Consider the following 109,636-nt stretch of genomic DNA (forward strand, 5'->3'; position numbering starts at 1 on the left):
GAGTGGCCTGCACCGAAAGGCGTGCGGGATCGCCGGCGAAGACGCCGGAAACAAAAGGGTCAACCAGCCAGGTAAGGGCCTCTTCTCCGAGCCGTCGCCGGACGAAGTCGGCGATGCTTTCCTCGCCATCCGGCGTTCGATGCGGTGGCTGGAAGGGTTCGCCGAGGAGCCGCAGGCGACCGCGTATACTCAGTAGTCCGCCACCGAATAGCACGCCCGGTCCCAATGCGACGGGTTGCCGGTGGCGATTGAGGACATAGCGGCGCGCGGCGAGCGGGTTGGCTTCGACGATGTCTCCTTCCAATTGCAGTTCGCGGAGCCATTCTGGGACGATCCGGCCTTTGAGCATCAGCGAGTTGGGTCCCATATCCCGCAGGTAGCCCTCTTCCTGTCTGCTCTGCAGGTTGCCGCCGGGCGCGGCGCCGGCCTCCAGCAGCAAGGGCGACCAGCCTCGTTTACGCAGGAAATACGCCGTCGCCAGACCCGAAATGCCTCCGCCAATGATGATGACTTCTTCCATAGGGTTATGACTCCTTACCCAGATAATAAGGGCTCCGCACATACCAGCCGTGAAGGTGGCGGAGCAGGGCGATGAGGACGGCGGTCACCGGTAATGCAAGCAGCAGGCCGATGAAGCCGAAGAGTTCGCCGCCTGCCAGCACGGCGAAAATGACGGCGACCGGGTGCAGACCGATGCGGTCTCCCACCAGATAAGGGGTAAACACCATGCTTTCCAGTATCTGGCCGATGCCAAAGACGATCAGTACCCCGAGAATGGGCAAGAATGCGCCGGTCTGCACGTACATGGCGAGGGTGGCCATGGCTATGCCGCTCACGACGCCCAGATAGGGCACGAAACTGAGCAGTCCCGCCACCAGGCCGACGAGGATGGCGGTTTTCAGGCCGACGATACTGAGGCCGATCGCGTAACTGGCGCCGAGAGCCAGCATCACCAGGAGTTGTCCGCGTAAGAAGGCCATGAGCATGGCATCGGCGTCACCGGCCAGACGTCGGGAAAGCGGCAGATAGTGCGGTGGGATGAGTGCGGCAATACGGCCAATGAGGTGTGGCCAGTCGCGCAGCAGATAGAAGCCCAGCACCGGCACCAGAATGATACTGAGCACACTGCTGATCAGACCGGGACCGGAGCTCAACGCCATCTGGAGGCTGCGTCCCAGCCATCCCGCCAATTTTTGGGCATTGGCCGTGGCATAATGGGCGACGCTCTGACTGTCGAGCGGAATGCCGATCCGCGCGGAAAGTTGCGGGATGATCCGGGTTTGCAGGAGTTCCAGATACTGGCGCAGATATTCCACGAAGAGCAAAGATTGATGGCGGATCACGGGGAGCAGGGCCATGATGATCCCGGCCAGAACCAGAATGACGAGAACGAAAACCAGTGTCGTACCCCAGGTGCGATTGATCCGATATCGTTGCAGGCGGGTCACCAACGGGTTGCCGAGATAGGCGAGAATGCCGGCAATCAGAAAGGGGCTGAGAATGGGGGAGAGACGGTAGGCCAGCCAGCCCAGCAGGATCAGGATGGCCAGCACAAAAAATCGTTGCATCGTTCGCGAGGCTCCCCGGCCCGAATCTGATAATGGTCCGGCCAGAATACCCCACTATGGTCGGGCTTCGCCATGGGTAGGGCCCCTTGAAAAAACCTGTTCCCATCCAGATATATCTGGCATGCAGATATTGGCCGTATGGCGGCCGGGGGGTGTTTCGTGAAACTCGTCAGACCAGCAGCGGTGGCCGGTATGTTTTATCCTGGTAAGGCGGCCGTTTTGCGGGCCGAGGTGGAGCGTTTACTGGCCAGAGCTGAACAGGACGGTGAAGCGGCCGCTGCCCCATGGCCCAAGGCCATTATTGTCCCCCATGCGGGCTATATCTACTCGGGAACGGTGGCGGCTTCCGGTTACGCCCTGCTGGCCAAGGGCGGGGGCATATCCGCCGGGTGGTGCTTCTGGGGCCGGCACATCGTCTGCCATTTCGCGGTCTCGCCCTGCCGGGTGTCCAGGCCATGCAAACGCCGCTAGGTATCGTCGCGGTGGATCAGGCGGGGGTGGAGGCACTGGCCGGATTGCCCGAGGTCCGGGAAATGCCGGCCGCGCACGCTCAGGAACATGCCCTGGAAGTACAATTGCCTTTTATCCAGGAGGTGCTGGGTGACGTTAGCGTCGTCCCGCTGGTGGTGGGAGATGCCCGTCCAGACGAAGTGGCCCAGGTTCTGGAGAAGCTCTGGGGTGGCGAGGAGACGGTCATCATTATCAGTTCCGATCTCTCTCATTATCATCCTTACGCCGAAGCCCGTGCCATAGACCACCATACGGTGGAGGAAATATTGCGCTTCGATCCCACGCCCATAGACCACGAACAGGCTTGCGGCGCCACGCCCATCAACGGCCTGCTCCGGGTCGCCCGCAAGCACCACTTGCACCCGCGTCTGGTGGGTCTGTGTAACTCGGGTGATACCGCAGGGCCGCGTGATTCGGTGGTGGGCTATGCCACAGTCGCTTTTTACGGAGAGAGCCATGACCACGCAGGAACGTGACGAAAAGACCGGCGGGGTGCCGCCGGAAGCCGGAAAAACTTTGTTGCGCCTGGCTCGTGACACCATTGCCGGGGCGTTGGGTTTGCCCGCCGAGTTTGCTGCTGTGCCGGACTGGGCACAGCAGCCCGGTGCGACTTTCGTGACGCTCACTGAATCACAGGGTTTGCGGGGCTGCATCGGCAGCCTGCAAGCCCACCGGCCTATCGCCGAAGACCTGCGCGCCAATGCCCTGGCGGCGGCCTTCGAGGACCCGCGTTTCCCGCCGCTGAGTGTGTCGGAATGGTCACAGGTGCGAGTGGAAGTTTCATTACTCTCTTCGTTGCAACCCATGCATTTTGACAGTGAGGAGAGTCTGTTGGCGCAAATTGAACCCCATCGGCATGGGTTGGTTCTCACTTATGGTGCGCGTCGTGGCACCTTCCTTCCCCAGGTGTGGGAACAGCTTCCCCAGCCACGGGAGTTTCTGCGGGCGCTCAAACGCAAGGCTGGTTTGCCTGCAGATTTCTGGGCCGGCGAAATGGAAGTGCATTGGTATACGGTGGAAAAATGGCGTGAAGAGCAGACGCCAAAGGGGAAGGGCAATGGATAAGGAAACACTTATAATGCATCCGGGCCGCTACTGGCACCAACTTGCCGATGGGCGCATTCAGTGTGACCTCTGTCCGCGCGACTGTCGTCTGCAGGAAGGGCAACGCGGGGCCTGTTTCGTGCGGATGCGGGAAGGCAATACCATGGTCCTCACCACCTATGGCCGCTCCTCGGGTTTTTGTATTGACCCCATCGAGAAAAAACCCCTGAATCATTTTTACCCGGGCAGCAGTGTGCTCTCCTTCGGTACTGCGGGTTGCAACCTGGCCTGCAAGTTTTGCCAGAACTGGGATATTTCCAAGTCCCGCGAGATGGACCGGCTCCAGGACCAGGCCAGCCCCGCGGGCATCGCGGCAACCGCCCGGTCGTTGGACGTCAAAAGTGTGGCCTTTACCTATAATGACCCGGTTATTTTTGCCGAATACGCCATGGATACAGCAGATGCCTGCCATGCCGTCGGCATCAAGACCGTTGCCGTTACCGCCGGTTATATCCATGCGCAGCCGCGGGCGGAGTTTTTCGCCAAAATGGATGCAACCAATGTCGACCTCAAGGCCTTTACCGACGAATTCTACTTCAAACTGACCGGAGCGCATCTGGCCCCGGTGCTGGAAACGCTGGAGTATATCGTCAAGGAAACCCGGACCTGGCTGGAGATCACCACGCTGCTTATTCCGGGCCACAACGACTCGGAGGCGGAAATCCGTGCGGCGGCAGAATGGATGATGGGGCATCTGGGTCCCGACGTACCGCTTCATTTTTCTGCTTTCCATCCCGATTACCGGATGCCAGATGTGCCTGCCACACCGGCGGATACCCTGGTGCGGGCACGCCGCGTGGCCATGGAGACGGGATTGCATTACGTCTATACCGGCAATGTACATGACCAGGAGGGTGATACCACTTTTTGTCCCGGATGCGGGTCGGCATTGATCGTCCGCGACTGGTACCAGATATTGTCGTATCACCTGACTCCGGAGGGCCATTGCCCGCACTGCGGGCACCCTATTGCCGGGCATTTCGAGGCCAAGCCGGGGAGTTTCGGGCGCAAACGCATTCCTTTGCGCATCGGGGCCTGACGGCTGACTACGGGTTTGCGCCCCTGTCCAGCAAGGCATTTATGGCTTCCAGGTCTGCCATATTGATCTGGCCGGATGCGGCCTTGAGCTGTATGCGCGCTATAATCTGGTTATAGAACGCCACATTGTAGTCCTGCTCGGCGCGGATGTAGTCCGTGGCTGTTTGCAGCAGGTCGATGATGGAGCGGGTACCCACCTCATAGCCCTTGCGCGTACCTTCCAGGGAAACCTTGGCCGAGGCGACGCTCTCCCGGGTGGCGTACAGTTGGGCCACGCTGTCCTTCAGATTGAGGAAGGCGGTCTGGGTATTGAGCGTGACTTCGTCGCGGACATTGGCGACGTGATCAACGCTGGCGATGGTCTGTGCCTGTGCCTGCTGTACGGAGGCAGAGGTGTGTCCGCCCTGATAGAAGGGTACGGAGAGGTTGAGGCTCACACCGGCCTGATTGATGGCTATACCGGGAAAAGGATTACCCAGGGAGTGTTGTGCGATACCCTGAAGATCCACCACCGGCCAGCGCGCACGGCGGTTATATTCGACCTGATCCTGCGCGGTTTGTAACTGTGCTTCCGCCTGATGCATGAGCGGCTGATCTTTGATGGCGCTCTGCACCCAGCTGGTCATATCGTCGGGCTGAGGACCCATGGCCACATAATGCCCCAGGTTGTCGAGCACGCCGATGGGATGATGGGTGAGCCGTTGCAGGCGGCGTTGGGCAATGGCGACCCCGTTGCGGGCCTTGATAAGATCGGCTTTGGCGGCATCAAGGCGGGCTTGTGCCTCACGCACGGCAATGATATCTCCGGTGCCGATCTTCAGTGTGGCGTCCGTCTGTTTGTAAATGCTTTCGAACAGTGATTTCTGTTTTTCGGCAACGTATTCCTGAGCCTGGGCCTCCAGTACACCGAAGTAGGCCTGAGCCACCTGCAAAGCCAGTTGTTGCTCGGTGTAGGTGAGCGCCGCTGCGCTGGCCTGAATTTTGGTGTCGGCCTGCCTGAGCGCCGTCCACGCCTGACCATCAAAAACGGATTGGGTAATATTGACGCTGTAGCTGTCCGACAGGTACGCGTGATTGATGGGTTCCGCACCAAAGCCGGTGATGTCGGCCGTGTTGAAGCCAACGCCAGCACCGGCACCCACATGAGGGAGCAGGGCAGAACGGGCGAGGGGTTTGTCCTGCATCTGTGCCGACAGTTCGGCGCGAGCCTGCGCCAGGAGGGGGTCCGTCCGGTAAGCCTGCTGATAGGCCTCGACGAGGCTTTCCGCCCAGGCGGGCGTCGTGCCCAGAATCAATGTCACCATGAGAAGCGAAAGACGTGGGGATAGACGATCTGCGCGCATGGGAATGACCCTGTTATGACAGTAAGCCTACAAGATACTGACCGATCGGTCAGCCGTCAAGGGAGGATCCCGCAGTCATGCGCCTCGATGCCGCATCCGGGAATGGGCAAAATGGCGCTTCTCCCTTATGCTGATGCTCCCGTTTCAGTGGATTCTGCGCAGCTTATGCCTCACTCTGTTCTAACCCGACGTGCGGTGCCCTATCCCGAGAATGCCGCCACAGTGTTTGCGTCGCTAGCCTCAACGCCCTGGTCCTTCTTTCTGGATAGTAGTGCGACGGCGTCGCCGCAGGGGCGTTACAGTATGCTGGTGACGGCACCGCGCCGGCGTCTGTGGCAAGAGGCGGGGCGGCTTTGGATTGTCGATGAGGATGGCCCCGCGCGGCGCTCGGCGCTTTCGCTCTGGGAGGCGTTGCGCGAGTCTATGACGAGGCTTCCCGATGCCGCTTCTCTGCCTGCGGAACTACCTTTTGCGGGCGGAGCTCTGGGTTACCTGGCCTATGATTTCGGGCTGGCAGGGCAGGGTATTCCGCCGCCTCCCGCACCGTCTCTTCCTGAAGCGGCCTTCGGTATTTACGATACTACGCTGCTGGTCGACCATCATGGGCGTAAGGCCTGGCTTTGTGCGCCCGAAGACCGGATGGTGCAGGCCCTCGCGGAGTGGCAGCCACGCCTGGCTTGCAGGAAGGTATACCCCCACGATCCGTTCTTCCAGGTGCGAGGACCGGTACGGCAGATTTGGAGCCGCAGCGAATATGCCGCGGCTTTTGCCCGGGTGTATGCCTATATCCAGGCCGGTGACTGCTATCAGGTGAATCTGGCTCAACCCTTTGTAGCCTCGTACGCAGGCTCGCCATGGTCGCTTTACCAGCGTCTGCGAACGGTCAATCCGGCACCTTTTTCTGCATATTTGTCCCTGCCGCAGGGCGCGGTGCTGAGTTTTTCCCCGGAACGGCTGCTGCAGGTTCAAAAAGATCGTTTGCAGGTCCGGCCCATCAAAGGGACGCGCCCGCGTCTGAAGGATCGGCAGGACGACCAACAGATGGCGCAAGCACTTTTGGCCAGCCCCAAGGATCGTGCCGAGAACTTGATGATTGTCGATCTGTTGCGCAACGATCTGGGGCGGGTGGCAGCGACCGGCTCGGTGCAGGTGCCGCAACTCTGCGCGCTCGAATCTTACGCCCACGTTCATCATCTGGTCAGTGTGGTAGAGGCGCGGTTGGCGTCGGGACAGGATGCCTTGAGTGCGCTGGAGGCCTGCTTTCCGGGGGGATCCATTACCGGCGCTCCCAAACGCCGGGCCATGGAAATCATCGCGGAACTGGAAGCCGGGGCGCGTGGCCTGTATTGCGGGAGTATTGGTTATTTGGATCAGCGCGGAGGCCTGGATATGAATATTGCCATTCGCAGTATGACGGCTGTCCGGGGGGATTTACGCTTCTGGGCGGGAGGCGGCATCGTCGCAGATTCTGATCCCGATGCGGAGTATCAGGAGACGCTGGATAAGGTGGCTGTATTTCATCGCGAGCTTGCCGCATTGGCAGGAGAGGGATGAGGATATTTGTCATAGTGGCCCCATCTGGCATAGAGTCGCTCCCAGCCTTGACTGCAAAAAGCGGAACATGTCCAAAGAAAACAAAAAACATCATACCCATTGGCAACTTTTGCTGCAGATCGTCTTTACGGTTGGCATCCTGTTTTGGCTCCTACATAACACCAACTGGCAGGAACTGAGTCAGCGCTTTGCGGATATGCGCCCGCTCTGGTTCGTGGCGGCCGTGTTGTCCTACGCCATGAATCTGTCGGTATCCGCCATACGCTGGCGCATCATTCTCACGGCAATGGAGCGCTCCGCACCCATGCTCTGGCTGCTGCGGCTGAATTGGGTGGGTGCCTATTTCAATCAGATACTGCCGGGGTCTGTGTCCGGTGACGTGCTCCGCGCCTGGTACACCCGCCACCAGACCCACTCCATGCCGCTGGCGCTGGCCGCGGTATTCGGAGACCGCTTCATGGGTTTGGGGGCGCTGATTGCCATCGCTGCCGTCGCCTTTGTGCTGGGCGGTGCGCGGGTGGGATTGTTGCCGCAGATGGGTTGGACGATCGGGATTCTGGTCATTGCTTACGTCCTGATTGTATTTTTGATTCTGAGCCCATTGCTCAACTTTCTGGAAAAGTTTGCGGGTAAGTTGGGTGAAAAGCTGCACGACATCCGTCTCGGCATGGGCGCGCTGCTGCGTCATCGCCTGGCCCTCAGCGGCACGATTGTGCTCTCCTTTGTGGTGCAATTTTTTTCCATCCTGACTTTCTGGCTGCTTGCCCGTGCCCTGGGCGAAGCCCCCGACGCCGTGGCGGTCTGGGTGGTCTGGCCGGTGATCAGCCTTTTTCTGGCCTTACCCATCTCTTTTGCGGGCTGGGGGCTGCGTGAGGGGCTGATGGTGTTTTACCTGTCTTACCTGCACATGGGGCATGAACAGGCACTGGCGCTCTCGCTTTTGCTGGGCTTCACCGTCGTGCTGACCAGCCTGCCGGGTGCGCTGCTCTGGATCGGGCTGCACCGCCACCATCAGGCGCCGCCAGATTTGAAAATGCCGCCCGCCTCGCGTTAAACTGCGCCTCTTGCTGGCGTAGCTCAGTCGGTAGAGCTACTGATTTGTAATCAGTGGGTCGGGGGTTCGATTCCTCTCGCCAGCACCAAATAAACAAGGACTTACAAAAATAAGTGTAAGTCCTTTTTCTTTCTGGTAGACACATAGTAGACGTATGGCGTCAAGCTCTGTGCTGGGTCCTGCTAGGTAGTGCGGCCATAACTCTAAAAAGTGCTGTGCATCGTCTTCGCTGAGCCAGGGTGCTAGGTGCTCCTCAAAGAGGTGGTAATTTTCTCCTTCCTTATGAAGAAAACTAGGCTCATTGTGCAAATAAAATCATCGTGATGAATATTTTGCGGGTGGAAGCTCTCCGTCTGGATTCCAAAGCTCACAAAATGTCTGCTCACACCAGTTGACTAGCTGATACAAACCGTTCCCCGGCTGATATACAATGGCATAAGGAGCTGCGTGTTTCGCGGAAAAGAGGTAACTGCCACTCCCCCGAATTGATGGATACTCATAGCCATAAAGCAACTTATCTTCCAAGTCCTTTGTGTTGAACTGAATAGATAATATTGACTCCACATGATTTCTCTTTGCTATGTTTTGCATGGCTTCATAACTCATTTCAAAACCTCCTGCATACGTTTTCCAGTTCCTTGAGTTCTAGCCACTTCTGCATGTTGGGGACTTGCCCCTGCTTCATCCAGCCATGAGCCGGGAAGAATGGCTGCAATGGCGCAATCGCGGTATTGGCAGCAGTGATGCCCCGGTAGCAGTAGGAGCATCCCGTTACAAGTCGCCCCTGGAATTGTGGCTGGAAAAAACCGGCAGAAAGGAGCCGGAAGATTTATCCAGTAAAGACGCTGTGTTCTGGGGCACGACACTGGAGCCCATTGTGGCCCAGGTCTATGCCGAGAGAACCGGCAGCAAGGTCCGGCGGGTCAATGCAGTCCTGCAGCACCCCGAACGTCCCTACCTGCTCGCCAATCTGGATCGGATTGTGGAGGGCTGCGGAATACTGGAAATCAAAACCGCTGGGCTCCGCAGCCAAGGGCAGTGGGATGAAGGTGTACCGCTGGCCTATCAGATTCAAGTGCTGCATCAACTGGCCGTTACCGGAAAAAGCTGGGCGGATGTCGCCGTACTAATCGGCGGTCAGGAATTCCGGATCTACCGTATAGAGCGGGATGAAGCCCGTATTACGCAATTGCTGGAACTGGAAAAAGTCTTCTGGCAGCACGTTGAAAGGCAAACACCCCCAGAGGCAGATGGTTCTGATTCCAGTCACCGTGCCTTATCTCTCCTGTATCCCCAGAACAGCACCACGCTGGTGGATTACAGCGAAAAGCCAGAAATGAATGCCCTCTTCAAAGCACTCATGGAAGCCAGACAACGCAGCAAACTGGCAGAGCAACAGGAATCCCTGCTGGAACAGCGCGCCAAGGAAGCCATCGGTGATGCCGAAGGTGCCCTCTTCAGCATGGGCAAAGCCCTCTGGAAATGCAGTAAACCCAGCCGAACTCTGGACACCAAAAAACTGGCCCAGGAACAGGCTGATCTCATTGCGCCCTACTGGACCGAAAAACCCGGCACACGGCGCTTCACCGTACAATCAGGAGAACCAACATGATTAAAGGATTAGCCATCACCCCTCCGGTCATTGGCCGGATCGCCATTGGCAAAGTCGTTGAGAAAAACGGCAAGCGTCTCCCTGAAAAGGATGATGCTTTTACCATCACCACGCAGGTGCAGCAGAAGGGCGAGTGGATACTCCACCCGCTCCACAACACGCTGCTGGCACAGCAGGAAGGTGGAAAGCTGCGCAGTATTCCGGTCAATCTGCTCTTCAATGACCCAGACCTGAATCTCAGGGCAGAGTACAGCTTGTTTGACCGCAAAACCGGACGGCCTCTCTGTGTGGGCAATGGTGAAGTCGCCCGCAGGAGTACACAAGACGGATTTAAAAGCATCGGCTGTCCCGGCCCCCAGAATTGTGTGCTGGGCGCGGAATTGGGCTGCAAACCTTATGGGCGATTGAATGTGCAGATTGAGGGGCAAGAAGATGATCTCGGCAGCTTTATGTTCCGGACCACGGGATACAATTCCATCCGGACACTGGCGGCACGGTTGCAGTATCTCAACGCCATCAGTGGCGGCAGAGCACGGTATTTGCCACTCTCTCTCAAACTCCGTGCAAAAAGCACCACCCAATCCCATCGAGCCCCTGTTTACTACGTGGACATCGTTATCCGGGATGGCATAGACTCACAGCAGGTACTGATACAAGCCAAGGAACGAGCGGATCAGTCCATGGAAGCCATGGATGCTCTGGAAGCTGCGGCCAAACAGGGGTTCAGTAATGGGGCCTTTGAAGAAACAGAAGATGAAGGCATTGAGGTAGTGGAAGAATTCTTTCCGATGCAACAGGAAGATCAGCAGGTGGAAGATTTGCCTGCAATGACAGCAATGGAGACGCGGCGCGTAGGTTGACTGTATCCCTGGGCTACATGCTCAGGGGTATTTTTTGCTGATTGCAGATTTTAAATGGCATAACGTGTTTAACGGGGAAAGGATTTGAGGTCAATGACTGGTAAAGATAGTTGACATAGTGGTTCTGAAAGACATAACCTCCGACAAAGCAGGGCGCGCTCAAGGATGAAGTAATGGGATGAACGTCCCCTTCCCCAAGCCGCGGTCCGATGCCACGATGGGGCCCATTGAACAAGGAGGTTCATCCCATTACTTCGAAATTGAAGCCGCCCATTTACATGGAAGAAATTAAAATTATCATTGCCGGGCCAGTTGGTGCCGGTAAGACCACCGCAATGCGTACCGTGTTTGGGAACAATTTGCTCGCTGGCGAGGCGAAATACACGGCGGCGGAAGTCGATGATGTCAAAGGCTACACTACCGTATCAATGGATTATGGCACACTCAATGACATGCACAGTTGTTCAGAGAGACCTGTAAAATTGCATGTTTATAGTATTCCAGGGCAAGAAAGATTCAAATTCATGTGGGAAATATTATCCAAAAATGCCCATGGCCTGATTCTCTTGGTGGCGGCTGGAGAGCGGAATATCTTCTCGGTTATAAGTAATTACCTATCGGTTGTATGGCCCTATATGCATAATGAAAAAGCAGTGTTGGTCGCACTGAACAAAATACCTGAAAATTTCTTTGAAAATATAAATATACCTGAATACTTGTATTATAATGGTACGGCTTTACGATTTGTCAAAACCAATGTCACAGATAAAAGTGAAGTGCTCCTATTATTCCGATATATTGTAGAAATGATGGATATATAAACCATGTTAAATGATGCTGGCAGGAATGTAAATATGAGTGTCGCGTCATATCATCGGGCGCCGTGGATACTTTGATGAGTGAAGAAGCGGATACCATTTGTAGGGTGCTCGCATGGGGAGATGTTGACGTCAATGAGCTGTTAGCCGTGTGTGGGCTTATGATTCAGAACCTTTCTTTGGTCAAGTATAGTGTCGCCTTGGCGGAATTAAAAAAAATAGATAGAATTGTTTTGGATGAAAAACGGAATGTTTGGCATCTTTCGACCACGAAGGTTCAAGAAGCGATAGGGGAAGTGATCATGACAACAAATTGGGAGAATCCAGTGAATCAAGAAGAAACGTCTTTACTTCAAATAACAGAAAGCTCTCTAAATCCCTCTAGGGAGGCAGGGAGAAATAACATCGAGAAATTGTCTGATGTTGCTAATGGTTTGTCCTTATGGATGCATGAAGTCAAAGAATGGCATGTGCGCGGAGAGGAGCTTTTGCGGGGGATGCAGGACACCCTCAATCGCTTGCAGGAGCGCGAGAAAATTCTGCGAGAGGCTCTTCAAACTCTTAAAGATCAGGTTTAAATTGGCAGTTTTCCGAAAAACTTCCGGTGGGCATTTAGGCTCTTCGTCAGATCGGGTGGGAAGGGCGTATAATGCTGTGGAGCAGTTGAGTCCCGAATAGAAGTTAGCTGATGGTCTCGAACGAGTTGTTTTCTCTCGCGTTAGGGTTGGTACTGCCGTGGTTGGTGGGCGATGTGACCTTCCAAGTGTTGGAGAAGCGCCTGATTCTGCACATCAACTTCCCCAAGGGCAGTCGCATTGCTTGCCCCCATCTGTGGTGGGCGCTGTGGTGGGTGTGCCACCAGGGTGCCATACTCTTAAAAGCATGGTTGGAAAACGCTAAGGCCAGCGGCCTGCCGCCTATCATCAAGGTCGCCTACACTATCATGAACCATTGGGATGATGTGCTCCGCTGGTTTGAAAGCCAGATCAATAACGGCATTCTTGAAGGCTTCAATATAGCCTCATCCAATCCGCCAAAGTGAAAGCTCGGGGGTTACCGCACGCACAAAAATTTTATCAACATGGCTTACCTCATCCTGGGTAGGCTGGATCTCGGGCTGCCCACGTAAAATGTCGAGGAACCCACTCAACGCTACAGTCCAATCATTCGCGCCTCAACGCCAAGCCCCTTTAACTTTTCCAATATGGTATGCGAATCCATACAACTCGGATCGTATGCCACCTTGTAGTGGTGGCCATGATGCTCATGATGCTCCCCACCTTGATGTGCACTCAGCACACATTCCATAGCCGCCAAAGTCTCCTCAATAAGAAGCAATTCATCATGTTCTAATTTGCGAGTGCTACTGAATATCATATCACTAACTTGATTGCTATTATTCATGACGCACCCCCATCGTTAATGGCTGGAATATGCTATATCATTCACATATCCCACGCTTTCAGTATAGCCTTCCTTTTTACCATTTCAAGCGCCGGAAGGCTTGGCTGTTCTGCTGGACGGAACTGGGTGCCAAACAGGTCGGCATCGTGCAGAGCCTGTGACCACTTGCCGCTTCCACGACATCCATCCCTATGACTACCTGGGGGACAAGGCATTGATATTTTTTCGGCTCTTCGCCGGATCGGGTGGGTAAGGGGTAGAGGGCCCGGGCCGAAAGACATCACCTGGTCGGCGGCGGACGCGGTTGCCAACCTCCATCAACGGGGCGGCTTCGCCTGCACCTTCCATGCGGATAGCGCAGAGAGATCAATGATGCCGCTGTACACCTCTGGCGCTGCCCGCCTGGCCCATTTGCGTGCCCGATACGCCGCCGATGCGGCCCTGCTTGTCTCCTTCGCGTCAGGGGGCTTCCGAGGTCTGCCGCCAACCCCCTTGCCTTGCTTGGTTTTCATAGCCTCGCCTTCCTGCCGCTGAAACCCATTATATGTATGACGATGACATAAACTAACCCGCCAAACTCGCCCCACGTCAACCCCGGACTCTGCCGGCTGCAAGAGGCAATGTGCGCATAGAGCAACAAGGTCGGCGGCACAGGCCTTCAGCGTCCGTCGGCGGTGGCGCAGGCACATCAACCTCATCAACATGGCCTACCTGATCCTGGGCAAGCTGGATGTCAGGCTATCCACCTGAAATGATGAGGAACCGCGTTTTAACATCATGCTCTGGTGATAGGTTGGCTGCAGCCGAGAAAAAACAGCGCCCAAGGGAGGGGTTCTCCCTCTGAATAGAAGCGCATCATAAGCCTATTACACTGGCAGAAAGTGAACCGCCCCGGGTTTCGTGGAGGCCATTTGGTTTAAGTGCAGGCCGTTAATTCGGTCTGTTCGGCGAGTTGCCGATAGTAGTTTGCCTCAGCTTCTGCCGGAGGGATATAGCCGATAGGTTCGAGCAGCCTGACATGGTTGAAACCACGCCACCCATTCGAGGGTCGCCAGTTCCACCGCTTCCCGCGTCCTCCACGGGCCGCGCCGGTGAATCAGTTCCGCCTTGTACAGCCCATTGATCGTCTCGGCCAGGGCATTGTCATAGCTGTCGCCCTTGCTGCCCACGGAGGGTTCAACACCCGCTTCGGCGAGACGCTCGCTGTAGCGGATGCTGACATATTGCGAGCCCCGGTCTGAGTGATGCACGAGGCTGCCATCGCATTCGGACTGACGGGCGTAGAGCGCCTGCTCCAGCGCGTCCAGCACGAAGTCCGTCGTCATGCTTCGACTCACTCGCCAGCCGTAAACGTTCAGCCAACCCACCCTTGCGGGTTGGCGCCAATCAGGCTAATGCAGATTTTTTCCAGTTCCACGGCAAGAGTTCGTGGAGTTTTTTGTTGGGCCAGGTCGGGAGCTTTTCGAGCACGTCACAGAGGTACGCGAAGGGCTCGATGCCGTTGAGTTTGCACGTTTCGATGATGCTGTAGAAGGACGCGGCACGCTCGCCACCGGCATCATTTCCAACAAATAAAAAATTCTTGCGACCAATGGCCACGCCCCGCAGCGCTCGCTCCACCGGATTATTATCGATGCTGAGTTGTCCTTCTTCGAGGTAGAGCGTCAGTGCTTTCCAACGGTTGAGGGCATAGCCGATGGCTTTAGCGATGCCACTTTTCGGCGCCACCTGCATCTGGGTTTCCGTGAGCCAGGCATGGAAGGCTTCCAGCAGGGGACCGGCACGCTGCTGCCGGGCGGCGACTTTCTGATCTGGTAGAGATTCCTTGATCTCCGCTTCGATGGCGTAGAGTTTGACGATCCAGGCCAGGGCCTTCTGGGCTACCGGACTGGGACCCCGCTGTTCCACGTCATAGAAGTGGCGGCGGACATGCGCCCAGCATCCCGCTTCGATGATCTGTTCCTTGCGGTAGAGGGCATCATACCCCCCATAGTCATCGGTCTGGAGGATGCCTTGCCAGTCACCCAGAAAGTGCTGCGCGTGGATCCCCTTACGGTCCGGGGCATAATCAAAGACCACGACGGGATGCGGGGCATCCGCCTGGCTGCGATACACCCAGAGATAGGCTTTGTCCGTCTTGCCGCTGCCGGGGTTGAGGACCGGCAAGGGCGTCTCGTCGGCGTGCAGAATCTTTCCTTCCAGCAAGGCCCTTTTGCAGGCTTCGGCGAGCAGGCTGATCCAGTATTCGCCCTGACCCAGCCAGCTGCAGAGGGTGGCGCGAGAGATCGGTACGCCCGCTCGCTGGTACTGGGTTTCCTGCCGGTACAAAGGCAGGTGATCCACGTGTTTCGCCGTCATCACATGGGCCACCAGGCGCGCCGTGGGCAAGCCCTTGTCAATCACCTGTGCCGGTAATGCCGGACTTTCGAGGGTACCGCAGGGGCGGCAGGCCAGTTTGGGGCGGATATGGCGAATGACCTGGAAGCGTCCGGGGATATAATCCAGTTTTTCGCTGATCTCTTCCCCGACCGTTTCGAGTGGACCCCCACATTGCGCGCAAGTGCAAGTCTTGGGATCGTGACGTACTTCTACCCGGGGCAGATGGGCGGGGATCGCCATGCGGCCGGGGTGCCGGCGTACGGGACGGGCGGGGACCGCTACGGTCTGCGCGTCGGCGGCTGCTCCCTCTGCACGGCCAGCGGTCACGGCCGCACTGTCTTCCAGAACGGTTTCGAGGAGGCTTTCCATCGCCGCGATTTCGGTATCCAGCGCTTCTTCCCAAAGACTGATCTGGTCGGGAGAGAGCTTTTCCGAACGGCGTCCGAATCGCCAGCGCTGCAGTTTGGCGATGGTGCTTTCCAGGCGGGCGATGGTTTCATCGCGCAGGGCAATGGCCGCTTGCTGTTGGGCGATGATCCGGGTGCGTTCCGCTTCCTGTTCCTCCTGCTGTTGCAGCAGGCTCAGCACCAGATCGCGCAGGGCGTCCGGGCTGGTGGGAAGAGGCGTTTGCGGCGCTGAAATCATCAGAAAATAGTATCGGAACTGGGCTATTTATACAAGAAATTCCCGCTAGTTACAGCAGTGTTGGTGTGCATTTTTCCAGGCTCGGTAACGGCGTCCACGGGCGCCCCTCTACCAGCATCGCCCACTGCGCAGCGGAGAGTTCTATGGCACCGGCATCGGCGCGGGGCCAATGGAGTCGTCCCTGATCCAGACGGCGATACACCAGCCAGAAGCCCAGTCCATCCCACAGTAACAATTTCAGACGATCCCCTCGGCGGTTGCGAAAGACAAAAGCATGACCGCAAAAAGGATCGGCAGCCAATACCCCCTGTACCTTGGCCGCCAGGCCATCAAAGCCTAACCGCATATCTACGGGCGCTGCCGCGAGCCAGATCCGGCTGCTCGAATTTAGCCACATGGTCTTTCCAGAATCTGCACCAAGGTCTGGAGCCAGCTGGTATCTACCGGCGCCGCAAGCTTCAGGCTACGACCGGATAACAGGTGAATTTCCACCGGTGAAACAGGCGTCCTGACCGGCGCGGCCAGAGTTACCGGCAAAAACCCTTCGGGCACGGCGGACAGCAACGGCGTTTGTACAGAATCGGCAAAGCGTTTGCGCCAGTAATGCAGCGTGGCTACGGCGATCCCCGCCTGCGCACAATAATTCTTGACCGACTGTCCGCTCGCCTGAAATCCCTCTACCTGCTGCCGCCAATAAGCGACTTTCTCTTCTTTCTTCATCACCATCCCTCCGCGCTGAATGCAGATCAGGATCGGTCAGGTCAGGAAATTTGGGAAGGTGGGTTGCTTAGACGCTTACCGCCAGCCAACGATGCGCCGGGCGAACACGTCGATCACGAAGGCCACATACAGCCAGCCCTGCCAGGTCGAAACATAGGTGAAATCCGAAACCCAGAGCTGGTTCGGCCGATCCGCCTTGAACTGGCGGTTCACCCGATCCAGCGGGCACGGTTGTTTGGAGTCGGGTACCGTCGTGCGCACGCTTTTACCCCGCACCGCGCCGCGCAATCCCAGGCGGTTCATCAGGCGCTCGACGGTGCAGCGCGCGACCTCGGTGCCTTCGCGCTTCATCTGCCGCCAGACCTTGTCCGCGCCGTAGACCTGAAGATTGGCCTGCCAGACGCGTTCGATCTTGGGTATCAATACATCGTCGCGTTGCGCACGCGCACAACGCAGCGCGGGATTGCGCTGGCGTGTGGCATGAAGCCGGTAGCCCGACGGGGCGATCTGCAAGACACGGCAGATCGGCTCGACCCCAAAAACATCACGATGCGTATCGACAAAGGTGTTCATGACTTCAGACGGCGGTCGAGCTCCGCCTGGGCAAAAAACGCACTTGCCAGCTTCAGGATTTCGTTGGCACGGCGCAATTCCTTGACCTCACGCTCCAGCGCCTTGATACGTTCACACTCTTCGCTGGTGACGCCGTCGCGCAATCCGGTATCGACTTCATGCCGTTTAACCCATTCATGCAAGGTATGGGGCGAACAGCCGATCTTAGGAGCAATAGACTCCACCGCCGCCCAGGGCGAAGAATACTCGCCGCGGTGTTCCTGCACCATGCGCACCGCGCGTTCGCGAACTTCAGGGGAATATTTGGGTGTTTTAGCTTTGTTCATCATGGCTCCATTCTCTTGGAAAAAGGAGCCTCCTCAAAATCCGGGGCGGTTCAGTTTGAGATGTTTACGATTCGCCAAATCCTGGTGCGGATGCGCCAAGGGGGTGATAGGGACAGGGAGATCGCCCGTTCCGGACTCATGGGGCGCAAGAAGTTAGGCGTCTTACGTCATCAAGCAGCACTGCACGACTGGCTGGACCGTGGCTGATGTTTTTGCCGGAAGGTCAGGTGCGAGTGCATCTCTGCGGCCAGCCGTTGAAAGTCTATGCCGCCATGATGTCGTCACCCCAGCAGCTTTGCCAAGTCTTCCGCCCGTAGATGGGTATAACGCTTCAGCATCTGCAAGGTTTTGTGCCCGGTAATGGCCGCCACCTGCATCGGATTGAGGCCCTTCTCAAAGAGGCGGCTGGTGGCCTCGTGGCGCAGGTCGTGGAAGGTCAGCCCGGTGATGCTGGCACGGCGGCAGGCTCGTACATAGGATTGATGTATCCCCTCGTAAGTAACCCCGAACACGCGCCCGTCCAGATTGCGCGGCAAGGCCTCCAGCGTCACCACCGCGCGACTGGAGAGGGGCACCGTGCGGGCCTCACCATTCTTCGTCTTGGGCAGGTGCGCCGTGCGCTTTTTCAGATCCACGTTTGACCATTGCAGGCCCGGCGTTTTTTGGGGACGGATTCCTGTTTCCGTATCCGCCGTACCGTAACTTTCCAGAATTTCTCCCGCCCGCATGGCCGTTTCGATGGCGAAGACGACTACGGGGCGTAGCCACGGGTTGCGGGCATCGCCGCATGCGGACAACAGCTTTTCCTCTTCGTTATCCACTAGACGGCGATCCCGCGCACCAGATTGTGCCGGCATTTTGATTTGCAGGCACGGATTTCCATGTGCGAGTGGGATTCCCCATTCTTTTATAGCATGAGTAATGACGCGGGAGAGGAGGGCAATTTCATGTCGTACCGTCTGACTGGTCAGTGTGCGGCCCGTTTTTTTGCTGACGGACTTGATCCGTCTGTCCCGATACAGCGCCAGTTTTTCCGGCGACAAGGCCGCCAACGACAATTTACCGAGCTCGGATGCGGTCAGGATACGGATGACGGAACTTGGCCCCTGTCTGCTCTTTTTTTCAGGCAGTATCTCCCGTGCATAGCGATCCAGCAGGTCGGCGACGCTCGTGGCCTCTGCACGGCTTCGATCCCGCCAGACGCCCCTATCCATTTCCGATTCGATGGTTCGCGCCCAGGCTTCGGCATCGCGTTTTGCCCGGAAGGTCTTTGTCTGGCTGGGATACCCTTTTTTTCGAACGATGGCCTGCCAGCCAATCGTGATGCCGTCTTGGTCTTCCCGTGAATTTATGGTTGCCATGCTGCACCCTCGCTGCAATGAATCCGAAGTCTCGGTGCAGCATATTTGCAGCGTAAATTCAATAGACCAAAGAAGGTTGCCATGCATCGCTGGCATAGTATTGATTTTATTGGTGCCCCGAGCGCGAATCGAACGCGCGACCTACCGCTTAGGAGGCGGTTGCTCTATCCACTGAGCTACCGAGGCTGCGGCTCATTCTAGCAAAAGGCAATACCGTGCGGCGAGTACCTTTCGGGTGGTCAGGTAAGGGCAAAGAAATAAGCCCCGTAACACAGGCCATTGAAAAGAAAATGATAGGGCCGCAGGGTAACGCCGCGGCGCACCAGAAGATAAGAGTATCCCCCGGCCAGCAGCGTGAGCCCCGCGCCCAGCAAAACCGGAGGGGAGGGTGACCATGGGGTCAGCATCACCCCGATAGCGGGCAGCAGGCTCCCTTGAAAGACCAACGCCCCGGTGATGTTGCCAAACGCCAGCGTATCCTTGCGGCGGCGAACCCATAGGATGCTGTTGATCTTCTCCGGCAACTCCGTCGCGATGGGCACCACCAATAAAGACAGGATCAGCGCAGAAATACCGAGCCAGTGCGAGAGTCCCTCAATCCCGTCGACGAAGAGGTTGGCGCCAAAGACGATCATGCCAAGTCCTATGGCAAGCTGGATCAAGATGACCTGCATCTTCGTGGGTAGGCCCGTCTTGCTCAAGTACAAGGCGTGCCCTGCTTCGGTGCCGTGCCCCTCGGCGACCAGCGCCGCCGAGGCACGCAGGGTCACCATCACATACAGAAAATACAATGTAACCAGCATCAGGGCGATGCCGATACGCGCCAAAGTGATGTGGTGAGGCACGAAAAGAGCAATGGTCGAGAGGCCGAAGGCAATCAAAAACCAGCCAAGATCGCGACGCAGGCCGGTAGGTTCCGGATTTAATGCTCCGTGCCAGCCGCGCTGTGGCGATACAAACAGCGCCATCATGAACAACGTCAGCGTGGACAGCATCATCGGAGCGCCCAGAATGGCGCCGACACCCACTTCTCTCCCAAGTGCGCTGGTTGCCCGCTGGTCGCGGCAAAAACCGCAACGACAGGTACCATGGTCTCGGGAAGCGCCGTGCCCACCGCCGCGAAAATGGAACCGGTAACCCCCTCGGAAATACCCAGACGGTCGCCCAGGTGCTCCAGTGCGTTGGTAAAAGCCTCTGCGCCGGCGAGAATGATGAGGAGTGCGGCGACCAGCAGGAGAATATTCATGGGCCCATTATGCCACAGAGCCTGCACGCCGCAACGCGCCGCGGAATGGGTTGCGCAGCGGATTACGGGTATACTTGCAGGATCCATTCAGCTGGGCAGTAGGAGATGTACGATGCAGAAGCTCTGCAGCTTTTTTGACCGGGACATTTACCATGTGGAGGGCGGGCAGGGTAGCCCTGCCGTCTATTTCGTGGCCGATAGGGATGCCGGTGGTATTCTCGTCAACGCCCCGCGCTTCCGTCCGGAGCTGCAAGCTGGACTGAATGCCATCGCCCCCTTGCGGGTGCTTTTTTTGCCCAGTCGTTTCGGGGCGCAAGATCTAGCGCAGTGGCAGACGGCGGGCTGCCGGCTGGTGGCCCAGCCAGCGGAGAGTAAGGCGCTGGGCGTGTCGGTCGACGTGCCGCTGGACAGCAAACTGCGCCTGACCCGCACCATCGATTTTCTTCCCATGTCTGGACGGACAACCGGGAGCTGTGCCATGCGCCTGCGTAACAAGCCGGGGGCCATATTCTTTGGCCCGATACTGGAGAGCGAAACGGCGTCGCAATGGCCGAGCCTGATACCACATGCCGACGATGCCTCCTGGGAGATGCGCATCTTCGGCAGCCTCGGCTTGCGGGATATCCGCTACGCCTATGCCTTTACGGACACGTACACGGCGGGTCATACTCCCATCGGGCCAGATGCCGACGCGGCTATTCAGATGCAGCTGCAGGCGGTGTTGGACGCAGACTGATTTTGAAGCCTCTTTCGGAGGGCGCCAAGAAAACGCTGCAAGCTGTCCATAATGAGCGTATAGTCTGGACGCTGAATTCTCTTCGTTGTCCAGGTGTATGCATGTCTCAAGAAACCGATCTCCGCTTTATTGATTTTGCCCTCGCTGAACCGATCCAAAAGGCGGTTACAGAGATCGGCTATGAACAGCCATCCCCCATTCAGGCGCAGAGCATTCCGCCTCTGCTCGAGGGGCGGGACGTTATCGGCCTGGCGCAGACCGGTACCGGCAAGACTGCCGCCTTTGCGCTGCCGTTGCTGAGTCGTGTTGACCTCAGCTTGCGCGCGCCGCAGTTGCTGGTACTCGCGCCGACTCGTGAGCTCGCCATACAGGTAGCGGAGGCCATGCAAAGTTATGCCAAGTTCCTCCCCGGATTTCATGTGCTGCCCATCTATGGTGGGCAGGCCATGACCTTGCAGCTCAAGCAGTTGCAGCGGGGTGTGCAGGTCGTGGTGGGTACGCCCGGACGCATTCAGGATCATCTGCGCCGCAAAACCTTGCGTCTGGATCAGTTGCAGGCCGTGGTGCTGGATGAAGCCGATGAGATGCTGCGCATGGGCTTTATCGACGCAGTGGAGGATATCCTCAAACACACGCCCGAAGACCGACAGGTGGCGCTGTTTTCTGCAACCATGCCCGACGCCATCCGCCGCATCGCCAAAACCTATTTACGCAATCCCTTGGAAATCCGGATTAAATCAGCGACGACCACGGTGGCTGCCATTCGTCAGCGCTACTGGCAGGTCAGCGGCACCCACAAGCTGGATGCCCTTACCCGTATTTTGGAAGTAGAGGACAGTAACGCCTGGCTGGTTTTTGTGCGTACCAAAACGGCGACAGTGGAGTTGGCGGAGCGCCTGGAAGCACGCGGTTATGCCTGTGGCGCGCTTAACGGCGATCTCAGTCAGGCCATGCGCGAGCAGACCATTGAGCGACTGAAAGCCGGGACACTGGATATAGTCGTTGCGACCGATGTGGCGGCCCGCGGTTTGGATGTCGAGCGGATCAGCCATGTGATCAACTATGACATTCCTAATGATACCGAAGCCTATGTCCACCGTATCGGGCGCACGGGACGTGCCGGACGTACCGGAGATGCGATTCTTTTTGTTGCACCACGCGAACGTCACCTGCTGCACGCCATCGAGCGCGCGACGGGGCAGACGATCACCGCGATGCATCTGCCCAGCATCGAAGATGTCGCCGACAGGCGGATGAGGCAGTTCAAGGATCAGTTGACGGAGGTGCTGAATAGCCAGGATCTGGCCGTCTTTGAAACCCTTATTGCGGATTATCAGCGGGAAAGCGATGTGGGGTTGGGAGAAATCGCTGCAGCGCTGGCATACATGGTACAGAAGGAACGGCCCCTGATTCCCGTTGAAGCGGAGGTGTCCAGGCCGATGCGTAGTGACTCCGCCGGTTCGGGCGCTGGCCGCCCTCCTTCCTCCCGTCGCCGCGCTGACGACGAGCGGGGCGCACGGCCACCGCGAGGTGCTGCTGCACCGGGGAGGGGCGATGATGTGCCCATGCGTTGTTTCCGGCTGGATGTGGGCGAAAGCCACGGTGCGCAGGTCAAGAATATTGTTGGTGCGATCGCCAATGAAGCTGGGATACCCAGCCGCAATATTCGCAAGGTACAGATCCATGAGGAGCACACTACGGTCGAACTTCCTGCGGATATACAGCCGTCCGTGCTGCAGCATCTGCAAAAGGTGTGGGTAGCCGGACGGCCGTTGCAGATCTCCTCGACGGATGCCGGTGCGTCTGCAGGGCGGGCGTCAGCCCGAACACGCCCGGCTAGTAGCCATGAAGAGTCGCGGGTGCCGCGCAAGATACTCTCCGCCAGAACGGAAAAAGGCGAGTACAAAACCAAGGAGCATGGCGCTGGAGCCACGAAGCGGAAGAAACCCGCGCGATAGACGCACAAAAGAAAACCGGAATCGCGATCGCCAAACCGGTAAAGCTATTTTTCCCCGCAGGGGGGACGGGTGGCTCAGCGCCACCCGTTAGGCTGAATTAAGCCCGGCGGACCTTCTCGGCCTGCAAACCCTTCGGGCCACGAGTCACTTCAAAATTGACGCGCTCGCCTTCGGCCAAGGTCTTGAACCCCGTACCTTCAATAGCGGAATGATGCACGAATACGTCTTCCTTGCCATCTTCCGGCGTAATGAACCCAAACCCCTTGCTGTCATTGAACCACTTCACTGTACCAACCGCCATTTTACACCCCAGATTAATCAAAGATGGCCCAACTGGCCATTTCCAAGGATAGCATATACACAGTACGACGCAAGGTTAAATATTCGGGTACTAAATATCTGGAGCGGATGGCGAGCATTCACGTGATCAGTAGGGGGTCCACATCCAGCGTCCAGCGGACATGCCTAGCGGAGCTGAGTCCGCCGAGTTGTGGAAGCCAGAGATTAAGTGCCTTCTGCATTTGCGTACGGTTTGGCGCCTGTATCCACAGTTCTGCGCGTTCAAAACCGGCACGACGTTCCATGAGCGACGGTAGCGGACCGCTGATTTCCACCAGAGCGGGCGGTACGCACTGGCAGGCGGCACTCAGGAAGGTGTCTACGCGGTGTCTCTGGTGCGCCTCGGCACGCAGTAGGGTGAGAGCGGCAAAGGGCGGCAATCCTGCCGCCTGTCGTTCATTCAGGAGCGCCTCGGCGGGAGGGCGGTAGTCGCCCCGGGAGAGGCTCTGCAATAAAGGATGTTCTGGCAGATGAGTCTGTAATAGGACCTGTCCGGGTCGCTCTTCACGGCCGGCGCGGCCTGCGACCTGCACAACGGTCTGTAGCAGTCGTTCCGGTGCGCGAAAGTCGGCACTGAACAGGCCTTGGTCCGTATTGATAATGCCCACCAGGGTGACCGCCGGGAAATGATGCCCCTTGGCCAGCATCTGAGTACCCACGAGTATGGCAGCACGATTCTGGCGGATGTCGGCGACCGCCGTAGCGAGGGCATCGCGGTCGTGCAACGCATCGCGGTCGATGCGCCAGATGGGGGTTTGTGGGAATCGCTGGCGAAGCACTTCCTCCAGTTGCTCAGTGCCTTGTCCGGCGGTAATCAGTGCCGTACTGTGACATGCAGGGCAGGCTTGCGGCCAGCGCGACTCGTGTCCGCAATGGTGGCAGCGGAGACGTTCCTGCCGGCGGTGCCAGGTCATGGGCGCACTGCAACGGGGGCATTGGACCACATGGCCACAATCGTGGCAGAGCACTGCCGGGGCGTAGCCGCGACGGTTCAGGAACAGCAATACCTGATTGCCGGCTTCCAGGGTTTCCTTACATGCCGTCAACAGGGTGGTGGAAATGCCACCCTGCAGGTTTTCGCGGCGCAGTGGCACGATAGTCATCACCGGTAAATCGGCCGAAGTAGCGCGTTGCCGCAGTTGCAGGTGTCGATAGCGCCCCTTTTGTGCATTGCATAGGCTTTCCAGAGAAGGCGTGGCGGAGCCCAGGACGATCGGAATGTTTTCCAGCCTCGCGCGTTGAATCGCGAGATCCCGTGCCGAATAATGCCAGCCGTTTTGCTGTTTGAAAGAGGGGTCATGCTCTTCATCGACGACAATCATGGCAAGACGGGGCAGGGGCACGAATACTGCCGAGCGGGTGCCAATGATCACCTGTACCTGGCCCGCCGCGGCCGCTGCCCAGATGCGCAGACGCTCTCCGTCGCTTTGAGCAGAGTGCAGAGCGGCCACATGACGCGCGCCAAAACGCATCTGGCAGCGTTCCACGAGTTGGGGGGTGAGGCCGATCTCCGGGACCAGGACGAGGATCTGTGCCCCGGACTCCAGATGAGGCCGGATTGCTTCCAGATATACTTCTGTTTTACCGCTGCCGGTCACGCCCTCCAATAACCAGGCGTTAAAGCCCCTGGCCATGCGCAACTGGGTCACGGCGCTGGCCTGTTCTGCATTCAGGCAGTGTGGAGAGGGTGTCGCCTGCGTCGGCGGGGCGTCTTCCATCACGGCTTCTATCCAGCCGCGGCGGACGGCCTGTCGCAGGGTGGCGCGCAACTCTTTGGGGATGACTGTTGTGGGCACAACCCTGTTGGTGATGAGTTGCTCCCGGAGCGCCTGTTGCAACTTGCCGGGCTGGCGTGGCACCGTCTGTGCTTCGTTGATGCTGAGGCGGTAGCCCTGGGGAGCCGGTTCGGGCAGTGGCCGCCCCTGGCGCAGCAGGGTCGGCAGCGCGGTGGCCCAAGCATCGCCGATCGGGTGATGGTAGTATGCCGCCCCGAATTGTATCAGTTGCTGCAGGGCAGGGGGTAAAACAGGGTGCGTATCCAGGACCTCGCCGATGGGCTTGAGCGTTACATCGGGTGGGCAACTGGCATACCCGAGAACGATGCCAACCCGACGGCCTTTGCCGAAAGGCACCCGTACCCGCATGCCCGGCTGCAGACGACCCTCCGGCGGCGGGGCATAGGAAAAGATGCGGCGAAGTGGCACCATCACGGCGATCTGAATGCAGGTGTTTTCGGCATTCATGAAGTTGCCCACAAGTTCTGTGGATAAGTCTGTGTATGAGTATCCTGAAAAGTCCCAGACCCCCTGTCCTTCAAGGCATTAGAGTATGCGCCTAAAAAAGGTGCAAATAAAAAACGTATATAAAACAATGTGTTGTTAATTAACATCAGAGATCTGGCGGGAGGCATCCGGCTTGCTTCGGTGTATGAGTAAACTGTGTATAAGTTTGTCAATAGTTGTTTCAAGATGCTTCGGTGGCATGTGGGCAACATCGGAATGGCCGGTTTTCATGCCGCTCCGGGCAGAACGGTGGATACCCCGCCCGGCGCGAGGCCCGCGACAATCCCCCAAAAGAGTAGCAGTCCAATCCAGTTATTGTGCAGAAAGGCGCGGAAAGCCTGATCCCGGTCGCCGCCGAGCAGCGTCTGCTCATAGGCCGCGAGAACAGCAGCACCCGCCAGGGCGATCCAGTAAGGCCAGTGCATAGCCTGGGCGACCCCTATCCCGATAAAGAGGGTCAGCATGACCGCCTGCAGGGCGGCAATGGTGTGACGGTCGAAGCGTCCAAAAAGAATGGCCGTCGACTTGATCCCCGCTTGGATGTCGTCGGGACGGTCCGCCATGGCGTAGGCCGTGTCATAGGCTACGACCCAGCAGGCATTGGCCAGCATCAGCCACCAGGCGAGCGGGGGCACCTGGTTGAGGGTCGCGGCAAAGGCCATGGGTATGCCAAAGGAAAAAGCGATGCCCAGATAGGCTTGCGGGAGATGAGTGAAGCGCTTGAACAAGGGGTAGGTAATGGTGATGAGCACTGCGCCCGCGGATAACCCGATGGTCAGCCAGTTGAGGAAGGGCAGGAGGGTGGCAGCCAGCAGGCACAGGACGACAAATAAACGCAGTGCCTCTTGCGGAGTGATCAGGCCTGCCGCCAGGGGGCGCTGGCAGGTACGGGCTACCTGTCGGTCGAAATCACGGTCAAAGTAATCGTTGATCACGCAACCTGCCGAGCGTGTCAGCCAGGTGCCGACAGTGAAAATCAGGAAGAGGCGGAGTGAGGGTGTGCCCTTTGCCGCAAGCCAGAGTCCCCAGTAAGTCGGCCAGAGCAGGAGCAGAGTGCCGATGGGACGATCCACGCGCATCAGGCCTGCATAAGCGCGCAGGCGCTGGCGGAGCGACGAGGGTGCTTGCATCAGCGTCGTCCCCGTCCCGCCCAGCATGGCAGGTCCGGCAGAAAATGCTCTTCTACCAGCACGCCTGCGCTGCCGCGCCGCAATACGGAGCGCCGCTGCCAGCGTCGCTGGCCGAACCGTGGCCGGCTCTCGGCCTGAATCGGGGAGCGCCGCAACCGGCGGTGGCGGAATAAGGTGTTGCCGATGGGGCGCGTGCCATGGCGGGTCAGGGGTAACAGACCGTGGCGCAGTCCTCGCAAAGGAATGGTGGTGCGCGCCCAGAGTGCCGGATATGCCGGGTCACCACCGTGCAGGAGCACCTCGCGCCAGAAAATCCGTTCGCCGCGACGCATGCACAAAATGCTGCGCTCGATCGGCGAAGGGCTCGCGCGTCCGCTATCCAGCAGCAGCGCCCGCACGATCTGCGATTTTCCATAAGCCCGTTGCAGAGCGGCGGTGAGGGAGGCAGGTAAGGTGAGCCAAGGCCAGATTGCGCGGGGAGCATGGCGCAGGGCAGGGGGGTCGCCGACCATCATCGTGGCGTGCGGCAGTGATCCCCTGCGCAACACGGGTACGGCATGTTGCGCCTCTTGGTCACGCAGCATTACACCACCTTTCCTTTATCACCCGTCACGCTCGAATCCATCCTTCTGTGGGGAGTGGTAAATGAAGGTGTCTACCCGTGCCGGTGGCACGTTGCGCCAGACCACGGCGACGCGACTGCGGCGAAACTCGGCTGGTAGTCCCTGGCAGGAGGTACGGAAATGGTATGTAAACTGGATGAAGACCGTGCCGGGCCGGCTGATCCCGGGAAGTTGCTGGAAGATACGCTCGACTACCGTTTTGGGAATGCTACGCAGCGGCAGGCTGGATACCACGGCGCGAACCGGCCCGCGATGCGCCACAAGGTGCTGAATGTGGGCGGCATCCCCCTCGATGACCTCTATTTCCGGATAACGCTGACGCAAGTGGCGGACCATGGTCGGCGCCTGCTCGACAAGGACCAGATCTTCCGGCGGAATACCGCTTTCCAGCAGGGCTTTGGTCACTGGCCCCATGCCCGGCCCCAATTCTACCACCAGGCCGGACCCCTGCGGCACCATGGTGGCCATCCGCCGGGCGAGGAAGGGTGAACTGGGCAGCACCGCCCCAATAGCATGGGGGTCGCGTAAAAACTCGCGGGTAAAGTGCCAAGCCTGGGACATCGGCCCGGAAAATCGGGACATGGGCTTTCTCCACCAGTGGAGGCAAAACGCGGGCTAGCGCGTCGCCGAATGAACGGCGCGTATTGTAGCATGGCGCTACGGATGGCGTCATGCCGAACCGCTTTTGCGTTATACTGGCGCAGTGGGAAGTTGGTTTCCCGGTTACATTGAGGATGGATATGAACAAGCGATGGCTCCTGCTCGGCATGATGATACTGTCCCCGCTCTGGCTCAGCGCCTGCAGCACGGAGAGCGGGCCGCTGGCGGCCGTTTATACAGGCCAGAGCATCCACTATTATCCGAGACCGTTTCAGCCTACTCTCACCGCCGCCACCCGAGTGTTGGGGCAGATGCATTGCGTCATCCTGGGGACCGGAAGTGCAGGCGGTCCCTCCCGGGGCAGCGTCATCCACGCGCGTGCCGGGCACACACTGGTGGACGTAACGGTCACGCCCAAAGGGCCGCGGGTTACTGCGGTGACTACCCGTTTCGGACTGCTGGGCAGTGTTCAGGATGATCGGCGCTTTCACTTTCTGCTGAAATCGGCGCTGGGCCTGGGGTGAGGGGTGGCCCAGGGCTGCCCCTTGTCAATCCTGCGGGGTGGCCCTATCATCATTTATAGGCCCTCGCTCCTTCCGGGAATGCATTGCAGAACCTGTATATCAAGACTTACGGCTGTCAGATGAATGAGTATGACTCCGAGCGCATGGCGGATACGCTTGCGGTTAGTCATGGCTTGCGTCTGGTGGACGATCCGGTGCTTGCCGATGTGCTCCTGCTCAACACCTGTTCCATCCGTGAAAAAGCCGAAGACAAGGTCTTTACCCAACTCGGCTTCTGGCGCCCTCTCAAGGAAAGGCGCCCGGAGGTGGTGATCGGTGTAGGGGGTTGCGTGGCCAGCCAGGAGGGAGAGCGACTGAGGCGGCGCGCCCCTTACGTGGACCTGGTGTTCGGACCGCAGACGCTGCACCGGTTGCCGGATTTGCTGGATGCCTGTCTGGCCGAGCGCCGTCCGCAGGTGGATATCGCCTTTCCGATGCTGGAAAAATTTGATCATCTGCCGCAACGACCGGGCCGCGACGGCGCGACTGCCTTTGTCACCATCCAGGAAGGATGCGACAAATTCTGTACCTTCTGTGTGGTGCCCCATACCCGAGGGCGGGAATACAGCCGCAGCATGCCTGACATCCTGCGTGAAGCGCGTACGCTGGTGGAGCAGGGGGTGCGCGAGATCACCCTGCTGGGGCAGAATGTCAATGCCTACCGGGGCGCGACAGGACTGGTGGGCGAGGGCGGCCTGGCCGATCTGCTGGAACGCCTGGCGCGGATTCCCGGTTTGCTGCGCCTGCGTTACACCACGTCCCATCCCGCCAACCTCGACGACGAATTGATCGCTGCGCATGGCAGTATCGGTATTCTCGCGCCGCATTTACACCTGCCGGTACAGAGCGGATCGGATCGCATCTTGCGGCGGATGCATCGCAAGCATACGGTCGGGCAGTATCTGGACAAGATTGACCGTCTGCGTGCCGCCCGTCCGGGTATCCAGATTTCTTCGGATTTCATCGTCGGATTTCCTGGTGAAACCGATGCAGATTTTGCCGCGACCATGGAATTGATCGATGCGGTGCGCTTCGACCAGTCATTTTCCTTCAAATACAGCCAGCGCCCCAACACCCCGGCACTGAAACTGAAGGACAGCGTGCCAGAGGCGGTCAAGGAAGATCGCCTAGCGGTGTTGCAGGGACGTATCAATGGCTTGGCGCATGGCTACGCACAAGCTCTGGTGGGCACGCAGCAGGCGGTCCTGATAACGGGGCCGTCGCGCCGCGATGCGCAGGAACTGACGGGGAAAACCGCCTGCAATCGCGCAGTCAATTTGGCGGGATCCATGGATTGGGTTGGACAAATGCTGGATGTCGAAATTACGGCGGCGTTGCCTAACAGTCTGCGTGGGCGCGCGGCGCATGTGGCGCCGACGAGCCAGCGCCTTGCCGTATAGTCCCATGGAGCCTCCGGGTAAGACGCCGAGTATCAGCCACAGCGATTTCACCGCTGAACACGCCAGCGCCGCCATGCTGTCCGAACTCTCCGGCGAACTGGACAGTCACATCAAGCAGATCGAATCCCGTCTCGGGGTGGTGATACTCCCCCGCGGGACGCGCTTCCATATCACCGGTCCGGCTGCTTCGGTGCAGGCGGCGCAGGATGTACTCTCCCACTTGTATGCCCAGGTGCGCCAGGGTCGTTCCCTGTCCGGTCATTGGGTGCACCACAGCATCCAGAATGTACAACTGGAGGCGGAAACCGGCGCTGCGGCGGTGGAGTCTGCGGGCGTACAGACCCTGAAGGGGGTGATCCGCGGTCGCGGGCAACGGCAGCGCCATTATCTGGAGTCCATCCGCCATAATGACCTTACCTTCGGTATCGGCCCCGCCGGTACCGGCAAGACCTATCTGGCCGTTGCGGCGGCGGTGGAGCAGATGGACAGCAATCAGGTGCGACGTCTGGTGTTGGTCCGGCCTGCCGTGGAAGCGGGGGAGCGTCTGGGTTTTCTGCCCGGGTCCCTGAGTGAGAAGGTCGACCCTTACCTCCGCCCGCTTTATGATGCGCTTCACGAAATGCTGGGTTATGAGAAAGTCGCCAAGCTGATGGAGCGGCAGGTAATCGAAGTGGCGCCTCTTGCCTACATGCGCGGGCGCACTCTCAACGATGCCTTCATCATTTTGGATGAGGCGCAGAACACCACCCCGGAACAGATGAAAATGTTCCTGACCAGGATGGGTTTTGGTGCCAAAGTCGTGGTGACCGGCGACGTGACCCAGGTGGATCTGCCCCGCGGACAGCTTTCCGGGTTGGTACAGGCCATGGATGTGCTGGGGAATATGCCGGGGATCGATATGGTGTTTTTTGAAAGTGCCGATGTGGTGCGTCACCCGCTGGTGGCACGGATCGTGGAAGCCTACGATCGATTCGGAGAGAAGCCGTGAGCCGCCTATATCTGCGCATGGCCGTGGATGATGTGGTCGCGGCCATGCCGCTGCCGCCCCGTGGTGAGGCGCGCCGGTCGATTCTGCAGGCGCTCTCCGCCCCTTCAGCGCGGGTATCCGCAGATGACCGGATACGCGAGTTGTCCCTGACATTTGTAGGGGACGCGGAAATGGCGGCCTTGAACGAGGGGTACCGGCACAAGGCCGTGCCGACCAACTGCCTGTCCTTTCCGCAGGATGCGCTGCCGGTGTTATTCCGCCGAGACCTGCTGGGGGATATCGTCATTGCCCCGGCGGTGGTTGGGCGCGAAGCTGCGGCACAGGGTAAGAGTCTGCGCGACCACTATCGTCATTTGCTTATTCACAGCACCCTCCACCTCCTCGGCTACGACCATGAACTGGCCGCCGACGCGCAGGAGATGGAGGCGCTGGAAACCAGGTTGCTGGCTGAAATGGGTGTGGCCGACCCTTACCTGAACCAAATGCATGAGTGAAGATCGCAGTAGCCAGGAACGGCCGCGGGGCTGGTGGGAACGTTTTACTCAGTCTTTGCGTGGCAATGTGGAGGACCAGGATGCCCTCTTGGATCTGATCCGTGAGGCGGGCGAGCGGCAGATCATCGACGCCGAAGCGGCACGGATGGTGGATGGCATCTTCCGCATGGGCGAACTCACGGTGCGGGATGTGATGATCCCCCGTGCGCAGATGGAGGTGATCGAACTGGACATGCAGCTGGCCGAGATTGTCGCCCGGGTGTCGGAGGTGGGGCACTCGCGCTTTCCGGTGGTGGGGCATGACCGTGATGATGTGCGCGGCATTCTCCTGGCCAAGGACCTTTTACGAGGATGTCGTGAAAATGTGCCAGCGCTGCGGCTGACTGATCTGCTTCGCCCGGCGACCTTCATTCCCGAGAGCAAGCACCTGGATCATCTGCTCTACGAGTTCCGTACGGGCCGACATCACATGGCCGTGGTCGTGGATGAATATGGTGGCGTTGCCGGTCTGATCACTATCGAGGACGTGCTGGAAATCATCGTCGGTGAAATCGAGGATGAATACGATATTGACGAAGACGTGATGATTGCACCGCGCGAAGATGGTGACTTTCTGGTGAATGCCCTGATTCCTCTGGAAGAGTTTAATGCACACTTTATGACACACCTGGAGGATGGACACGCCGACACGCTGGGTGGATGGGTGGCGGCAGTTCTGGGGCATGTACCGCGCACGGGCGAAGTCGTGGAGGAGGGGGATTTACGGCTGGAAGTACTGCGGGCGGATCGTAAACGAGTGCAGATTTTGCGGGTCACGCCGCCGCGCGGCGCCCCCCTTCCGGCAACTACGTCTCAGGGTACTACATGAAGGTGGTACGTTGAAAAAACCGTCCTTTCCTCTGCGGCTTCTGGCCGCATTCATTTTGGGTGCAGCCTGGCCTTTGGCCTTTGCGCCCTTCGCCTGGTGGCCGCTGGCTATAGCCCTGCTTTTTGGCTTGTTCTGGCTGGCGACCACGGAGGAGCGCCCGCAGCGTCTGGCGGCTCTGGGCGCGGGTTTCGGTTTTGCTGCTTTTGCCGCGGGAACGAGCTGGATCGCCATTACCCTACATAATTTCGCCAACATGGATTGGGCACTGGCAGGCACGGCCGTCGCCTTGCTGGCGGCTTTTTGCGCCGTCTACACGGCGTTGGCCTTATGGCTGGCGGGCCGCTTTTTTGTCGGGAATGGCCGGTTGCTGGCCCTGCCGGTGTTGTGGATTTTAGTGGAATGGGCGCGGGCACGTCTCTTTACGGGCTTCCCCTGGCTGGCGACGGGATATACCCAGACCCACTCCTTCCTCGGTGGCTTTGCGCCCTGGCTGGGGCAATACGGAGTGGGGCTGGCGACGGCCGGGGTGGCGGCCCTTCTGGTCTATATGCTGCAACGGCGGCAGTCCCGCCCGGTGCTGTTGGGCGGCGTCGTATCGCTCCTGGTGATTTCCGGGGTAGCCATGGCGGCAGCGTCCGTGTCCTTCACCCATCCTATAGGCAAGCCGCTGCGGGTAAGTCTGCTGCAGGGTAATATCGCCATCACGGAGAAGTGGAATGCTGCCAAAGTCAGTGCCATCTTGCATCATTACGTAAGCATGATTTTGCAGACGCCGCCCGATACCCGGCTGGTCGTCCTACCGGAGACTGCCTTCCCTCTTTTCCAGACCGAAATACCAAGCCTGATCGAACAGTTGCAGAAATGGTCAGCGACGCACCACAAAATCCTGCTCATCGGTATCCCCGAAAACGTCGGCCGTAAATATTACAACGCGGCCATGGAAATTGACGGGAACGCACCGCTGCGCTGGTATCGGAAAGAGCATCTGGTGCCCTTCGGAGAATATATTCCGATGCCCGTTTTACTCGGGCCTCTGGTACATCATTTTTTGCCGGGGCTGGGCAGCTTCTCTTTTGGGGATGGGCCTTACGCCCTGCCCGTAGACGGGCAGAAAACCGGTATGACCATCTGTTACGAAGAGTCCTTCTCCCGGGACGTGCGCAAGGGTGTCAGGGAGGGGGCCACCGTTCTTTTGAATATCAGTGATTATGCATGGTACGGGCACAGCATCGCGGCCGCGCAAAGCCTGCAAATGGCGGCCATGCAGTCCCGGCAGGAGCAGAAACCCGATGTTCGCGCGACCAATACGGGCATCACCGCCCTGATCTCGCCCCATGGGCGGGTAATTTCGCAATTGCCCCAGTTTGTGGAAGGCACCCTGAATGGGGCCATCCAGCCGATGACAGGAGAAACACCCTTCGGGCGCTGGGGCAGTCTCCCCTATCTGCTATTGAGTTCAGTCCTTCTGCTGCTGGCCCTTGTCCTCAGTCGCCGGCAATCATCATCTCCTCAATGAGGATGGAGGGGCAGCCGGTGTTGCCGTGAACGAGCAGGTCATTGCCCACCGCGCGCACGCCCTGGAACATGCCCTGCAAGGTCCCGGCGATGGTGATCTCTTCGACGGGATACTGGATCTCCCCATGCTCCACCCAGAAGCCGGCAGCGCCCCGGGAGTAATCACCGGTCACCATGTTGATGCCGAAGCCGATGAGCTCGGTAACCAGCAGGCCGCGCCCCATCTGGTGGAGCAGTTCACCGAGAGATGCCTTGCCCGGCTGCAAGGTGAGGTTGTGGGCACCGCCCGCGTTGCCCGTGGTCTTCATGTTTAATTTGCGGGCACTGTAACTGTCGAGGATGTAGCCTTCCAGTACGCCTCCGGAGACGATGTCGCGGTTGTGGGTGGCGACCCCTTCGCCGTCGAAACTACAGCTACCCAACCCACGGCGCCGTAAGGGTTCTTCATAAACGCGGACGTGTTCCGGGAAGAGTTGCTTACCAAGGCTGTCCACCAGAAAGGAACTTTTGCGATACAGGCTGCCGCCGCTGATGGCGCTGGCGAGGTGGCCGATAAGGCTGGACGCGACCTGGTTTTCAAAGAGCACCGGGGCCTTGGTGGTGACTACCTTGCGGGCGTCCAGGCGGCGCAGAGCGCGCTGCGCGGCGGTCCTGCCGATGGTTTCCGGAGTCGCCAGCGCATCGGCGGCACGGGCCACGTCATACCAGTAGTCCCGTTGCATGCCGCCGTTGCGGTCTTCCGCAATCACCGAGCAGGACAGGCTGTGTCGCGATGCGCGGCTGCTGCCCATGAAACCCAGGCTGTTGCCATAGACCGACGTGCCCTCGCTGGTGCCGAGGCTGCCGCCTTCGGAGTTGTGAATGCGCGGGTCGCTGTCACGGGCGGCCGCTTCGCAACGACGCGCCAGATCAGCGGCGCTGTCTGCATCTATGGACCAGGGATGATAGAGGTCCAGATCCGGGAAGGTTTTGGCGAAAAGTTCGGGATCGGCAAGCCCGGCAAACGGGTCTGCCGCCGTATGCCGGGCAATGGTGAGCGCCGCTGAAACGGTTTCTGACAAGGCCTTGCGGGAAAAGTCCGAGGTCGAGGCGCTGCCTTTGGACTGACCGAGATAGACCGTGACTCCCAGCCCCTTATCCTGGTGGTATTCGATGGATTCCACTTCCCCGAGGCGCACGGTTACCGACAAGCCCTTGCCGGTGCTGGCGGAAGCCTCCGCCGCACTGGCGCCCTGTTCGCGGGCGAGGTGAAGCATGTCATCAACGAGTTGGGTCAGGACGCTGGTATCCAGCGTCGAATGGGGGGCTTGGCTCATGGGGGGCTTTTCCAAAAGTGATGAAACAATGCGGTCATCTTACCTCCAAGCTTCGGGGCAGGGGAAGCTTGGAGGTGGGAACACGGTGCCGCCGGGAAGCAGGTACCGGCTCCATCCCGGAATCACACGTCGAACCAGAAGATTGACATTGAATCCCTATTTCCATACTGTGCAACACAGTTGCATGAAAAGTTGTGCGGCCCTCTGCCGCAGGCTTTGGCAGCCGTTTCCGAGGATTTGAAAAATGACCGACCTGGGCTTTCGGAATGCATGTGTCCATCCGCTGTCTGCCTTGCTGACGCTGATCGCCCTGTGCGCTGGGCTGGGCATGGGGCAGGTGGCTGCCGCAGCGACCATTCATGCGGTCGGGGTGGAAAATCAATATGCCAATGTAATCAGCCAGATCGGCGGTGAATATGTATCGGTCACTGCGATCCAGAGCAACCCCGGCACAGATCCGCACGCCTTCGAAGCCAGTCCTGCGGTGGCCCGGGAGCTTGCCGCGGCGCAGCTCGTGGTGCGGAACGGGGTCGGCTATGACGGTTGGGTCCGGAAAATTTTGCGGGCAAACCAGAACGTACAGCGCCGGGTGATTGTCGTCCAGGATCTGCTTCATCTGCCGGAAAACACCCCAAACCCCCATCTCTGGTACAAGCCGGAAACCATGCCTGCGGTGGCGCAGGCTGTGGCGGCAAGCCTGACCGAGCTGGATCCGGCCCACGCCGCTACCTTCGCGGCCAATGTGCGCAGGTTCGATGCCTCTCTGAAACCGTGGTACCAGGCCATCGCGAGCTTCAAGACCCGCTTTGGCGGCACGCCGGTGGCAGTGACGGAGCCCGTCGCCGATTATTTGCTGGAAGCCGCTGGTTGCGACATCAAAACGCCGTGGAAACTGCAGGCCGCCATCATGAACGGTACGGACCCGGCACCGCAGGACGTGAGCGCCCAGAACCAGCTCCTGCAGCGGCATCAGGTCAGAGTCTTTGTGTATAACCAGCAGGTGACAAATTCACTGACGGCTTCTTTCCTGAGTCGGGCGCAGGCGGCGAAGATCCCCGTGGTTGGTGTCTATGAAACCATGCCGGCGGGTTACCGCTATCAGTCTTGGATGCTGGCGGAGGTAAATGCGCTGCGTAATGCGGTGGAGCATGGCACTTCGACGACCGTGCTGAAGTAATCCGGCATGGGAAATGTCTGATCCGATACTGGCAGTCACCCATCTCTCCGTGGACCTGGGCGGCCGCAGCATTTTGCGGGATGTCAGTTTTGACCTCTATCCGGGGCAGCTCTGTGCTCTGATCGGTGAGAATGGTGCGGGCAAAACGACCCTTTTGCGCAGTCTGTTAGGTCTGACGCCGACCCGTGCGGGGCAGGCCTTGATGGATGGCGCGCCCGCTGGTCAGCGCCGTGCTCTGGTCGGCTATGTGCCTCAGAAAATCGCTTTTGATGCGGATATCCCCCTGCGGACCAGAGATCTGGTGCAGTTGGGGCTGGATGGCCAGCGCCTGGGTCTGCCGCTGTTTTCCGGTCGTAAAAAAGCCTTGGTAGATCATGCGTTGCATGCGGTAGGGGCAGATGCCTTTGCGGATCAGCGGGTTGGAGAGCTCTCCGGTGGCCAGCAACAGCGGGCGGTTATCGCCCATGCCTTGGTGCGTCAGCCGCGTCTGCTCATTCTCGATGAGCCTTTGGCTAATCTGGATTTCGGCAGCGCCAACGCGCTGGTGGCGTTGCTTGGCAGATTGACGCGTAGCCGACAGATTGCTGTACTGGTGACTGCTCATGATATGAACCCACTCTTACCTGTCATGGACCGCCTGGTCTATCTGGTGGGTGGACGGGCCGCCACTGGCAGTGTGGAGGAGGTGGTGCAGCCTGAGGTGTTGAGTAAACTCTATGGTTACCCGGTAACGGTATTGCGGCATGGGCGGCGGATACTCGTACTACCCGATGTCGCTGCTGAAGATGCCGAGGCGGGCACGGCAGCGTCTGTAGCGCATCCGGAAAAGGCGGATTAACGCCATGTGGAATTTTTGGATGCTTTTGGAAAACTCTGGTTTCTTCGCTAGCGGACCGGTGCGAACCGCCTTGATCGTAGGGACTTGTGCAGCGCTGGTCAGCGCGGTGATCGGTGTGTTTACCATATTGCGCGGCAACGCCTTTGCCGGACATGCCCTGGCCGACGTGAGCAGCGCCGGTGGGGCGGCGTCCTTCCTGCTGGGCATCAATCCCTTGCTGGGTTTTCTAGGTATGGCCTGGATTGCCGCCTTCGGCATGGAGTTTCTTGGTGTACGCAAGGTGCGGGAGCGTGATCTTGCCACGGGTATCGTTCTGGGGGCGGGATTGGGGCTGTCGGCGCTCTTCCTCTATCTGGACGTGACGACCACCAGCACTACGGGCGCAGCGGTGTCGGTGATGTTTGGCTCCATGTTTGCGATTCCGCAGAGTCTTATCGGCCCTGCGTTGATGGCCTCCGCCGGGGTGTTCTTGCTGGTGGGTCTGCTCTACCGGCCGATGATGTTGACGGCGGTGGACCCTGATCTGGCGGCGGCGCGTGGTATTCCCCTGCGTTGGATTGGTTTGCTGCAACTGCTGGCCCTGGGACTGGCGGTAGCAGTCTGCGCCCTGGCCATTGGTGCAGTGCTGGCGACGGCTTTGCTCATTGGCCCGGCGGGTGCGGCGATTCGCTTGAGCCGGCGCCCGGCACAGGCGATATGCTGGGCCATTGCTATCGGTTTGACTGCGGTCTGGGGTGGCATCTGGATGGCCTATGAAAGTTACTACTGGTTTTCCGGTAATGCCTGGCCAGTGAGCTTTTTTGTCGTGGCGCTGGTGTTCCTGTTTTATCTGGCGGCGGTACTGGTGGCTAAAGTGGCGGGCTTGGCAGCGCGTCCGCAGCCGGTCAGTTGGCCGCACTGCGAGGTATAGGGCATGTTCTCCAGTTTCATGATCAATACCTGGATTGCCGCCACCGCCATTGCTTTTGTCGCGGCTTTCATCGGGTTTTTTGTGGTGGTACGGCGTTCGGCCTTTGCCGCCCATGCCTTGCCTTTGGGCGCTTTTCCGGGGGCGGCGGCGGCCAACCTGCTGGGGGTCGATCCGCTGATCGGGTTGCTGGTTTTCGTCGGCATGGGGGTTCTGCTCTTGCGCCAATTGGTGCGCATGGGCCGCCGCGATGTGGGTACGGGGCTGGTGCTGGTGCTGTTTCTGGGGGTGGGGGCGCTGTTGCTCAGTATGACCAATGCGTATGCACCGGCGGTGTTTTCCCTGCTCTTCGGTGAGGTGCTGGGGGTCAGCGACGCCGATTTGTGGCCCATACTGGGCATCTGCGCGCTGGTGGTTATGGGCATCGCTCTGTATTTTCGGCCGCTCTTGCTGGACTCGACTTTTCCCGATCTGGCGGCCTTGCAGGGGATTCGCGCCGCACGCATGGATCTGGTGTTCCTGACCCTGCTGGCCCTGGTGACTGCCATGGCCTTGCCGGTGGTGGGGGCCTTTCTGGTGTTCACCCTGCTGGTCGGACCGCCGGCCGCCGCCCAGGCGTTGAGCGGCAATCCCATGCGCGTGCTGGCGCTATCCGTGGTTTTTGCAGAGGGTTGCATCTGGAGTGCTATTGCGCTCTCTTACTGGACCAACTGGCCCATCGGTTTTTTTGTCGGGACCATTGGTGCGGGCTTGTTTACGGTGGCGCGTTCTTATCGGCACTGGAATCAGCGGCAGCGCAATTTCGCGGTGCTATAAATACTGGCCAGCACCTTCAAATACTGGCCAGCACCTTCAACGACCAGATTTGGGATTAATCGTTATCAGGAAGTTCCGGCCTTTCTACCAGGGGTTCTATCTCCGGGGGCCCAAACTCCGGGCGCTCGATTTCGGGATGATGGAATACCGGAGGGAGCACCGGCATCCGCGGTATGATGGGGAAATCAAAGTCCATGGGGTTGACGCTGAAGATGACGCGCTCCGCATCGACGACACCCGGTGCCTGGACCCTTCCCTCGACGGCGACCATGCTGCCTGCCCGCATGTCCGCGGCATCGCCGTTTTCATAAAGGGTGTGGGAACCCTCCACCAGAGATACCCCGTGGGTGGTCCAACCGTTATCGCCGCGAGCCAGGTAACCCACCAGGGACACCCGGTTGCCGACGTCCTGCGCCGCCAGTGCAGCGGGGGTCACGCTTTCCACGCGGGCCTGCCCATCGGTGTAGGTACCCCGGACCACCACGGACTGACCCACCCGGAGGGGCTGGAGCAGTGCCCCGTTGACCTTGAGTTTCGTTGCCCCGACTTCCAGGGTGTTCTGACTCGGATAAAGGGCGTCCACCTGGCCCCGCAGTAGCAACGGGACCCGGGCGGGCGCGGTATCCGCCGGATAGAGACGACGGATCGCCGTCGCCAGCCAATGGCCATTCCCCCGGTCCAGGCCGCTGATCGACACTACGTCACCGGCCTTCAAGGCCGTGAAGGACAGGGATTGATCCGAATCATGCACGGTGACGGGGGTCGTTTTGCCCGCCTGGATGGTCTCGCCGAGAATGGTGAGTTGTCGCTTGGCCGCATCGACTTCGGTCACCCTGCCGATCACGGCATGCTCCACCCGTACGTCCTGGGCGATCGCCCGCCCGTCGGCGGCGGCCTGGACCGTGACGCGGTCCCCGAGATGCAGGTCTTTTGCCGTACCGGCAGCGCCGTCGACGCTATAACGGGTCTGGGGGCTCAGGGCATATTCCTGACCGTTGACGTAGATGCTGCCGAAGCGCTGGATCACCCCCAGGGCCGTGATGCCCGTCCCGCCGATGCCCCCGGGCTGGATGCCCGTGCCGCCGATGCCACCGGGATGGATACCGGTGCCCCCGATGCCCCCGGGATGGATACCCGTGCCGCCGATGCCATCCGGGGTGGCGCCCGATCCACCAACACCACCAGCCGGGTCGGGAAGGGCCCATGCCCCCGGCAGAGCTACCAGGCCCAGGACCAGGACCCACCAGCGTAGGGCTTTAGGCATGTGGCTCGTCCTCCGCGGCCGGTTCCTCTGTCGATTCCGCCGCGGCGTCTTCTTCATAGTAATAGACCCCCAGGCGCAGCCGCCGCTGCGGCCCTTCGGGTGACTCGGCTGTATTCAGCCGCTGATGGGCCTCGCGCAACAAGCGCTCGCCCATCCGGTAGAGTTCCGGTCGCGCCTCCTCCAGCACCGCCGCCGGCAGCGCATCGAAATACAGCGCCCGCTCCAGAAAGGGCTTCCCTCCTTCCAGGTTGTGTACCGCGCTGCGCAGGTGATCGCCGACGTTCTCCCCCAAAAAAGCGACTTGGTCTTCGGGTAGATCGGAAATATACGCAGCGCGCAGCAGGTGCACCACGCCGTCCTGCTCCTGGGCCACCCCCACTCGGCCCAATTCATCCAAAATAGCCCGTGGGCGCATGTCGGCCTTGACCTTGCGCGCCAGACCCTCAAAGCTCGGGGGCGCCTCGCTGCGTAGGGGCAGCGACTTGGGTTGCCCGGAAGGGTCTGCATAATCCGCCATCGACACCCAGGCCGCCACCACCTGCGCCGCAATGTTGGCCCCATGCCGCAACATCGGCCGGTCCCCGTGCTCTTCCAGCAGAAGCCGCAGCCGCTTGACCTCCTTGCGGTGGATCCCGGTCAGCAGGCTGACCCGGCTGTCCGTCAGCGGCCGCCCGGCGGTCTCCCCATAGTGCTTGCTCGCCTCCGCCACATACACCATTTTGAGCGTGTCCGTCAGCGCCCCATAGGTCCACCCCTGTCCGATCAGATACCGGACCAATGGGCGCAGGATCGCCAACACCGCCGTTTTCAATACTCCATTCATGGCCTGCCCGGGCTCGCCTTACTCAGTTTTCGTATCAATTGTAGCATGTCGTGAAATATGGACCCACCACTTACCCTACTCCCGACGCACGCGCAACACCCGTCCGTTAGCCAAAACGGAACACGGAGGCAAGATTTCGCCAGCCCCATTCGGTGACTTGTGCATGTTGTATATAGACCACGATACGGGCTGCACGGGCTGCGATCTCGCTCGGCAACCGGTCAGCAGGAGCGCTGCCATGTCCAATCCGCGGTGCTGTGGTTCGGGGTCACTTGTTTTCAAGAGGCGTCGTAATAATTCCGATACCAGTCGACGAAACGGGCAAGACCATCACGCAAGGGGGTGGCGGGGAAAACCCCACCGCCTCCTGCAATTCACCCACATCGGCATAGGTGGCAATAACGTCCCCGGCCTGCATGGGCAGCCATTCGATGTCGGCCTTGCGCGCCAGCAGATCCTCCAGGATCGCGATGAAATCCAGCAGGGCTACTGGGGTATGGTTGCCAATATTGCAAAGACGGAAGGGGGCATCGCTGGTACTCGGATCCGGCCGCTCTGTCGACATCGGAGCAGGGCGCGGTGCGAAGTCCAGGAGCCGTACCACGCCTTCGATGATGTCGTCGATATAGGTAAAATCCCGGCGCATCTGACCATGGTTGAAGACGGGGATAGGCTCTCCGGCAAGGATCTGGCGCGTGAACCGAAAATAGGCCATGTCCGGTCGGCCCCACGGTCCGTAGACCGTGAAAAAACGCAAACCGGTGCACGGAATGCCGAAGAGATGTGCATAGCTATGGGCCATGAGTTCGCCGGCCCGCTTGCTGGCGGCGTAGAGACTGAGCGGATGATCGACCCCGTCGTGGACGCTGTAGGGCAGGCGGGCGTTGGCGCCATAGACCGAACTGGAGGAGGCGAAAAGCAGATGGTCCACGGCCTGGGCGCGACAGCCCTCCAGAATATTGGCGAAACCGACCAGATTGCTGTCGACATAAGCGGCGGGATCCTGGAGGGAGTGGCGGACACCCGCCTGGGCCGCAAGATTCACCACCACATCAAAATGTGGCCCGGTGAAGAGACCTGCCATGGCCTCCCGATCGGCAAGATCCACAGTGTGGAATTGAAAGTCTGGATGGTTTTCCAGATGCGCCAGGCGATCCCGCTTGAGGGCGGGGTCATAATAGGTGCTGAGGTTATCAAGACCGTGTACGATCCACCCTTCGGTCAACAGACGGCGGCACAAGTGGTAGCCGATGAAGCCCCCCGCACCGGTGACGAGAATCCGCCTGCTCATGAGAAAGCCTGCGCCATGAGGATGTGCAGACAATGACCGCTCCCTCCCTGCACCGCACCGATGTCTGCTCCCGCACAGCGGATTATGCTATCCTCCCCGCAACTCCGCCGAATGGAGTCCGGCGCGGCCTCGTTCCGTCTCCAGGTCGTTGATGAATATGCCAGGGTTTTTATCCCCCGCAGGTTGCTTTCCAAGTTCATCGATATTCTCCATCTGTATGATTCAATTTAAGATACGCGGCACTGCTCAGCAGTGGCGATACAGCCTTGCCTTAATCGCCATCAAGGATTTCCGGCCTTTCCACCTGTGGTCTCACCTCCGGCCGCTCGACATCGGGCCGTTCGATTTCGGGGCTATTGACCTCTGGGCGCTCCCCCTCATTTTCGGATTGCTCCCAGTCACCCCGCGCGCCCTGCGCCATCTGTGGTAAGGCGGGCAAATCAAAGTCCATGGGGTTGACGCGGAAGGTGACGCTTTCCACCGTGACGACTCCCGGGGCTTTGACCTGCCCACTGATGGCGACCATGCTGCCTGCCCGCATGTCCGCGGCATCGCCGTTTTCATAAAGGGTGTGGGAACCCTCCACCAGAGATACCCCGTGGGTGGTCCAACCGTTATCGCCGCGAGCCAGGTAACCCACCAGGGACACCCGGTTGCCGACGTCCTGCGCCGCCAGTGCAGCGGGGGTCACGCTTTCCACGCGGGCCTGCCCATCGGTGTAGGTACCCCGGACCACCACGGACTGACCCACCCGGAGGGGCTGGAGCAGTGCCCCGTTGACCTTGAGTTTCGTTGCCCCGACTTCCAGGGTGTTCTGACTCGGATAAAGGGCGTCCACCTGGCCCCGCAGTAGCAACGGGACCCGGGCGGGCGCGGTATCCGCCGGATAGAGACGACGGATCGCCGTCGCCAGCCAATGGCCATTCCCCCGGTCCAGGCCGCTGATCGACACTACGTCACCGGCCTTCAAGGCCGTGAAGGACAGGGATTGATCCGAATCATGCACGGTGACGGGGGTCGTTTTGCCCGCCTGGATGGTCTCGCCGAGAATGGTGAGTTGTCGCTTGGCCGCATCGACTTCGGTCACCCTGCCGATCACGGCATGCTCCACCCGTACGTCCTGGGCGATCGCCCGCCCGTCGGCGGCGGCCTGGACCGTGACGCGGTCCCCGAGATGCAGGTCTTTTGCCGTACCGGCAGCGCCGTCGACGCTATAACGGGTCTGGGGGCTCAGGGCATATTCCTGACCGTTGACGTAGATGCTGCCGAAGCGCTGGATCACCCCCAGGGCCGTGATGCCCGTCCCGCCGATGCCCCCGGGCTGGATGCCCGTGCCGCCGATGCCACCGGGATGGATACCGGTGCCCCCGATGCCCCCGGGATGGATACCCGTGCCGCCGATGCCATCCGGGGTGGCGCCCGATCCACCAACACCACCAGCCGGGTCGGGAAGGGCCCATGCCCCCGGCAGAGCTACCAGGCCCAGGACCAGGACCCACCAGCGTAGGGCTTTAGGCATGTGGCTCGTCCTCCGCGGCCGGTTCCTCTGTCGATTCCGCCGCGGCGTCTTCTTCATAGTAATAGACCCCCAGGCGCAGCCGCCGCTGCGGCCCTTCGGGTGACTCGGCTGTATTCAGCCGCTGATGGGCCTCGCGCAACAAGCGCTCGCCCATCCGGTAGAGTTCCGGTCGCGCCTCCTCCAGCACCGCCGCCGGCAGCGCATCGAAATACAGCGCCCGCTCCAGAAAGGGCTTCCCTCCTTCCAGGTTGTGTACCGCGCTGCGCAGGTGATCGCCGACGTTCTCCCCCAAAAAAGCGACTTGGTCTTCGGGTAGATCGGAAATATACGCAGCGCGCAGCAGGTGCACCACGCCGTCCTGCTCCTGGGCCACCCCCACTCGGCCCAATTCATCCAAAATAGCCCGTGGGCGCATGTCGGCCTTGACCTTGCGCGCCAGACCCTCAAAGCTCGGGGGCGCCTCGCTGCGTAGGGGCAGCGACTTGGGTTGCCCGGAAGGGTCTGCATAATCCGCCATCGACACCCAGGCCGCCACCACCTGCGCCGCAATGTTGGCCCCATGCCGCAACATCGGCCGGTCCCCGTGCTCTTCCAGCAGAAGCCGCAGCCGCTTGACCTCCTTGCGGTGGATCCCGGTCAGCAGGCTGACCCGGCTGTCCGTCAGCGGCCGCCCGGCGGTCTCCCCATAGTGCTTGCTCGCCTCCGCCACATACACCATTTTGAGCGTGTCCGTCAGCGCCCCATAGGTCCACCCCTGTCCGATCAGATACCGGACCAATGGGCGCAGGATCGCCAACACCGCCGTTTTCAATACTCCATTCATGGCCTGCCCAGGTTCGCCTCAATCAGTGTTCACGTTCAGCATAGCACGTGGTGGTATATATTCCCACTCATGCGCAGATTGCTTGACGTGGTAAAATATCCCACTATACTGATCATACGGCAGCGGAATGCCGTATGTCGACCGGCCATCGGAAATTGAAGCCGTTATGTACCAGATAACCTAAGTGCGCGAACTCAATGACCGGGCGGCGCTTTGCCGGGGAGCGGTCCGTAGTCCGCACAGGAGAACGGCACGAGTGTCCGGCAGGAGTCTGGGTGGTTATTGAAAGTGGTAAAAATTACCACTAACCTCGTTTCAGGTGCCGCGATCGGTAGCATTTCCCAACAATGGAGAGAGTCAAGGAGGGTGTTATGACAACCACTTATGAACAACAGCGAGTTCTACACGACGAAGCTCCCCTTATGCTGGGAGCTTGGCAGTTTGCACCCGAGATGAAGCCGGTGAGGGATGTCGACGCCACTGTCGACACTATTTGCGGCCATCACAGCCCGCACGCGGTGCGCATCTTTCTCGACGGCGCCTGGACGACATTCTGTATGGATTGCTGGCGCAGGAATCGCCGTTCCTACCGCCGTCCGGATGGCTTATTGCCGCAGACCGAATCTTCCTCTGAACAAGTCTCACCGGCGACGATTCGGAAAACCTTCGGCAAGCCCTATCTCCAATCTCTCCGTTCAGGAGGGCGGTGATGAAACCGCTCATACAGCGGGGAACGGAGCGATACCGCTGCCTGCCCGTTGCGCAGGTGGTGGATCCCATGCCCACCAGCCAACGCTACGCGGGACGGGAAATCCGGCAGAATTTGTTGTTTGCCGGTGATTCCCCGTCCTCTCCCGGGACTTTCGTAGCAACGGGGCAGCGGATACCCACAGTGGCCTTGCACCACTGGTCCGCCGCAAAGCATGGGCGATCGGCGCGACGAGTACTCCTCTATTCTCATGACACCTTTGGCCTTGGCCATTTACGGCGGAATCTGGCCATTGTCGAGCACCTCATGCAGCGTAAACCGCCTTTTTCCGGGATGCTGCTGACCGGTTCCCCCATGGCCGGCTCCTGGCCGATGCCGATCGGCCTGGAGGTGCGAGCCATCCCTCCCGTCATCAAGGTTGGTGCCGAGGAATATGCGGCCAGGGACCCTTCCTCCAGCTTCGAGGTGGTCAAGGCACAGCGCGAGGCGGCGATCCTGGACGCCCTTGCCTCCTACCGACCCGACTTCTTCCTGGTCGATCATGCCCCAGCGGGAATGAAAGGGGAGCTTTTGTCGGCGCTGCGGTTCATCCGGGAGGAGATGCCGGCGACCCGCACCGTGTTGGGGCTGAGGGACGTCATCGACAGCCCTGAGACCGTGCGCCAGGTTTGGCAGGCACAAGGCATCTACGAGTTGCTGGAAAGGGAATATGACCAGATCCTGGTTTACGGCAGTCGCCACCTGTTCGACGTGGTGAGTGCCTACAAGCTTTCACCGAAGGTGGCGGCCAAAGTGCGCTACTGCGGTTATGTCGCCCGCACGGGCCTGCACGGCGTTCCGGGCGTGCTGGTGGCACCGTCGGGTTTGCCGGTGGTTCTCGTTACCGTCGGCGGCGGCGGCGATGGATATGCCTTGGTTGATGCCTATCTTGAGGCCTTGCGCCGGATTCCACAGAACACGGTGCACAGCATCGTCGTTCCCGGGCCGCTCATGCCGCCGGACCAGTATCAGACGCTGGCCAGGATTGCTGCTCAGCGCCCGGACATCCAGATTATCCCCTATACCACCGAACTCGTGGGCTTGCTGCACATGGCTGATCTGGTGGTGGCGATGGGGGGTACAACACCACCGCGGAGATCCTTGCCGCCAGGAAGTCGGCCATCCTGGTGCCACGCTCGACACCGCGCATGGAGCAATGGCTTCGCGCAACGACGTTGAGCCAGCTCGGGCTCGTGTGGATGATCCAGCCCGAGGAAGACCTGGTCGACCGACTGGTGGAGCTGGTGCCGGCCGCCGTTGCCGGCGACCGTCCGTCGGGAAAGCAGTGGGATACCGTGGACCTGGGGGGCGTTCACCGCGTTGCCGAGGTGCTGGAAGAGATGCTCCATCCCGGCGCGAGCACGGAGGTATCCCTATGACGGCGACAACCCCGACAGTAGGTTATGTACTGAAGCGCTATCCGCGCCTTTCGGAAACTTTTATCCTCAACGAAATGCGCGCACTCGAGCGTCTGGGTACCCCCCTGCACATCTTTTCGCTCCTGCGGCCCGAGGACGCCCCCCGGCATCCCACGGTTTCCGAGGTCCGGGCGACCGTAACCTATCTTCCCCTCACCTGGCCCCGGATCATTTTTGCGGTAGCCAAGGGCCATGCCGTCGTGGCAGCCCGGGCACCGCTACGCTACCTGCATGCCACCGGGCTCGCGTTGTGGTGGTCTCTCCGTACCCGTCGGCCACTGAGCGTCGGGAAACAGTTTCTGCGTTCCGGTTATGTGGCGCATGGTTGTCTGCAGAACAACGTTCAACACCTCCACGCCCACTTCGCCAATGCACCCGCCACGGTCGCTCGCCTGGCCGGGGTCATGTGCAATATTCCCTACAGCTTCACAACGCACGCCAAGGATCTCTACCTGACCCCCCAGGAAGCCATGCGCCGACGGATCAAGTCGGCGCATTTCGTCCTCACCTGCACCCGCTACAATGTCGAATACCTGCGCGGTTTTCTGCCGCGCCAGGACTGGGACAAAATTCATCTCGTCTACCACGGTATCGATCTCGCGGCCTTTCCTCAGGGTGATTCTTTTGCGGGTTTTCCGCCGGGGGAAAATGCCGATCTGCCCTTGATCCTTTCGGTGGGTCGCCTCGTCCCCAAAAAAGGGATGCGGGACCTGGTTACCGCTTGCCACCTGCTGCACAGCCGGGGGATTGCCTTTCGCTGCGTCATCATCGGTGAAGGCCCGTTGCGCCAGGAACTGGAGAGCCACATCGCCGAGCTGGGCCTGACGGCTATGGTAACCCTGCCGGGCGCCATGGCTCATGACCGCCTCCTGGCATTTTACGGACAAGCAACCGTTTTCGCTCTCGCCCCTCATGTAACGGAGGACGGAGACCGGGACGGCATCCCCAACGTCCTTGCGGAAGCCATGGCGGCTGGCACGCCCGTGGTCTCCACCGCGGTTTCGGGTATCCCCGAATTGATCGAAGACGGCCGTACCGGGCTGCTGGTACCGCCGCGGGACCCGGTGGTGTTGGCCGACACCCTGGAACGAGTGCTTGTCGACGCGCCGCTGCGGCGCCGCCTCGCGACGGCGAGCCGGGGCAAGATAGAGGAGCGCTTCGAATGCTGGGAGACCGCCAAGGCCCTGCGCGCCCTATTCGTGCAGAGTGTGCAGCCATGAATATCGTATACCTGTGTGCGGATCGCGGTATTCCCGTCCTCGGGGACAAGGGGGCGTCAGTGCATGTGCGGGAATTTACCACCGCGCTCGCACGCGCCGGGCACGAGGTCACGCTACTCTGCGCCACGCAGGGGGAGGGGAATCCTTACCCACCGGCGCGGCTGATCGAGTTGCCGCCCGACGCCGATCCCACAGAGATCCGTAACGAGGGGGAAAGGCTGGGAATCGGGCAGGGGGAATATGACCAGACGATGCGCCGGGAGGTCGACAAGCTGATCTGCGACCGCCGGCTCGCGGCGCGCGCCCTGGATGCCTTGGATGCGGCAGGTGTACGCCCGGATGCGCTCTATGAGCGTTATGCGCTCTTTCATCGCTCCGGCGGCGACCTCGCCAGCGCTCTGAGGGTGCCTTACGTGCTGGAAGTGAACGCGCCGCTGGTCTACGAGCAGGAGCGTTTTCGGGGATTACGGTTGAAGGCCATGGCGGAGGATGCGGAAGTCACGGCCTTCCAACGGGCCGACCATATCGTGGCCGTGTCAGAGGCCGTTCGTGAGCACGTGCTGTCCCGGCAGGTGCCGGTGAATCGCGTGACGGTGCTACCCAACGGGGTGGATATCCGCTGTTTCCATCCGCAAGCGGATGGACAGTGGATTCGCACACGCCATGGGCTCCATGGGCGACCGGTCATCGGCTTCGTGGGCAGCCTGAAGCCCTGGCATGGCCTGGATTTTCTGCTCGACGCCTTTATGCTGGTCAGCCGACAGTGGCCGGAGGCCGTGCTGTTGGTAGTGGGTGAAGGTCCCGGCAGCGCCGCCCTCCAGTCCCGTGCGACGGAAAACGGTCTCGCTGGCAAGGTCATCATGACCGGGCGCGTACCCCACGAAGATATCCCCGGCTACCTTGCCGCCATGGACCTTACGGTAGCGCCCTACCTCCCCCAGGACGGGTTCTATTTCTCGCCCCTCAAAGTGGTGGAATCGCTGGCAGTCGGACGGCCCGTGGTGGCGCCTCGAATCGGCCAGTTACCCAGCCTGATCGAGGATGGCGTGACCGGTCTGCTCTTCCCGCCGGGGGACCTTGCGGCCTGTGTCGGCTGCATCCTCACCCTGGTGAACGGGCCGTCGCGGCGGCAGGCCATGGGGCACCGTGCCGGCGAGGCGGCAGGGGGATCTTCGGCTGGGACAAAACCGCCCGGCAGGTGACGGAGATCATCGCCGCCCTGCGATCCGGGCCGATGTGATGGATGCGGTGATGGACCAGAGGCAACCCCCCTTCTCCCTTTGGGAACTGCGCCGGTTTCTGCGTCCGCACTGGGCGGCGCTGTCCGGTGCGGCTCTGGCGATGACGGTGCGGGCCATGGTGTTGCTGGTCATTCCCTGGCCCTTGAAGTTCGTCATCGACAGCGTAATTTCCCAGAAACCTTTGCCTGTCTGGCTTGCCGGTTTCCTGCCGGATCCCCTCGGCCATCGCGTGGCACTGCTGGATGTCCTGGGGATGGTCATGCTCCTGTTCGCCGTGGCCGACTCTGCGCTGGCCTACGCCGGGGGCCGCCTGCTGTTGCGTGTGGGGCAACGTGCCGTTTTCGATATCCGACGCAGCCTCTTCGCCCATCTGCAGCGGCTTTCGCTGGCTTTTCATCGCCGTCAGAAGAGCGGGGATCTCATGGCCCGGCTCGGCGGCGATATTCAGACCCTTCAGGACTTTGTCGTGTCGGTGGGAACGGGGCTCTTTGCCCACCTGCTCACCATCGTCGGCATGGCCGGGATCATGCTCGCCATCGACTGGCGCTACGCCCTGGTGGTGATAGCATCCGTCCCCTTGCTCCTGGTGATCACCCAGCGTCACACCCGGCGCCTCAAGCAGGCGTTCCGCCTGGCGCGGCGGAAAGAAGGCGAATTGTGGAGCATGGCGCAGGAAAGCATCGCCGGCATCCCTGTCGTCCAGGCGTACGGCCGGGAATCCTTTGAGGAAAACCGCTTTCGCGAACGCGCCGAACGAAGCCTGGATGCAGCGCTGGAAGCCAACGAACTGCAAATGCGTTTTACCCCCCTGGTGGGCGGCCTGGTAGCCGCAGCCGTGGGGATAGCGGTCTGGTACGGCGCCTCCCAGGTGTTGGCTGGGCGCATCACGACGGGCGAATTGCTGGTTTTTCTCGCCTACCTGCGCGGCATGGCGGCGCCTCTGCGTCAGTTCGCCAAGATGGCCGGAACCGTCAGCAAGGCGACGGTGGCGGCCGAACGCCTCGGGGATATCTTCGCCGAAGAACCCGATATCCGGGACGCCCCGAACGCCGTGCCTCTGCCATCCTGTACCGGTGCGCTGGAGTTTCGCTCCGTTTCCTTCGGTTACCAGACTGGTGAACCGGTGCTGAAGGATATCTCCTTCTGTGTGGATTCCGGCCGGACGGTGGCTCTGGTGGGCACTACGGGCGCCGGTAAAAGCACGCTGGTGAGCCTCATTCCCCGCTTCCACGATCCCGTAGAAGGCCGGGTCCTGCTGGATGGACGAGATCTGCGCGATCTGAAAGTCGCCTCTGTCCGCGACCAAATCGCCCTGGTCCTGCAGGAACCGCTCCTCTTCCACGGCACCATCTGGGAGAACATCGCCTACGGTCGCGCTGGTGCGGGGCGCGAAGAGGCCATTGCCGCAGCGCTGGCGGTTGGCCTCCATGACCTCATCGGGGGCCTGCGCGATGGCTACGACACCCTGGTCGGAGAGCGTGGGGCGTCGCTGTCCGGTGGGCAGCGGCAATGTGTCTCCATTGCCCGGGCCATGTTGCGGGATGCGCCTATCGTCATCCTCGACGAGCCTACCAGCGGGCTGGACACCTTCTCCGAGCGTCGCGTGCTGGAGGCATTGAATCGCCTCACCACTGGCCGCACCACCCTGGTCATCGCCCACCGTCTGGCGACCATCGCGGCCGCCGACCGAATACTGGTTCTCGAACACGGCCGCATCATTCAGGACGGCACCCATGAGCAGCTTCTCGCGCAAGGGGGCCAATATGCCCGGCTCTGGCAGCAGGGTTACGACAAATCATCCATGAGCATCACGCAGGAGGCAGTATGAAGCACATCGCAGTCATTGGTGTCGGATATGTTGGGTTGACGACCGCGGCCTGCCTGGCCGAGTTAGGGCACCACGTCACAGGAGTGGACATGGACGAAGGGAAGATCGTCCTGCTGCGTCAGGGCCAGATCCCCTTCATTGAACCAGAGCTTCCTGAACTGGTGGAACGGAACGTCCGGGCCGGTCGCCTCGATTTCACTACCTCTTACCAGGAAGCCATGCAGCATGCAGATATGGCCTTCATCTGCGTCGGCACGCCGCCGACTCCCAGCGGGCATGCCGACATGAGCCAAGTGGAAGAGGCCGCCCGGCAGGTCGCCCTCGCGGCGACGCAGTCCCTTGTTGTCGTCCTCAAGAGCACCACCCCTCCCGGCGGGAACGCGGAGCGCGTGGCCGCTATCCTGGCAAACCATCTGTCGCCGGGAATCGATGCCCCACTGGTCGTCAACCCCGAATTCCTCCGCGAAGGGTCGGCGGTATATGACACCTTCCACCCGGATCGTGTCGTGATCGGTGCCTGGGATGCCGCGGCTGCGGAAAGGGTGGCGGCGTTGTATGCCCCCTTGCGCTGCCCGGCCTTGTTGACGGACCCAGCCAGCGCCCAACTCACCAAATACGCCTCCAACGCCTTCCTGGCCACCAAAATCTCGTTTATCAACGAGATATCCCGTATTGCCGAGCGGGTAGGGGCCAATATCCATGCCATTGCCCAAGGCATGGGGTTCGACGAGCGCATTGGCGCCGAATTCCTGGAGTCCGGCCTTGGCTACGGAGGCTCCTGCTTCCCCAAGGACGTCCTGGCCCTCTCCGCCATTGCGGAACAGCAGGGGTATTATTCACAATTTCTGCATGCGGTCACGGACATCAACGCCGGCCAGTGCCGCCTCGCGGTGGAAAAACTCGGCGATGCGCTGGGGGGTTCCATGGTAAGGCGGTATGCGTTCTCGGGCTGGCTTTCAAACCACAGACCGACGACGTGCGCGAGTCACCTGCCTTGTCCGTGATTTCCATGCTTTGCCAGCAGGGCGCCGTTGTCCAGGCCTATGACCCGGCCGCCATATCTACCGCGCAAAAAGTGCTGCCGCCCCATGCCGCCCTGGAATATTGCGCCGACGCCTATGCCGCGGCGCGGGGTTGTCATGCCGTCCTGATCGCCACCAACTGGCCGGAATTTCGCAGCCTCGACTGGTCGCGCGTCCACGCTTCGATGGCGGGTAAGGCGGTCATGGACGGTCGTGGGCTGCTTTCACCGGATGAGATGCGCGGGATGGGGTTCGAATATCTGGCCTTCGCCAACTAGGCACCCACCGGCGTTATCATTTTCACAGGAGAGGCTCAATCCATGCATATCCGCCGCAGGAAGCTCCTGGCCCTGGTCATGCTGGTCGTCTGTTACGCGGAATGCGGCCAGTCCGCGTATGCCCAGCCGTGGATTCCCCCGGCGGGGTCCGGGAAAATCAAGACGACGGTGAGATTTTATCACTCCGACCGCCTCTTCCCCAAGACTTCATTCAGCAGCAGCACCACCCCAACCCATTCAAAGCTTTCGGAGACGCAATTCCGTATCGACGGTGAGCAAGGGATCGGGCAGGGCTGGGCGCTGGTTTATCAACTGCGCGCCGCCCTGCTCACCAAATCCAAACCGAAGGCGTCCTATTCCGCAGGAGGGTTGCAGGATCAACAGATCGGCGTCTCCTATGGATTGCGACAGCGTGCGCACTTCGCCGACGCCATTACGGTCAACGCGATCATTCCCACCGGGCGGACATCGACCATTCCCCAGCTCGGGACCGGCGCCCTGGCCGTCGAACCGGATTACGAAGTGGGAGTAGAACATAATTTCGGGTCCCGGTTGGCCTACGCTGGTCTTTCCGTTGGCCCGCGTATCTACGTCAGGGATGGCGTGACGCAGATACGGGCCTCGGCGGTGGTGGGCGTCGGCCTCATCCGGCGCCTCACCGTCATCGGTACGCTGTTTTTTTCCAAAACGCTGGCCAGTAACGCGCTCGCGGTCAGCACAACCCCTAACGCCTCAGAATTCTACAATATATTGCGAGGTGGTGTCGGGCTCGAATACGCCGTTACCAAAAACGTGCGGCCGGTCATCGCCTACCAGATGGATCTGGCGGGTCAGAGCATCCATGCCGGCAGCAGGCTGGTGGCCGGTGTTTCCTGGCGTTATTAAAAGCCCCGGACATGAAGAACATCCTGTTTTTGTTGCGGCACGGTGAGACCGAATGGAATCGCAGCGGACGTTATCAGGGCCGCAGCGACCCGGAGCTCACGCCCAACGGCGAAACGCAGGCGCGGAAGGTTGCGGAACACCTTACGCGCCAGAACCTCGCCGCCATTGTGGTTAGTCCGCTGCGGCGGGCGTATGTCACTGCAAGTATCGTCGCAGAACACCTGGGCCTACCCATCACCACGGATGAGCGGCTGGTGGAGATGGGCTACGGCGACTGGGAAGGCTTGCAGCAAGCAGAGATCAAGACGCGGTGGCCCGAGTTGTTGCGCCGCTGGAAAAAGGCCCCCGACGAGGTGGCTCCTCCGGGTGGGGAGTCCCTTTCCGATCTTCAGCGCCGCGTACGCTCCTTCCTCCAGGACACCGCCGCAGGACCTGGACCGATCCTGGCCGTTACCCATGCAGGGGTGATCAGGACCGCGGTCCTTGAAATCCGGCGCGAACCGCTGGGCAAATTCCGCCAGGTGCAAATCGCGAACGGCTCCCTCACCGCCATCCATTGGCAGGACGGCCGCCTCAGCCTCGCCGATGGTCCGTGGGTCGGCGAAGATGGTATTTATTCAAGAATCTGCACGGATCCAGAAAGATCCGGAAACCAGTTAAAAGACGACCTGGGCGCCTAGGCCAACACCGTAATTCGCGCTGCCATTAGATAACCCTTTGTCTGCGTAGATCTGAATACCACTACCGGCGCGCGTGACGTTGTAGTTCCAGGCAAAAACGATGTCTGCCGGACCAGCATAACCCGGCTGCTCGGATTCGGAACCAGAAAACATCGCTGTAAGGATGTTGCGCGGCGTGGCAACAAAGCTGGAGCCCATATCATAGGTCCAGATATTGTGCAGATTACCGCCGGCAGGATTGCCCACGAAACGGTAGCCCAGATGGGCGAATGGAAAGATGCGGGTGCCAATCGTCTCGTCCAGGCCTACGCCGATCTCGTAATCGTTGCGCCCGGTGCCCAATCCATTGGTGGCCGACGCCGTAGCAAGCTTGACCTTGGCATAGGGCACCACTGCGGGCAAAAGACCGGTTCTCTGGTAAACCGTGTAGTGTGCGGATAACCAGATGTCACCCAGACCGCTCGCGTTATTCCGGGTTTGTATCGTGCCAGAGCGGTGGACAATACCCCCACCCGTGAGCCGCGCCCCCTGTGGCAATCCGGAAACGGAGATGTAGGGAGCCATCAACTTGAGACGCAGATCCCGATTTCGAAACTGGAAATAGGTAGCATCGTAAAAAATGTTGATATGGCTGCCCGTTCCGAAAGTCCCCTGGTAGTACGAAGGCACATTGCCCAAAGTGAAACGGGGAGCCGCATGCGCAACTGTCACTACTGCCCACGAGGACAGGATGCCCATTCCTACCAATGATCGAAACCGCATGCAATCCTCCTGTTCCTCTGAAATTGGGTGCGAATGAATCATCTGGAAATCAATTTTTGAATATGCGGGAATTATGCCCACAAGTTCGGCAAGGAACAAGAATGGGTGTTGCGGGGCGCCGAGGGCGCACCGCGACAAAGCTCGGGCGCCAGAAATCGCTGGTTCCTATGCCGGCAGTAGGATGACCAGCTTGAGATCGGTGCTGGTCGCTGGCAACAACGTGCACTGTTCATAGACCACCTGCCCGTGCTGTGGATGCTGGAAAACCCGTCTGCCACCCTCCCGTTCGACGACATCCTGTGCAGCCCAGAGCTGAGCAAAAATCGGACTGTTTTGCTGAAGATGCTCGATTTGACGGGCCATTTGCGGATCGTCCAGGTGCTTACCCACATCCGCGCGAAATTCCGCGATGATCCGCCGGGTGCGGCCTTCCCAGTCGGCGACAAAACTGCGCGCCGTGGGATTCAGCAGGAGGAATTCCAGCAAGTTAGGGGGAGGTTTGCCCGGTGTCGGGGGTTGGTCCATCCAGCCGACAAAATGCGCTGCCGCGGCCGTGTTCCAGGCGATCGCATTCCAATAGCGATCCAGTACATAGGCAGGAGTGTCCAGGGCCTGCACGATCCGCAGTACGGTATGCGGAGGCTGGGTATGGGCTTTATCGGCAGTGGGATCAGCACGGCCGGCCAGATCAAACAGGTAGGCGCGTTCCGCTTCGGAGAGTTGCAGCGTTTGACTCAGGCGGTCCAGCACGGCAGTGGAGGGCTGTACGGGGCGGCCTTGCTCTATCCAGGTAACCCAGGTGCTGCTGATTCCACAGAGGAGGGCCAGCTCCTCACGGCGCAAACCCTGGGTGCGTCGTCGCCCCTGTATGCTGAGGCCCGCCTGCTGCGGGGTGACTTTTCCGCGGTGACGGCGGACGAAGGCGCCGAGAAGGGGAGCGTTGCCGGTCACTTCTTGACCGGCAGTCTGGTTTCCATGCTTTTCTCCTGGATGCAATATAAGATTCTTATCTGTGGTAGAAAATATACCAGTATAAATTGTCATATTGTACCAGTTTAACAAGAATCGTAGGATGCGTTCACGCCGTTAAATACGACAGTGTAAGGATTGATCATGGACCAACAAAAATTGGTAGATGCACAGTTTGGTATCGCCGCAATGGATTACCTGCAGAGCCCCACCCATGCGCAGGGGGCTGATCTGCAGCGGTTGCGTGCGTTGGCTGATGGTCAGCGCAATTGGCGGGTACTGGACCTCGGCTGCGGTGCCGGACACGCGAGCTTTGCGCTGGCTGGCGAAGTCATGGAGGTAACGGCATATGATCTCTCGGCGGAGATGCTGCAGGTGGTGGCGGCCGAGGCGCAGCGGCGCAAGCTGGCGAATGTGCGGACGCAGCAAGGCGTGGCGGAAACTTTGCCTTGCGCCGATGCCTGCTTTGATCTGGTGGTGACCCGTTTCTCGGCACACCACTGGGCGGATGTGCCGCGTGCCCTGAGGGAAGTGCGGCGGGTGCTCCAACCGGAGGGCAGGCTGGTGGTGATTGATGTTATCGCACCGGAAACACCGCTGCTGGATACCCTGCTGCAAAGCATCGAAGTCTTGCGGGATGCCTCCCATGTGCGCGATTATCGGTGTTCTGAATGGGAAGACATGCTGGTCCGCGCGGGTTTCGTTGTCAGCGACTGCCAAGCCTGGAAATTGCCTTTGCGTTTTGAGAGTTGGATTGCGCGCATGCGGACTCCGGAGCTGCAGGTCGCCGCGATCCGCAGTCTTTGCGCGCATGCCGCCACCGAGGTGCGGGACTATTTCGCCCTTCAGCCGAACAACGACTGTGCCATAGATGCGGCCTGGATAGAGGCGGTATCCCCGTCCGCCTGACGCGGTCCGTCGGCGGACCGGAAACGACAACTTTCTGAGGAGACAACGAAGTGTCTGCAAAAACACTCTACGACAAATTATGGGAAAGCCATGTGGTCCATACGGAGCAGGACGGCGGGGTATTGCTTTATATCGACCGTCAATTGTTGCACGAAGTGACCAGCCCGCAGGCCTTTTCCGGGCTGCGGGCGGCAGGACGCAAGGTGTGGCGCATGGATGCCAATATCGCAACGGCCGACCATAACGTGCCGACCACGGATCGCGCCGCTGGGATTGCCGATGCCACTTCGCGCTTGCAGGTGGATACCCTCGACCGGAACTGTGCGGAGTTTGGCATTGAAGAATTTGGTATGCACGATAAGCGCCAGGGCATTGTTCACGTCGTTGCGCCGGAACAGGGCCTGACCCTGCCGGGTATGACGGTGGTCTGTGGGGACTCCCACACGGCGACCCATGGGGCGTTGGGGGCGCTGGCCTTCGGGATCGGCACCACCGAAGTAGAGCACGTGCTGGCGACCCAGTGCCTGTGGGCGCGCAAATCCAAATCCATGCGCATCTGGGTGGAAGGTGAGCTGGGCAATGGGGTGACCGCGAAAGATCTGGTGCTGGCCATCATCGGGCGAATCGGTACGGCGGGTGGCACCGGCTACGCCATCGAGTTTGCCGGACCTGCGGTGCATGCGCTATCGGTGGAAGGCCGTATGACCTTGTGCAATATGGCCATTGAAGCGGGTGCGCGCTCGGGCATGGTGGGTGTGGATGCCGTCACCATCGATTATCTGCGTGGCCGTCCCTATGCCCCGGTCGGCAAGATCTGGGATCAGGCGGTGGCGGTCTGGGGCGAGCTCCACAGCGACGCTGATGCGCAGTTTGACGCGGAGATTCGTCTGGAGGCCACGGATATGGCCCCCCAGGTCACTTGGGGCACCAGCCCGGAGATGGTGGTGGATATTTCTGCGCAGGTCCCTGACCCCGCACTGGAAAAGGACCCGGTGCGGCGCAAGGGCTGGAGTGATGCGTTGGACTATATGGATCTGGCGGCCGCAACACCCATCTCTTCGATAGCGCTGGACAAGGTATTCATCGGCTCCTGCACCAATGCCCGCATCGAAGACTTGCGTGCGGCGGCGGCGATTGCCAGAGGCCATCACAAGGCTGCGGCGGTCAAGGCGGTGCTGGTAGTGCCGGGATCCGGTCTAGTCAAGGCGCAGGCGGAAGCCGAAGGCCTGGACCGCATCTTCCGGGATGCCGGGTTTGAATGGCGGGAGCCGGGCTGCTCCATGTGCCTGGCCATGAACGCCGACCGCCTGGAGCCAGGGGAGCGTTGCGCGAGCACCAGTAATCGCAATTTTGAAGGGCGTCAGGGTGCCGGAGGACGGACCCACCTGGTGAGCCCCGCCATGGCTGCAGCGGCAGCCATTGCCGGACATTTTGTGGATGTGCGTGATTGGGTCATGCGCTAAAAAGCGCGCGCGGTCCTTGTTACTGCGCCTCGCCTTGGGCTTGTGCAGCCTGGGCATGATGGAGATCGGTGTTTTTGCGGCAATCCGTGGCTGGTCAGCAGAATGTGCAGCCGTGGAGTATGTCATACAGCGTCGGATGGAGAGATAATGGAAGCCTTTACCGTAGTGGAAGCGGTGGTTGCGCCGCTGGATCGTCCCAACGTGGACACCGATGCAATTATCCCTAAGCAATTCCTCAAGACCATTGAGCGCAAGGGGCTCGGTAAACACCTCTTTGACGCCTGGCGTTATCTGGAACGGGATGGAAAGCAGGTAAATAACCCGGATTTCGTGCTCAATCAGCCCGCCTATGCGGACGCACAGATCCTGTTGGCTCGGGAAAACTTCGGCTGTGGTTCCAGTCGTGAACATGCGCCCTGGGCCTTGGCGGATTATGGCTTTCGGGCCGTGATTGCTCCAAGTTTCGCCGATATTTTCGCCAATAATTGCGTACAGAATGGTATCCTGCTGGTACGCCTGCCCATGGACGTGGTGGATCATCTCTTCCATGAAGTGGCGGCGAACCCCGGCTACCGTCTGCGCATCGACCTGCCCGCGCAGGAGGTGCAGACCATGGGCGATAGCCGCTATGCCTTCCCGATGGATGCGGGCCACAAGCACAAACTGATGCATGGTCTGGATGACATTCAGCTCACCCTGCAGCAGGACAACGCCATCCGGGTCTATGAGGCACGGCAACGGCAAGCGGCACCTTGGTTATTTCGTGATTGAGGACTACTCAGGAGCAGGAAAACATGGTTCAGGAATCACCGATAGCGGAAGAGAACGGTTTGCCGCCCCTGTGTTCAGGCGCGGTCGTCCTGGAAGGTATGACCAAACGGGGTAAGCCGTGCAGGCTGATCGACAATACCGCCTCGGCACCCCGGGAGGAGTTGGTGGCACTGCTCAACGACCTCATCGAGCAGGAGCACTTCGGGCCCTCGGGATTGAGTGCGGCGGGGGATAACACGATCCGTATCGGTGCCCCGCAGTCCGCCCATGTGCAACTGGGGGAGCGCATCTACCGGATGATCGTGGTGGATTACGCGGCGCGGCTGGAGGCGTTTTAGCGCCGCGCCGCTTTTTTCAGGGCATCAGCCGCTGAATCACCCACGCACCGCCGGTATCGGCCGGACGGCTATAACGGAAACGGTCATGCAACCGGCTGCGACGTCCCTGCCAGAACTCGAAGTGTTCCGGCTGCAGACGGTAGCCGCCCCAAGCGGGGTTGCGCGGGACGTCTCCGGCGGGATAACGGGCCCGTAAGGCCGCTACGCGCTGCTCCAGTGCTGCGCGACTGGCGATGGGCTGACTTTGCTCGGAAGCGGCGGCGGCAAAGCGGCTGCCTTCGGGACGTTGCTGAAAATAGGCATCCGCCTCGACATCGCTGAGTTTTTCGACGGCGCCGTCCACCCGTACCTGTCGGTCATTTTCCGGCCAGTAAAACACTACGGCTGCCTGCGGGTTGGCCGCCAGTTGCTGTCCCATGGGGCTGCGCTGATCGGTGTACCAGCACAGACCGCTTTCGTCAAAATGCTTGAGAAGCACGATTCGCACGTCAGGATGCCCCTCCGCATCGCTTGTCGCCAGTGCCATGGCTGTCGCATCAAAGTTTTGTGCCGCGATCGCTGCCGCCAGCCAGTCGGAAAACTGATGAAAAGGATCGGGATTCAGATCCTTGCGACGCAGTTCGCTGTGCACAAAGTCTCGGCGGGTACTGCGGTGGTCTATTTCGCCTTCCATACTCTCCCTCCATTCAGGATGCTGCTGGCGCTTATGCCTTGCGTTCGATGACGCCGCCCGCGCTGCCGAACAGCATCACATCCGCACGCCGATGGGCAAAGATGCCATTGTCCAGTACCCCCGGGATCGCATTGATGGTTTCTTCCATCCGTAACGGGTCAGAGAGATCGAGTCCGGTGACGTCGAGGATGACATTACCGTTGTCCGTGGTGATACCGCTGCGCAGGGTGGGGCTGCCACCGATCTTCACCAGTTGCCGGGCGACAAAGCTGCGAGCAAACGGAATCACTTCCACAGGCAGGGGGAATTTGCCGAGCATGGGTCTATCCTTGCTGTCATCCGCAATACACACGAAGAGTCGGGCGGCACTGGCGACGATCTTTTCGCGGGTAAGGGCACCGCCGCCGCCCTTGATGAGGCGGAAATGCGGGTCGGCCTCGTCAGCGCCATCAATATAGACCGGAATATCGCCCGTGGCGTTCAGTTCGAGCACATTGAGGCCCTGTGCCTTGAGGCGGTTTTCGGTGGCGATGCTGGACGCGACGTAGCCATCCACATGAATCTGGGCGGCGCCCAGTGCTTCGATGAAGAAGTTGGTGGTGGAGCCAGTGCCCACCCCGACGACCATGCCGGGCTGGATATAGCGCAGAGCGGCTTCGGCCGCCATTTTTTTGAGTGCATCAATATTCATGTACTTTTCCTTTATTGTGTTGGGGTGGAGGTGAGGCGTTGCATGAAAGCATGGGTAAGTGCGGCCCCAGAGGCCGGGTTCTGGCCGCTGAGGATGAGGCGGTCCGTGACCACATGGCTTTGCCACGGAACACCGACCCTGACCAGGAAGCCTTCCTGCCGGAGCCGGTCTTCGAGGGTATAAGGCCAACGCCCGGCCAGCGCTGTTGCCGATTCTTCCGCCGCACTGAAGCAGGTTACCCGTTGCCCCAGGAAAGGCGAACGGTCCGCCCCGCCGCAGGTGGCGAGGAGTGCTGCGCTGCCGTGGCAGAGGGTGGCGACGGGCTTTGCCGTCGCCAGGCAGTAGCGCAGCAGGCGGTCCATCGCCGGTGCCCGGCAGAGGTCCATGAGCGGCCCATTGCCGCCGGGAATGAAAACACCGGCCAAGGCGTCCAGATCCTCGCCCGTCAGCGCATTCAAATCAGCAGGTGTGGTTAAGTCCGTGATCTGTGCCACGGCGTCGCATAACCGGGTGACCTTACGGGTATCGCCCCCAAGAGCGGCGGGCTCGAGACTCTCGGCATCGACCGACGGCCGCACCCCGCCCGGAGTGGCGACGTGCGGTTGCCATCCTGCTTCGCGCAGTATCTGCCAGGGTGTCACCAGCTCTTCGGCCCAGAATCCGGTAGCCACCTCGGCGCCGTCATCGAGGCGAAGACGTTGCGCCGCGCTGAGCAGAATGAGGACGAAAGGCCGGATAGTCATGACCAGAGTTTAGCATGGCCAGCAGGCAAGAAAAGGGCAACCGCTGCCGGGGCACCGGCTGTTTTCGTGCAGAAATGCGCAGATACCGAGAGACCAGGCGTTATCCGTACGGTGCCTGGTCATCATCGGATTTTCGATTGCAGGAGGCCGGAGTGGATATTTTCGGGGAAACAAACGCCTTTCTTGCAGACATCTGAAACATGGTTTTTTACGTTAAAAATACCCGCAGATGGTTTTATATTTTTTAAAAATTAGCCAGGGAGACTTCCTTTTGGCGCGCGCGTATCACTAATACTATTTACATCAGCCCAAAAATATTTGAGGCAAATCCCTATTGCTTTTCGCCCGCGCCTGCACTAGTTTTATTATTAGGTAATCATTAGATAGTAATAATATAAATTTATTATATGATTTATGGAAGTGGTGAAAACTGGTGCCAATGGCGGCCTGCCGCGGGATCGCCGGAGCCTGGGCGCCGTGGTTCGATGGTCCCTGTGCCATGGAGGCTCAGGGAAATCCTGATCTGCATACATGCAGTGTCGGGAAAAGTAAAACGAATAGTGATCGCTATCCTGTCATATCGCGAATGATCTGACAGTCCGTCAGGGAGAAATAGCGTAACTGTTCACCACCCAGTGTTTTATGGATCGTTTTGATGTGAAATGTTGCAAGCTATCATGCCACAAGGACGATATGAATCAGCCTGACCTGAGCGCGATGGACCATGCTGCCAAGGTTGATCTGATCCGATTTCTTTTCGCGGAAAATGCGGATCTGAAGTCACGGATAGCCGTACTTGGAGTCCGTTTGGCCAAAGATAGCCACAATTCCAGCAAACCGCCGTCCTCGGATGGTCTGCACAAGCCTGCAGCGAAATCTTTTCAGGGAGAAACCCTGCTGTCCGCCTTGGAACGACTGCGCCCTGGTGAACAGTTACCATCAGCCATCTTGCTGACCTTATGCGTTGAAGGAGTTTGTTATGCTTGTTGAAAATACATTACCTATCTTGTTGGATCGACTCGATTTTGCCTGGATTACCTCCATGCATATTCTCTGGACGCCGCTGACCATTGGGGTGTCCTGGATCCTTTTCGGGCTGGAAGTAGCCTGGCTGCGTTCTGGAGATGAACGATGGTATCGTCTTGAACGCTTTTTTGAAAAAATCTTTATTGTCAATTTCGGAGCCGGTGTGGCTACCGGTGTCACCATGGAAATGGCCTTCGGCATACTCTATGGGCCGTTCGCGCAAGCCGTTGGTCCCTTCTTTGGGAATATTCTGGGCTTCGAAACCATTACCGCCTTTATGTATGAAGCTGGTTTTATTGGCCTCATGGTTTTTGGTTGGCATAAAATTGGTAAAGGCATGCATTTGTTTTCAACCTTCAACGTAGCATTGGCCTCCAGTTTGTCGGCTTTCTGGATTCTGGTTGCCAATGGCTGGATGCAGACTCCCGATGGTGTCGTGCTGAAACACGGTCTGTTTCTGGTGACGAATTGGTGGAGTGCGATTTTTAATGAAAGTAATGAGTGGGGCTTTCCTCATATGTGGGTGGCTACCATGATCTTGGGCTTTTTTGTGCTGGCTGGGACTAGTGCCTGGTTTATTCTCAAGAATCGTCACGCCGATTTGTTCGTCAAGATGTTGAAGCCTACCATTCTGGCGTTATTGATCGCGATGCCGATACAAATCTGGTTAGGCGATAGTCTGGGCGTGGATGTGGCCCATAGTGAACCGACCTCACTGGCCGCCATGGAAGGGCATTACCATGCTTATCTACCCGATGGTAAACCGAACACTTCCTGGAATCTGATTGCCATTCCCAATGCTGCCAACGATGGAAGTCTGTTTTCAATCCGTATTCCCCATGTATTAAGTCTGCTGGAAACACACACCTTAAATGGCGTGGTTCCCGGCCTGGATCAGTTTCCCGCAAAAGACCGTCCGGATGTCTGGGTACCTTTCTATTCATTCCGGGTCATGGTGGCTATCGGTTTCTTGCTGTTCTTTATGGCGTTATGGGGTACCTCCCTCATCCTGCGCGGACAACTGACTGTGGCGGGGTTGCGGAAGCGTCCATGGTTTCTCAGGGCTATGGTGTTGGGTGGGTTCCTGCCCTATCTTGCCGTCTGGACTGGCTGGTGGACCCGTGAAGTGGGGCGTCAGCCCTGGATAGTTTACAACATTATGCGTACCTATGAGGGTGTCAGCCACATGGGTCTCGGTGAAGAAATCGCCTGGTTTGCCGGGTATGTGGTATTTGAGCTGACCGTCTGGGCGGGTGCCTGGTATTTCTTCTCCCGCGTGATCCGCAAGGGGCCTGATCTGGAAAGTCCCTTACCGGGTGCGCCAGAACAGTATGCCGATCAGGAAGATGCCGGTGGTGGGCTAGCGAAACCGATATTTGCCAAACCCAGCTTTGGAAAATCTTACTAAGCTCTACCCGTACCCCGCGGTACGCAACGGGTATGTCCTGGAGGCCAAGAGCGGTTTCAAGGGATTTTGATTGAAGGAGTAATACAATATGTTTGATCTCGCCAGAATCGCCACCACCTTGACGACGTGGTGGTGGCTGTTACTCAGTCTGATGTTTCTCTTTTTTATTGCCCTGGATGGCGCCGATCTGGGTGCAGGGGTGTTTGCCCTTTTTTCTCCGGATGAGCAGGAACGGGGTGCCATTATGGCTTCCATGGCTGGCTGGTGGGATGCCAATGAAACCTGGCTGGTCGTCGCCGGCGGCGTCCTGTTCGGCGCTTTTCCGCTGGTATATGGATCGGCCTTTAATTATCTGATGATTCCACTGATGCTGGCTTTATGGGGCGTGATATGGCGCGCTGTCGCTTTTGAATTCCATGTGCATGCAGTTGGAAGCAAGCGGTTCTGGGGCTGGGCCTTTGCTGGGGGCAGCTTTCTCGCACCTTTCGGGGCAGGCATCGCCTTGGGAGCCACTTTGCAGGGATTTCCTATGAAGGCTGGTGCGGCCATGGCCAAAGGGGCTCCGGGCCTTTTTGTAAATTCGCCAGTTCCACATTTTACCGGGACGGCACTTACTTTTCTGACACCTTTCAGCCTGTTAACGGGTTTTGGAGCGGTCATTGCGGCCGGACTGGCAGGAGGTCTTTACCTGAGTGCACGCTTTGAAAAAGGTGATCCGATCAATGTCAAAGCACAGCGCTGGACCACCCTTTTTTCCTACCTTGCCTTAGCGGCAATCGTCGTCACGCTGGTATGGTCCTATGCCATATTCCCCTGGGCAGCGGCAAAATGGACTGGTCCTTATTGGTGGGTATGGGCTTTGTGGCTCTTGGTGGTCCTATTTTTCGCCTTCAAATCCATGATGAATCATTCCATGCAGCGGGATTTTCTCGCGCTGCTCTGGGGTGAAGGGGTTGTGGTACTCCTGTGGTTTGCTATGTGGGCCACGATGTATCCCTACATTGTTCCTGAAACCTGGACCATCCAGGCGGCTGCCAATCCAGCTAACTCCATTGCCGTGTTTACGTTGTTCATGACCGGATTTGTACCCATCATGATTATGTACAACGCCTATCAAATCTGGGTGTTCCGTGGTCGCACCACGAAAATGGCCAGTTACGGCGAGCATTAAAACTTGTGGGGGAGGGTAGACTTTTACTGTCCATCCTCCATTGCAACTGGCGGTTTCAATTTTGAAGTGCAATACTATCGTTTAACTCTTTGATCTCATTTGCCATTACTTCTGATGGCGTTAGAAAACCCAAGGATTTTCTTGGTCGATTATTCATCTCCTCGGCGACTTTGGTCAAGTACTGCTGAGAGTATTGCGATAAATCCGTTCCTTTAGGAAAATACTGCCGCAGCAGTCCGTTGGTATTTTCATTGGCCAGGCGCTGCCAAGGGATGTGGGGGTCGGCAAAGTAGACCCGCAGATGGGTGCGTTTTTCCAGATCCTCTCAAGAAACACTTTTTATGGTTTTGAATACATTGTAGTTACGAAGCGCCAATATCACCCGGAACCAGTCTCATGCCCATCTTTTCGGCACGTTGAGCCAGTTGCCGTAGCACCCGTTCTCGGTAGCGATCTTCATGTGGCCCCCTCCGAACCGACCATCCGGCGTGTCTTGCAAGGGGTCGATGTGGATGCGCTGGATGCGGCGATCGGCGCCTGGCACTGGGTACGGCGGGCTTTGAAGCCGTGGCCGTTGATGGCAAAGTCCTCAAAGGTGTCGTGCGTGCAGAGGGAACTCAGGTGCATCTGCTCAGCGTGTTCCTGCATGGACAGGGAGTCACCATCGCGCAAAAGGAAATCGCCCGGAAAACCAACGAAATTCTAGAACTGCGCAACCTGCTCTCGGATGTCGACATCACGGGCAAGGTCGTCACTGCCGATGCCCTGCATACCCAGCGGGAGACGGCCCGCTTCCTCGTCGAAGACAAAAAAGCTGATTATCTCTATCCGGGATGATTACGCCTTCGGACCCACCAGCCTGACCCCAGATCGTGCCACTCCCAAAAATCTGTTGGGCTTGGTCCGTGGCCATTGGGAAATTGAAAACCGAAACCATCATGTCCGCGACGCCACTTTCCACGAGGACCTCTCCCAAGTTCGCACCCAGAACGGACCCTGTAGGATGGCGATCTTGCGCGAACTGGCCATGAGCATCCTGCGCCTCACCGGCGTCAAGAACATCGCCAAAGCGTGTCGGGATTTCGCCGCCAGCGCATCTAACACTCTCCGTCGACTCGGATACTGAGCCGCCACCACGGGGTTTACCTATCCGGAAATGCCTCCGGAGGGCAAGCCGCGTCCGCCAGCCACCCCATCCACGATTCCGCACCAAAAACAGCCTGAAAATGCCGCATTTCCACCAACACAGTTCCTCAAGCCACCACTAAAATCAGCGGCAGCAAGCCTCTGCTACTATATCTGGCGAGCTTGACGGAGCCCTGTGTGCGAGCTATAAACTGCATAACGGTATTTCGTGTGGATGAATACGATTTCACCCTTGAATTAAGGATGCTGTGTAATAGCGCCGATAAAAGGAGGTGTCAATATGAATTCACAAGCATCAATCCATCCAGCCCGCCTGACCCTGTTCTCCTGGCCTTTACTCGCCTCTCGGGGTGTTGCCGCATTATTGTTTGTAATTGCATCACTGATTGCTTTTGGCGAAACCATTACTTTGCTGGTTTGGTTTTTTGCCATTTACGTGTTTTTTGATAGCGGTTATTCCGCAATGCGTCTTGCCCAGAAAGGGAGTGGCGCCTGTCCAAAAGTTTTGATTGCCATTAAAGCCGTCATCGGGATCGCGGCTGGTATCGCGGTCATTGTTCTTTCACAGGGTGTCAGTATGTTGCCTACATTACTGACCATTTTTGCCTGGGTGGCGATTGTTGGTGTGATTGAAGGCATTTGGGTGCTGCGTAATGTGCGCAATAAAGAAGCGGTGTTGATTATTGGTTCTACTGCTTATCTGGCCCTGGCTGTTGCCCTGCAATTCATCTTTGCTTTGGCGCCGGATGCCGGTCCTTCCGTATATAACTGGATCATTATCGGCTTTTCTGCCGCATTTGCTGCAGCTATGTTCGGTATGGTCTGGGCCATGCGTCGTAACCTTCTAAAGATGGATGATGGTACATCGGCCTCCGCCCAGGCACATTCTGCCTGAATTAACCAACACTGTGCAGGAAGCAATCGGTTATTTCTGCAGTGGTCTGATGATCATCATTATCAGGAGTTGCACGGTAAGGAGTGTGGCTCTTGTTATATGTAAAAAATAGGGGAAGACCCATGGTATTGAGCAAAGCCACCAAACAAGCCCTGCGCGGCCTGATATATATTGTCGCATAGCAGCGCGGCGAGCCGGTACTTAGTCGTGAAATTGCCGATTATCTCGGGGTTCCCGTTCAGTGTATCACCAAAATTATGCGGAGGCTCGCCAAGTGTGGATTTCTTGAGGCCGCTTTGAATATCGCAAAATCATCGTTGCTACCTGGGCAACCGGCATCCATTTTCCGCATGTCGGACAAGCTTTCCTGATCCAACGGTCCACCGTAAACAGCAAAGATGGCCTCATCCGGGATGATTACGCCTTCGGACCCACCAGCCTGACCCCAGATCGTGCCACTCCCAAAAATCTGTTGGGCTTGGTCCGTGGCCATTGGGAAATTGAAAACCGAAACCATCATGTCCGCGACGCCACTTTCCACGAGGACCTCTCCCAAGTTCGCACCCAGAACGGACCCTGTAGGATGGCGATCTTGCGCGAACTGGCCATGAGCATCCTGCGCCTCACCGGCGTCAAGAACATCGCCAAAGCGTGTCGGGATTTCGCCGCCAGCGCATCTAACACTCTCCGTCGACTCGGATACTGAGCCGCCACCACGGGGTTTACCTATCCGGAAATGCCTCCGGAGGGCAAGCCGCGTCCGCCAGCCACCCCATCCACGATTCCGCACCAAAAACAGCCTGAAAATGCCGCATTTCCACCAACACAGTTCCTCAAGCCACCACTAAAATCAGCGGCAGCAAGCCTCTGCTACTATATCTGGCGAGCTTGACAGAGCCCTGCTATCCGTACGGTGCCTGGTCATCATCGGATTTTCGATTGCAGGAGGCCGGGGTGGATATTTTCGGGGAAACAAACGCCGTTCTTGCAGACATCTGAAACATGGTTTTTTACGTTAAAAATACCCACAGATGGTTTTATATTTTTTAAAAATCAGCCAGGGAAACTTCCTTGTGAGCTTCCAGGCATGAACATTAAATTATGCTAATAATCAAATATACAGTTTGTGGTGGTGTTATATTTCATGAGTGAATATTAACCAACTGTCTGTTCCACCGGATAGTTTACAGTTGCACATCTATAAGATAACGGTAATATTATGATTTATCTTTTGGGCGCGCGCGTATCACTAATACTATTTACATAAGCCCAAAAATATTTGAGGCAAATCTCTATTGCTTTGCGCCCCCGCCTGCACTAGTTTTACTGCCAGGTAATCAATAGGCAGTAATAGTATAAATTTATATGATTTATGGAAGTGGTGAAAACTGGTGCCAATGGCGGCCTGCCGCGGAATCGCCGGAGCCCGGGCGCCGTGGTTCGGTGGCCGCTGTGCCGTGGAAGCCCATGGAAATCCTGATCTGCATGCAGTGTCGGAAAAGGTAATCGGATAGTGATCGCTATCCTGTCATATCGCGGATGGTCTGAAATCCGTCAGGGAGAAATGTCAATGCAAGTGAAGTGGAGGAATAACCTTAAAAACGGGTGCCGCCATGCCGCCCTCGCGCCGATTCTGTTGCTCAGTGGCTGCGCGGGTAGTCCCTTTTGGATATTCGATCCCAAAGGGTTGATGGCTGATACCAACCTGTTTTATCTGCTGGTGGATGTCGGGATCATGGCCAGCATCGTCGGCGTGACGGCGCTCCTGGTGATCTGGTTCATGTGGCGCTACCAGAAGGGCAAAAACCGGGGGAAATATGACCCCACCTGGTCCCATTCCAACACCATTGAAGTGGTTGTCTGGGGGATCCCCATCATTGCTGTCGGCTTTTTGTCCTATTTTGCGGTAACCGGCACTTTCGAGATAAATCCATATAATCCGACGGTGATTACCAACCATCTGAAACCCGTCAGTGATCCGGTCGAGGTGGATGTCATCGCGACCGACTGGCAGTGGCTTTTTGTATACCCGCAGTATCATATGGCCGTGGCCAACGAACTGGTGCTGCCGGCGCATACCCCGGTATTTTTCCGTCTGACCTCCTCTGCGGTGACCACGACATTCTTCATTCCACAACTGGTGGGCATGATCGACGTAATGCCCGGCATGCGTACGAAAAACGCCCTGGAAAGCAACCATGTCGGGGAATACCAGGGCATCGCTTCGGACTATGCCGGCGCGGGCACCTCCTGGATGACCTTCAAGACCAGAATAGTGAAGTCGGCCGACTTCCGCGAGTGGGTGCGGAAGGTGCAGCAATCTCCGACATCCATGACCTACGCCAGCTTCAATGACTACGCCGACCCTTATATCAATGTGCATCATAAGGTGGCCTATTTCTCGTCGGTGCCGGACGGTTTGTTCGACCATGTCGTCGACGAGGTCATGAAGGGTAAAACCTGGCCCATCCCGCCGATGATGACGGAAAACATGGTGGCGTATATGCAGAAGCAGAACGCCGAACACCGCGACTAACAACAGGAGAATTGACAGATGCTCGTAGATTTAGCCGGGGGCTGGAACCCCATGCTGGGGCGCCTTGCCTGGTCTCAGATTCCTTACGACAACCCCATCCTGGCGCCGCTGTTTGTCGCGGTGGTCATCGGGGCCGTTCTGGTGCTGGGCCTGATCACGTACTACGGGAAATGGACCTACCTGTGGAAGGAATGGCTGACCACCGTGGATCACAAAAAACTGGGGGTGATGTACATCCTCATTGGTCTGGTGATGCTGTTCCGGGGTTTCATCGATGGTCTGATGATCCGGACGCAGCAGGCCTGGGCGGTAGGCCCGCATTCCTCGGGAGTGTTCGGTGCGACGCACGGTTACCTGACTCCGTTCCATTTCGGGCAGGTCTACAGTGCCCATGGGGTGATCATGATCCTGCTGGCAGCCACGCCGTTGCTCGTCGGCTTCATGAACATCATCGTGCCCATTCAGATCGGTGCCCGGGACATGGCCTACCCCTACCTGAATGCGTTGGGGCTATGGCTCACCGCCGCGGGCGGGGCGTTGATCATGATTTCCCTGTTCGTGGGCGATTTCGCGCACAACGGCTGGTTTGGTTATGCGCCGATCTTCGAGCTGCAATACAGCCCGGGCGTGGGCGTTGATTACTGGATATGGACCATGGAGTTGTTGGCGCTGGGGACCACCTTGGGCGGCATCAACATTCTGGCGACCATCGTCAAGATGCGCGCGCCGGGCATGACCTGGGGTCGTTTGCCGATCTTTGTCTGGGCTTCGCTTGCGTCGAACGTGATTGCCCTGACTTCTTTCCCGGCACTGCAGGTGGCACTTGCATTGGTTGCTGCAGACCGGTATCTGGGCGCGCATTTCTTCACGGCTGGTCTGGGTGGCAATCTGATGCTCTATACCAATCTATTCTGGATATGGGGCCACCCGGAAGTCTATTTCGTGATTCTTCCGGCCTTCGGCATGATGTCGGAAATCTTTCCGACCTTTTCCGAAAAACCATTGTTTGGCTACATGACCATGGTGCTCGCCAGTATGGCCATTGCCGGCTTGTCCTGGATGGTCTGGCTGCATCACTTCTTCACCATGGGCGCCGGACCCTACGTCAACAGCGCCTTCAGTGTGGCCACCATGCTGGTCGGCATTCCTACGGGTGTGAAGGTGTTCAACTGGGCATTCACCATGTATCGCGGGCGCCTGACTTTCACCGCCGCCATGCTGTGGGCCATCGGCGCGCTTTTCCTGCTGCTGGTAGGCGGATTGACGGGTATGATGCTGGCGGTTCCGGCCATCAATTACATGGTCCACAACAGCGTTTTTGTGGTCGCGCATTTCCATTCCATGCTGCTGACGATTGTGTACGCCATTTTTGCTTCGGTGATCTACTGGTTTCCCAAGGTCTTTGGCTTCAAGCTGAATGAGTTCTGGGCAAAGACCATGTTCTGGCTCTTTTCTGCCGGTACGGCGCTGGTGTTCGTGCCAATGTACATGCTCGGTTTCATGGGGATGACCCGGCGTCTGGATTATGTGTTCAACACCGCTTGGCATCCTTATCTGCTGGTGATGGAATTCGGCATCGTGGTGTATACGCTTTCCGTCCTCGCATTTTTTGCGCTGCTTTATGTCAGTGTCCGCGATCATGCGAGCAACCAGGTTGGCGCGGATGCCTGGGGTACCTCCCGCTCGCTGGAATGGCTTACCCATTCTCCTGTGCCATTTTATAACTTTGCCGTACTGCCGCACATCAATGCGCGTGACGAAGTGGCCTGGCGGCGTGACAACGGCATCGACCATGTCCAGCCCGATCACTATGAGGATATCCATATGCCCAATAATACCGGTGTGGCCATTGCCCTCGGCGGCCTGACCTTTGTACTGGGTTTCGCCCTGGTATGGCGTATCTGGTGGCTTTGTGCCTTCTCCCTGCTGGCAATCGTTGCACTCGTAATCTACCGCTCCTTCAAGGGCGATCCGGGTTACATCATTACCGCGGCGGAACTGGAACAGATGGAAAAAGCAGCCATGCGCCGTGAAGCACGGATAGGTAAACAGCGGCATCAGGTAGGCGGCGGCGTATTGGGTGAGGCTATAGCCTATGAGCGTTCTGACCTGCCGCCGCTGGCTTCGCAGCCGAGCTCATCCGTGGGGCTGGATCATCATCGCAGTTGATGGCCCTGACAGGTGGTAGCCGAGGTATCGGCTACCCGTTAATGAACGGTAGATTGAGGAGTTTTTATGAGTTCTCATTCCAGTAATGTAGATCCGAAAGCAGCAGAATTATGGGATAAAAGTCACTATCAGCATGATGTGATCTCCACCCGCACCTTTGGTTATTTCATGTATCTCCTGAGCGACGGCATGCTGTTTGCGACACTTTTTGCCGCTTATGGCGTGCTGAGTTACCAGCACAGTTATTTTGGTGGCCCTACCCCGGCCGACTTTGTAAAGCCCTGGTATACTTTTGCTCAGACTATGGCGCTGTTTGTCAGCGTGCTGGCTTATGGTTTTGGCATGAATGCACTCAAGCACAAAAACAAAAGCGGGTTGATCAATGGTTTGCTCGCGGCTTTCGTGTTTGGTGTATTGTTTCTGGCACTGGACATTCATGACATGACGCATCTGGCGTCATTGGGTATCACGGTTGCAACCAGTGGCGGGATATCTGCGTTTATTATCCTGACCCAGGTACATGCCGCCCATATTTTCTTTGGGTTGATCTGGATTCTGGTGATGATGGCCCAGGTGCTGACCAAGGGCTTTACCACTGAGGTGGTGGGCCGGTTGTTGACACTGCGTATGTTTTGGCATTTGCAGGCGATTATTTGGGTGTTTGTGTTTGTGTTCGTTTATTTATGGGGATATATGTCATGAGTCACGGTCACGATGATCCGACATTGCATCCGGAAGTACAGATGTCCACTTCCCGGGGATATTTTGCAGGGTTCGCGGTTTCCAGCATCCTGATGTTCGTCGCTACCTTATTGGTGGCATCGCGTGCCGTGCCGCCATTCGGTTTGCTGATGGTCATCTCGGTCTGCGCGGGCATAGCGATTATTGCGCAGATCTACTTCCTGCTGCATATCGATGTTTCCGAACACAACATCTGGAATACTGTGGCGCTGGTGATGTTCATGCCGCTTTTTCTGGTTACCATCGGGCTGACCTGGTGGATGTTCTCGCAATTGTATCTGCGCACGATGATTATGCCTGGCATGATGCACTGACCGCACGAATTCCGGAGGTCCTAACGTCATGTTAAAAGAAGGAGTCCACAGCGGCGGCATTGGCGATCTTTCTGGTCCCCGGGTTCGGCCGTCTTTTGTTCGCGATCTCTGGGTGTTGGCCAAGGCGCGGGTGGTATCGCTGCTGGTATTTACCGCCGCAGTGGGCGAGATCCTCGCCCCCGACGCCGGGTTGCACTGGGAGTCGGGGCTGGCGGGTTTGGCGGGTATTGCGCTGGCCGGAGGGGCAGGAGGGGTACTCAACCAGATTGTCGAGCCCGGCCTTGACCAGCACATGCGACGCACCCTCCACCGGCCGCTGGCCGAAGGACGCATCAGCCGTGGTGGTGCCATTGCCTATGCCATGACACTGATGTGCGCCGCCATTGCCGTACTGGCCTGGGGCACCAACCCGCTGACCCTGGTACTGACCCTGGTAGGCACCGTCGGCTACGGTGTCGTCTACACCCTCTACCTCAAACCCAGCACGCCCTGGAACATCGTCTGGGGCGGTCTTGCCGGAGCCCTGCCGCCACTGATCGGCTGGACCGCCATCACCGGCAGTCTCGCCGCGCTGCCGCTGGTGCTGGTCCTGCTGGTATTCGTCTGGACCCCGGCGCACTTCTGGCCCCTGGCCATCTGTTGTCGGGAAGACTACGCCAAGGCCTGCATTCCCATGCTGCCGGTGACCCATGGCGTCGATCGCACGCGCCGGGAAGTGCGGAACTACGCCCTGCTCACCTGGATCGTCAGCATGGTGCCAGCGCTACTCACCGGTGACTGGTTATATGGTGCCATCGCCGGGCTCTCCGGCGCATGGTTCGTGGGCATGGCCCTGCGTCTCAAAGGCCTGCCCGAAGGCCCGGAGATGAACCGCTACGCGCGGCGGATGTTCGCCTACTCCATCTCCTACCTGTTTTTACTCTTTACCGCCCTGATCCTGGGCAAACTGGTGATGGGCTATGGCTTCTTCTGAGGCCGCCAAAGGCCCGCCCATGAGCCCGTTTGAAAAGCGGGCGGTAGCGGGACTGAGCTTCATCTATGTCGCGCGCATGCTCGGTCTGTTCATGCTCATGCCGGTACTGGCCCTGGACAACGACCAGCTTCGTGGCAGCACCCCGGTGCTGTTGGGCCTGGCCATTGGTATTTACGGACTGGCCCAGGCCGCCCTGCAGTTTCCCTTCGGGGTGGCCTCCGACCGTTTCGGGCGCAAGCGGGTACTGGTCTTTGGTCTGCTGATCTTCGTCCTGGGCTCCCTGCTAGGGGCGGTCAGCCATAACATCTGGGGCATCATTCTCGCCCGTCTGCTGCAGGGTGCGGGCGCCGTCTCCTCGGTGCTGCTGGCCACCGCCGGGGATCTCACCGGGGAACAGCACCGCACCAAGGCCATGGCCGCCATCGGCGGCAGCATCGCCATCGCCTATGTGCTGGGGATGGCGCTGGGACCCGTTTTTTACGGTCTCTCCGGGCTGACCGGGGTATTTCTAGTGGCCGCCGCACTCGGTGTCCTCGCGCTGTTACCGCTGTGGAAAGGGATTCCCCCCATCCCCCACAATCTACAGCAACGCATGGGGACCTGGCGTGACGCCCTGAGGATATTCCGATACCCCCCGGTTCTGACCGCCAGTGTCGGCATCTTCATCCTGCAGATGGTGCTGGGGGCCAGTTTCGTGGTGCTCTCCCCGGAACTGGTCAAGGCCATGCACATTCCGGGCAGTGCCGTCTGGGAAGTGTATCTGCCGGTGATGCTGCTCTCGGTGGCGGGCATGCTCTACCCGGTGATCCACGCCGAAAGGCACAAACAGCACGGACAGATGCTGGTCTTCAGTGGTCTTGCCATCGCTGCGGGGGCGCTGTGCATGGGTTTGCTCGCGGGTCACTTCTGGCCGGTGGCGGTGGGAGCGGTGATTTTCTTCACGGGTTACAACGTGGCCTCGGCGATTCTGCCCTCGATGATGAGTCGCAGCACCACCCAGGCACAGCGGGGAGCGGCCAGTGGTGTGTACTCGCTGATGCAGTTTCTGGGGATATTCGCAGGCGGTGTGGTTGGTGGCTGGGGGCTGGGCATGGCCGGCGAGCAGGGTGTTTTTTATCTCCTTGCCGCCGTCGGATTGCTCCTCGCCCTGCAAAGCTGGAACGGAAAACGCGTGGCACTATTGCTGGAACCCGACGCCCGGGAAGCAGGGGACGGTCAGTAGCCGCCGATAATCAGTGCCAGCGCACCAAAGGCGATGCAATAAATGCCAAAGGGCCGCAGCGCCTTGATCTCATGCTTGTGAAAATAGTGCATCAGAAACCAGACGGATGCCCAAGCGCAGATTCCGGAGAGAAGCCCCGCAAGAAAGATGGTGCCGAGCAACCCGGACGGCATCTGTGCGTGAAAGAGCTTGGGCACTTCCAGTATGCCGGCCGCCGCGATGATCGGCGTGGCGAGCAGAAAGGAAAATTTTGCGGAATTTTCATAGTCCAGCCCTACACCGATACCCGCCACCAGGGTCGCGCCGGAACGGGAAAATCCGGGAATCAACGCAAGGGACTGGGCAAACCCTATACCGATGGCACGCGGCCAACTCAGATTGTCCAGCGAATGGCTAGGTTGCCGCGCGCGCAGGCGATCCCCCAGGATGAGCATGGCGCCGTTGATCATCAGCGCCACTGCGGCAAAGGTGAAGCCGCCAAATAGGGCCTTGATCTTGTGGGCAAGGGCCAGGCCCAGCAAACCGGCGGGAATGGACGCAATGAAGAGAATCCATAATAGCCGGGAGTCGGGATTGTCGGGGCGTCCCCGTGCCCGAATGAAACCGCCGAGCAGCGCCGCCCAGTCGCGCCAGAAGAACAGGAGTAACGCCGTGGCCGTGGCAAGGTGGAGCACGACCACAAAGGGCAGAAACCACCCTGCGTCCCGGTTGATGGGCCAATGCAGGAGCGCTGGCACCAAAATGATATGCCCCAGGCTGGAGATGGGAAACAACTCCGTAACGCCCTGAAGTACGGCCAGGAACAGCAGGTAAATATGCTGTGTCATGCGATCATGACCTATATGTAACGCACGGCAAGAATGGTGTATTCCCGTGTCCCGCCGGGGGCGCGCACTTCAACAGGATCACCTTCGTGTTTACCGATGAGCGCGCGGGCAATGGGGGAACTGATGGATATCTTGTTTTCCTTGAGGTCGGCTTCGGCATCACCCACGATCTGGTAGGTCACCTCGTTGCCTTCCGCATCTTCCAGCTCCACAGTGGCCGCAAAAACGATTTTACCGCCGGTATTCAGTTGCTTGGGGTCAATGACCTGGGCACGGGCCAGATAATCCTCCACCTCACGGATACGTCCCTCGATAAAAGCCTGCTGCTCCTTGGCGGCGTCATATTCGGCATTTTCCGACAGGTCACCCTTGGCGCGCGCCTCGGCAATGGCTTCAATCACGGTAGGGCGGTCAACGGTTTTGAGGCGATGCAACTCGTCGCGCAGCCGCTGGGCACCAACAACAGTCATGGGAATTTTATCATTCATATCTGCCTCGTGCTGGTATTTTTCTGGTTCAGATCCTGGAGCCGGAGTACGCTGCATTCTTCCGTCATCAGAGCGTGAATGGCAGCGGCGCCCGCGGTGGCGCCAGCCAGGGTAGTGTAATAGGTCAATCCCATCTGCAGAGCAGCGCGGCGGATACTGAAAGAATCCCGCACCGACTGGCGTTCGTCCACGGTGTTGATGATGATCTGCACCTTGCCGTTCTTGATGGCATCGACGATATGGGGACGGCCTTCGGTCACCTTGTTAACCGGGGCGACTTCCAGACCTTCCTTCCGCAGGAAGGCGGCGGTGCCCCCGGTGGCGATCAGTTTGAACCCGAGTTCGGACAGGATCCGAGCGGTCGGAGTGAGTCCCTTTTTATCGGCATCGCGAACACTGAGGAAAACCGTGCCGGAGCTCGGAAAGTGCTCGCCAGCACCAACCTGCGCCTTTAGAAAAGCCTCACCAAAACTGGCGCCTATACCCATCACTTCGCCCGTAGACTTCATTTCCGGCCCCAGCAGTATATCCACGCCGGGAAATTTGATAAAGGGGAAGACCGCTTCCTTGACGCTGAAATGGGGCGGGTTGGGAATCTGTGGAATGCCCTGCGCGGCCAGAGACTTTCCGGTCATGCAGCGGGAGGCGATTTTGGCCAGGGGCCATCCCGTAGCCTTGGAGACGAAAGGTACCGTCCGTGAGGCGCGCGGGTTGACCTCCAGCACATAGATGCGCTCGTTCTGGACGGCGAACTGACAGTTCATCAGGCCCACCACCCCGAGCGCCAGGGCCAGTTCCACCGTCTGCCGCCGGATTTCATCTTGAATAGCCGGGGACAGAGAGTAGGGCGGCAGACAGCAGGCCGAGTCGCCGCTGTGGACTCCCGCCTGCTCGATGTGCTCCATGATCCCGGCCACGATCACCTGTTGCCCGCTGTCGGCGACGGCATCGACGTCCACTTCCAGTGCGTCGTTCAGGAAACGGTCCAGGAGGATGGGCTGGTCATTGGAGATGCGCACCGCTTCCACCATGTAGCGTTGCAGGTCGTCTTCCCCATAGACGATGCGCATGGCGCGACCGCCCAGCACATAAGAGGGGCGTACCACCAGCGGGTAGCCCAGCGCTCGCGCCTTGCTCAGGGCTTCCGGAGCGCTCCGGGCAATGGCGTTTTCTGGTTGCCGCAGGTCGAGGCGTTGCAAAAGCTGCTGGAAGCGCTCGCGATCCTCCGCCAGATCGATGGAATCCGGCGTGGTGCCGATGATGGGCACACCGGCGGCCTCCAGATCATTGGCGAGCTTCAGCGGTGTCTGGCCGCCAAACTGGACGATCACGCCATGCGGCTTTTCGACGGCGACGATTTCCAGGACGTCTTCCAGGGTGAGCGGCTCAAAATACAGGCGATCGGAAGTGTCATAGTCGGTGGAAACCGTTTCCGGGTTGCAGTTGACCATGATGGTCTCAAAGCCGTCCTCATGCAGGGCCATGGCCGCATGTACGCAACAGTAGTCAAACTCGATGCCCTGTCCGATCCGGTTGGGACCGCCGCCCAGGATCATGATCTTGGGTTTATCACTCGGGTCCGCCTCGCACTCCGTCTCATAGGTGGAGTAGAGATACGGAGTCGGTGAGCGGAACTCGGCGGCACAGGTGTCCACCCGTTTATAGACGGGGCGGACACCCAGCTTCTGGCGCTGTTCACGCAACTGCTGCTCGTGGCAACCCAACAGGCGGGACAGCCGCCGGTCCGAGAAACCCATGCCTTTGAGGGTGCGGAGCCGGGTACCATCGAGGCCCGCCAGGGAGAGACCGCGCAGGCTTTCCTCGGTCTGAATGATTTCGAAAATCTGCTCCAGAAACCAGGGGTCGATGCGGGTGATGCGTTGCAGGCTGTCCTGATCCCAGCCGCGCCGTATGGCGTCCGCCAGGTACCAGAGGCGATCGGCACCGGGAACCCGTAACTCCTGTTCCAGTTTTTGCAGGGTGTCCGGATCATTACCGATGAGTTTCTCATCCAGGCCATCCACACCCGTCTCCAGGCCACGCAGCGCCTTTTGCAGTGACTCCTGGAAGCTGCGGCCAATCGCCATCACTTCACCCACCGACTTCATCTGGGTAGTCAGGTGGGCATCGGCCTCGGGAAATTTCTCGAAGGCGAAGCGGGGGATTTTGGTGACCACATAATCGATGGTCGGCTCGAAACTCGCCGGTGTCGCCTGGGTGATGTCATTGCGCAGCTCATCCAGGGTGTAGCCCAGCGCGAGCTTGGCGGCAATTTTGGCGATGGGAAAGCCTGTGGCCTTGGAGGCCAGCGCCGAAGAACGCGACACCCGCGGGTTCATCTCGATGACGATCAGTCGCCCATCTTCGGGATTGACCGCGAACTGTACATTGGAGCCGCCGGTATCCACCCCGATACGCCGCAACACGGCGATGGACGCATCCCGCATGCGCTGGTATTCACGATCGGTAAGGGTCTGGGCGGGGGCCACGGTGATGGAGTCCCCGGTATGGATGCCCATGGGATCGAAGTTCTCGATAGAGCAAACGATGATACAGTTATCCGCCCGGTCGCGGACCACTTCCATCTCGAATTCCTTCCAGCCGATGATGGACTCTTCGATGAGGATTTCGTGGGTAGGACTGGCCTCCAGGCCGCGCGCCGCGATGTCCTCAAATTCCTCACGGTTGTAGGCAATGCCGCCGCCGGTGCCGCCCAGGGTGAAGGACGGCCGGACGATGACCGGAAAACCGATATCCTCCGCGATCTGGCGCGCGCCTCCCATGTCATGGCCGAAAGCAGAACGGGCCACTTCCAGGCCGATTTCTTCCATGGCCTTTTTGAAGAGACCGCGATCTTCGGCCTCACGGATGGCTTCCACGGAGGCGCCGATCAGTTTGACACCGTACTGCTCCAACACCCCCTCCCGGTGTAGGTCCAGGGCACAGTTCAGTGCGGTCTGACCGCCCATGGTGGGGAGAATGGCATCGGGGCGTTCCATGGCGATGATGCGCGCCACGGTTTGCCACTCGACGGGTTCGATATAGGTGGCGTCCGCAGTCTGCGCATCGGTCATGATGGTGGCAGGGTTGGAGTTGACCAGAATGACCCGGCAACCCTCTTCCCGCAGCGCCTTGCAGGCCTGTACGCCGGAATAATCGAATTCACAGGCCTGGCCGATGATGATGGGTCCGGCGCCGATGAGGAGGACGCTTTTGATGTCCTGATGTTTAGGCATGGTGACGGCCTCCGTACTGGTTCATGGCGTGAACGAAGTCGTCAAAAATTACACGGGCGTCATGGGGCCCGGGTCCGGCCTCAGGGTGGCCCTGAAAGGAAAATACGGGCAGCTCCCGATGCGCCATGCCCTGCAGGCTGCCGTCGAACAGTGAGGCATGGGTCGCCACCAGGCACTCTGGCAGGGTGTCCGCGTCCACCGCGAAACCGTGGTTCTGACTGGTGACCAACACCCGACCGCTGCGCAGATCTTTGACCGGATGGTTGGCACCGTGGTGTCCGAACTTCATCTTGACGGTTTTGGCGCCCAGGGCCAGTCCCAGCAACTGATGCCCCAGACAGAGTCCGAAGGTGGGAATACCCGTGGCGATGATCTGGCGCATGGCCTCTTCCGCATAGCCAAGGGCCGCCGGGTCACCGGGACCATTGGAGAAGAGTACGCCGTCCGGGCGCAGGGCGATCACCTCGGCGGCCGCGGTGCGGGCCGGCACCACCGTGATTCGACAGGCCCGATCCGCCAGCAGGCGCAGGATATTCCGTTTGGTGCCAAAGTCGTAAACCACCACATGGCGCTGTGTCCGGGTGACGGCCTGTGCGTGATAGCCCTGTTCGGGGGTGCCGCTGGCGAGATCCCAGGTGTATGCCTCCCGGCAGCCCACATCCTGCACCAGATCACGGCCGATGAGGCCTGGGAAAGCGCGCGCCGCGGCCAGGGCCTTCTCCTCGCTGGCGGTTTCTCCGACGAGGACGGCAGCGTTCTGAGCGCCGTTATCCCGCAGTCTGCGGGTGAGAGCGCGGGTGTCGATTCCCGCGATGCCCGGAATTCGATGGGTCTGCAGGAAGGCGGACAGGTCCTGGGTGCTGCGCCAACTGCTGGGTTGCCGTGGCAGATTGCGCACGACGAGAGCGGAGCAGAATACCCGGGTACCCTCCATGTCCTCCGGGTTGACTCCGGTATTGCCGATATGGGGGTAAGTGAGCGTAACGATCTGCCCCTGATACGAGGGATCGGAGAGGATCTCCTGGTAACCACTCATGGCGGTGTTAAAACAGATTTCGCCTGCTGCCAATCCGGTGGCACCAAAGCCTATACCGCGATAGATGCTGCCGTCTGCCAATGCCAAGACCGCCTGCATGCCCCACCTCGCCAACAAGAGGATGCAAAAAAAGGGAGGGGGTCCCCTCCCACGTAGATATCGCCTATTCTAAGGACCGGAACGGGTATGGTCAACGCACGGCGGCCAGACCGAGCGTGGTGGCGGCCTTCCGACGCGGGTTTCCGGGGGCATGCCATGATTAGGCTCTTGAGCAGGCATGTCCTGATGTTAGACTCGAACGCTACTTTATGATTTGACGAAGAGGTGCTTTATGGGTTGGATGCAATGGTCCGTGCTCGCCATGGGTGGCATGCTGGTACTGGCGGGGTGTGCGACGACTACGACAAACGGGATGGCGCCGCAGTCGCAAGGCATGGTGGGTAACTATCCGGCCCTTGCCGCAGCTCCATTGCCGCCTGCCCGCGTCACATCGGCACCGGTGCGCAGTGCGCCGGCCGTTGTTCCCCGCCCGGCCGCGCCTTCCGTAACACCACCCCCGGTTCGTTATTCGTCCGCAGCGCTGCCCTTGACCACCACAGCGCCAGCCCTTCCCGCCGCACCGGCTATTCCGGCAGCGCCCTCCGCGGCGCAGACCCTGAGCGGCGCCGGCACATCCTTTTCCGCTGCGTGGCAGGGGGATATGACCAAAGCACGTCAGGACAGTGCCCGGTGTGCGGCGATGTCGTCCGTCGCGCGGACGTCGTGCTGGCAGGACGTCTCCGCTTGGGCGGAGAAGCGCGCGGCACATTATCAGGCACTCAGCACCCGGGCCACAGGCGCTCAGTCCCAGCAAATGCAATCCGCAGCAAAGTTTTTCGGGGTAACCGGGGAGTGGGCCAGTGCCTGCGGTTCGATTACTTCACAGCAATGCGCCGAATCGCCACTCATCGGCAAGATGCAGCAATGGAAGGCCTCTGTAGGGCTACCGGGGGCGGCGGTGACTATACCTACGCCCTGAACACGGGGTTATTTTGTCATTGCCGCGATCGTTCGGAATATCTGCGCCACCTGGGCGGGCGCATTCGCTTGACGCTCTTCCGGTGAGGTTCTAGCATCGCTATCATGCAGATTCTGGTGAATGGTGTGGCCCGCGAGGTGCCTGAGCAGATGACGGTGCGGGCGCTGCTGGCCGAGCTGGGCTGGGCGGAGCGCCGTGTGGCCGTTGAATGCAATGGTGAAATCGTACCGCGCAGTACCCACGCCACGGCGACGCTGGCGGCCGGTGACCGCCTGGAGATCATCCAGGCGGTAGGCGGCGGCTGAGTACTCCGCACTAAATCCCTTTTTTGAGGCGAAAGACAAACACAATGCGTAAGGATCCTTTGGTGATTGCAGGGCGGGAGTACCAGTCCCGTCTGCTGGTGGGTACGGGAAAATATAAGGATTTTGCCGAGACCAGGGCGGCCATCGACGCGGCTGGCGCGGAGATCGTCACCGTGGCACTGCGCCGGATGAATCTGGGGCAGAGTAAAGACGCACCTAATCTGTTGGAGTTTCTCCCGGCGGACCGCTTTACCATCCTGCCGAACACGGCAGGATGCTACACGGCGGAGGATGCGGTGCGCACCTGCCGTTTGGCTCGGGAGCTGGGTGACTGGAAACTGGTCAAGCTGGAAGTCATCGGTGACCCTCAGACTCTATACCCGGATATGCGACAGACCTACGATGCGGCCAAAATCCTCATCGCCGAGGGCTTCGAGGTGATGGTCTACAGTGTGGATGATCCGGTGGCCTGCAAGACCTTTGCGGAGATGGGCTGTGTGGCGGTGATGCCGCTGGCGGCACCCATCGGTTCCGGTCTGGGCATTCGTAATCCTTACAATCTGCGCATCATTCTGGAGCAGGCGACAGTACCGATTCTGGTGGATGCGGGCGTGGGCACGGCGTCTGACGTGGCGGTGGCGCTGGAGCTGGGTTGTGATGGCGTTTTATTGAACACCGCCATTGCCGCAGCCAAAGACCCCATTCTCATGGCCGAGGCGATGCGGCAGGGAGTGGAGGCCGGGCGTAAGGCCTTTTTGGCGGGGCGCATGCCACGCAAGCTGTATGCCAGCGCCAGCAGCCCTGTGGATGGCCTCTTTTTTGAGTAGCAATGATGCCTTGGAATACGCGCGTACCGCCCCCCTTGACGAGGAATTTGTCGAGGCAGTGGAGCGCCTGGTCATGGGCGCAGTGCCCGGTGGCGCAGTGCCAGACTATGCGGAAGACTGGGACGAGGCGGAGCGGCTGATTGCCCGGCTGGGCGATCAGGGGGTGGGCGTACGCTTCGAATTCGTGGCGGATGAGAACGGCCAGCGCTGGCACAGCTATCTGGATTGGCAGGAGCCGGTCAGCCACGAATGGCAGTTGACCGAGGCGGAGGAGATGACGGCGGCGCAGGCGGTGACGCGGGCGGCTCTGGTCTGGTATTACCAGCAGGAGATCGCGGCGGCCAGCGCCCAGCCACCGGACGGCTGGGCCTATTTTGAGGTGGTGGAACGTCTGGGTATGGCCCGGGATATGCTGGCGCGCTCCCTGGACGATCATCCGGTGCTGGTGGAAGAGGCGGAGATGATGGCCCGTTATCAGGAGCTTCTGGAAAAATTCAACGCGCTCTATGAACTCGCCAATCAGGCGCTGGATCAACGCCTCGGCGCACCGGCGCGCAGTACCATGCACTAGGCCCGCCCTACCATGCATATCCACGTCCTCGGCGTCTGCGGGACTTTCATGGGAGGTATCGCGTTGCTGGCGCGGGCGGCGGGGCACCAAGTAACGGGTTCGGATGCACACACCTATCCCCCCATGAGTGATCTGCTGGCCCGTGAAGGGGTTATGGTCCATGAAGGCTATGATCCCGCTCAACTGGATCCTGTCCCCGACCTGGTGCTCATCGGCAACGCCCTGTCGCGAGGCAACCTCTGTGTGGAGGCCGTTCTGGACCGGCAGATACCCTATGATTCCGGTCCCGCCTGGCTGTCCCGGGAGATACTGCAAAGCCGCTGGGTACTGGCCGTGGCGGGTACCCACGGCAAGACCACGACGACCTCCATCCTGACCTGGATATTGCAGGAGGCAGGACTCGATCCGGGGTTTCTCATCGGTGGGGAGGCGCGCAATTTCGGTGTGTCGGCGCGGCTGACGGATAGCCCTTTTTTTGTGATCGAGGCGGATGAGTATGACACCGCCTTTTTCGATAAACGTTCCAAGTTCGTGCACTATCACCCGCGGACGCTGATACTCAACAATCTGGAATACGACCATGCCGATATATTTCCGGATGTAGAGGCGATCATCACCGAGTTTCACCACCTGCTGCGCACCGTACCCGGCGCGGGCGCGGTTATCGTGAATGATGGAGTACCAGCGCTGAAACGGGTGCTGGAGCGCGGTTGTTGGACGCCACTGCAACGCTTTGCCGGTACGGGTGAGTGGCAGGTGCGGCTGGACGCTGTGGATGGCAGCCGTTTTACCGTGCTGGAGCAGGACGTCGAGCGCGGGCAAGTCAGTTGGGAGATGGCCGGGTCCTTCAACGCCGATAATGCATTAGCGGCCTTGCTGGCGGCGCGGCATGCCGGGGTACCGCTAGCGGTCGGATGTGTGGCATTGCGCAACTTTCAGGGGGTGCGGCGGCGCCTGGAGCTGTGTGGACGGGCTGGTGGCGTGGCGGTGTATGACGACTTTGCCCACCACCCCACGGCCATCGCTGCCACCATCACGGCCCTGCGCGGGCGGATGGCGGGGACGGGGCGTCTGATTGCCGTGCTGGAACCACGCTCCAATACCATGAAGATGGGGGTGCACCGGCAGACGCTGGGACCAAGTTTGCAAGGCGCGGATCGAGCGTTTGTCTATGCTCCGGCAGATCTGGGTTGGGATGTGGCGGCAGCCCTGGATTCCGCCGCGCAAGTTTATGTCGATATGGACGCGCTCTTGCGGGCGCTGGACGCAGAATTGCGCCCGGGGGATCACATACTCATCATGAGCAACGGTGCCTTCGGCGGGATTCACGGACGCCTGCTCGAACGTCTCGCCCGCCGGGATGTACCGGCAGGGTCGTAATCCCGGGTTCCATCCGGGTCAAGGAGCGCTAATGGAAGATCGGCGACGGCAGGATCGGGTTTGTGTGGCGATAAGCGGCGCTTCCGGTGCCGCTTATGGATTGCGGCTGGTGGAGGTGCTCCTGACCGCCGGGGTGCGGGTCTATCTGCTGATATCGGACGCGGCGCGGGTGGTTTGCCGTGAGGAGTTGAGTCTGGATCTCCCGGATACGGCTGAGGCGGTGACCCGTTTCCTCAATGAACGGTTCGGCGCCGACCCGGACCTGTTATCGGTTTATGCCCAGGATGACTGGCTGTCTCCCGTGGCCTCCGGCTCCAATGCGGCTCAGGCCATGGTGGTCTGTCCCTGTTCCGGGGGGACACTGGCCGCCATTGCCCACGGGCTGTCCGAGAATCTGATCGAGCGCGCCGCCGATGTGATGCTGAAAGAAGGCCTGAAACTCATTCTGGTGCCCCGCGAAAGCCCCGTCTCGACGATCCATCTGGAAAATATGCTGAAGCTGGCACAGATGGGGGTATGCATTCTGCCGGCGAGCCCCGGTTTTTACCACCACCCCCAAAAAATCGAAGATTTGGTGGATTTCATCGTGGCGCGGATTCTGGACCAACTGGGGTTGCCGAACCGGATTGTGCGGCGCTGGGGAGAGTAGGGCGTTTTTCTGCGGCGCGGAGGCTGGTCAGCAGGCGTTCGCCACGTTCCCCATGGAAGAACGCACGGATGTAGGGGGAATGCACCTGTTGAACCTCTATCAGTGAACCGACCGTCAGCACCTTGCCGTCGGCCAGCACGGCGACACGATCAGCGATGGCGGCGAGGCTGTCCAGGTCGTGACTGACCATGACCACGGTAAAGCCGATATCGCCGTGGATCTGCCGGAGCAGGGCGTCAAATTCCGCGGCCGCGATAGGGTCGAGTCCGGAAGTGGGTTCGTCGAGAAAGAGAATCTCCGCTTCCATGGCCAGGGCGCGGGCGAGGGCAACCCGTTTGACCATTCCTCCCGACAACTCCGCCGGCAGTTTCCAGGCGTCGCTGGGCTTCAGGCCTACCATTTGCAACTTCAGAGCCACCAGATCGCTGATTTCGGAACGGCTGAGATATCCCCACTCCAGTAGCGGAAAGGCGATATTTTCATAAACCGTCAGGGCGCTGAACAGGGCTCCCTGTTGAAAGAGCACTCCCCAGCGCTGGCGCAGGGCAATTAGTTCGCGCAGATTGAGCGCTTGCGGATTTTCGCCAAGGATGGTCATCCGTCCTTCAGCGATGGGGACGAGGCCCATCATGGCGCGCAGCAGCGTGGTCTTACCGGTGCCACTGCCGCCGACGATGGCGAGTATCTCTCCGCAGCGAACGGTCAGATCGAGGTGCCGCTGAATCCAGTGAGTTCCGAACCGGGTGGCGATATCGGTCAGGACGATGGCGTCGGGGCGGCCCATCAGTTGGCGATTCCCGTATTGGCAAAAACCAGGGCAAGAATGGCATCGATAAGGATCACCACGGTGATGGACATGACTACGGAGTTGGTGGTTTCCCGGCTCAGGCTGGTGGTATTGGGCTTCACCTTGAGGCCATGAAAGCCCGCGATCCATGCAATGAGGACGCCGAAGAGGGCTCCTTTGACAACGCCCAGCCACAAATTGAAGCTGGGAACTACGGCGGGCATTTGTTCGATAAAGAAACGGTTGCTGATGCCGAGATCCACTTTGGCCACGAGCATGGCTCCATACAGGCCGACCATGTCGGTCCAGAGAACGAGTAGTGGCATTACCAGCGCCAGACCAATGACCTTGGGCAGAATCAGACGGCGGATCGGGGGAATACCGAAAGTGCGCAGGGCGTCCAGTTCTTCGGTTACGCACATGCCGCCGATTTGCGCGGTGAACGCCGAGCCGGAACGCCCCGAGAGAATGATCGCGGTGATCAGCGGGCCAAACTCACGCAGTATGCTCAGGCCGGCAATATTGATGATGTAAATGTTAGCGCCATATTGGGCAAGCGTCGAGGCCGACTGAAAGGAAATCACCACGCCGATGAGGAAGCCGATCAGGGTGAGGATGGGCAATGAGTTCGGCCCGGTATTGACGATGGTGGCGGAGATTTCGCGCCAGGGAAAACTTCGGGGGTGGCGCAGGCCACGCCCGAACTCCAGCAGCAGAGCGCCCATGAGCAGAAAAAGTCCCCAGAGGTCGCGTCCGGTTTCGATCAGGAAGGCGCCGAGCTGGTCGAGAAAATGCCAGGGATGCCGGGGCCGTGCCGTGATGGGCTGGATGTCCGCCAGACGGGCGAAGATGTTGTGATGCTGGTCGGCCATCCGGATGTTTTTGGGCAGATGATTGCCCCATGCCTGCCAAAGCAGGAGGGCCCCGGCGCTGTCGAGGACCTCGACCGCCGAGAGATCCCAGCATATTTCCGGGGCGATGTTCCGCAGCGCCGCTTCCTGTGCCGCGAATCTCCCGCCGAGGCGCCGCAATGTCCAGCGCCCGCTGAGGCGCAGCGTTCGATCATCGCACTCCCATCGCGGTTGGTGCGCGCTGATTTTAGCGGTGTGTGGGTCTGGGCTTTTCTCGGTCATTCCCTGGGTTATACTCGACGACTGACGTTTGCAGGAGTGCTCGGATGGCCATTGTCGCACGAAGTTCCCGCATCACCCAACGGTTTCGCTGCTGGGCCGCACTGCTGGTCGCGCTGCCGCTCAGCGCCTGCGGTGCCTTCCCTGCCTACCAGCCGGAGGTGCAGTTGCTGAGTATTCAGCCCGAAACGGTAGGTCTGGTCGCGCAGACTTTTATGCTGTCGCTCAAGGTCAGCAACCCCAATGACAGTGCGCTCCGTGCCAAGGCGGGAGAGGCGCGTCTGTATGTGCAGGATCGGCAGGTGGCTTACGGATTGCTGGACAAGCCGATCGTTGTACCCGCCTATGGTAGCGCCACGGTGAGTATCCCGGTCACAGGCAATTTTCTGCCATTGCTGGGGGATCTCGGCAGTGTCAGCGCCGGGGCGGGACTCCCCTATACCGTCAAAGGTTATCTGGTGACCGGCATGTTCGATATGCGGGTACCTTTTACCGTCACTGGTGCTTTGCATCTGCCGCTGTCGCCGAGCCCCAGCGCAGTTTTGCCTTGAGGGGGAGGTGATCGGAGAGCGGTTCGGTGACGGTTTCAATCATCGTGAATTCCAGGTCAGGGCTACAGAGGATGTGATCGAAGGAAAAGCGCGGTGACCAGCTGGGAAAGGTAGGTGGGCTCCAGGGCGGCGCCTGCAGGCCACTTTCATTGAGGAGTATGCGCATTTCCGGGGAACGCGCCGTGCAGTTCAGGTCGCCCATGAGAATGAGATTTGGGCGTCCGCGCAGGCGTTGGGCGAGATCGCGTATCTGACCGAGGCGCGCATGACGGCTGAGGCCGAGGTGGGTGATGATCACTGTCAGGGATCTTCCACCGGCGTTGATCCGGTTTTCCAGCATGCCGCGCCCTTTCATGAAGCTGGGCAGGGAATGCGCGATGGTCTCTTCGATCGGCCAGCGGGAGAGAATGCCGTTGCTATGCTGGGCAAAGTCGCCAAAGTCGCGGGTACGTTGTTGCGCCCAGTAAGGGAAATGGGCTCGGTCAGCGAGAAAACCCGCCTGATTGACATACTGGCTGCGAAAAGAGCCGGCATCGACCTCGTTGAGTCCGGCGATGTCGGTTCCCTCCAGAACCGCGGCGATCCGCTCCAGGTTGCGCAGACTCTGGCCATGCGGCATCACGTACTTCCAGCCGTGCAGAAACATGTGCCGGGCGCGGTGGGAGCCGATACCCACCTGGATGTTGAAGGACGTCACAGAAAACTCTGAGGTCTCAGTCATGGTCGAGTTCGATATCGAGTTCCTGCCAGGGGGCGCCATCCCCCGTGCGGGTGAAGGCGCGCAGGAGGATCACCCCTTTGGTATCCGCTGCGAGTAATATCTGATAGGGCGTGTCGATGGGGACGATATCCGCGATCGGCGCGGCGGCATGGGCGTAATGTGCGAAAGATGTTTCGCCACGGGACTGGATCAACGCGGACGCTGCGGCAAAGTCCGCCGGTGGGCAGGGATAGACGGAGACGGGCATGTCGGCGGTAGCGCCGATAAGTCCTTCGCCAACACCGGATTGCAGGTCGGCGAGCAAGGCGTTGGCCAGGGTGCGTGGCAGTTTCAGGCGCCTCATGCGCAGACGCCGCAGGCCGGGTCGCGGCGCAGGGCGATCTGCCGCCACTGCCAGCTTTGCGCATCCACCAGCAGGAGTTGTCCGGCCAGCGGGGAATGGCCGGTGCATAGCAGGCGGATGGCTTCTGCCGCCTGCATGCTGCCAAGTACCCCGAGGAGTGGGCCAAGGACGCCGCTGCGTGAGCAGGTATCTTCGGTATCCTCTACGCCGTCCGGGTAGAGACAGGCATAGCAGGCGCTTTCCGATACACGAAAATCAAAGACGGCGAGTTGCCCTTCCCAACGGATGGCCGCGGCACTGACCAAAGGTTTACCAGCATTACGGCAGGCGCGGTTGATGGCGTGCCTGCTGCCGAAGTTGTCGGTGCAATCCAGTACCACATCGTGGGTGTCCAGTGCCGCGGCAAGAGACTCGGGTTGCGCTGATTCCACCCAGGCGCTGACCCGAATCTGCTGGTTCATGGCGCGCAGTCGATCGCGTGCGGCCAACGCTTTGAGGCGTCCCAGGTCGGCCTCGCCATAGAGAATCTGGCGTTGCAGATTGCTGAGATCGACCTGATCTCCATCGCAGAGGGTCAGGTTGCCGACGCCCGCGGCCGCGAGATACTGGGCGGCCGGGCAGCCCAGGCCGCCCATGCCGATGATCAGCACCCGGCTGGCCGCCAGCGCCTGTTGTCCGGCAATGTCGATTTCCGGCAAAAGAATCTGGCGCGCATAACGCAGCAGTGCAGCGTCGTCGAGGGTATCAGTCATGGTTCGGGATGATGCGCATCCAGTGTGGCGCTCCGGAAACGGTTGTTGCGGCGGCAGGGCGCTTTCATTGAGCATGCATTCAGTGTAGCAACGCGGAAGAATTTGCTCCAGTTACGCAATGCTTCGCCGATGGCCTCATTGACCCAGCGCCAGACGGCCGCCATAGCCGGTGAGTTCCAGATATCCCCTCCCTACGGTCTGTCGGCCGGTCACGGCGCGCACGGCCCCTTCCCAGTAGACGGTGCCGCTGCTGCGGCTGGCGTCGAATTCCTGATTGTCCATGAGCGGGACGATAGCGAAATGCAGGTTTCCCACCTGCATCTGCCAGCGCACGGGGTAGCGTATACCGGTTTGCGGCGACCGCCACCAATCGGAGGGCTGCATGCGGATGTCTTTGGCCGGAATGTAGTGTACCTGGCCCTGCGCATTGCGCTCTGTACCTGCCAGCCAGAAGGGCGCACCGTCGGCGCGGCGCATCATGAAGACCATGAGGGCACCGCCATTCTTCAGATTGACCCCCAGCCAATCCCAACCGACAGCCTGTTTGGGCAGGTACGCCGCCGACCATTCGTGATCCAGCCACGCCTCCCCGCTGACGGGCTCACGCCGTCCTTTAATGTCCACCGTCCCGCTGACCTTCAGATGTGGAAGACTGTAGTAGTAGCTGGCATTCTTCGGGTCTGGACCCTTCCGGCTGATGCCCTGGAGACCTTCGAGCAGCACGGGTTGGGTTGGCGTGAATCGCAGTCGATAACGGATTTTTCTGCCGTTGATATGTGTTTCGTAAGCCTGCCCCTGCTGGCGCAGATACCAATGGCGAATCCAGACATCGGTATGGTCTCGATCCGCCCCTGCCAACCCGAGACCCGCGCGCGCCGTCCGTTGCGCGGTGAGCAGATGCCCGATGCGCGGATCGCTCAGCGCCGCTTCGGCAAAAAGCAGTTCACCGGGATTGAAGGCGCTGGGGTTCGCCCAGACTTCAGCGGGCCGGACCCGGAAAAAGGTGATCTGAAATCCCAGCTGTTTTCCCGATGCGTTATGCAGCCAGCCCGTTACATACCACCATTCAATGGGGAAATTCGGGTGACTGCCCAGGGCGTTGGGGAATTGCATGGGGTACTGCGGGGTGACCTTCACATCCGGGGTGGGCTGTAAAGGCAGGGGTGTCCCCGGCAGACCGGATTCGGCCTGCACTGGTCCACAGAGCCCGCAGCACAGTACCAGAAGACCAGAATATATCCCTTTACGCGGTAATCCAGACCAGAAATGACTAATCATCGCGCAGCACTGCGGAGGTATGCCGGACCGCCCGCCGTCCAGCCAGCACCATGGTGGCCGTGCTCGCCAGCCAGAGGATAGCGCTCAGGGTCAGTAATAGGCGCCAGGATGGATGAAAGCCCATGTGCCAATGGAAAGACTGGGGATTGACTACCTCGATCAGGATGATGCTGATGGCCATCCCCAGTGCGCCGCCGATGAATATTCCGAGTAGCGAAAGGACGCTGCCCTCGGCAAAAAGCAAGGTGAGCAGGTCCCGCCGCCGCAGACCCAGATGCCGGAGCATGGCAAATTCGCTGCGGCGCATGAGCGTCTGCGCCCCGAAGCCGCTGCTCACCCCCAGTAGCCCAATCACCATGGCGACAGCCTCCAGTGCATAGGTGGCGATAAAGCTCTGGTTGAATATCTGTAGGCTCTTGCTGCGAATTTCTTTGGGAGTCGCGATCAGTAATTGACCACCATCGGGCAATGTCTGCCGCAACTTGCGGATGGCAGCCGGTATCGCAGTGCCGGGACGCAGCCAAAGGGCGACGCCATTGACCGCATCGTCTCCGGACCATGTACGGTATTGCTGAATGGGTATAGACACTGAACCCTCCTGATAGGCGTAATCCCGATAGATGCCGGCGATGATCACCGTCCGCTCCTGCCCACCCAGCGGCAGATGGATCACCTGTCCTGTCCGCCAGCCACTGATACCTGCCAGAATCTCCGAAATCCACACCGGCGGTGGCTGTTGTGGCCCGACCTTGATCGCATGGAGCATCTGCAATTCCCGCTCCGGATCGCTGATGTTCATGCCCCGCGCGAGAAGCGTCACCGGCGGGTGCCCCGGCAACAAATTCAGAGTGACCCGCCGCAGAGGCGAGCAGGCGCGGACGTCGGGCAGTGCGCAAAGCTGGTGCGCCGCGCCATGGGGGAGGAGTGAGTCTCTATTCATCCCGGCCTGCACATAGAGATCCGCGCGTAAAATGTCGGTCAACCAGTTGGCGACGGAGTCACGGAATGAACCTACCATCACCGCCATGGCCACGACCAGACTAAAGGCCACTACCACTGCAGCCAGGCTTTGCGCCGCCCGCCCCGGTGCGCCCCGCAGTTGTGCCAGGGCCAGACGCCAGACCGGTGCATGGGGCAGGGGAAAGAGCCTGGTCAGTGCGCGCAGGAGCGGTGCCAGTAAAAAGAGCAGGGCAAAGAGCAGGCAGGCTACCGCGCCGTAAGCTAGATAGGGAATGCCGTGGATGGCCGGCGCCAACGACCCGGCCAAGGCCAGTCCCAAGAGCAGCAGACCTACCCAGGGATGCTGGTGCTGCTGATGGGCCTGCTCTTCAGAGCCGGCTCGCAACGCCAGGGCGGGGATCGCCCGGCTGGTTTCCCAAGCCGGTAATAAGGCGCCGGTCAGCGCCGCTCCCAGGCCCGCCACGAAAAAGATCAGCAGGAGTCCCGGATGCCATTGCAAGTGCAAAGCCGTGGCACGGAAATATCCTGCTCCGAGGTCGCCACCCATGTGTGCCAGGGCCAGCCAAGCCGCCAGCACGCCCAGCGGCAGACCCAGCAGCGCGCCCGGCAGACCCAACGTCGCACCCTGCAACAATACGGCCAGTACGACTTCCCGACGGCGCAGGCCCAGGACCCGCAACAGGGCCAGTTGCTGCCGTTGCCGCACTACCCCCATGGCCAGGGTGGAATAGACGAGAAAAGCTCCGGTAAACAGCGCTACCAGCGATAGTACCAGCAGGTTCACGCGATAGGCGCGCGAAGCATCCGCAGCCACGTGTCCCTGCTGCGCCGGGCTTTGTAACACAGCGCCGACCGGCAAATGCCCCTGCCATCGCGCGAGAAAATGCGCGACGGGTATTCCGGGGTCCAGACGCAGGTCGACCTGATTGAGGGTGCCGATCCTTCCCCACAGCCACTGTACTGCCGCAATATCCATGACGCCGAATGCTTCGCTGCTGCCCACACCCGGCAGTTCGCCGATGATTCGCAGTGTGCGTGGCTGTCCGTCCGCGTCGAGCGTCAGCGTATCCCCTACCCGCAGGCCGAGATTCGTCAGTGCCGCCGGGCTCAGGGCAATGTGGTCGGGGGTCAGCAGGGCAAGCGGGCTATGCAGATGGAAAGGTAGCAGCGGTTGTCCCATGCGCGCCGCCTGGAAGGCGTCAATGCCGAGAATGGGGAGCATGCCCTTCCGGGCAGGATGCAGTACCTGCGCCTGCAAGCGGATTTCCGGAGTAGCCACGGCTACATCTCTGGCCATACTCAGGCGCACATACCATTGTTCGGAAAAACCCTGTCCCGGCGCCGTCAGGGTCAGATCGGCCTGCCCCGACAGACGTCGCAGCCCGGCAGAAAAATCGCTTACGGCCTGGATGTTGATGAGGGCAATGGCCAGTCCCAGCGCGACCCCCAGCGCAATGCCGATGATCGCCAGCACGCTCGCCCCCGGCCTCTGGCGGAGGGGGCGCCATACGGCCGCTTGCCATGGAATCCGGGTGATCACAGGGGATGGAAGCCCTGCGCGTCGAAACGCAGTCGGCGTTGCGCCCAGTCTGCCGCAGTCGCCGAATGGGTCACCAGCACAATAGCCGCCGCCTCTGCTTCTCCCACCTCACGCAGGAGGCTGAGCACGGTTTCCGCAGATTCGGCATCGAGGCTCCCCGTCGGTTCGTCCGCCAGGATCAGCGACGGGCGATGTACTACCGCACGCGCTACCGCAACCCGCTGCATCTCGCCGCCAGAAAGCTCCCGTGGCCAGGCATTCAGGTGACTGCCGATGCCGAGCCGTTCTACCAGAGTTTTAACCCGCCGATTCATGTCGCGCCGGGGCAGGCCGTTCAGTCGCCAGGGCAGGGCGATGTTTTCCTCTACGGTCAATTGCGGGATCAGATGGAAGGCCTGAAACACAAAACCCATGTACCGCCGCCGCAGGAGCGTACGTGCATCGTCATCCAGGGTGTCGAGCGATTGCCCCTTGAAAGTCATGTGTCCCGCATCGGGGCGATCCAGGCCGGCAATAATATGGAGCAGGGTGCTTTTGCCAACGCCGCTTTCCCCCATGACGGCTACAAAGTCTGCTGGTGCTAGGTGGAGGCTCGCATTGCGGAATAACCAGCGCTGCGGGTCTCCGGGAAGTCGTTTTGCCAGATTGTTCAGAACCAGAAGTGCCGTCACGCCATCCTTTCCAAGTTTTGCCCAACGCAGATGGTTTACCATACGCCAAGCCCGCAACGGCGACTATACCGGTCTTCAGGACAAGGGCGGTGCATCGGGTTTTGACCTGAGCCCGCGCGACAGGTTAGAATCCCACTACCGGAGAGATGGCCGAGCGGCTGAAGGCGCTCCCCTGCTAAGGGAGTATGGGGCTAAACACTCCATCGAGGGTTCGAATCCCTCTCTCTCCGCCACCCTTACTGGCTTAAATCCTAACGAAAGTGACCATCCATCGCTCTTGCATCCCTGTTGTATCGTGCTATCCTTCAATCATCTTATGGACTGAAAGAAGTACTTATCTGCGGGCGCCATCCGGCGCATGTGGTCTCGGGTTAAATCCCTCGAATGATAAAAATCTCATGAATATCCACCGAAGCGCTGTACCCAACTGACTGAGGAGCTCTCTCCAATGAGTGACGCCATTCTTTATGTGTCTGATGACAGCTTTGAAACGGATGTATTGAAGTCCCCCAAACCGGTATTGGTCGATTTCTGGGCCGAATGGTGCGGACCTTGCAAAATGATTGCCCCCATTCTGGAAGAGGTCGCTGATGAATATGCCGACCGCCTGCAGGTTGCCAAATTCAATATCGACGAAAATCCCAATACCCCCCCTCAGTACGGTATTCGCGGTATTCCCACACTGCTCCTTTTCAAGGCTGGCAAGCTTGAAGCGACCAAAGTGGGTGCCCTGAGCAAAGCCCAACTGACCACATTCCTGGATAGCCAACTTTGAATATGCCACGTCCCCGCCGTAAACCTCCCCGGACGCCCAAGTCCTTTCCCAACGAAGATATTCTGGTAGACGACGAAGACGAGAACGCGCTTTGTCCGCCACCTGGCGCTGCGGCGATGAATCTGACCGACCTCAAACGCAAAACGGCCGCTGATCTGGCGGTGATCTGCCAGGACATGGGGTTGGAGGGTACCGCCCGTCAGAAGAAACAGGAAATCATTTTCAATATCCTCAAGGCGCACGCCCGCAATGGCGACGCCATTTACGGCGAGGGTGTGCTGGAAATTCTGCAGGATGGTTTTGGCTTTCTGCGTGCCGCTTCCGGGTCTTATATGGCGGGGCCGGATGACATCTATGTCTCGCCCTCGCAGGTACGGCGCTTTCACCTGCAGACCGGAGACACGGTTTCCGGCCAGATTCGCCCTCCCAAAGAGGGTGAACGCTATTTCGCGCTGCTCAAGGTGGAGAGCATCAATTTCGAAGCGCCGGAAGCAACCCGCAACAAAGTCAATTTTGACGATTTGACGCCTTTGTTCCCGGACGAGCGTTTGCGCCTGGAATACGACGCGGTACCTTACGGCGAAATGGCACCGCGGATCATCGATCTGGTCTCGCCCATCGGCAAGGGCCAGCGCGGTCTGATCGTCGCTCCGCCCAAAACCGGCAAGACGGTGTTGTTGCAGCAGATTGCCCACGCCATCACCGCCAACCATCCGGAATGCTATCTGATCGTGCTGCTGATCGACGAGCGTCCAGAAGAAGTGACAGAGATGCAGCGCTCGGTGAAGGGAGAGGTGGTCTCTTCCACCTTTGACGAACCGGCGACGCGCCACACTCAGGTTGCGGAAATCGTCCTGGAAAAGGCCAAACGCCTGGTGGAGCACAAGCACGATGTGGTCATCCTGCTCGACTCCATCACCCGCCTGGCGCGCGCCTTCAACACTGTAGTGCCGTCTTCCGGCAAGGTGCTGACCGGCGGTGTGGATGCCAATGCGCTGCAGAAGCCCAAGCGCTTCTTTGGCGCCGCACGCAACATCGAAGAGGGTGGCAGCCTCACCATCATCGCCACGGCGCTGGTGGAAACCGGTTCCAAGATGGACGAAGTCATCTTCGAGGAGTTCAAGGGCACGGGCAATATGGAAGTACATCTCGACCGGCGTCTAGCCGAGAAACGTACTTACCCGGCCATCAACCTGAACAAATCCGGCACCCGTCGTGAAGAACTGCTGGTCCCTGCCGAGATGCTCAGCAAAATGTGGGTATTGCGCAAATTGCTCGCGCCCATGGACCCGGTGGAATCCATGGAGTTTCTGCTCGACAAGGTGCGCAGCACCAAAAATAACGCAGAGTTCTTTGACTCCATGAACCGTTGAGCGGGCCTGCTGGACGCCCGCCCCCTCCATCCCTATAATTCGCCTCTTTGTATCAAGGCCCGAGAGTAGCTAACATGAAAAGCAATATTCACCCCAAGTACGAAGAGATCACCGTCACCTGTAGTTGCGGCAACGTTTTCAAGACGCGCTCGACGGCGAACCGCGACCTGCATATTGATCTCTGCTCCGAATGCCATCCTTTTTACACGGGTAAACAGCGTGCGGTTTCCGCTGCGGGCCAGGTAGAGAAATTCCGCAAGCGTTACGGCGGCGGGCAGTAAATCGGGATGGTGGAGGCCGATCCTCAGGCGGATTTGCGGCGCCGGTCGCTGGACTATCACGCCCGTATGCCGGCAGGTAAGCTTTCCGTCGAGCCAAGCAAACCCTGCGCCAGTCCCGAAGACCTGTCTCTGGCGTACACGCCAGGAGTGGCGGCCCCGGTGCGGGAGATCGTCGCCGACCCGGATAAGGCTTACGACTATACGGCCAAGGGTAACCTGGTGGCCGTTATCAGCAACGGTACGGCAGTGCTCGGCCTGGGTAATGTCGGGCCGTTGGCGGGTAAGCCCGTCATGGAAGGCAAGGCGCTGCTTTTCAAGCGCTTCGCGGATATTGACGCGTTTGATATCGAAGTGCAGGCGCGCGACGCCGAACATCTCATCGACGTGGTGGCGGCCATCGCCCCAGGTTTTGGGGGTATCAACCTGGAGGATATCGGTGCGCCCGTATGTTTTCAGGTGGAAGAAGCCTTGCAGGCCATGCTGGATATTCCCGTATTTCACGATGATCAGCATGGTACGGCAGTGATCGTGGCTGCGGCGTTGCAAAATGCACTGGAATTGCAGGGTAAGGAGTTGGGTCGCGCCAAGGTCGCTATTGTGGGTGCTGGTGCCGCCGGAATTGCCATTGCGCATATGTTGCGGGCACTGGGGGTGGCGGATATCTTCCTGAGCGATTTGCATGGAGTGCTGCACAGCAAACGTACGGATCTCACCCAATGGCATAAACCTTTTGCTGTGGCACCCCAGGACTGGGATCTGGTGGCGATGTTGCGTGGCGCCGATGTAGTCATCGGCGTCTCTGCGCGCGGCGCCATTCCGGAAGCCGCGTTGCTAGCGCTGGCGCCCAAGCCGGTAATTTTTGCGCTCGCCAATCCCGATCCTGAGGTGGACCCCGCCCTGGCGCGGCGCCTGCGTCCCGACGCCATCATCGCCACGGGTCGATCGGATATGCCCAATCAGGTCAACAACGTGTTGGGCTTTCCCTTCCTCTTCCGCGGCGCACTGGATTGCCGGGCTCGGCAGATCAACCAGCCCATGTTGCTGGCGGCCGTGGATGCTTTGGCGAAGCTAGCGCGGGAGCCGGTGCCGGACGCTGTGCAGGCCGTTTACGGGCTGACTGCACCGCAAGGTCTGACCTTTGGTCCCGAGTACATTATCCCTAAAGCTCTGGACCCCCGCCTACGGCCGTGGGTCTCTGGCGCGGTAACCACTGCCGCCCGGGAAAGCGGCGTCGCGCGGCGCTGAGTCACGATGCGTCTCGCGGATCTGACGGTTCGCGATCTGCGATTCGCCTTCGGCCAACTGCTTGCCGCCATTTTGTTTTTTGCCCTTGTCTGGAAAATTCTTTCTCCCTTTTTGCCAGCCCTGGGCTGGGCCGCCATTCTTGTTTATGCGACCTGGCCGCTGGCTGGTCCCATGCGCCGACATTGGCCGCCCGTGCCGGCAGCAGTAGGCGCCACGCTCCTGTTGGCGCTGATTTTTATTCTTCCCGTAATTTTCCTGAGCATCAGCCTGGGGGCGGAGTTGCACCATGTACTGACCGATCTCGGTAGAGTGGATGCACACACGACCCTGGAATCAAGTCTGAATCGAATACCCTGGCTGCATGATCTGTTCGCGCAGATTCCTGCAGCCTGGAAGACGAAACTGATGCCCGGTGCCCTGACCCCCGACCTTTCCGCCTGGGCGGGGCGGCTGGGCAGCGTTGCGGGTGGGATCGGTCGTTTCGGTACTTTGCTTATACTTGTTCTCATCACCGCCTTTTTCTTCTACCGGCATGGTGAAGTGCTGGTGGACCAGTTGCGCCGTTTTGTCGGTCAGGTGCTGGGACAGCGGGGCGATGCTTATCTGCGGACGGTGGCCAGCACCATCCGTGCGGTGATTTATGGCATTCTGGCGACTGCAGTGGCGCAGGGGACGCTGTCGGGATTGGGTTACTGGGTGGCGGGGCTGCCCGCACCCGTACTGCTGGCTGCCGTCACCCTGCTGTTTTCCTTTATCCCCTTCGGTACCCCGCTGGTCTGGGGGGCTGCGAGCATCTGGTTGCTATCTCAGGGCGAGATTTGGGCGGGAGTGGGCCTGGCCCTGTGGGGTGCGCTGGTGGTGAGCTGGATCGATAACCTGATCCGCCCGCTGGTGATTTCCAACGCGGTACGGATTCCATTTCTGCTGGTTCTATTCGGGGTGCTGGGCGGCATTCTCGCCTTCGGCTTCCTCGGTCTGTTTCTGGGGCCGGTGCTGCTGGCCGTGCTGTTGGCGATCTGGAATGAGTGGTTGCGGCCAGCGCCTGCTGCGCCACAAGGTTGAATGTCCGCTCCATGCAGGCAGGCAGTTGTCAGCACAGATAAATGTATATGAGCATGTGTCCCAAAGCCCTTTGATCTGTCCTCAGAGGAAATACTCAGCGGATTTGCAGCCCGGCGAGCGTCTACTTCTTGGCCTGTCTCACGCCAGGCCCTATACTGCGGATACTAACCAGACGGTCAGTGTGCTTTTACTCGGCACCCTGCCATCCACGCCGCCATCGGGGTGGCATCCACGCGATGCATCCCGTTGCTGAACTTGCCACGAGGACCTCATGCGCTCCGATATGATCAAAAAAGGTTTTGAACACACTCCTCACCGCGCCCTGCTCAAGGCCTGCGGTGTCACCGACCAGGATATGGATAAGCCCTTCATCGGAGTGGCCAACTCGTTCATCGACATTATTCCCGGCCACGTGCATTTGCAGGAGTTCGGACGCATCGTCAAGGAGAACATCCGTGCGGCGGGGGGCGTGCCCTTCGAGTTCAATACCATCGGTGTGGATGACGGCATCATCATGGGTCACGACGGTATGCGTTACTCGCTCCCGAGCCGTGAGCTGATTGCGGACTCCATCGAGACGGTGGTGCAGGCCCATCATCTGGACGCGCTCATCTGTATCCCCAACTGCGATAAGATCGTGCCCGGTATGATCATGGGTGCGCTGCGCTGTGACGTCCCCACGGTATTCGTCTCCGGCGGCCCTATGGAGGCCGGTCATCTGTCTGACGGAACGGCGGTCGATCTGGTAACGGCGTTTGAGGCGGTCGGTCAGTTCAAGCGCGGGCAGATCACCCAAATCCGTCTCAAAGAGATCGAGGACAAGGCCTGTCCGACTTGCGGCTCCTGCTCCGGCATGTTCACGGCCAACAGCATGAACTGCCTGATGGAGGTTCTCGGTATCGCGCTGCCCGGCAACGGCACCATTCTGGCGACGGCGGCGGCGCGCCGCGACCTGGTGCGGCAGGCTGCGGATCGTGTGGTGGCGCTGGCCATGGCGGGCGGGCCGACCATGCGGCAACTGGTGGATTTCGATGCCATCGATAACGCATTTATACTGGACATGGCCATGGGCGGTTCCACCAACACGGTATTGCACACCCTGGCCATCGCCCGGGAGGCCGGTCTGGATTATCCCCTGGCGCGGCTGAACGATCTGGCGCAGAAGGTGGCCTACCTTGCCAAGATATCGCCCGCCCTGTCTACGGTGCATGTCGAGGACATCGGCCGCGCCGGTGGTATCCCAGCCATCCTCCATGAAGTCCACAAGCGCACTCCCGATGTGCTGCATCTGGATAAGCCGACAGTGAGCGGCCAAAGCCTGCGCGAGATCGTCTTGGCGGCGGCGGTCAAGGACAGCAAAATCATCCATTTGGCCAGCGATCCCATTTCCCCCACTGGCGGCTTGCGGGTGGTCTTTGGCAATCTCGCGCCGGAAGGCGGTATCGTCAAAATCGGTGCGGTATTGCCCGCGATGCGCAAGTTCTCTGGACCTGCGAAGATTTTTGAGAGTATGGAAACGGCGGCGGACGGTATTCTTGCCGGTGAAGTCGAGGCCGGTAATGTGGTGGTGATCCGTTATGAAGGCCCGAAGGGCGGCCCCGGAATGCCGGAGATGCTGACGCCTACCGCCAACATCATGGGTATGGGTCTGGGCGAAAGTGTGGCATTGATTACCGACGGCCGTTTCAGTGGAGCAACCCGCGGGGCCTGTATCGGCCACATCTCCCCGGAGGCGGCGGAGGGAGGCCCCATCGGTCTGTTGAAAGATGGGGACATGATTTCTCTTGACCTCGACAATGGCAAAATCCATGTCGACCTGAGTGACGAGGAATTGGCCGAACGCCGCAAACATTGGGCGCCGATAGAAAAGCCCCTGAAGTCACCGTGGTTGCGCCGGTATCGTAAGCTGGTGACTAACGCCGCCAACGGCGCGGTCCTGGAGTCCTGAGCATTCATGAGTAATGGTGAGCTGCATATCGGTGTCTATGTGGATGCCGAAAATATTCGTTATAACGGTGGTTATGCCATGCGTTATGATGTGCTGCGTCGCTTCGCCGGGCGGGAAGCGGAAGCGCGATTACTGCGCCTGAATACCTATATGGCGGTGGATGGCGAGCGCATGAAGCGTGATCGTGAGTACCGGGAACGGATTCGCGGTTATCAGCAGGCGGTGCGCGATCTTGGTTGGAAGATCATCGAAAAGCCGGTGCGCTGGTTCGTGGACGAAGAAGGCAACAGCATGTCCAAAGCCAATGCCGATCTGGATCTGGCGGTGGATGTGATGCTGCAATCCGAGCGCCTGGATCAGGTGCTGCTGGTCACGGGTGACGGGGATTTCCTGCAGGTGGTCCGCGCGTTGCAGAATAAGGGATGTCGGGTCGAGGTGCTGGCGTTCAGGAATGTCTCCAGAGAGTTGCAGTATGAAGCGGACGCTTTCTACCCCGGTTATCTGGTGCCCGGGCTGATTCCCACCCGTGGCGACGTGCGGGTGCCGTGGGGGAAATAGGCTCACGCATTCGCGGTATCTGCATCCGCTGGGAGGCCGATCGCGGCTTCGGCTTCATCCGTTTTTTGACCGGTATTTCCGCCCGTTTGTGGGTGACCGATACCCGGCAGGAGGATTCTCCTTACGAGTCGGCCTTTGTCCACATTTCTGACCTGCCGCGCGAATTGGATATGGATGACCTCCCGAGTCGGGATATCATTCTGGAGTTTGATCTCGAGTCCAGTGAGACGGAAAAGGGCGGTTTCGTCGCCCGCCGCTGCACCGTGGTCAATCGCTATGATGGCCGCACCGGGGGCTTGTTGAAGCAGCCCGAGCGCATCTCCAGCACGGAACGGGGGGAGGATGCGGGGTTCGCCCGGCAGGACGAAGCCGAGGAGCATGAGGCGGTCGCCGAACCCTCCTGACGCCGCTTCGGTCTCTACAGGTTGCGAAAAAATACCTGACTGCGGCGCTGGAAGTTATAGAGCTGCTGCCGCGGCACCGGTAAATCCTCCAGGGCGCCGTGGTGGAAATTGCGTTCCAGAAACCAGTGGGTCGTCTGGGTGCTGAGCACGAAGATCCGTTCCAGTTTCTGCTCCCGCGCGCGTTCCTGACAGTAGTCGAGCAGCCGCTCACCGCGCCCCTGGCGACGATAGCGGCTGTCCACGGCGAGGCAGGCGACTTCGGCCATTCCCTGTTCAGGGAAGGGATACATGGCCGCGCAGCCGATGATCTTGCCGTCCCGTTCCATGACCACGAAGTGACCCGCTTCCATTTCGAGGCGTTCCCGGCTGCGCCGCACCAGCACCCCGCGCTCTTCCATGGGGCGAATCAGATCGAGGATGCCGGGGATATCGGCGACGGTGGCGGTCCGCAGATGCTCGAAAGGGTCCCGGGAAATGAGGGTACCGAGGCCATCGCGGGTGAAGAGTTCGCGCAGCAGGGCGCCATCCACATGCCGGGATATGAGATGGACACGATCCACCGTTCCGGCGCAGGCAATCGCGGCGCTGTGCAGATGCTCGCGCAGGCCGCCCTGAATATCATCCCGCTCCAGTAATTGCGGTAGTTCGGAAAGGGTGATCTGGCGTATCAGTTGCCCCTGTGCATCGGTCACACCATCCTCATCCATGAAAAATACCAGCTTGGCGGCGTGCAAGGCCAAGGCCGCCGCTACCGCCACTTCCTCTGCGCGGATGTTGAACAGGGTACCCGTCGGCGAGACGCCAATGGGGGAGAGCAGGATGATTTCGTCGGCGGCAAGATGGCGTTGGATGGCCTCTGTCGCTACCCTGCGTACCTGTCCGGTATACTGGTAATCCACCCCCTCCAGCACCCCAAGGGGCTGGGCGATGATGAAGTTGCCGCTGACCACCTGCAATCCCGCATGGGCCATGGGCGAGCCCATTTGTCCTTCAGACAATGCCGACTCCACCACCAGACGGGCACCGCCCACCGCTTCACGGAGTACCTGCATGGCCGCCAGGTCGGTGATGCGCTTGCCGTTGACCCGTTCGGTGCGGAGTTGGTGGGCCAGCAGTGCCGCGTCGATCTGCGGCCCGGCCCCGTGTACCAGGACGACATTGATGCCCAGACTGTTGAGCAGGGCGATGTCATGAGCGAGGCTGCGGATGCTGCCATCCGCCAGCGCGTCGCCACCGAAATTGATGACGAAAGTCTGTCCGCGAAAGCGATGAATGTAAGGCGAAGACTCGCGGAAACTGCGGACGAAGCTATCGGCTGGCATCTGAGCACGCCACCCCTAAAGGACATTCAGGGCGATGGCTGGGCGCTGTGTTTTGGGCTGGGTTTGAGCGGAAAACTCCTCCGGGCTATAGGCCTTGATCGACAGCGCGTGTATCTCCTGACGCACCGGGTCGGTGGCCGTATTGACCAGACGGTGACGTGCCAATGGGGGCAAGCCCGCGAACCGACCGCTGACAATGCGCACCTCGTAATGCCCGCCACCGCCGGACGACGCATGACCGCTGTGGGATTCCGTCCGGTCATTGATTTCCAGGAATTCCGGATTCAGGGCGTCACGCAATAAATTGCCGAGGATTTCTTTATTCATGGCAAAAATACTCCTTTATAAGGGCGAACACTGACATCTGTGTAAACACCGGCACTGAGATAAGGTTCGGCGGCAGCCCAGGCATGGGCATCTTCCAGCGAGTCAAAACGGGCAATGATCAGGCTGCCGGTAAACCCTGCTTCGCCCGGTTCTTCACTGTCTATGGCGGGGAATGGCCCCGCAGTCAGTAAGCGCCCCTCAGATTGCAACTGATGCAGGCGCGCCAGATGATCGCCCCGCGCCGTCTGGCGTTTGCCTAGGGAGTCGGCATTGTCCGTGCCAATGATGCAGTAATACATGAACCTTTTCCTGTTGGTGAGATGCATGCCCTAAAGCTGCCCCATTTGCGGCAAGTTGGCAACTGTCTCCGCTGATCAGAGGCTATGCCGACGAATCGCCATCCTTGGCCTCTTGCGGCAAAGCACGTGAGATCACCACCGCTTGAAAGAGTACGAAAATGACGGTGATGGCGAGCATGCCGAAAAGCTTGAAATCCACCCAGATACCCGTTGAAAACGCATAGGCCACGATCAGGTTCAGGACAGCACCGAAGAGAAAGAAGGCAATCCAGTAGCCATTGAGGCGCCGCCAGAAAGACAGGGGCAGCGCGGCTGGCAGTTGTCCGCCCATCAAGCGTTGGAGGAGCGGTTCCTCCCGCCAGTGGGTAAAGAGCAGTGCCGCCGCGAACAGCATATAGAGGATGCTGGGTTTGATCTTGATGAAGGTGTCGTTATGAAAATACAGGGTCAGGCCACCGAAGGCCAGGATCAGCAGGGTGGAGACCCAGGTCATGGTCTCCACCCGGCCCCGCCGCCACCACTGCCAGGCCATCAGTAGGATAGCGGCAACGATGAGCACTTCGGTGGCCATGTAGATCCCGTGAATCCGGTAGGCCACGAAAAAGAGGATAATGGGGAGGAAATCGGTAAGCAGTTTCATGACGCGCCACGGTAAATGGGGTTAAGCTTGCTCTATCTAATCACAGAAAGGAGTTCGTGGACAGTGGAACGTCAACAGGTGATTCAGGGTTTGGCCGCGCTTTTGGGGGATAACAGCAGTCATCCTCTGCCCGATTTTGCTGGGGTAAAGGCGGCGCGCTGGCGCCATCTGCCCCTCGGTGGCCGTCTGGAAGGGGTGGCGCGCGTGGATTTGCCGGAGATGGACGAACTGCTCGGTATCGAAGACACCAAGGCCGCACTGGACCTGAACACCCGCCAGTTTGTCGCCGGTTTGCCCGCCAATGACGCCTTGCTCTGGGGCGGGCGGGGCACAGGCAAGTCTTCGCTGGTCAAGGCGCTCTTGCGTCGCTATGCGGATCAGGGGCTGCGGGTGATTGAAATCGACCAGGACGGCATCCTCGACCTGCCGGAGATACTGGCGGCGCTGCAGGCGGCCGATCCGCGGCAGGCGTATCACTTTGTGCTTTTCTGCGATGACCTGTCTTTTGGTGCCGATGACCCCGGCTACAAGGCCCTCAAGTCGCTGCTCGACGGCGGTGTGGAGGCGCGTCCGGACAACGTGCTGCTCTACGCCACCAGCAACCGGCGGCATTTGATGCCGCGCCATTTCGCCGACAACGAGGAATATCACCGCCACGGGGAGGAAATCATTCCCGGCGAGACGGCGGAAGAAAAAATCAGCCTCTCCGAGCGCTTCGGCTTATGGCTGGGCTTTTATCCCTTCGATCAGGCTATGTATCTGGATATTTGCATTATCCATCTGCAGCGTCTGGGGGTGCAGACGCCGCAGGCGGAATGGCGGGAGGAAGCCCTGCGCTGGGCCTTGCAGCGCGGCTCGCGCAGTGGCCGGGTGGCACGGCAGTTCGCCCGTCACTGGGCCGGATCCAGGGCGCTGGCGGCACGATAGTGGTTCATCCTTCCGAACGTGGGCCTGGTTCACATAGAGCCCGGCCATAACGGAACTCCTCGTTTCAACGGGCGGATTGCGGCTGGTTGATCTCCTGGCTGATGATATGCAGCATCTGGGCATGAATCCGCAGGTTGCCGGCAACGATATCGCCGTTTTGCAGATAACCCTGATCACCCTGGAAGTCGGTGGCGACGCCGCCCGCCTCCTGCACCAGTAGCGCGCCGGCAGCGAGATCCCAGGGCTTGAGGTTGAACTCCCAGAAGCCGTCATAGCGGCCCGCCGCGACATAGGCCAGGTCCAGTGCCGCGGAGCCGGGCCGGCGGACACCCGCAGTCTTCAGCATGAAAGCCTTGAGGGTGGCGAGGTAGGTGTCCAGGTGGGAAAAGTCGCGGAAGGGAAAGCCGGTGCCGAGCAGGGCACCGTCCAGATCCTTGCGCTGGGCAATGCGCAGGCGGCGATCGTTGAGGTGTGCGCCACTGCCGCGGCTGGCGGTAAACAGCTCGTTATGCACCGGATCATAGATGACTGCATGCTCCAGGCGGTCAAAGTGGCGAACGGCGATGGAGACGCCGACCTGCGGCATGCCGTGGATGAAGTTGGTGGTGCCATCGAGGGGGTCAATGATCCACTCGAAGTCTTTATCGGAGATGCGGCTGCCTTCTTCGGCGAGGATGCCGTGCTCGGGGTAGGCGCGGCGGATAATCTCCACGATGGCGGCCTCGGCGCGCTGATCGACGTCCGTGACAAAGTCATTGTGCGCCTTGCTGGTGATGCTGATTTCATTGACCCGGTCGAAGCTGCGGTTGATGATATCGCCAGCTTTGCGGGCCGCACGAATGGCGGTAACGAGAATAGGATGCTGCATGGGAACCTTGTGCGAGGATGAGTCGGAATTGGGGGAGTATAAAGGAGAATGGCGGTGGCCGCACGGGCGAGGGCTGCGGGCATGATCGGGACTTCTTTGCACGGTTTGCGTATTGTCCTTGTTGAACCCAGTCACCCCGGCAATATCGGGGCGGCGGCACGGGCCATGAAGGTGATGGGGTTGCGCCATCTGGTGCTGGTCAATCCGCGCTTTTTCCCCGATCCGGAGGCCACGGCTCTTGCCTCCGGTGCCGAAGATATTCTGGAATCGGCGCAGGTCTGTACCAATCTGGACACGGCCCTGCAGGGTTGCCACAAAGTCTATGGCACCAGTGCCCGCGATCGTCGTATCCAGTGGCCCGTCGGCAATGCCCGGGAGGCGGCGGGAGAGATTCTCACGGATCTGATCACGGGGGATTGTGCTCTGCTCTTTGGCCGGGAGCGGACGGGGCTGACCAATGCGGAGATGGATCGTTGTCAGGTGTTGGTGCATATCCCCACGGCGGATGAATACCACTCCCTGAATCTGGGGCAGGCGGTGCAGGTGCTCGCCTATGAGCTCCACATGGCCGCCCTGATGGCCCTACCAGCGCAGGACGTACCCACAGAAGCAGTGCTGGAGCCGCCCGCCCCCATCGAGGATATGGAAGGCTTTTATGGGCACTTGCAGCATGTGCTGCGCTGTAGTGGTTTTCTGCAGGAGATTCGCGCTACCCGCATGATGCGTCGCTTGCGCCGTCTTTTTGACCGCGCCAGGCCGAGCCAGAACGAGGTGAACATCCTGCGCGGTATCCTTACCGAAATCGAGCGCTGGGCGTCTAAAGTGGACAGAAAGGATCAGGATAGTCTTTAATGCGGGGCTTGGTAGTGTGGCCGAGGCAAATACGGGGGAGTGTGGCTATGGGTGGACGCTGGCGGAGTGACCTCGACGCGGTTTTTGCGCGCGATCCCGCGGCGCGGACCCGTCTGGAAGTGTTGCTCACCTATCCCGGCGTTCACGCCCTGTTCCTGCATCGGATCGCTCATGCCCTGTGGCGTCACCGCTGGCGCCTGTCGGCGCGCAGTCTGGCGGCCTTTTCGCGTTTCTGGACCGGTATCGAGATTCATCCGGGGGCGCAGATCGGTAAGGGTTTCTTCATCGATCATGGAATGGGGGTGGTGATCGGTGAGACGGCGGAGATCGGCGACGATTGTACCCTCTATCACGGCGTGACCCTGGGCGGAACCTCCTGGACGCCGGGTAAACGCCATCCGACTCTGGGGCGTGGCGTCATCGTCGGCGCTGGTGCCAAGGTGCTGGGACCGGTCATTATCGGAGATGATGCGCGGATCGGCTCCAATGCGGTGGTGGTCAAGTCGGTGCCGGAGGGTGCCACCGTGGTGGGTATCCCTGGGCGGGTGATCAGCAAAGGGGAGCATACGGATAACTTCGAGGCCTATGGCCTGACCGGACAGATGCCCGATCCGGTGGCGCGGGCCGTGGAATGCATGCTGGAGCACATGCATCGCCAGGATGCGGAAATTGCGCAACTGCGGGATGGCTTGCAGCACCTGCAGCCGCAGGAGGGCATGATGCCTGTGGAGGAGATCGTCTGCGCCATCGAGGACGACGATGACGTGCCGGAAAACAAGGGAACGCGCGCGGGTAATACTTGACTAATTTGGTATAGATAGTAGGATGTCGTACAGGAGGGCACTGGACATGAAACTGACGACAAAAGGACGCTACGCGGTGACCGCCATGCTGGATCTGGCGCTCAATCAGCGTGGTGGCGTGGTGACCGTGGCCGATATCTCGCAGCGTCAGCGGATTTCTGTGGCCTATTTGGAGCAGCTCTTTGGGCGGCTGCGTCGTTATGGTCTGGTGGAAAGTGTACGTGGTCCGGGTGGTGGTTACCGGCTGGCCATGCCGGACGCGGAGATTTCGTTGACGCAGATTGTGGAGGCCGTCAATGAGTCCATCAGCACGACCCAGTGCGGTGGTGATCCGCAGCAGGGTTGTAAGGGGGACGGGCAGCAGTGCCTTACTCACGACCTGTGGGAAGAATTGGGAGATCGTATCGCCGAGTTTCTCGGGGGATTACCCTTGGTCAACTAGTACAGAAGCAGCTGACCAAGGAGTTGATGCAGGCAGCTCCGATCGCGATGAGGGATAAAACACCACTGCGCCAGACGCATAACACCGCTTAAAACCGAGAGGTACAGGAAATGAACCAACCCAAAATCATTGAACTGAATATCGAGCAGCCTTTGCGGATCGATCCCAATCGTCCCATTTACCTGGACTATCAGGCGACGACCCCCGTCGATCCGATCGTTCTGGAACAGATGCTGCCCTTTCTGACCCATGACTTTGGTAATGCGGCCAGCCGTTCCCATCCCTACGGCTGGACGGCGGAGAAGGCGGTGGAGAAGGCGCGTCAGCAGGTTGCCGATGCCGTCCACGCCGACCCCCGTGAAATCGTCTGGACGTCGGGCGCGACGGAAGCGACCAATCTGGCTCTCAAGGGCGCGGCGCATTTCTACTCCGGCAAAGGCAGGCATCTCGTCACCCTGCGTACCGAGCACAAGGCGACTCTGGACACTTGTCGCCAACTGGAGCGCGAAGGCTTTGAAGTTACCTATCTGGAAGTACAGGAAGACGGTCTGGTCGACCTCCAGGCCTTTGAAGCGGCCCTCCGTCCAGATACCATCATGGCTTCCGTGCTGTATGTGAACAACGAAATCGGCGTCATCCAGCCCATGGAAGAAATCGGCAGGATACTGCGCGCCCACAAAATATTGTTCCATGTGGATGCGGTGCAGGCTCTGGGCAAGATCCCGGTGGATGTGGAGGCCGTCCAGGCGGACATGATGAGCCTATCCGGGCATAAGATTTACGGACCCAAGGGCATTGGTGCCCTCTATGTGCGGCGTAAGCCCCGGGTGCGGGTGGAGGCACAGGTGCATGGTGGAGGCCACGAGCGCGGCATGCGTTCCGGGACTTTGCCTACGCACCAGATCGTCGGTATGGGCGCGGCAGCCGAACTGGCCGTGCAGTCGATGGAGAGCGATGGCAAGCGTATCCGCCAGTTGCGTGACCGTCTGCTCAAGGGCATTCAGGAACGGGTGGAAGAAACCTATATCAATGGCAACATGGAACACCGGGTGCCGCACAACCTCAATATCAGCTTTGCCTTTGTGGAAGGCGAGTCGCTGATCATGGCGCTGAAGGAAATCGCCGTATCCAGCGGATCGGCCTGTACCTCGGCCAGCCTGGAGCCTTCTTATGTGCTCCGCGCCTTGGGCAAGTCCGATGAACTGGCGCACAGTTCCATCCGCTTTGGCATTGGTCGCTACACGACGGAAGAGGAAATTGACGCTACTATCGGACTGATTGCTGCGAAGGTGGACAAGTTACGGGAGTTGTCTCCCCTCTGGGAGATGCATCAGGAAGGCATTGATATCCACAGCATTCAGTGGGCCGCGCACTAAGGTCCTTACAAGAGGAGAACCATCATGGCATACAGTGAAAAGGTGATCGATCATTATGAACATCCCCGCAATGTGGGGGCACTGGACAAGGATGACAGCGGCGTCGGCACCGGTATGGTGGGTGCACCGGCCTGCGGCGACGTGATGCGTTTGCAGATCAGGGTGAACGGGCAGGGCATTATCGAAGACGCCAAGTTCAAGACCTATGGCTGCGGTTCGGCCATTGCGTCCAGCTCGCTGGTGACGGAGTGGGTCAAGGGCAAAACCCTCGATGAAGCGATGGCCATCAAGAACAGCCAGATCGCCGAAGAGCTGGAGCTGCCTCCGGTCAAGATTCACTGCTCCGTGCTGGCCGAAGACGCCATCAAGGCGGCGGTGGAGGATTACCGCAAAAAGCAGGGTGGCGCGCCGGTGGCTGCGCAACCGGAAATGGCCGGTG

The 109,636-nt window shown here is 59.5% G+C and carries 116 protein-coding genes, 3 tRNA genes, 4 pseudogenes and 1 other annotated feature (2 of these 124 only partly in view); of the genes and pseudogenes, 74 read left to right on the top strand and 49 right to left on the bottom strand.

The genetic code is table 11. The annotated features are described in order from the left end of the window. Together hemG and AFERRID_RS08960 are read right to left on the bottom strand one after the other, a co-directional pair. Window positions 1-520 carry the 5' end (the start) of a protoporphyrinogen oxidase gene (hemG, locus tag AFERRID_RS08955; protein ID WP_126604975.1) on the bottom strand. Its footprint begins 821 nt before the window's first position, so only the first 520 of its 1,341 coding nucleotides appear in the window; it begins with the start codon at window positions 518-520; its stop codon lies off the left edge, out of view. Between the two features lie 4 nt (window positions 521-524). After that, entirely contained in the window at window positions 525-1,568 is a 1,044-nt protein-coding gene (locus tag AFERRID_RS08960; RefSeq protein WP_113526809.1) for an AI-2E family transporter, read from the bottom strand. Between the two features lie 159 nt (window positions 1,569-1,727). Here AFERRID_RS08960 and amrB (AFERRID_RS15990) point away from each other — a divergent pair, with 159 nt between their 5' ends. From amrB (AFERRID_RS15990) to amrS, 4 genes are read left to right on the top strand one after another with little or no spacing between them, the layout of a single operon-like run. Next, window positions 1,728-2,039 (top strand): AmmeMemoRadiSam system protein B, encoded by a 312-nt coding sequence (gene amrB, locus AFERRID_RS15990; RefSeq protein WP_269149197.1) that lies wholly within the window; start codon window positions 1,728-1,730, stop codon window positions 2,037-2,039. Further along, a complete protein-coding gene (gene amrB, locus AFERRID_RS08965; RefSeq protein WP_269149228.1) occupies window positions 1,961-2,554 on the top strand; it encodes an AmmeMemoRadiSam system protein B in 594 nt (197 codons plus the stop codon). Before amrB (AFERRID_RS15990) ends, amrB (AFERRID_RS08965) begins: the two co-directional genes overlap by 79 nt. After that, entirely contained in the window at window positions 2,535-3,143 is a 609-nt protein-coding gene (amrA, locus tag AFERRID_RS08970) for an AmmeMemoRadiSam system protein A (RefSeq protein WP_126604977.1), read from the top strand. Before amrB (AFERRID_RS08965) ends, amrA begins: the two co-directional genes overlap by 20 nt. Then, window positions 3,136-4,221 (top strand): AmmeMemoRadiSam system radical SAM enzyme, encoded by a 1,086-nt coding sequence (amrS, locus tag AFERRID_RS08975; RefSeq protein ID WP_113526806.1) that lies wholly within the window; start codon window positions 3,136-3,138, stop codon window positions 4,219-4,221. The genes amrA and amrS overlap by 8 nt, the downstream gene beginning before the upstream one ends. 7 nt (window positions 4,222-4,228) lie before the next feature. Here amrS and AFERRID_RS08980 read toward each other — a convergent pair whose 3' ends face one another. Then, complete coding sequence (locus AFERRID_RS08980) at window positions 4,229-5,563, bottom strand: TolC family outer membrane protein (protein WP_126604978.1); 1,335 nt, start codon at window positions 5,561-5,563, stop codon at window positions 4,229-4,231. Window positions 5,564-5,728: 165 nt separating this feature from the next. Between AFERRID_RS08980 and pabB the strand changes: the two genes are divergently transcribed. The 3 genes from pabB (at window position 5,729) to AFERRID_RS08995 (ending at window position 8,259) form a co-directional block, all read left to right on the top strand. After that, window positions 5,729-7,117, top strand: coding sequence for an aminodeoxychorismate synthase component I (gene pabB, locus AFERRID_RS08985; RefSeq protein WP_126604980.1), 1,389 nt, complete (start codon window positions 5,729-5,731; stop codon window positions 7,115-7,117). 67 nt (window positions 7,118-7,184) lie between these two features. Then, on the top strand, window positions 7,185-8,171 hold the full coding sequence (locus tag AFERRID_RS08990) for a lysylphosphatidylglycerol synthase transmembrane domain-containing protein (protein WP_172959359.1): 987 nt from the start codon (window positions 7,185-7,187) through the stop codon (window positions 8,169-8,171). Window positions 8,172-8,183: 12 nt separating this feature from the next. Next, window positions 8,184-8,259: transfer RNA gene (locus AFERRID_RS08995), tRNA-Thr, on the top strand. Between the two features lie 227 nt (window positions 8,260-8,486). On the opposite strand, the gene AFERRID_RS09000 is transcribed toward AFERRID_RS08995, so the two are convergent. Next, complete coding sequence (locus AFERRID_RS09000; RefSeq protein WP_126604982.1) at window positions 8,487-8,777, bottom strand: hypothetical protein; 291 nt, start codon at window positions 8,775-8,777, stop codon at window positions 8,487-8,489. 64 nt (window positions 8,778-8,841) lie between these two features. Here AFERRID_RS09000 and AFERRID_RS09005 point away from each other — a divergent pair, with 64 nt between their 5' ends. The 5 genes and pseudogenes from AFERRID_RS09005 to AFERRID_RS09025 all read left to right on the top strand — a co-directional run. Continuing rightward, the gene (locus AFERRID_RS09005; protein ID WP_225981940.1) at window positions 8,842-9,783 is read left to right on the top strand and encodes a YqaJ viral recombinase family nuclease; all 942 of its coding nucleotides are present in this window, start codon (window positions 8,842-8,844) and stop codon (window positions 9,781-9,783) included. Next, entirely contained in the window at window positions 9,780-10,643 is an 864-nt protein-coding gene (locus AFERRID_RS09010) for a recombination directionality factor (RefSeq protein WP_126604984.1), read from the top strand. Before AFERRID_RS09005 ends, AFERRID_RS09010 begins: the two co-directional genes overlap by 4 nt. Window positions 10,644-10,921: 278 nt before the next feature. Beyond that, a complete protein-coding gene (locus AFERRID_RS09015) occupies window positions 10,922-11,464 on the top strand; it encodes a GTP-binding protein (protein WP_172959360.1) in 543 nt (180 codons plus the stop codon). Between the two features lie 74 nt (window positions 11,465-11,538). Continuing rightward, window positions 11,539-12,039 (top strand): hypothetical protein, encoded by a 501-nt coding sequence (locus AFERRID_RS09020; RefSeq protein WP_113525858.1) that lies wholly within the window; start codon window positions 11,539-11,541, stop codon window positions 12,037-12,039. A gap of 278 nt (window positions 12,040-12,317) precedes the next feature. After that, a pseudogene (locus tag AFERRID_RS09025) lies at window positions 12,318-12,590 on the top strand (transposase); the annotation flags it as partial. Window positions 12,591-12,613: 23 nt separating this feature from the next. Here the strand turns inward: AFERRID_RS09025 and AFERRID_RS09030 are convergent. The 6 genes and pseudogenes from AFERRID_RS09030 to AFERRID_RS09055 all read right to left on the bottom strand — a co-directional run. Then, complete coding sequence (locus AFERRID_RS09030; RefSeq protein ID WP_126604987.1) at window positions 12,614-12,865, bottom strand: hypothetical protein; 252 nt, start codon at window positions 12,863-12,865, stop codon at window positions 12,614-12,616. Between the two features lie 916 nt (window positions 12,866-13,781). Further along, window positions 13,782-14,217 (bottom strand): annotated as a pseudogene (locus tag AFERRID_RS09035) (DDE-type integrase/transposase/recombinase); the annotation flags it as partial. Window positions 14,218-14,251: 34 nt separating this feature from the next. Continuing rightward, the gene (locus AFERRID_RS09040; RefSeq protein ID WP_126604988.1) at window positions 14,252-15,889 is read right to left on the bottom strand and encodes an IS66-like element ISAfe4 family transposase; all 1,638 of its coding nucleotides are present in this window, start codon (window positions 15,887-15,889) and stop codon (window positions 14,252-14,254) included. 49 nt (window positions 15,890-15,938) lie between these two features. Further along, complete coding sequence (tnpB, locus tag AFERRID_RS09045) at window positions 15,939-16,286, bottom strand: IS66 family insertion sequence element accessory protein TnpB (RefSeq protein WP_012536650.1); 348 nt, start codon at window positions 16,284-16,286, stop codon at window positions 15,939-15,941. Then, a complete protein-coding gene (gene tnpA, locus AFERRID_RS09050) occupies window positions 16,277-16,609 on the bottom strand; it encodes an IS66 family insertion sequence element accessory protein TnpA (protein ID WP_012536651.1) in 333 nt (110 codons plus the stop codon). The genes tnpB and tnpA overlap by 10 nt, the downstream gene beginning before the upstream one ends. A gap of 78 nt (window positions 16,610-16,687) precedes the next feature. Continuing rightward, window positions 16,688-17,508 (bottom strand): annotated as a pseudogene (locus tag AFERRID_RS09055) (IS3-like element ISAfe7 family transposase); the annotation flags it as partial. Then, window positions 17,108-17,224 (bottom strand) — a sequence feature (AL1L pseudoknot). It overlaps the preceding pseudogene by 117 nt. 60 nt (window positions 17,509-17,568) lie before the next feature. Here AFERRID_RS09055 and AFERRID_RS15175 point away from each other — a divergent pair. Next, window positions 17,569-17,715 carry a hypothetical protein gene (locus AFERRID_RS15175; protein WP_172959302.1) on the top strand — a complete coding sequence of 49 codons (147 nt, stop codon included), beginning with the start codon at window positions 17,569-17,571 and terminating at the stop codon, window positions 17,713-17,715. A 74-nt stretch (window positions 17,716-17,789) separates the two neighbouring features. On the opposite strand, the gene AFERRID_RS09060 is transcribed toward AFERRID_RS15175, so the two are convergent. From AFERRID_RS09060 to AFERRID_RS15610, 4 genes are all read right to left on the bottom strand, one after another. Next, window positions 17,790-18,869, bottom strand: coding sequence for a site-specific integrase (locus AFERRID_RS09060; RefSeq protein ID WP_113527165.1), 1,080 nt, complete (start codon window positions 18,867-18,869; stop codon window positions 17,790-17,792). Between the two features lie 110 nt (window positions 18,870-18,979). After that, window positions 18,980-19,055 (bottom strand) — tRNA-Arg (locus AFERRID_RS09065). A gap of 53 nt (window positions 19,056-19,108) precedes the next feature. Beyond that, window positions 19,109-19,897, bottom strand: a complete 789-nt coding sequence (locus tag AFERRID_RS09070) for a sodium:calcium antiporter (RefSeq protein WP_232027452.1) — start codon at window positions 19,895-19,897, stop codon at window positions 19,109-19,111. Then, complete coding sequence (locus AFERRID_RS15610) at window positions 19,864-20,115, bottom strand: hypothetical protein (protein WP_226833035.1); 252 nt, start codon at window positions 20,113-20,115, stop codon at window positions 19,864-19,866. The genes AFERRID_RS09070 and AFERRID_RS15610 overlap by 34 nt, the downstream gene beginning before the upstream one ends. Window positions 20,116-20,227: 112 nt before the next feature. Between AFERRID_RS15610 and AFERRID_RS09075 the strand changes: the two genes are divergently transcribed. Both AFERRID_RS09075 and AFERRID_RS09080 read left to right on the top strand, forming a co-directional pair. Next, window positions 20,228-20,851, top strand: a complete 624-nt coding sequence (locus tag AFERRID_RS09075; protein WP_113527167.1) for an MBL fold metallo-hydrolase — start codon at window positions 20,228-20,230, stop codon at window positions 20,849-20,851. A 101-nt stretch (window positions 20,852-20,952) separates the two neighbouring features. After that, complete coding sequence (locus AFERRID_RS09080) at window positions 20,953-22,809, top strand: DEAD/DEAH box helicase (protein WP_126604990.1); 1,857 nt, start codon at window positions 20,953-20,955, stop codon at window positions 22,807-22,809. A gap of 97 nt (window positions 22,810-22,906) precedes the next feature. On the opposite strand, the gene AFERRID_RS09085 is transcribed toward AFERRID_RS09080, so the two are convergent. The 5 genes from AFERRID_RS09085 to AFERRID_RS09105 all read right to left on the bottom strand — a co-directional run bounded on the left by AFERRID_RS09085 (window position 22,907) and on the right by AFERRID_RS09105 (window position 27,765). Then, window positions 22,907-23,110, bottom strand: coding sequence for a cold-shock protein (locus tag AFERRID_RS09085; protein WP_009564993.1), 204 nt, complete (start codon window positions 23,108-23,110; stop codon window positions 22,907-22,909). Between the two features lie 118 nt (window positions 23,111-23,228). Continuing rightward, window positions 23,229-25,391 carry a primosomal protein N' gene (locus AFERRID_RS09090; protein ID WP_126604991.1) on the bottom strand — a complete coding sequence of 721 codons (2,163 nt, stop codon included), beginning with the start codon at window positions 25,389-25,391 and terminating at the stop codon, window positions 23,229-23,231. A gap of 266 nt (window positions 25,392-25,657) precedes the next feature. Then, window positions 25,658-26,560, bottom strand: a complete 903-nt coding sequence (gene ubiA / locus AFERRID_RS09095) for a 4-hydroxybenzoate octaprenyltransferase (RefSeq protein WP_113527209.1) — start codon at window positions 26,558-26,560, stop codon at window positions 25,658-25,660. Then, window positions 26,560-27,144 carry a chorismate--pyruvate lyase family protein gene (locus tag AFERRID_RS09100; RefSeq protein ID WP_113527169.1) on the bottom strand — a complete coding sequence of 195 codons (585 nt, stop codon included), beginning with the start codon at window positions 27,142-27,144 and terminating at the stop codon, window positions 26,560-26,562. Before AFERRID_RS09100 ends, ubiA begins: the two co-directional genes overlap by 1 nt. Before the next feature lie 18 nt (window positions 27,145-27,162). Beyond that, entirely contained in the window at window positions 27,163-27,765 is a 603-nt protein-coding gene (locus AFERRID_RS09105) for a class I SAM-dependent methyltransferase (protein WP_113527170.1), read from the bottom strand. 158 nt (window positions 27,766-27,923) lie between these two features. On the opposite strand from AFERRID_RS09105, the gene AFERRID_RS09110 reads away from it, so the two are divergent. From AFERRID_RS09110 to lnt, 6 genes are all read left to right on the top strand, one after another. Next, window positions 27,924-28,307, top strand: a complete 384-nt coding sequence (locus AFERRID_RS09110) for a hypothetical protein (RefSeq protein ID WP_113527171.1) — start codon at window positions 27,924-27,926, stop codon at window positions 28,305-28,307. 83 nt (window positions 28,308-28,390) lie between these two features. Then, window positions 28,391-29,746 carry a tRNA (N6-isopentenyl adenosine(37)-C2)-methylthiotransferase MiaB gene (gene miaB, locus AFERRID_RS09115; RefSeq protein WP_126604993.1) on the top strand — a complete coding sequence of 452 codons (1,356 nt, stop codon included), beginning with the start codon at window positions 28,391-28,393 and terminating at the stop codon, window positions 29,744-29,746. Beyond that, complete coding sequence (locus AFERRID_RS09120) at window positions 29,712-30,734, top strand: PhoH family protein (protein ID WP_225981941.1); 1,023 nt, start codon at window positions 29,712-29,714, stop codon at window positions 30,732-30,734. Before miaB ends, AFERRID_RS09120 begins: the two co-directional genes overlap by 35 nt. Continuing rightward, on the top strand, window positions 30,731-31,228 hold the full coding sequence (ybeY, locus tag AFERRID_RS09125) for an rRNA maturation RNase YbeY (protein ID WP_225981942.1): 498 nt from the start codon (window positions 30,731-30,733) through the stop codon (window positions 31,226-31,228). The genes AFERRID_RS09120 and ybeY overlap by 4 nt, the downstream gene beginning before the upstream one ends. Further along, a complete protein-coding gene (locus AFERRID_RS09130; protein WP_126604995.1) occupies window positions 31,221-32,096 on the top strand; it encodes an HlyC/CorC family transporter in 876 nt (291 codons plus the stop codon). The genes ybeY and AFERRID_RS09130 overlap by 8 nt, the downstream gene beginning before the upstream one ends. A gap of 10 nt (window positions 32,097-32,106) precedes the next feature. Continuing rightward, window positions 32,107-33,612, top strand: a complete 1,506-nt coding sequence (lnt, locus tag AFERRID_RS09135) for an apolipoprotein N-acyltransferase (RefSeq protein WP_113527175.1) — start codon at window positions 32,107-32,109, stop codon at window positions 33,610-33,612. Here lnt and pmbA read toward each other — a convergent pair. After that, window positions 33,581-34,927, bottom strand: coding sequence for a metalloprotease PmbA (pmbA, locus tag AFERRID_RS09140; RefSeq protein WP_113527176.1), 1,347 nt, complete (start codon window positions 34,925-34,927; stop codon window positions 33,581-33,583). The two genes, lnt and pmbA, sit on opposite strands and share 32 nt — an antisense overlap. Window positions 34,928-35,171: 244 nt before the next feature. Here pmbA and AFERRID_RS09145 point away from each other — a divergent pair, with 244 nt between their 5' ends. Genes AFERRID_RS09145 through AFERRID_RS09160 form a run of 4 tightly spaced genes read left to right on the top strand, consistent with a single transcriptional unit; the run spans window position 35,172 to window position 38,665 of the window. After that, window positions 35,172-36,104 carry a metal ABC transporter solute-binding protein, Zn/Mn family gene (locus tag AFERRID_RS09145; RefSeq protein ID WP_113527177.1) on the top strand — a complete coding sequence of 311 codons (933 nt, stop codon included), beginning with the start codon at window positions 35,172-35,174 and terminating at the stop codon, window positions 36,102-36,104. 13 nt (window positions 36,105-36,117) lie between these two features. Further along, window positions 36,118-36,942 (top strand): metal ABC transporter ATP-binding protein, encoded by an 825-nt coding sequence (locus AFERRID_RS09150; RefSeq protein WP_126604996.1) that lies wholly within the window; start codon window positions 36,118-36,120, stop codon window positions 36,940-36,942. A gap of 19 nt (window positions 36,943-36,961) precedes the next feature. Next, window positions 36,962-37,852: a metal ABC transporter permease gene (locus tag AFERRID_RS09155; protein ID WP_226821628.1), complete on the top strand. Its 891-nt coding sequence runs from the start codon at window positions 36,962-36,964 to the stop codon at window positions 37,850-37,852. A gap of 3 nt (window positions 37,853-37,855) precedes the next feature. Further along, the gene (locus tag AFERRID_RS09160; protein WP_113527180.1) at window positions 37,856-38,665 is read left to right on the top strand and encodes a metal ABC transporter permease; all 810 of its coding nucleotides are present in this window, start codon (window positions 37,856-37,858) and stop codon (window positions 38,663-38,665) included. Between the two features lie 55 nt (window positions 38,666-38,720). On the opposite strand, the gene AFERRID_RS09165 is transcribed toward AFERRID_RS09160, so the two are convergent. From AFERRID_RS09165 to AFERRID_RS09190, 5 genes are all read right to left on the bottom strand, one after another. Further along, window positions 38,721-39,929 carry a DUF5666 domain-containing protein gene (locus tag AFERRID_RS09165; protein WP_113527181.1) on the bottom strand — a complete coding sequence of 403 codons (1,209 nt, stop codon included), beginning with the start codon at window positions 39,927-39,929 and terminating at the stop codon, window positions 38,721-38,723. Then, window positions 39,922-40,752: a DUF6502 family protein gene (locus AFERRID_RS09170; RefSeq protein WP_113527182.1), complete on the bottom strand. Its 831-nt coding sequence runs from the start codon at window positions 40,750-40,752 to the stop codon at window positions 39,922-39,924. The genes AFERRID_RS09165 and AFERRID_RS09170 overlap by 8 nt, the downstream gene beginning before the upstream one ends. A 268-nt stretch (window positions 40,753-41,020) precedes the next feature. Further along, a complete protein-coding gene (locus AFERRID_RS09175; RefSeq protein ID WP_269149198.1) occupies window positions 41,021-42,076 on the bottom strand; it encodes an NAD-dependent epimerase/dehydratase family protein in 1,056 nt (351 codons plus the stop codon). 238 nt (window positions 42,077-42,314) lie between these two features. Then, entirely contained in the window at window positions 42,315-43,562 is a 1,248-nt protein-coding gene (locus AFERRID_RS09185) for a DUF5666 domain-containing protein (protein ID WP_126604998.1), read from the bottom strand. Next, the gene (locus tag AFERRID_RS09190; RefSeq protein ID WP_113527182.1) at window positions 43,555-44,385 is read right to left on the bottom strand and encodes a DUF6502 family protein; all 831 of its coding nucleotides are present in this window, start codon (window positions 44,383-44,385) and stop codon (window positions 43,555-43,557) included. Before AFERRID_RS09190 ends, AFERRID_RS09185 begins: the two co-directional genes overlap by 8 nt. 371 nt (window positions 44,386-44,756) lie before the next feature. On the opposite strand from AFERRID_RS09190, the gene AFERRID_RS09195 reads away from it, so the two are divergent. Genes AFERRID_RS09195 through AFERRID_RS09230 form a run of 10 tightly spaced genes read left to right on the top strand, consistent with a single transcriptional unit; the run spans window position 44,757 to window position 53,705 of the window. Beyond that, window positions 44,757-45,095 carry a hypothetical protein gene (locus AFERRID_RS09195; protein WP_113527183.1) on the top strand — a complete coding sequence of 113 codons (339 nt, stop codon included), beginning with the start codon at window positions 44,757-44,759 and terminating at the stop codon, window positions 45,093-45,095. Beyond that, window positions 45,095-46,312 (top strand): glycosyltransferase family protein, encoded by a 1,218-nt coding sequence (locus AFERRID_RS09200; RefSeq protein ID WP_232027454.1) that lies wholly within the window; start codon window positions 45,095-45,097, stop codon window positions 46,310-46,312. Before AFERRID_RS09195 ends, AFERRID_RS09200 begins: the two co-directional genes overlap by 1 nt. 20 nt (window positions 46,313-46,332) lie before the next feature. Next, window positions 46,333-46,512, top strand: coding sequence for a hypothetical protein (locus AFERRID_RS15615; protein WP_232027456.1), 180 nt, complete (start codon window positions 46,333-46,335; stop codon window positions 46,510-46,512). Continuing rightward, window positions 46,509-47,771: a glycosyltransferase gene (locus AFERRID_RS09205; protein ID WP_113527185.1), complete on the top strand. Its 1,263-nt coding sequence runs from the start codon at window positions 46,509-46,511 to the stop codon at window positions 47,769-47,771. Before AFERRID_RS15615 ends, AFERRID_RS09205 begins: the two co-directional genes overlap by 4 nt. Continuing rightward, on the top strand, window positions 47,768-48,973 hold the full coding sequence (locus AFERRID_RS09210) for a glycosyltransferase family 4 protein (RefSeq protein ID WP_232027458.1): 1,206 nt from the start codon (window positions 47,768-47,770) through the stop codon (window positions 48,971-48,973). The genes AFERRID_RS09205 and AFERRID_RS09210 overlap by 4 nt, the downstream gene beginning before the upstream one ends. 49 nt (window positions 48,974-49,022) lie before the next feature. Then, window positions 49,023-50,840 carry an ABC transporter ATP-binding protein gene (locus tag AFERRID_RS09215; protein WP_225981943.1) on the top strand — a complete coding sequence of 606 codons (1,818 nt, stop codon included), beginning with the start codon at window positions 49,023-49,025 and terminating at the stop codon, window positions 50,838-50,840. After that, window positions 50,837-51,844, top strand: a complete 1,008-nt coding sequence (locus tag AFERRID_RS09220; RefSeq protein ID WP_232027466.1) for a UDP-glucose dehydrogenase family protein — start codon at window positions 50,837-50,839, stop codon at window positions 51,842-51,844. The genes AFERRID_RS09215 and AFERRID_RS09220 overlap by 4 nt, the downstream gene beginning before the upstream one ends. After that, complete coding sequence (locus AFERRID_RS15620; RefSeq protein ID WP_232027958.1) at window positions 51,841-52,140, top strand: UDP binding domain-containing protein; 300 nt, start codon at window positions 51,841-51,843, stop codon at window positions 52,138-52,140. The genes AFERRID_RS09220 and AFERRID_RS15620 overlap by 4 nt, the downstream gene beginning before the upstream one ends. A 42-nt stretch (window positions 52,141-52,182) precedes the next feature. Further along, a complete protein-coding gene (locus AFERRID_RS09225) occupies window positions 52,183-53,025 on the top strand; it encodes a hypothetical protein (RefSeq protein WP_126604999.1) in 843 nt (280 codons plus the stop codon). An 11-nt stretch (window positions 53,026-53,036) separates the two neighbouring features. Continuing rightward, window positions 53,037-53,705, top strand: a complete 669-nt coding sequence (locus tag AFERRID_RS09230; RefSeq protein ID WP_113527189.1) for a histidine phosphatase family protein — start codon at window positions 53,037-53,039, stop codon at window positions 53,703-53,705. Here the strand turns inward: AFERRID_RS09230 and AFERRID_RS09235 are convergent. Both AFERRID_RS09235 and AFERRID_RS09240 read right to left on the bottom strand, forming a co-directional pair. Beyond that, window positions 53,682-54,467 (bottom strand): hypothetical protein, encoded by a 786-nt coding sequence (locus AFERRID_RS09235; protein WP_126605001.1) that lies wholly within the window; start codon window positions 54,465-54,467, stop codon window positions 53,682-53,684. The genes AFERRID_RS09230 and AFERRID_RS09235 overlap by 24 nt on opposite strands. A gap of 165 nt (window positions 54,468-54,632) precedes the next feature. Beyond that, window positions 54,633-55,463: a helix-turn-helix transcriptional regulator gene (locus AFERRID_RS09240; RefSeq protein WP_225981945.1), complete on the bottom strand. Its 831-nt coding sequence runs from the start codon at window positions 55,461-55,463 to the stop codon at window positions 54,633-54,635. Between the two features lie 117 nt (window positions 55,464-55,580). Between AFERRID_RS09240 and AFERRID_RS09245 the strand changes: the two genes are divergently transcribed. The 4 genes from AFERRID_RS09245 to AFERRID_RS09265 all read left to right on the top strand — a co-directional run bounded on the left by AFERRID_RS09245 (window position 55,581) and on the right by AFERRID_RS09265 (window position 58,917). Continuing rightward, a complete protein-coding gene (locus AFERRID_RS09245) occupies window positions 55,581-56,345 on the top strand; it encodes a class I SAM-dependent methyltransferase (protein ID WP_126605003.1) in 765 nt (254 codons plus the stop codon). 50 nt (window positions 56,346-56,395) lie between these two features. Beyond that, a complete protein-coding gene (leuC, locus tag AFERRID_RS09250) occupies window positions 56,396-57,808 on the top strand; it encodes a 3-isopropylmalate dehydratase large subunit (RefSeq protein ID WP_126605005.1) in 1,413 nt (470 codons plus the stop codon). Between the two features lie 147 nt (window positions 57,809-57,955). Then, window positions 57,956-58,579, top strand: a complete 624-nt coding sequence (gene leuD, locus AFERRID_RS09260; protein WP_113527194.1) for a 3-isopropylmalate dehydratase small subunit — start codon at window positions 57,956-57,958, stop codon at window positions 58,577-58,579. Window positions 58,580-58,602: 23 nt separating this feature from the next. After that, window positions 58,603-58,917, top strand: a complete 315-nt coding sequence (locus AFERRID_RS09265; RefSeq protein WP_126605007.1) for a hypothetical protein — start codon at window positions 58,603-58,605, stop codon at window positions 58,915-58,917. A gap of 16 nt (window positions 58,918-58,933) precedes the next feature. Here the strand turns inward: AFERRID_RS09265 and pdxH are convergent, their stop codons facing one another. Genes pdxH through AFERRID_RS09280 form a run of 3 tightly spaced genes read right to left on the bottom strand, consistent with a single transcriptional unit; the run spans window position 58,934 to window position 61,024 of the window. After that, window positions 58,934-59,590 (bottom strand): pyridoxamine 5'-phosphate oxidase, encoded by a 657-nt coding sequence (gene pdxH / locus AFERRID_RS09270; RefSeq protein WP_113527196.1) that lies wholly within the window; start codon window positions 59,588-59,590, stop codon window positions 58,934-58,936. Between the two features lie 31 nt (window positions 59,591-59,621). After that, a complete protein-coding gene (rpiA, locus tag AFERRID_RS09275; RefSeq protein WP_113527197.1) occupies window positions 59,622-60,281 on the bottom strand; it encodes a ribose-5-phosphate isomerase RpiA in 660 nt (219 codons plus the stop codon). An 11-nt stretch (window positions 60,282-60,292) separates the two neighbouring features. After that, window positions 60,293-61,024, bottom strand: coding sequence for a type 1 glutamine amidotransferase domain-containing protein (locus AFERRID_RS09280; RefSeq protein ID WP_225981946.1), 732 nt, complete (start codon window positions 61,022-61,024; stop codon window positions 60,293-60,295). 693 nt (window positions 61,025-61,717) lie between these two features. On the opposite strand from AFERRID_RS09280, the gene AFERRID_RS09285 reads away from it, so the two are divergent. The 3 genes from AFERRID_RS09285 to AFERRID_RS09295 all read left to right on the top strand — a co-directional run bounded on the left by AFERRID_RS09285 (window position 61,718) and on the right by AFERRID_RS09295 (window position 64,629). After that, window positions 61,718-62,014 carry a DUF6444 domain-containing protein gene (locus AFERRID_RS09285; protein WP_113527199.1) on the top strand — a complete coding sequence of 99 codons (297 nt, stop codon included), beginning with the start codon at window positions 61,718-61,720 and terminating at the stop codon, window positions 62,012-62,014. After that, window positions 62,004-63,458 (top strand): cytochrome ubiquinol oxidase subunit I, encoded by a 1,455-nt coding sequence (locus tag AFERRID_RS09290; RefSeq protein ID WP_113527200.1) that lies wholly within the window; start codon window positions 62,004-62,006, stop codon window positions 63,456-63,458. Before AFERRID_RS09285 ends, AFERRID_RS09290 begins: the two co-directional genes overlap by 11 nt. 88 nt (window positions 63,459-63,546) lie before the next feature. Continuing rightward, window positions 63,547-64,629: a cytochrome d ubiquinol oxidase subunit II gene (locus AFERRID_RS09295; protein ID WP_113527201.1), complete on the top strand. Its 1,083-nt coding sequence runs from the start codon at window positions 63,547-63,549 to the stop codon at window positions 64,627-64,629. A gap of 55 nt (window positions 64,630-64,684) precedes the next feature. On the opposite strand, the pseudogene AFERRID_RS09300 reads toward AFERRID_RS09295, so the two are convergent. Then, a pseudogene (locus AFERRID_RS09300) lies at window positions 64,685-64,936 on the bottom strand (IS30 family transposase); the annotation flags it as partial. A gap of 260 nt (window positions 64,937-65,196) precedes the next feature. Between AFERRID_RS09300 and AFERRID_RS09305 the strand changes: the two are divergent. From AFERRID_RS09305 to AFERRID_RS09310, 3 genes are all read left to right on the top strand, one after another. Next, the gene (locus tag AFERRID_RS09305) at window positions 65,197-65,466 is read left to right on the top strand and encodes an ISAs1 family transposase (RefSeq protein WP_172959361.1); all 270 of its coding nucleotides are present in this window, start codon (window positions 65,197-65,199) and stop codon (window positions 65,464-65,466) included. A 166-nt stretch (window positions 65,467-65,632) separates the two neighbouring features. Beyond that, entirely contained in the window at window positions 65,633-65,755 is a 123-nt protein-coding gene (locus tag AFERRID_RS15995; protein WP_264158138.1) for a hypothetical protein, read from the top strand. Between the two features lie 300 nt (window positions 65,756-66,055). Beyond that, window positions 66,056-66,670 carry a hypothetical protein gene (locus tag AFERRID_RS09310; RefSeq protein WP_113527709.1) on the top strand — a complete coding sequence of 205 codons (615 nt, stop codon included), beginning with the start codon at window positions 66,056-66,058 and terminating at the stop codon, window positions 66,668-66,670. A 238-nt stretch (window positions 66,671-66,908) separates the two neighbouring features. Here AFERRID_RS09310 and AFERRID_RS15180 read toward each other — a convergent pair whose 3' ends face one another. Then, the gene (locus AFERRID_RS15180; protein WP_172959362.1) at window positions 66,909-67,211 is read right to left on the bottom strand and encodes a hypothetical protein; all 303 of its coding nucleotides are present in this window, start codon (window positions 67,209-67,211) and stop codon (window positions 66,909-66,911) included. Between the two features lie 42 nt (window positions 67,212-67,253). On the opposite strand from AFERRID_RS15180, the gene AFERRID_RS16000 reads away from it, so the two are divergent. The 7 genes from AFERRID_RS16000 (at window position 67,254) to AFERRID_RS09345 (ending at window position 74,625) form a co-directional block, all read left to right on the top strand. Further along, entirely contained in the window at window positions 67,254-67,376 is a 123-nt protein-coding gene (locus AFERRID_RS16000) for a hypothetical protein (RefSeq protein ID WP_264158138.1), read from the top strand. Window positions 67,377-68,240: 864 nt separating this feature from the next. Further along, a complete protein-coding gene (locus AFERRID_RS09320; RefSeq protein WP_126605009.1) occupies window positions 68,241-69,206 on the top strand; it encodes a COX aromatic rich motif-containing protein in 966 nt (321 codons plus the stop codon). A gap of 18 nt (window positions 69,207-69,224) precedes the next feature. After that, entirely contained in the window at window positions 69,225-71,375 is a 2,151-nt protein-coding gene (locus AFERRID_RS09325) for a cbb3-type cytochrome c oxidase subunit I (RefSeq protein WP_126605010.1), read from the top strand. 66 nt (window positions 71,376-71,441) lie between these two features. After that, window positions 71,442-72,077, top strand: coding sequence for a cytochrome c oxidase subunit 3 (locus AFERRID_RS09330; RefSeq protein WP_126605012.1), 636 nt, complete (start codon window positions 71,442-71,444; stop codon window positions 72,075-72,077). Then, window positions 72,074-72,430, top strand: a complete 357-nt coding sequence (locus AFERRID_RS09335) for a cytochrome o ubiquinol oxidase subunit IV (protein ID WP_126605013.1) — start codon at window positions 72,074-72,076, stop codon at window positions 72,428-72,430. The genes AFERRID_RS09330 and AFERRID_RS09335 overlap by 4 nt, the downstream gene beginning before the upstream one ends. 28 nt (window positions 72,431-72,458) lie before the next feature. Continuing rightward, window positions 72,459-73,403, top strand: coding sequence for a heme o synthase (locus AFERRID_RS09340; protein WP_126605015.1), 945 nt, complete (start codon window positions 72,459-72,461; stop codon window positions 73,401-73,403). Window positions 73,404-73,422: 19 nt separating this feature from the next. Next, complete coding sequence (locus AFERRID_RS09345; RefSeq protein WP_126605703.1) at window positions 73,423-74,625, top strand: MFS transporter; 1,203 nt, start codon at window positions 73,423-73,425, stop codon at window positions 74,623-74,625. Here AFERRID_RS09345 and AFERRID_RS09350 read toward each other — a convergent pair. The 4 genes from AFERRID_RS09350 to carA are packed head-to-tail and all read right to left on the bottom strand — an operon-like array spanning window position 74,619 to window position 80,311. After that, a complete protein-coding gene (locus AFERRID_RS09350; RefSeq protein ID WP_113527119.1) occupies window positions 74,619-75,452 on the bottom strand; it encodes an undecaprenyl-diphosphate phosphatase in 834 nt (277 codons plus the stop codon). The two genes, AFERRID_RS09345 and AFERRID_RS09350, sit on opposite strands and share 7 nt — an antisense overlap. 11 nt (window positions 75,453-75,463) lie before the next feature. Next, on the bottom strand, window positions 75,464-75,940 hold the full coding sequence (gene greA / locus AFERRID_RS09355; RefSeq protein WP_113527118.1) for a transcription elongation factor GreA: 477 nt from the start codon (window positions 75,938-75,940) through the stop codon (window positions 75,464-75,466). Beyond that, window positions 75,937-79,176 carry a carbamoyl-phosphate synthase large subunit gene (carB, locus tag AFERRID_RS09360; protein WP_126605017.1) on the bottom strand — a complete coding sequence of 1,080 codons (3,240 nt, stop codon included), beginning with the start codon at window positions 79,174-79,176 and terminating at the stop codon, window positions 75,937-75,939. Before carB ends, greA begins: the two co-directional genes overlap by 4 nt. Then, the gene (gene carA, locus AFERRID_RS09365) at window positions 79,169-80,311 is read right to left on the bottom strand and encodes a glutamine-hydrolyzing carbamoyl-phosphate synthase small subunit (protein WP_113527116.1); all 1,143 of its coding nucleotides are present in this window, start codon (window positions 80,309-80,311) and stop codon (window positions 79,169-79,171) included. Before carA ends, carB begins: the two co-directional genes overlap by 8 nt. Window positions 80,312-80,543: 232 nt before the next feature. Between carA and AFERRID_RS09370 the strand changes: the two genes are divergently transcribed. The 6 genes from AFERRID_RS09370 to AFERRID_RS09395 all read left to right on the top strand — a co-directional run bounded on the left by AFERRID_RS09370 (window position 80,544) and on the right by AFERRID_RS09395 (window position 84,962). Continuing rightward, window positions 80,544-81,230, top strand: a complete 687-nt coding sequence (locus AFERRID_RS09370) for a hypothetical protein (RefSeq protein ID WP_126605018.1) — start codon at window positions 80,544-80,546, stop codon at window positions 81,228-81,230. 104 nt (window positions 81,231-81,334) lie between these two features. After that, window positions 81,335-81,535, top strand: coding sequence for a sulfur carrier protein ThiS (gene thiS / locus AFERRID_RS09375; protein ID WP_126605020.1), 201 nt, complete (start codon window positions 81,335-81,337; stop codon window positions 81,533-81,535). A 44-nt stretch (window positions 81,536-81,579) separates the two neighbouring features. Then, the gene (locus AFERRID_RS09380) at window positions 81,580-82,362 is read left to right on the top strand and encodes a thiazole synthase (RefSeq protein ID WP_113527113.1); all 783 of its coding nucleotides are present in this window, start codon (window positions 81,580-81,582) and stop codon (window positions 82,360-82,362) included. After that, window positions 82,355-82,933, top strand: a complete 579-nt coding sequence (locus AFERRID_RS09385) for a hypothetical protein (RefSeq protein WP_225981948.1) — start codon at window positions 82,355-82,357, stop codon at window positions 82,931-82,933. Before AFERRID_RS09380 ends, AFERRID_RS09385 begins: the two co-directional genes overlap by 8 nt. A gap of 12 nt (window positions 82,934-82,945) precedes the next feature. Continuing rightward, window positions 82,946-84,313, top strand: a complete 1,368-nt coding sequence (mpl, locus tag AFERRID_RS09390; RefSeq protein ID WP_126605022.1) for a UDP-N-acetylmuramate:L-alanyl-gamma-D-glutamyl-meso-diaminopimelate ligase — start codon at window positions 82,946-82,948, stop codon at window positions 84,311-84,313. Window positions 84,314-84,344: 31 nt separating this feature from the next. Then, a complete protein-coding gene (locus tag AFERRID_RS09395) occupies window positions 84,345-84,962 on the top strand; it encodes a flavin prenyltransferase UbiX (protein WP_113527110.1) in 618 nt (205 codons plus the stop codon). Here AFERRID_RS09395 and AFERRID_RS09400 read toward each other — a convergent pair. Continuing rightward, window positions 84,895-85,746: an ABC transporter ATP-binding protein gene (locus tag AFERRID_RS09400; RefSeq protein ID WP_126605024.1), complete on the bottom strand. Its 852-nt coding sequence runs from the start codon at window positions 85,744-85,746 to the stop codon at window positions 84,895-84,897. The genes AFERRID_RS09395 and AFERRID_RS09400 overlap by 68 nt on opposite strands. Then, the gene (locus AFERRID_RS09405) at window positions 85,746-86,882 is read right to left on the bottom strand and encodes an ABC transporter permease (RefSeq protein ID WP_113527108.1); all 1,137 of its coding nucleotides are present in this window, start codon (window positions 86,880-86,882) and stop codon (window positions 85,746-85,748) included. The genes AFERRID_RS09400 and AFERRID_RS09405 overlap by 1 nt, the downstream gene beginning before the upstream one ends. Window positions 86,883-86,926: 44 nt before the next feature. Between AFERRID_RS09405 and AFERRID_RS09410 the strand changes: the two genes are divergently transcribed. Further along, window positions 86,927-87,430 (top strand): LEA type 2 family protein, encoded by a 504-nt coding sequence (locus tag AFERRID_RS09410; RefSeq protein WP_126605026.1) that lies wholly within the window; start codon window positions 86,927-86,929, stop codon window positions 87,428-87,430. Here the strand turns inward: AFERRID_RS09410 and AFERRID_RS09415 are convergent. The 6 genes from AFERRID_RS09415 to AFERRID_RS09440 all read right to left on the bottom strand — a co-directional run bounded on the left by AFERRID_RS09415 (window position 87,375) and on the right by AFERRID_RS09440 (window position 93,737). Continuing rightward, window positions 87,375-88,151 (bottom strand): endonuclease/exonuclease/phosphatase family protein, encoded by a 777-nt coding sequence (locus tag AFERRID_RS09415; RefSeq protein ID WP_113527106.1) that lies wholly within the window; start codon window positions 88,149-88,151, stop codon window positions 87,375-87,377. The two genes, AFERRID_RS09410 and AFERRID_RS09415, sit on opposite strands and share 56 nt — an antisense overlap. Next, the gene (locus AFERRID_RS09420) at window positions 88,144-88,494 is read right to left on the bottom strand and encodes a hypothetical protein (protein ID WP_126605028.1); all 351 of its coding nucleotides are present in this window, start codon (window positions 88,492-88,494) and stop codon (window positions 88,144-88,146) included. The genes AFERRID_RS09415 and AFERRID_RS09420 overlap by 8 nt, the downstream gene beginning before the upstream one ends. Next, window positions 88,491-89,246: a HesA/MoeB/ThiF family protein gene (locus AFERRID_RS09425; RefSeq protein ID WP_126605030.1), complete on the bottom strand. Its 756-nt coding sequence runs from the start codon at window positions 89,244-89,246 to the stop codon at window positions 88,491-88,493. The genes AFERRID_RS09420 and AFERRID_RS09425 overlap by 4 nt, the downstream gene beginning before the upstream one ends. 135 nt (window positions 89,247-89,381) lie before the next feature. Then, window positions 89,382-90,524, bottom strand: a complete 1,143-nt coding sequence (locus tag AFERRID_RS09430) for a lipocalin-like domain-containing protein (protein WP_126605032.1) — start codon at window positions 90,522-90,524, stop codon at window positions 89,382-89,384. Further along, the gene (locus tag AFERRID_RS09435) at window positions 90,517-92,958 is read right to left on the bottom strand and encodes an ABC transporter permease (protein ID WP_232027474.1); all 2,442 of its coding nucleotides are present in this window, start codon (window positions 92,956-92,958) and stop codon (window positions 90,517-90,519) included. The genes AFERRID_RS09430 and AFERRID_RS09435 overlap by 8 nt, the downstream gene beginning before the upstream one ends. Before the next feature lie 62 nt (window positions 92,959-93,020). Then, window positions 93,021-93,737, bottom strand: a complete 717-nt coding sequence (locus AFERRID_RS09440; RefSeq protein ID WP_113527101.1) for an ABC transporter ATP-binding protein — start codon at window positions 93,735-93,737, stop codon at window positions 93,021-93,023. A 98-nt stretch (window positions 93,738-93,835) separates the two neighbouring features. Here AFERRID_RS09440 and AFERRID_RS09445 point away from each other — a divergent pair. The 9 genes from AFERRID_RS09445 (at window position 93,836) to AFERRID_RS15630 (ending at window position 101,341) form a co-directional block, all read left to right on the top strand. Continuing rightward, a tRNA-Ser gene (locus tag AFERRID_RS09445) sits at window positions 93,836-93,928 on the top strand. 215 nt (window positions 93,929-94,143) lie between these two features. After that, a complete protein-coding gene (gene trxA, locus AFERRID_RS09450; RefSeq protein ID WP_113527100.1) occupies window positions 94,144-94,470 on the top strand; it encodes a thioredoxin TrxA in 327 nt (108 codons plus the stop codon). Window positions 94,471-94,472: 2 nt separating this feature from the next. Then, window positions 94,473-95,843, top strand: coding sequence for a transcription termination factor Rho (gene rho / locus AFERRID_RS09455; protein WP_455550297.1), 1,371 nt, complete (start codon window positions 94,473-94,475; stop codon window positions 95,841-95,843). 74 nt (window positions 95,844-95,917) lie between these two features. Beyond that, window positions 95,918-96,124: a 50S ribosomal protein L31 gene (gene rpmE, locus AFERRID_RS09460; RefSeq protein ID WP_012536269.1), complete on the top strand. Its 207-nt coding sequence runs from the start codon at window positions 95,918-95,920 to the stop codon at window positions 96,122-96,124. A gap of 6 nt (window positions 96,125-96,130) precedes the next feature. Then, window positions 96,131-97,369, top strand: coding sequence for a malic enzyme-like NAD(P)-binding protein (locus AFERRID_RS09465; protein ID WP_126605035.1), 1,239 nt, complete (start codon window positions 96,131-96,133; stop codon window positions 97,367-97,369). Window positions 97,370-97,375: 6 nt separating this feature from the next. Beyond that, window positions 97,376-98,431 (top strand): AI-2E family transporter, encoded by a 1,056-nt coding sequence (locus AFERRID_RS09470; protein WP_126605037.1) that lies wholly within the window; start codon window positions 97,376-97,378, stop codon window positions 98,429-98,431. 271 nt (window positions 98,432-98,702) lie between these two features. Then, window positions 98,703-100,379, top strand: a complete 1,677-nt coding sequence (ilvD, locus tag AFERRID_RS09475; RefSeq protein ID WP_113527097.1) for a dihydroxy-acid dehydratase — start codon at window positions 98,703-98,705, stop codon at window positions 100,377-100,379. Between the two features lie 6 nt (window positions 100,380-100,385). After that, window positions 100,386-100,937, top strand: coding sequence for a LabA-like NYN domain-containing protein (locus tag AFERRID_RS15625; protein ID WP_232027476.1), 552 nt, complete (start codon window positions 100,386-100,388; stop codon window positions 100,935-100,937). Then, window positions 100,925-101,341, top strand: coding sequence for a hypothetical protein (locus AFERRID_RS15630; protein WP_232027478.1), 417 nt, complete (start codon window positions 100,925-100,927; stop codon window positions 101,339-101,341). Before AFERRID_RS15625 ends, AFERRID_RS15630 begins: the two co-directional genes overlap by 13 nt. Window positions 101,342-101,355: 14 nt before the next feature. Here AFERRID_RS15630 and argA read toward each other — a convergent pair whose 3' ends face one another. The 4 genes from argA to AFERRID_RS09500 all read right to left on the bottom strand — a co-directional run bounded on the left by argA (window position 101,356) and on the right by AFERRID_RS09500 (window position 103,929). Beyond that, window positions 101,356-102,663 (bottom strand): amino-acid N-acetyltransferase, encoded by a 1,308-nt coding sequence (argA, locus tag AFERRID_RS09485; protein ID WP_126605039.1) that lies wholly within the window; start codon window positions 102,661-102,663, stop codon window positions 101,356-101,358. Window positions 102,664-102,678: 15 nt separating this feature from the next. Next, window positions 102,679-102,990 (bottom strand): BolA family protein, encoded by a 312-nt coding sequence (locus AFERRID_RS09490; protein ID WP_126605041.1) that lies wholly within the window; start codon window positions 102,988-102,990, stop codon window positions 102,679-102,681. Beyond that, window positions 102,987-103,289, bottom strand: a complete 303-nt coding sequence (locus AFERRID_RS09495) for a YciI family protein (protein ID WP_113527093.1) — start codon at window positions 103,287-103,289, stop codon at window positions 102,987-102,989. Before AFERRID_RS09495 ends, AFERRID_RS09490 begins: the two co-directional genes overlap by 4 nt. 82 nt (window positions 103,290-103,371) lie before the next feature. Next, complete coding sequence (locus AFERRID_RS09500) at window positions 103,372-103,929, bottom strand: septation protein A (RefSeq protein WP_126605042.1); 558 nt, start codon at window positions 103,927-103,929, stop codon at window positions 103,372-103,374. A 63-nt stretch (window positions 103,930-103,992) separates the two neighbouring features. Between AFERRID_RS09500 and AFERRID_RS09505 the strand changes: the two genes are divergently transcribed. After that, a complete protein-coding gene (locus tag AFERRID_RS09505; RefSeq protein WP_113527091.1) occupies window positions 103,993-104,856 on the top strand; it encodes an ATP-binding protein in 864 nt (287 codons plus the stop codon). A 64-nt stretch (window positions 104,857-104,920) separates the two neighbouring features. On the opposite strand, the gene AFERRID_RS09510 is transcribed toward AFERRID_RS09505, so the two are convergent. After that, a complete protein-coding gene (locus tag AFERRID_RS09510) occupies window positions 104,921-105,724 on the bottom strand; it encodes an inositol monophosphatase family protein (protein WP_113527090.1) in 804 nt (267 codons plus the stop codon). 48 nt (window positions 105,725-105,772) lie between these two features. Here AFERRID_RS09510 and AFERRID_RS09515 point away from each other — a divergent pair, with 48 nt between their 5' ends. The 5 genes from AFERRID_RS09515 to iscU form a co-directional block, all read left to right on the top strand. After that, window positions 105,773-106,576: an RNA methyltransferase gene (locus AFERRID_RS09515; protein ID WP_225981949.1), complete on the top strand. Its 804-nt coding sequence runs from the start codon at window positions 105,773-105,775 to the stop codon at window positions 106,574-106,576. Between the two features lie 47 nt (window positions 106,577-106,623). Beyond that, window positions 106,624-107,379, top strand: a complete 756-nt coding sequence (gene cysE, locus AFERRID_RS09520) for a serine O-acetyltransferase (RefSeq protein WP_126605044.1) — start codon at window positions 106,624-106,626, stop codon at window positions 107,377-107,379. 46 nt (window positions 107,380-107,425) lie between these two features. Continuing rightward, window positions 107,426-107,821 (top strand): Rrf2 family transcriptional regulator, encoded by a 396-nt coding sequence (locus tag AFERRID_RS09525; protein WP_232027480.1) that lies wholly within the window; start codon window positions 107,426-107,428, stop codon window positions 107,819-107,821. A gap of 110 nt (window positions 107,822-107,931) precedes the next feature. Next, window positions 107,932-109,197 (top strand): IscS subfamily cysteine desulfurase, encoded by a 1,266-nt coding sequence (locus AFERRID_RS09530; RefSeq protein WP_113527088.1) that lies wholly within the window; start codon window positions 107,932-107,934, stop codon window positions 109,195-109,197. 24 nt (window positions 109,198-109,221) lie between these two features. Then, a protein-coding gene (gene iscU, locus AFERRID_RS09535) for a Fe-S cluster assembly scaffold IscU (RefSeq protein ID WP_113527087.1) crosses the window boundary here: on the top strand, window positions 109,222-109,636 show its 5' portion. Its footprint extends 17 nt past the window's final position; 415 of the gene's 432 nt are visible here — the first part of the coding sequence; it begins with the start codon at window positions 109,222-109,224; its stop codon lies off the right edge, out of view.

Origin of the sequence: Acidithiobacillus ferridurans (assembly GCF_003966655.1) — a bacterium.
GTDB classification, from domain to species: domain Bacteria; phylum Pseudomonadota; class Gammaproteobacteria; order Acidithiobacillales; family Acidithiobacillaceae; genus Acidithiobacillus; species Acidithiobacillus ferridurans.

What these genes read in the sequence shown, in the direction of transcription:
- AFERRID_RS09420 (WP_126605028.1), bottom strand. Translation starts at nt 88,494, where the DNA reads ATGAGGCGCCTGAAACTGCCACGCACCCTGGCCAACGCCTTGCTCGCC.
- pmbA (WP_113527176.1), bottom strand. Translation starts at nt 34,927, where the DNA reads ATGAGCCAAGCCCCCCATTCGACGCTGGATACCAGCGTCCTGACCCAA.
- AFERRID_RS09000 (WP_126604982.1), bottom strand. Translation starts at nt 8,777, where the DNA reads ATGAGTTATGAAGCCATGCAAAACATAGCAAAGAGAAATCATGTGGAG.
- AFERRID_RS09100 (WP_113527169.1), bottom strand. Translation starts at nt 27,144, where the DNA reads ATGCTGCGTGACCAAGAGGCGCAACATGCCGTACCCGTGTTGCGCAGG.
- AFERRID_RS09465 (WP_126605035.1), top strand. Translation starts at nt 96,131, where the DNA reads ATGGTGGAGGCCGATCCTCAGGCGGATTTGCGGCGCCGGTCGCTGGAC.
- AFERRID_RS09470 (WP_126605037.1), top strand. Translation starts at nt 97,376, where the DNA reads ATGCGTCTCGCGGATCTGACGGTTCGCGATCTGCGATTCGCCTTCGGC.
- ubiA (WP_113527209.1), bottom strand. Translation starts at nt 26,560, where the DNA reads ATGCAAGCACCCTCGTCGCTCCGCCAGCGCCTGCGCGCTTATGCAGGC.
- AFERRID_RS09510 (WP_113527090.1), bottom strand. Translation starts at nt 105,724, where the DNA reads ATGCAGCATCCTATTCTCGTTACCGCCATTCGTGCGGCCCGCAAAGCT.
- AFERRID_RS09285 (WP_113527199.1), top strand. Translation starts at nt 61,718, where the DNA reads ATGAATCAGCCTGACCTGAGCGCGATGGACCATGCTGCCAAGGTTGAT.
- AFERRID_RS08960 (WP_113526809.1), bottom strand. Translation starts at nt 1,568, where the DNA reads ATGCAACGATTTTTTGTGCTGGCCATCCTGATCCTGCTGGGCTGGCTG.
- AFERRID_RS09110 (WP_113527171.1), top strand. Translation starts at nt 27,924, where the DNA reads ATGAACAAGCGATGGCTCCTGCTCGGCATGATGATACTGTCCCCGCTC.
- greA (WP_113527118.1), bottom strand. Translation starts at nt 75,940, where the DNA reads ATGAATGATAAAATTCCCATGACTGTTGTTGGTGCCCAGCGGCTGCGC.
- AFERRID_RS09335 (WP_126605013.1), top strand. Translation starts at nt 72,074, where the DNA reads ATGAGTCACGGTCACGATGATCCGACATTGCATCCGGAAGTACAGATG.
- AFERRID_RS09430 (WP_126605032.1), bottom strand. Translation starts at nt 90,524, where the DNA reads ATGATTAGTCATTTCTGGTCTGGATTACCGCGTAAAGGGATATATTCT.
- AFERRID_RS09405 (WP_113527108.1), bottom strand. Translation starts at nt 86,882, where the DNA reads ATGACCGAGAAAAGCCCAGACCCACACACCGCTAAAATCAGCGCGCAC.
- AFERRID_RS09530 (WP_113527088.1), top strand. Translation starts at nt 107,932, where the DNA reads ATGAACCAACCCAAAATCATTGAACTGAATATCGAGCAGCCTTTGCGG.
- AFERRID_RS09395 (WP_113527110.1), top strand. Translation starts at nt 84,345, where the DNA reads ATGGAAGATCGGCGACGGCAGGATCGGGTTTGTGTGGCGATAAGCGGC.
- AFERRID_RS09190 (WP_113527182.1), bottom strand. Translation starts at nt 44,385, where the DNA reads ATGAATGGAGTATTGAAAACGGCGGTGTTGGCGATCCTGCGCCCATTG.
- carA (WP_113527116.1), bottom strand. Translation starts at nt 80,311, where the DNA reads ATGCAGGCGGTCTTGGCATTGGCAGACGGCAGCATCTATCGCGGTATA.
- AFERRID_RS09200 (WP_232027454.1), top strand. Translation starts at nt 45,095, where the DNA reads ATGAAACCGCTCATACAGCGGGGAACGGAGCGATACCGCTGCCTGCCC.
- AFERRID_RS15625 (WP_232027476.1), top strand. Translation starts at nt 100,386, where the DNA reads ATGAGTAATGGTGAGCTGCATATCGGTGTCTATGTGGATGCCGAAAAT.
- rpiA (WP_113527197.1), bottom strand. Translation starts at nt 60,281, where the DNA reads ATGAATATTGATGCACTCAAAAAAATGGCGGCCGAAGCCGCTCTGCGC.
- pdxH (WP_113527196.1), bottom strand. Translation starts at nt 59,590, where the DNA reads ATGGAAGGCGAAATAGACCACCGCAGTACCCGCCGAGACTTTGTGCAC.
- AFERRID_RS09105 (WP_113527170.1), bottom strand. Translation starts at nt 27,765, where the DNA reads ATGTCCCGATTTTCCGGGCCGATGTCCCAGGCTTGGCACTTTACCCGC.
- AFERRID_RS09195 (WP_113527183.1), top strand. Translation starts at nt 44,757, where the DNA reads ATGACAACCACTTATGAACAACAGCGAGTTCTACACGACGAAGCTCCC.
- AFERRID_RS09495 (WP_113527093.1), bottom strand. Translation starts at nt 103,289, where the DNA reads ATGTATTACTGCATCATTGGCACGGACAATGCCGACTCCCTAGGCAAA.
- tnpA (WP_012536651.1), bottom strand. Translation starts at nt 16,609, where the DNA reads ATGAAGAAAGAAGAGAAAGTCGCTTATTGGCGGCAGCAGGTAGAGGGA.
- AFERRID_RS09205 (WP_113527185.1), top strand. Translation starts at nt 46,509, where the DNA reads ATGACGGCGACAACCCCGACAGTAGGTTATGTACTGAAGCGCTATCCG.
- AFERRID_RS09010 (WP_126604984.1), top strand. Translation starts at nt 9,780, where the DNA reads ATGATTAAAGGATTAGCCATCACCCCTCCGGTCATTGGCCGGATCGCC.
- AFERRID_RS09130 (WP_126604995.1), top strand. Translation starts at nt 31,221, where the DNA reads ATGAGTGAAGATCGCAGTAGCCAGGAACGGCCGCGGGGCTGGTGGGAA.
- AFERRID_RS09380 (WP_113527113.1), top strand. Translation starts at nt 81,580, where the DNA reads ATGCGTAAGGATCCTTTGGTGATTGCAGGGCGGGAGTACCAGTCCCGT.
- AFERRID_RS09015 (WP_172959360.1), top strand. Translation starts at nt 10,922, where the DNA reads ATGGAAGAAATTAAAATTATCATTGCCGGGCCAGTTGGTGCCGGTAAG.
- rpmE (WP_012536269.1), top strand. Translation starts at nt 95,918, where the DNA reads ATGAAAAGCAATATTCACCCCAAGTACGAAGAGATCACCGTCACCTGT.
- AFERRID_RS09160 (WP_113527180.1), top strand. Translation starts at nt 37,856, where the DNA reads ATGTTCTCCAGTTTCATGATCAATACCTGGATTGCCGCCACCGCCATT.
- AFERRID_RS09345 (WP_126605703.1), top strand. Translation starts at nt 73,423, where the DNA reads ATGAGCCCGTTTGAAAAGCGGGCGGTAGCGGGACTGAGCTTCATCTAT.
- ilvD (WP_113527097.1), top strand. Translation starts at nt 98,703, where the DNA reads ATGCGCTCCGATATGATCAAAAAAGGTTTTGAACACACTCCTCACCGC.
- amrA (WP_126604977.1), top strand. Translation starts at nt 2,535, where the DNA reads ATGACCACGCAGGAACGTGACGAAAAGACCGGCGGGGTGCCGCCGGAA.
- AFERRID_RS09235 (WP_126605001.1), bottom strand. Translation starts at nt 54,467, where the DNA reads ATGCGGTTTCGATCATTGGTAGGAATGGGCATCCTGTCCTCGTGGGCA.
- carB (WP_126605017.1), bottom strand. Translation starts at nt 79,176, where the DNA reads ATGCCTAAACATCAGGACATCAAAAGCGTCCTCCTCATCGGCGCCGGA.
- AFERRID_RS09080 (WP_126604990.1), top strand. Translation starts at nt 20,953, where the DNA reads ATGTCTCAAGAAACCGATCTCCGCTTTATTGATTTTGCCCTCGCTGAA.
- AFERRID_RS09280 (WP_225981946.1), bottom strand. Translation starts at nt 61,024, where the DNA reads ATGACTATCCGGCCTTTCGTCCTCATTCTGCTCAGCGCGGCGCAACGT.
- AFERRID_RS09165 (WP_113527181.1), bottom strand. Translation starts at nt 39,929, where the DNA reads ATGCCTAAAGCCCTACGCTGGTGGGTCCTGGTCCTGGGCCTGGTAGCT.
- AFERRID_RS09090 (WP_126604991.1), bottom strand. Translation starts at nt 25,391, where the DNA reads ATGAATGCCGAAAACACCTGCATTCAGATCGCCGTGATGGTGCCACTT.
- AFERRID_RS09060 (WP_113527165.1), bottom strand. Translation starts at nt 18,869, where the DNA reads ATGGCAACCATAAATTCACGGGAAGACCAAGACGGCATCACGATTGGC.
- AFERRID_RS09230 (WP_113527189.1), top strand. Translation starts at nt 53,037, where the DNA reads ATGAAGAACATCCTGTTTTTGTTGCGGCACGGTGAGACCGAATGGAAT.
- mpl (WP_126605022.1), top strand. Translation starts at nt 82,946, where the DNA reads ATGCATATCCACGTCCTCGGCGTCTGCGGGACTTTCATGGGAGGTATC.
- AFERRID_RS09085 (WP_009564993.1), bottom strand. Translation starts at nt 23,110, where the DNA reads ATGGCGGTTGGTACAGTGAAGTGGTTCAATGACAGCAAGGGGTTTGGG.
- AFERRID_RS09320 (WP_126605009.1), top strand. Translation starts at nt 68,241, where the DNA reads ATGCAAGTGAAGTGGAGGAATAACCTTAAAAACGGGTGCCGCCATGCC.
- AFERRID_RS09440 (WP_113527101.1), bottom strand. Translation starts at nt 93,737, where the DNA reads ATGGTAAACCATCTGCGTTGGGCAAAACTTGGAAAGGATGGCGTGACG.
- AFERRID_RS09155 (WP_226821628.1), top strand. Translation starts at nt 36,962, where the DNA reads ATGCTTTTGGAAAACTCTGGTTTCTTCGCTAGCGGACCGGTGCGAACC.
- AFERRID_RS09210 (WP_232027458.1), top strand. Translation starts at nt 47,768, where the DNA reads ATGAATATCGTATACCTGTGTGCGGATCGCGGTATTCCCGTCCTCGGG.
- AFERRID_RS15610 (WP_226833035.1), bottom strand. Translation starts at nt 20,115, where the DNA reads ATGAATATTCTCCTGCTGGTCGCCGCACTCCTCATCATTCTCGCCGGC.
- AFERRID_RS09410 (WP_126605026.1), top strand. Translation starts at nt 86,927, where the DNA reads ATGGCCATTGTCGCACGAAGTTCCCGCATCACCCAACGGTTTCGCTGC.
- AFERRID_RS09265 (WP_126605007.1), top strand. Translation starts at nt 58,603, where the DNA reads ATGGTTCAGGAATCACCGATAGCGGAAGAGAACGGTTTGCCGCCCCTG.
- AFERRID_RS15615 (WP_232027456.1), top strand. Translation starts at nt 46,333, where the DNA reads ATGATCCAGCCCGAGGAAGACCTGGTCGACCGACTGGTGGAGCTGGTG.
- pabB (WP_126604980.1), top strand. Translation starts at nt 5,729, where the DNA reads ATGCCTCACTCTGTTCTAACCCGACGTGCGGTGCCCTATCCCGAGAAT.
- AFERRID_RS15175 (WP_172959302.1), top strand. Translation starts at nt 17,569, where the DNA reads ATGTTTACGATTCGCCAAATCCTGGTGCGGATGCGCCAAGGGGGTGAT.
- amrS (WP_113526806.1), top strand. Translation starts at nt 3,136, where the DNA reads ATGGATAAGGAAACACTTATAATGCATCCGGGCCGCTACTGGCACCAA.
- AFERRID_RS09020 (WP_113525858.1), top strand. Translation starts at nt 11,539, where the DNA reads ATGAGTGAAGAAGCGGATACCATTTGTAGGGTGCTCGCATGGGGAGAT.
- AFERRID_RS09170 (WP_113527182.1), bottom strand. Translation starts at nt 40,752, where the DNA reads ATGAATGGAGTATTGAAAACGGCGGTGTTGGCGATCCTGCGCCCATTG.
- AFERRID_RS09340 (WP_126605015.1), top strand. Translation starts at nt 72,459, where the DNA reads ATGTTAAAAGAAGGAGTCCACAGCGGCGGCATTGGCGATCTTTCTGGT.
- AFERRID_RS09120 (WP_225981941.1), top strand. Translation starts at nt 29,712, where the DNA reads ATGTGGCGCCGACGAGCCAGCGCCTTGCCGTATAGTCCCATGGAGCCT.
- AFERRID_RS09515 (WP_225981949.1), top strand. Translation starts at nt 105,773, where the DNA reads ATGGCGGTGGCCGCACGGGCGAGGGCTGCGGGCATGATCGGGACTTCT.
- AFERRID_RS09310 (WP_113527709.1), top strand. Translation starts at nt 66,056, where the DNA reads ATGAATTCACAAGCATCAATCCATCCAGCCCGCCTGACCCTGTTCTCC.
- thiS (WP_126605020.1), top strand. Translation starts at nt 81,335, where the DNA reads ATGCAGATTCTGGTGAATGGTGTGGCCCGCGAGGTGCCTGAGCAGATG.
- AFERRID_RS09030 (WP_126604987.1), bottom strand. Translation starts at nt 12,865, where the DNA reads ATGAATAATAGCAATCAAGTTAGTGATATGATATTCAGTAGCACTCGC.
- AFERRID_RS09215 (WP_225981943.1), top strand. Translation starts at nt 49,023, where the DNA reads ATGGACCAGAGGCAACCCCCCTTCTCCCTTTGGGAACTGCGCCGGTTT.
- AFERRID_RS09350 (WP_113527119.1), bottom strand. Translation starts at nt 75,452, where the DNA reads ATGACACAGCATATTTACCTGCTGTTCCTGGCCGTACTTCAGGGCGTT.
- AFERRID_RS09525 (WP_232027480.1), top strand. Translation starts at nt 107,426, where the DNA reads ATGAAACTGACGACAAAAGGACGCTACGCGGTGACCGCCATGCTGGAT.
- leuD (WP_113527194.1), top strand. Translation starts at nt 57,956, where the DNA reads ATGGAAGCCTTTACCGTAGTGGAAGCGGTGGTTGCGCCGCTGGATCGT.
- tnpB (WP_012536650.1), bottom strand. Translation starts at nt 16,286, where the DNA reads ATGTGGCTAAATTCGAGCAGCCGGATCTGGCTCGCGGCAGCGCCCGTA.
- AFERRID_RS09040 (WP_126604988.1), bottom strand. Translation starts at nt 15,889, where the DNA reads ATGATTTCAGCGCCGCAAACGCCTCTTCCCACCAGCCCGGACGCCCTG.
- AFERRID_RS09295 (WP_113527201.1), top strand. Translation starts at nt 63,547, where the DNA reads ATGTTTGATCTCGCCAGAATCGCCACCACCTTGACGACGTGGTGGTGG.
- AFERRID_RS09500 (WP_126605042.1), bottom strand. Translation starts at nt 103,929, where the DNA reads ATGAAACTGCTTACCGATTTCCTCCCCATTATCCTCTTTTTCGTGGCC.
- AFERRID_RS09400 (WP_126605024.1), bottom strand. Translation starts at nt 85,746, where the DNA reads ATGGGCCGCCCCGACGCCATCGTCCTGACCGATATCGCCACCCGGTTC.
- AFERRID_RS09185 (WP_126604998.1), bottom strand. Translation starts at nt 43,562, where the DNA reads ATGCCTAAAGCCCTACGCTGGTGGGTCCTGGTCCTGGGCCTGGTAGCT.
- AFERRID_RS09220 (WP_232027466.1), top strand. Translation starts at nt 50,837, where the DNA reads ATGAAGCACATCGCAGTCATTGGTGTCGGATATGTTGGGTTGACGACC.
- AFERRID_RS15995 (WP_264158138.1), top strand. Translation starts at nt 65,633, where the DNA reads ATGGCGATCTTGCGCGAACTGGCCATGAGCATCCTGCGCCTCACCGGC.
- AFERRID_RS08990 (WP_172959359.1), top strand. Translation starts at nt 7,185, where the DNA reads ATGTCCAAAGAAAACAAAAAACATCATACCCATTGGCAACTTTTGCTG.
- AFERRID_RS09290 (WP_113527200.1), top strand. Translation starts at nt 62,004, where the DNA reads ATGCTTGTTGAAAATACATTACCTATCTTGTTGGATCGACTCGATTTT.
- cysE (WP_126605044.1), top strand. Translation starts at nt 106,624, where the DNA reads ATGGGTGGACGCTGGCGGAGTGACCTCGACGCGGTTTTTGCGCGCGAT.
- AFERRID_RS16000 (WP_264158138.1), top strand. Translation starts at nt 67,254, where the DNA reads ATGGCGATCTTGCGCGAACTGGCCATGAGCATCCTGCGCCTCACCGGC.
- AFERRID_RS09075 (WP_113527167.1), top strand. Translation starts at nt 20,228, where the DNA reads ATGCAGAAGCTCTGCAGCTTTTTTGACCGGGACATTTACCATGTGGAG.
- AFERRID_RS09425 (WP_126605030.1), bottom strand. Translation starts at nt 89,246, where the DNA reads ATGACTGATACCCTCGACGACGCTGCACTGCTGCGTTATGCGCGCCAG.
- trxA (WP_113527100.1), top strand. Translation starts at nt 94,144, where the DNA reads ATGAGTGACGCCATTCTTTATGTGTCTGATGACAGCTTTGAAACGGAT.
- AFERRID_RS09325 (WP_126605010.1), top strand. Translation starts at nt 69,225, where the DNA reads ATGCTCGTAGATTTAGCCGGGGGCTGGAACCCCATGCTGGGGCGCCTT.
- AFERRID_RS09245 (WP_126605003.1), top strand. Translation starts at nt 55,581, where the DNA reads ATGGACCAACAAAAATTGGTAGATGCACAGTTTGGTATCGCCGCAATG.
- AFERRID_RS09225 (WP_126604999.1), top strand. Translation starts at nt 52,183, where the DNA reads ATGCATATCCGCCGCAGGAAGCTCCTGGCCCTGGTCATGCTGGTCGTC.
- AFERRID_RS09330 (WP_126605012.1), top strand. Translation starts at nt 71,442, where the DNA reads ATGAGTTCTCATTCCAGTAATGTAGATCCGAAAGCAGCAGAATTATGG.
- AFERRID_RS09370 (WP_126605018.1), top strand. Translation starts at nt 80,544, where the DNA reads ATGGGTTGGATGCAATGGTCCGTGCTCGCCATGGGTGGCATGCTGGTA.
- AFERRID_RS09145 (WP_113527177.1), top strand. Translation starts at nt 35,172, where the DNA reads ATGACCGACCTGGGCTTTCGGAATGCATGTGTCCATCCGCTGTCTGCC.
- AFERRID_RS09415 (WP_113527106.1), bottom strand. Translation starts at nt 88,151, where the DNA reads ATGACTGAGACCTCAGAGTTTTCTGTGACGTCCTTCAACATCCAGGTG.
- AFERRID_RS09490 (WP_126605041.1), bottom strand. Translation starts at nt 102,990, where the DNA reads ATGAATAAAGAAATCCTCGGCAATTTATTGCGTGACGCCCTGAATCCG.
- argA (WP_126605039.1), bottom strand. Translation starts at nt 102,663, where the DNA reads ATGCCAGCCGATAGCTTCGTCCGCAGTTTCCGCGAGTCTTCGCCTTAC.
- AFERRID_RS08980 (WP_126604978.1), bottom strand. Translation starts at nt 5,563, where the DNA reads ATGCGCGCAGATCGTCTATCCCCACGTCTTTCGCTTCTCATGGTGACA.
- AFERRID_RS09150 (WP_126604996.1), top strand. Translation starts at nt 36,118, where the DNA reads ATGTCTGATCCGATACTGGCAGTCACCCATCTCTCCGTGGACCTGGGC.
- rho (WP_455550297.1), top strand. Translation starts at nt 94,473, where the DNA reads ATGCCACGTCCCCGCCGTAAACCTCCCCGGACGCCCAAGTCCTTTCCC.